Genomic DNA, 112,701 nt, shown 5'->3' on the forward strand with positions numbered 1-112,701 from the left:
CAGGCGCGCGGCGGCAAAGTGGTGGTGGTCGATCCCCGGCGCAGCGAAACCGCAGCCATCGCCGATCAGCATCTGTTCGTGCGGCCCGGTGGCGACGCGGCGTTGTTGTTCGGGGTGCTCAACACTTTGTTCAGCGAAGGCCTGACCCGTGACAGTCACTTGCCGGTTGATGGTCTCGATGAAGTGCGCGCAGTTGTCGCCACGTTCACTGCCGAAGCCATGAGCCCGCTGTGCGCCGTTCCCGCTGAACAGATCCGCCAACTGGCCCGGGACTTCGCCGCCGCGCCGAGTGCGGTCTGCTACGGCCGGATGGGCGTTTCCACTCAGGCCTTCGGCACGCTGTGCCATTGGGTCGTGCAGTTGATCAATCTGGTGACTGGCAATCTTGATCGCGTCGGCGGTGCCTTGTGCACCGAGCCGGCGGTGGATCTGGTGGCATCGACCTCGGGCGGGCATTTCAACAAATGGCAGAGCCGCGTGTCCGGGCGGCCCGAGTACGGCGGCGAACTGCCGGTGTCGGCGCTGGCTGAAGAGATGCTCACCGAAGGTGAAGGGCAGATTCGCGCGCTGATCACCGTCGCCGGCAATCCGGTGTTGTCGACGCCGAACGGCCGGCAACTGGAGCAGGCGCTGGACGGTCTGGAGTTCATGGTCAGCATCGACCTGTACATCAACGAAACCACGCGCTACGCCGACTTGATCCTGCCATCGACCTCGGCGCTGGAGAACGATCACTACGACACCACGTTCAACCTGTTCGCGGTGCGCAACGTCACTCGCTTCAACCGGGCGATTCTCGCCAAACCCGAGGGCGCGTTGCATGACTGGGAGATCTTTGTCGGCCTGGCCAAGGCCTTTGCCGAGAAGACCGGCAAGGAGCTGAAACCGACCATGGCGCCGGCGAAGATGATCGACATGGGCCTGCGCATGGGGCTGTACGGAGACGCGTCCGAGCAAAAGCTGTCATTGGCGACGTTGTTCGATCATCCACACGGGATTGATCTTGGGGCGTTGAAACCGAATCTTGCAGCTCGCCTCAAAACGCCAGATCAACGGGTGCAGGCTGCGCCGCCGGAAATTCTTGCTGATCTCGCACGCTTTGCGGCCCTGCAGGCGCCGGCCGCCGATGAACTGCTGATGATTGGTCGTCGGCATGTGCGCAGTAACAATTCCTGGATGCACAATTATCATCGTCTGGTGAAGGGCAAGCCACGTCATCAACTGCTGATGCACCCGGATGACCTCGCCAGCCGTGGACTCAACGATGGTCAGTTAGTTCGCGTCAGCTCGCGGGTAGGGCAGATCGAGGTCGAAGTGCTCGGCAGTCTGGACATGATGAAAGGCGTGGTTAGCCTGCCGCACGGCTGGGGGCATGCGCGGCCAGGTGTGCAAATGGCAATCGCCAGTGGGCAGCCAGGTTCGAGTGCTAATGATCTGACCGATGAGTGTCAGCTTGATGAACTGTCGGGCAACGCGGCGCTCAATGGCGTGCCGGTGACCGTGGCAGCGGCCTGAACGAGACCGTCGGGGAGACCGAGCATGGCGCTCGGGATTCCGTTACAATGCGTCACCGTGCCGACCCATGAGTCGGAAAGTTCAGCCGAGGTGCTCCATGGATATCATCGAAACGATTAAAGAGCAGATTGCCAACAACACCATTCTGCTTTACATGAAAGGCTCGCCGAATGCCCCGCAGTGTGGCTTCTCCGCGAAAGCTGCGCAGGCTGTGATGGGCTGTGGCGAGAAGTTCGCCTACGTCGACATCCTGCAGAACCCGGAAATCCGCGCCAACCTGCCGAAGTACGCCAACTGGCCGACTTTCCCGCAACTGTGGGTCGGTGGTGAGCTGGTCGGCGGTAGCGACATCATGGCTGAAATGTTCGCCAATGGTGAGCTGCAGACTCTGGTCAAGGAAGCATCGGCCAAGGCTGCTGCGGCCAAGTCCGAAGCCTGATCCGGCGTTCACTCGGCACAGGCTTCTGCTGTAGGAGCTGTCGAGTGAAACGAGGCTGCGATCTTTTGATCTTCAGCCAATAAAAAGCCCCGCACCTCATAAGAGGGCGGGGCTTTTTAGTGCGTTGGAAAAGTTAACGCGGGTTACCGGCGCAATCGAAAAAGATCGCAGCCTGCGGCAGCTCCTACTCTTCGCCCATCTGCGATTGCAGGTAGTTCTCGAGACCGACTTTATCGATCAGGCCCAGTTGGGTTTCCAGCCAGTCGATATGCTCTTCTTCGGATTCGAGAATGTCTTCGAGCAGTTCACGGCTGCCAAAGTCGCCAACCGATTCGCAATGGGCGATGGCGGCTTTCAGGTCGGCGTGGCCGGTCTTCTCGATCCGCAGGTCGCACTCGAGCATTTCCCGGGTGTGCTCGCCAATGTGCAGCTTGCCCAGATCCTGCACGTTCGGCAGGCCTTCAAGGAACAGGATGCGCTTGATCAGCTTGTCCGCGTGCTTCATCTCGTCGATGGATTCGTGGTACTCGTGCTTGCCCAGCTTGTTCAGGCCCCAATCTTCATACATGCGCGCATGCAGGAAGTACTGATTGATCGCGACCAGTTCATTGGCAAGGATCTTGTTGAGATGCTGGATGACTGTAATGTCGCCTTTCATGATGGGAGTCCTGCCCTGTAATAGCTGTATATAAGGCGGAGTTTGAGCTTGGTATTTATAAGTGTCAAACCTAAGTTATTGAATAATAAATGAAATTAAATCTGAATAAGAATGTTTGTGTTCCGCGTCTAGCGTCTAACCGATTGATTTGCGGGCATAAAAAAACCGGACATAAGTCCGGTTCTTCGAAATGGGGGGCAATTACGCGGCAGTAAATTCTACCGGATAGGGGATTGCGGCCTGAGCGGTTTGCAGCTTGGTCAGGGTTTCGCGCACCACTTCCTTGGCAAGGCAGGCACATTTGCCGCATTGACTGGCGACGCCGGTGGCCTGGCGGACTTCTTTGTAGCTGCAGCAACCTTCATAGATCGCTTCGCGGATCTGTCCGTCGGTGACGCCAGTGCAGAGACAAACATACATAAGTGAGAACCGTCGCTGGTTGTGACTCAATTGCGATGGATCTTAATGTTAACGAGAATGATTGTCAAAGTGCTTTCTGAATGGTTTTCGATCGGAAGGCGGGTCACTGACGAACGGTGATTACTGGCGAATTGCCTGGCCCCGAAAATGCTGCCTGGTTATCCGCTTTGGGTAAAAAACCGTTAAGGACAGGCGAAAAACGCAGTGTATGATGGTCGGCCCTTGCGAAGAGGGTTCGTGTCACAGGGCTGTCGCCTCAGGGTGGCAGGCTGGCCCGGACCCTGAACTTCAAGTTATTCACCAGGAGATATCCATGAGCGTACTCGTAGGCAAACAAGCCCCAGACTTCACCGTCCCGGCCGTACTCGGCAATGGCGAGATCGTTGACAGCTTCACCCTGTCCTCGGCCATCAAAGGCAAATACGGCCTGGTGTTCTTCTACCCACTGGACTTCACCTTCGTCTGCCCGTCCGAGCTGATCGCTCTGGACAACCGCATGGCTGACTTCAAGGCGCGCAACGTGGAAGTGGTCGCCGTGTCGATCGACTCGCACTTCACCCACAACGCCTGGCGCAACACCCCGGTCAACAACGGCGGCATCGGCCAGGTGAAATACACCATGGCTGCCGACATGAAGCACGAAATCGCCAAGGCCTACGACGTTGAGTCCGAAGGCGGCGTGGCTTTCCGTGGTGCGTTCCTGATCGACGACAAGGGCGTTGTCCGCTCGCAGATCATCAACGACCTGCCGCTGGGCCGTAACATGGAAGAGCTGATCCGTCTGGTCGACGCGCTGCAATTCCACGAAGAGCACGGCGAAGTCTGCCCTGCCAACTGGAAAAAAGGCGACAAAGGCATGAACGCTTCGCCAGAAGGCGTTGCGGCTTACCTGACCGAGAACGCTGCTGCCCTGTAAGGCGCAACGTCGCGGTACAAAAAAACCGGCCCATGTGGCCGGTTTTTTCATGCACGGGATTTGTCCGACGAGGATCAGTCGTCGAAGTCTTCCCAGCCGCCCATCTGTTTCCAGCGGTTGACGATGCCGCAGAACAGCTCGGCGGTCTTCTCGGTGTCGTAACGCGCCGAATGCGCTTCACGGCCGTCGAAATCGATATCGGCTGCCTGACAGGCCTTGGCCAGAACGGTTTGACCGTAAGCCAGACCGGCCAGTGTCGCGGTGTCGAAGCTGGAGAACGGGTGGAACGGGTTGCGCTTCATGTCCAGACGCGCAACCGCGGCATTCAGAAAACCGAGGTCGAAGCTGCTGTTGTGGCCGACCAGGATCGCGCGCTTGCAGCCGTTGGCCTTCAGCGCCTTGCGGATGCCACGGAAGATGTCGGTCAGCGCGGTTTCTTCGCTGACGGCCATGCGCAGCGGATGATCGAGCTTGATCCCGGTGAACTCCAGTGCCGCCGCTTCGATGTTGGCGCCTTCGAACGGCTCGACGCGGAAGAAGTAGGTGTGATCCGGATAGACGAATCCCTTTTCATCCATGGCGATGGTAGTCGCGGCAATCTCCAGCAAAGCGTCGGTGGCCGAGTTGAAGCCACCGGTCTCTACATCGACGACAACCGGCAGGTAACCGCGAAAACGTGCTGCCATCGGGTGACGGGAACCGCCGCCGCCTTGACCGTCCAGTTCGTCGTCGAAATGGTCTTCACTCACGCGTGTTCCTCCAGCAGGCGCCAGCGCAGTTTTTCACCGGCGCGCAGCGGGATAACGTTCAGCTCGCCGAATGGCAGGCTGGTCGGGGCGGTCCATTCTTCACGAACCAGGGTGATGCGATCGGTGTTGGCTGGCAAGCCGTAGAAACGCGGACCGTTGAGGCTGGCGAACGCTTCGAGCTTGTCCAGCGCATTGCGCTGTTCAAAGGCTTCGGCATACAGCTCGATGGCGGCGTACGCGGTGTAGCAGCCGGCGCAGCCGCAGGCGGCTTCCTTGGCGTGCTGGGCGTGCGGCGCCGAGTCGGTACCGAGGAAGAACTTCGCGCTGCCGCTGGTGGCGGCGTCAAGCAGGGCTTCCTGATGGGTATTGCGCTTGAGGATCGGCAGGCAGTAGAAGTGCGGCCGAATCCCGCCGACCAGCATGTGGTTGCGGTTGTACAGCAGGTGGTGCGCGGTGATGGTCGCGCCGACGTTGGCCGAAGCCTCGTTGACGAACTGCACGGCGTCGCCGGTGGTGATGTGTTCGAATACCACTTTGAGCGTCGGGAAACGCTCGACCACACGGCGCATGTGCTCATCGATGAAAATCTTTTCGCGGTCGAAAACGTCGACATCGCCACGGGTGACCTCGCCGTGGATCAGCAGCGGCATGCCGACTTCGGCCATGGCCTCCAGCGCCGGGAAGATTTTGTCGATGCTGGTGACTCCGGAATCGGAGTTGGTGGTGGCGCCGGCCGGGTACAATTTAGCGGCGTGCACGAAACCGCTGGCCTTGGCCTCACGAATTTCTTCGGGCTGGGTGCGGTCGGTGAGGTACAGCACCATCAGCGGTTCGAAGCGACTGCCGGCCGGGCGGGCAGCGAGAATCCGCTGGCGGTAGCCGTCGGCTTCAGCGGCGTTGCGCACCGGTGGTACCAGGTTGGGCATGATGATGGCGCGGCCAAAGGTGCGCGCCACATCGGCAACGGTATTGGTCAACACGGCACCATCGCGAAGATGAATGTGCCAGTCGTCGGGACGCAGCAGGGTCAGGCGGTCGGACATGAGGGGATTCCAGGCGGGTCAAACTGAGGGGAATGCTACCGGAAAAGACTCTTGCAGGCACTCGCTATCAAGTTTTGCAGGATCCTTCCGATATCCCGTAGGTATGCCGTAAACATAGTGTGAATCGGTCTTTGTGTTACAGAAGCCAATGGAGCCTCCCGTGCGCCAGCGATATTTAGCCTTGCTCAGTGTGTTTGCCAGCCTCCCCGCGATGGCGCTCACCTACCAGACGCGTCTGGAGAACATTGAGTGGACGGTCGAGGGCGACAAGTTCGAGTGCCGCCTGACCCAGCCGATCACCGATTTCGGCTCGGGCCAGTTCGTGCGCAAGGCCGGCGAGCAGGCGATATTCCGCCTCAATGCCTACAACGCCATGCTCGGTGGCGGTTCGGCGACCTTGCTCGCGGCGGCAGCGCCATGGCAACCGGGGCGCAACGACATCAACCTGGGCAGCGTCAGGATCGGCACCGGCAACGTGCTGTTCAACAGCTCACAATCCCAGGCCGGCGGGCTGATCAGCGGTCTGCTCGATGGTCGCAGCCCGGTGGTGCGCCGTGCGTCCAGCGATGGCCGGGTTTCGGAAGTGCGTCTGCTGCCGGTGAAGTTCAGCAAAGCGTTCAATGATTACCAGACGTGTGTGGCGAAGTTGCTGCCGCAGAATTTCGATCAGGTGAAACAATCGCAGATCGGCTTCCCCGGCGAAGGCACCGATCTGGATGCTGTTGCCAAAGCCAAGCTGCAGGTGATGCTCGAGTTCATGAAGGCCGATCCGACGGTCAATCACATCGAACTGGATGGCTATTCCGACAACAGCGGCAACCGTTTGACCAACCGTGAACTGTCGCGCCGTCGCGCGCTGGCAGTCGTCGACTTCTTCAAGGCCAACGGCATCGCCGAATCGCAGATAACCGTGCGTTTCCATGGCGAGCAGTACCCGCTGGTGCCGAACAACAATGCGGCCAACCGGGCGAAGAATCGCCGGGTCAGCGTGAAACTTGCGCGAGTGGCACCCACCACCGCTGCGCCAGCGCCACAAGCCAGTACGCCAGCCAACGCTGCGGCGACTTCCTGACCCGCCGGTCATCGTCGCGCTCTCGACAGATTCTGTCGCTTTGTCGTCTTAAGCTGTCGCGCCTCTGTAAATTCTCGGATTTGAGCGGTAGACTCCTCGGCTTTCCGTAGAACCCCGTGGAGTGATGGCATGGCGGACGTAAACAAGGTCGTTCTGGCGTATTCCGGCGGCCTGGACACTTCGGTGATCCTCAAGTGGCTGCAGGATACTTATAACTGTGAAGTGGTGACCTTCACCGCTGACCTGGGTCAGGGCGAAGAGGTCGAGCCGGCACGCGCCAAGGCTCAGGCCATGGGCGTCAAAGAAATCTACATCGACGACCTGCGCGAAGAATTCGTGCGTGATTTCGTGTTCCCGATGTTCCGCGCCAACACCGTTTACGAAGGCGAGTACCTGCTGGGTACTTCCATCGCACGTCCGCTGATCGCCAAACGCCTGATCGAAATCGCCAACGAAACCGGCGCTGACGCCATTTCCCATGGCGCCACCGGCAAGGGCAACGACCAGGTGCGTTTCGAACTGGGTGCCTACGCGCTCAAGCCAGGGGTGAAAGTGATTGCGCCATGGCGTGAGTGGGACCTGCTGTCGCGCGAGAAGCTGATGGACTACGCCGAGAAGCACGCGATCCCGATCGAGCGTCACGGCAAGAAGAAGTCCCCGTACTCGATGGACGCCAACCTGCTGCACATCTCCTATGAAGGCGGCGTGCTGGAAGACACCTGGACCGAGCACGAAGAAGACATGTGGCGCTGGACCGTCTCCCCGGAGAAGGCTCCCGACACCCCGCAATACCTGGAACTGACCTACCGTAACGGCGACATCGTTGCGCTGGACGGCGTCGAAATGACCCCGGCCACCGTACTGGCAACGCTGAACAAGATCGGTGGCCAGCATGGTATCGGCCGTCTCGACATCGTCGAAAACCGTTACGTGGGCATGAAGTCCCGTGGCTGCTACGAAACCCCGGGCGGCACCATCATGTTGCGCGCGCACCGCGCCATCGAATCGATCACTCTGGACCGCGAAGTCGCTCACCTCAAAGACGAGCTGATGCCGAAATACGCCAGTCTGATCTACACCGGCTACTGGTGGAGCCCGGAGCGTCTGATGCTGCAACAGATGATCGACGCTTCGCAGGTCAACGTGAACGGTGTGGTTCGCCTGAAGCTGTACAAAGGCAACGTGATCGTTACCGGCCGCAAGTCCGACGATTCGCTGTTCGACGCCAACATCGCGACCTTTGAAGAAGACGGCGGCGCTTACAACCAGGCCGACGCGGCGGGCTTCATCAAGCTCAACGCGCTGCGCATGCGCATTGCCGCGAACAAGGGCCGCAAGCTGTTCTAAGCCTCGCGGACCCGTGAAGAAATGGCGGCTTGTCACAGTGACAAAGCCGCCATTTTTTTTCCTGTGTGTCCGGCCCGACTCTGGAGCGTTGGTCGGTACGGTCAATTTCAGTATTTTTTCGAATGTCCACTTCAGGCATCAACTCTGCGTTTTTCATACGCCTCTTAATACCGTAGTACTTTGCGCGGTCACGTTGTAGGCAATGAAAATTTTGGCACCCCCGTTTTTTTTCGATTGCTTGATAAGACTGGGGGTGATTTGTTTGAGCAAAACGCCGGACGCCGAATCGGTCAAAAAAACCACCACCTTGGCCGATTGCCCGCCAAGGTGCGGGAAGTGTTCAGCCAGGGTGTTGAACGCCTGCGCGCTGCTCATCGGGCGTACATCTAGCGCACGCAATGTGCCCATGGGTTTGGGCAGTTGAATGTTGTGCTCAATCCAGAGGCGCTCCGTACAGGACTTGCCTGTGCCGTCCGAATAGCGACGCCCCGGATCAGTATTGTGTGCAGACAACGTCCATTGCAAACCGTTTGAAGTTGCTGTCCCGTCTGCCGCTGCACAAGCGCCTGGTGTAGGCGCACACGGTGTGGGTTCGGCCGGTTTCAACTCGTCAAAGACTTGCAGAAAACTGTCGTCATTGTCGAAGTCCGAGGGGGCATACAATGATCGGTAGTTGAAATTTAGCGTTAAAAAAAATAGCAGCAGCAAGTAAAACGGGAAGCTGATCAGGAACCAGACATAAACTTCTCTTTCGTCGCTATCAAGAAAGGGTAAGGAGATGGCTGCCGATGACTCGGAAATAAATGCAAATATCGTAATTACAGTCATGGGGTTGGTTATTCTCTTTTTGATTTTTATCATGGCGTTTGCTCATTAAGTGTGTATTCCATTGTGTTTGTTGAATGGTTTTTGTGTGGGTGAGGTTTTGCGTTTGATGCTCTTTTTTATATTAAAAGAAATCCGTTGGGTAGAAGTATCTTGTTTCAGACGTTGATTTGTTAAAGTGTGCAGATGGTTTTTTCTATCTTCTTGGCAATTGATTGGTTATCTTATTTTTTCAGGATGTCGGTAATGCGCAGTCATGCAATGACAGCGCTTTTTCAGACTTTTGCTGGGCGTGCCACTGGGAGGCGTCGCCAGGCATGGCCTCAAGGGCGTAGTATTTTTCACGTCGAAGTCGCTATCAGAGAAACAGTTGGCGCACGCCAATATCATCGTTGTCAGGTTTTTTGTAGGAATAATCTTTTTTTGTTGTAGGGAATGTCTTTGGCTGGGAGTGCGATGGAACTCTCTTGTGCCATGTCGGAAGTGACTAGGCTATTGTGCGGATTCTAAAAATTCGAACAGCGAAACTGGACTTGCCCATGAATAAAGTGCTGATCGTGGATGATCACCCCGTCATTCGTCTTGCTGTGCGTATGCTGATGGAACGTCATGGCTACGAAGTTATTGCCGAAACAGATAATGGCGTGGACGCGTTACAACTTGCTCGTGAACAGATGCCGGATATCGTTATTCTGGATATTGGAATTCCCAAGCTCGACGGCCTGGAAGTTATCGCGCGTCTGAACTCGACACCGATGCCCTTGAAAGTTCTGGTGCTGACTTCCCAGGCACCGGGACATTTTTCGATGCGCTGCATGCAGTCGGGTGCGGCGGGATATGTCTGTAAACAACAGGATCTGACTGAATTGCTCAGTGCGATCAAAGCCGTACTGTCCGGGTACAGCTATTTTCCAAACCAGGCCCTGCATACTGTGCGGACCAGTCTGGGCAATGCCAGTGAAGCCGATATGGTGGACCGTCTTTCCGGCCGGGAAATGATGGTGCTGCAGCAATTGGCGCGGGGCAAGACCAACAAGGAAATTGCCGACGGCATGTTTCTCAGCAACAAGACGGTCAGCACGTACAAGACGCGTCTGTTATTGAAGCTCAATGCCCGGTCGCTGGTGGATCTGATTGAGTTGGCGCAACGTAACGGACTGGTCTGATGATCCTGATTGCCGAGGATTCATGGCCACTCAGTGTCGGATTTCCCAGACAGTAAAAAGCCTCCGGTTCGGGAGGCTTTCAAGTGTCAGAGGTCAAAATCGTAATCAGCCAATTGCTTTTGCAGTCGGCGCTCCTCAAGCAGGTTATCGATGGTGCGACGTTTGCTCAGATTGGTCTTGGCAACCTCGACCACCGGTTCGGCGTCGTCGGTTTCCACAGCGGTAAAATCGTCATCTACGTCCAGTTGTTCTTTGCTGTCAGTCATAAGGTGAACTCCAGGCTAAGACTGCCTTTGGCGCTCCTTATATCGATATTCCTGCTGCGGGTAAAAAAGATTTTTTCAATCGAAGAATCAATTATTCCAATAGCCAATCAATCGTCCGAAGTTTTGTGTTTGTACTCGCACAAATCTTCGATCCGGCAGCTGCCACAGCGGGGCTTGCGCGCCAGACACACATAGCGACCGTGCAGAATCAGCCAGTGGTGAGAATCCAGCAGGTAGTCTTTTGGCACAAACTTCATCAGCTTGTTTTCCACTTCAACCACATTTTTACCCGGGGCAATGCCGGTGCGGTTGCTCACGCGAAAAATGTGCGTGTCGACCGCCATGGTCAACTGACGGAAAGCGGTATTGAGGACCACGTTGGCTGTCTTGCGGCCGACGCCGGGCAGCGCTTCCAGTTCTTCGCGCGTCTGCGGGACTTCGCCATTGTGCAGCTCGACCAGCATGCGGCAGGTCTCGATCACGTTTTTCGCTTTGCTGTTATAGAGGCCGATGGTCTTGATGTATTCGGACAGTCCTTCGACGCCCAACGCGTGGATCGCTGCCGGGGTATTGGCCACCGGAAACAGTTTGGCCGTGGCCTTGTTGACGCCGACGTCGGTTGATTGCGCCGAAAGAATGACCGCAATCAACAACTCGAACGGCGAGGAATAGGCCAGTTCGGTCTTCGGCTCGGGATTGTCCTCATGAAGTCTGCGGAAGATTTCCAGACGTTTTGCGGCATTCATGGATGATGTGTTTCCTTGGAGATAGCGTTCGAGCGGATCCAGGCCTGGCGGGCGGCGAGCAGTAGTCCGAGCAGGATGAAGGCGCCGGGAACCAGGGTGAGCAAGTGCAGTCCGTCGCTGAACAGAATCAGGCCTTGCCAGTGCTCAGACAGGCCACGACCGATGTGGCCCTGACCGAACAGTTCACGCAGTGCAGCCAGCGCGAGTAGCAGTGCGCTCGACAGGACAAAAAACTTCAGGCATTCGGTCAGCGCCTGACGAAAGAATCCATTGTATTCCAGCACCACACACTGCAAGGCGATCAGCCCGGTATAGATTCCGAGTGACTGTTGCCACTGCAACGCCCAACGTTGCGCGAGGATATTGGCGCAACTGGTCAGGGTGGCGGCCAGCAGCAGACTGGCGAGTATCAGGTTGCTGTCAGACAGTCGCGAGCGCAATGGAGCGATACATACGCCGTAAACCGCCACGACGGCGCCCGACATCAGCAGCATGCCCAGTGCGCCAGCCAGTGTCGTACTGGTGCCAAGTAGCAGAACCAGCAGCAAGGCATTCGTCAGGTTCACCGGTCGGTTCATGATCCGCTCCCGAGCAAGGTTGCACGGTGCTCATCAAAGTAGCGCAGGGCGTCATGGATGGCATTGACGGTGGCCCGGGATGTAATGGTGGCTCCCGCCAGTTGATCGAACTGTCCCTGATCTTTTTTCAGTGCCCAGCCTGCGTCGCCAGGTGCATTGCGCGACTTGCCGGTAAATGTCGCCAGCCAGTGATTCGGCCAGTCGCCGATAAGTCCGCCGAGCGCCGGCGTTTCGTTGTGCCGCAGGGTTTTTACCCCCAGCAGTCTGCCGTTGGCATCAATGACGATCAGCAGTTCGATAACGCCGGCATAGCCCTCGGTTTGCGAGCGCAACAACACTGCCACCGTCTGCCCGAGTCTGGTAGCGCGGTAGCCTGCCAGCAGAGTGCCGTGGCTCAACGTCATATCAGTCAACGCCAGCGGCTGTTCCAGTGGCTGGTTGTCGTAGGCATCGGCTGCGAGTACATCCAGCAACTTGCGGCTGTCGAGCAAGCGTTGCTCGCTGGCAATCTGCGGCGCACTGGCGCGCTGCACCACATAAGTCAGGCCGAGACCGGCGCCAGTCATCAGTACAAGCGTCACGACTGCAGCCACGCGGTTCATGATTGCACCTGCGTCTGGCGGGCAGCGGCAAAACGTTCCAGAGCCGGTACACACAGATTCATCAGCAACACCGCAAACGCAACACCGTCCGGGTAGCCGCCCCAGGTGCGGATCAGGTAGGTCAGCAAGCCGACCCCCACGCCGAACAGCAGTCGGGCCAACGCACTTTTGGCGCCGGATACTGGTTCGGTAATGATGAAAAATGCACCGAGCATGGTTGCGCCGCTCAGCAGATGAAACAGCGGTGAGCCGTGGGAATCGGAACCCGAACCGTTCCAGCAGAGCAGACTGACGACAAACAGGCTGGCCAGCATGCCGACCGGCGCCTGCCAGGCAATCACCCGGCGTTGCAATAAAAATAGTCCACCGGCGAGAAACGCCAGATTGATCCACTCCACACCGCGTCCACCGAAACGCCCGAACGCCGGATTGGCCGCGAACAATTCATCGATGGTCAGGCTTTTGTTGATGCGCAGGCTGTCCAGCGCGGTGGCCTGAACCCAGGCGTCCGGGACCTGACCAAGATTCAAGACGTGTGCAAAAGCGGTCTGCAGATTCATGCCATGCGCCGGCCAGTGGGTCATTGGCTGCGGGAACAGCAGCATCGCCAGGGCGAAACCGAGCATGGCCGGGTTGAACGGGTTCTTGCCGACGCCACCGTATAAATGCTTGCCGAACAGCAGCCCCGAAGCCACCGCACTAACGGTCAGCCACCACGGGCAATACGGCGGCAGCGCAGCGGCCAGCAGTGCCGCGCTGACCAGTGCGCTGCCATCACTGAGCGTTGGTTGCAAAGGTTGTCGGCGCAGGCTGGCGACGCCAGCCTCGATCAGCAGCGCGGTGCTCGCCGCCAGGATCAGGTTGATCAACACGCCCCAGCCGTAAAACCAGAACAACGCCAACAGCCCCGGCAGCGTGGCCAGCAACACCCGCTTCATCGCCTGTTGCAGGCGATCATCCGGTGCTTCACGGGGCGACATGATCTTGCACCTGCCGCTCGGCGTCTTGCAGGCGCGCGCGGGCCTTGTCGAGGATGTCGTCCGGCGTGTCGGCGCGGCGCTCGAGTTTGCTCAGGTCGGCACGGGCGTAGGCCAGTTCGGTTTTCAACTGACGGAGCTGGCTGTCGATCGGACGTTTTTCCACACGCATCAGATCCGGTACAGCCTGCTCGCTCGAGGCTTCGGCAGCGTGAAGGGCTTGCTCGGCATCACGCAAGGCCTGTTCCAGCGTGGCGATCTGTTCCGGCGGCGCCTCGGCAGTCTGAGCCTTTTTCAGTTCGGCGCGGCGCATGGCCAACTGGATTTTCGCCCGCTTCAGGTCGGCGTCTTTCGCCGGAGCCGGGGCCGCAGCGGCTGGAGCGGTGGCGGCGCTGCTTTCGAGTTTCGCCAACGCCTGTTCGGCGGCTTCGAACTGCTGTTGCAACACGATCAGTTGCGATTGCTGTTCGAAGGTCGGCGGATGGCCGAAGGCTTTCAGCGATTTGTGCAGTTGCGCGCGACTCATGGCGACATCGATCTTGGCTTTTTTCAGCGCGGCGTCGGCGGTCGCGGCTTTCTGCGCGCGCACCCGTTCCAAGGCTGCCTGCACCGGATCGAGGGTTGCCACCGCTGGTTGCGCAGCACGTTGCGCCCGGGCCTCGCGTTCAGCCTGTTTCTGTTGTTCCTCGCGTTGCAGGCGGGCGTTGCGGCGTTCAAAACGCTGGCGTGCGTGATCGCGTTTGGCGGCGCGCGCGCGCTGCTCTTCAAGGCTGAAGGCCAGACCGCCGACCACCGGCAAGGTGCCGAGCGGCAGCGGGTGCATCTCGATGCAATCCACCGGACACGGCGCCACGCACAGGTCGCAACCGGTGCATTCATCAATCAGCACGGTGTGCATCAGTTTCGCCGCGCCGACGATGGCGTCGATCGGGCAAGCCTGAATGCACTTGGTGCAGCCGATGCACTCGGCTTCGCGGATGTACGCCACTTGAGGCGGTGCCGAGCCACGGCTGATGTCCAGTTCCAGCACCGGCACGTTCAGCAGTTCAGCCAGCGCCGCAATGGTTTCGTCGCCGCCCGGTGGGCACTTGTTGATCGGTTCGCCATCGACGATGCCTTGCGCATAGGGCTTGCAGCCGGGGTGGCCGCACTTGCCGCATTGGGTCTGCGGCAGCAGGGCATCGATGAGTTGAATCAGACTCATGTTTTGATCAGTCCACTGAATCCGAGAAAAATCACTGCGATCAGTCCGGCGCCGATCAGGTCGATCGGCAAGCCGCGAAAGGGCAGGGGAATGTCATTGTCAGCCGTGCGTTCACGCAAGTCGCTGAACAGGCTCAGCACCAGCCAGAAACCCAGCCCGGCCCCCAGGCTCAGCGCCGTTGCCTGCAGCAGGCCACGATCATTGTGTGCATTGATCAAGGCCAGCCCCAGCACGCCGGCATTGCCCAGCAACAACGGCCATAGCCCGGCGAAGGGCCAGTCAGGCAGTGCGCGAGTCAGCAACTTCAGTAGCGGTGCGATCAGCAGCACGCTGAGCGGCAGGAACACAAACAGCTGCAGGGCCTGCAGTTGCAGCGGCACCAGTAGCCAGTGCCAGAGCACATAACCGATGAAGCCGACGCTCAGCATCAGGCACGCCGTCGCCAGCCCTAGCGCATGCACCTGGCGCCGACTGCCGGCCAGCAACGGATCGACGCCCAGCGGCCAGTGCAACACGAAGTTGTTGAGCAGGGCGGCACTGATCAGCGTAAGCGCAAGTTCGGTCATGGTTCTGCCGGCAGCAACGGGCGGGTGTCACTTAAGGTTAGGCATTATCCGGCACCCGCGATGGGTGGGCCAGATATGAAAAATCCCACAGGCCTGCAGAACATGCCTGTGGGATTGTTTTACGGCTGGGCCTTACTTGATGCGTTGACCCGGCTTGGCGCCGCTGTCCGGGCTCAGCAGGTAGATTTCTTCACCGCCAGGGCCGGCCGCCATCACCATGCCTTCGGAAATGCCGAACTTCATTTTCCGTGGCTTGAGGTTGGCGATCATCATGGTCAGGCGACCGTCGAGTTTCGACGGGTCCGGGTAAGCGCTCTTGATCCCGGAGAATACGTTGCGCTGCTCGTCACCGATGTCCAGGGTCAGGCGCAGCAGCTTGTCGGCGCCTTCAACGTGTTCAGCCTTGACGATCAAAGCCACGCGCAGGTCGACAGCGGCAAAGGTGTCGAAGTCGATTTCCGGGGACAGCGGATCCTTAACCAGTTCGCCATTTCCAACCGGGGGAATTCTGCTTTCACTCGTCTCGGTCTGGCTGGCTGTCAGGTCTTCTTTTGAGGCATGACCGGTGTCGGTCTGGCTGGCGGTCAGGTCTTCTTTCGAGGCGTCGGTCATGGCTTGCACTTTTACCGGGTCGATGCGGGTCATCAACGGCTTGAATTCGTTCAGCTGATGGTTGGCCAGCAGCGTGGTGTGGTCGTTCCAGGTCAATGGGGCGACGTTGAGGAAGGCCTCGGCGTCGGCGGCCAGCAGCGGCAGCACCGGTTTGAGGAAGATCACCAACTGGCGGAACAGGTTGATGCCAGTGGCGCAGATCGCCTGGACTTCATCCTGCTTGCCTTCCTGCTTGTTCAACGACCATGGGGCCTTGTCGGCGATCCAGGCGTTGGCGCGGTCGGCCAGGGCCATGGTTTCACGCATGGCGCGGGCGAAGTCGCGGGCCTCATAGGCGTCGGCAATGCTCGGCGCAGCAGCGAGGAACGCTTCGGTCAGCTCTGGCGCGGCATTGTTGTCGACCAGCAGGCCGCCGTTGCCTTTGTGGATGAAACCGGCGCAACGGCTGGCGATATTGACCACTTTGCCGACCAGGTCGGAGTTGACCTTCTGCACGAAGTCTTCGAGGTTCAGGTCGAGGTCATCGACGCCACGGCCCAGTTTGGCCGCGTAGTAGTAGCGCAGGTATTCCGGTGACAGGTGATCCAGGTAGGTGCGAGCCTTGATGAAGGTGCCGCGGGACTTGGACATCTTCTGGCCGTTGACGGTCAGGTAGCCGTGCACGTTGATCCCGGTCGGCTTGCGGAAACCGGCGCCTTCGAGCATGGCAGGCCAGAACAGGGCGTGGAAGTTGACGATGTCCTTGCCGATGAAATGGTACAGCTCGGCGGTCGAGTCCTTGCCCCAGAACGCGTCGAAGTCCAGCTCCGGCGTGCGGTTGCACAGGTTCTTGAAGCTGGCCATGTAACCGATCGGCGCATCCAGCCACACATAGAAATACTTGCCCGGCTCGCCCGGGATCTCGAAGCCGAAGTACGGCGCATCGCGGGAGATGTCCCACTGTTGCAGGCCGGCGTCCAGCCACTCGGCGATCTTGTTCGCGACGGCGTCCTGCAGGGTGCCGCTGCGGGTCCAGGTCTGCAGCATCTGCTGGAAATCTGGCAGTTTGAAGAAGAAGTGCTGGGAATCCTTGAGCACCGGGGTGGCGCCGGAGATCGCCGACTTCGGATCCTTCAGATCGGTCGGGGCGTAGGTCGCACCGCATTTTTCGCAGTTGTCGCCGTACTGGTCTTCGGTGCCGCATTTCGGGCAGGTGCCCTTGATGAAGCGGTCGGCCAGGAACATTTTCTTTTCCGGGTCGAAATACTGGGTGATCGAGCGCTGGGCAATGTGCCCGGCATCACGCAGTTTCAGGTAGATCTGGCTCGACAGCTCACGGTTTTCTTCGGCGTGAGTGGAGTGGAAATTGTCGAAATCGACCAGGAACTCGGCAAAGTCGGCGCTGTGTTCAGCCTGCACGTTGGCGATCAGTTGTTCCGGGGTGATGCCTTCCTTTTCCGCGCGCAGCATGATCGCCGAACCGTGGGCGTCGTCGGCGCAGACATAAATGCATTGATTGCCGCGATGCTTCTGGAAGCGCACCCACATATCGGTCTGGATGTATTCCAGCATATGGCCAAGGTGAATCGAACCGTTGGCGTAGGGCAGGGCGCTGGTGACGAGGATCTTGCGTGGTTCGGACATGTGGGGCTTCGCTACTTGATGAAACGGAGGTCGGCCACTATAAAGCGCTGGCGCATATTTTTCACCCTGTGCACCTGTTTCCGGATGCGGCCACTGCAATAACCGGATGGACTGACTGCATTACATTGTGGCGAGGGAGCTTGCTCCCGCTGGGTGGCGAAGCCGCCCCATCCGGCAATGGCAGATAGACCAGATCAATCGGATCGCGACTGCTGCGCAGTCGAGCGGGAGCAAGCTCCCTCGCCACAAAGTCGAGTCGACGCATAAATCGCCTGACCACAAATCAATCTGCGGGGTACGATACCCGCCATCTTTTCCCAGTCTTGTTAACGGAGTTGCCCATGAGTGCCGTCACTCGCGCAGCGGTGGAAGCCGTCCTCAGCCAATACACCGACCCCTACCTGAACCAGGACCCGGTCAGCGCCGGTTGCGTGAAACACATCGAGATCGATGGCGATCGTGTCAAGGTTCAGCTGGAAATCGGTTACGCCGCGGGTCTGTTCAAGAGCGGCTGGGCGCAATTGTTGCAGTTGGCCATCGAAAATCTCGACGGCGTGGTTTCGGCCAAGGTTGAAGTCAACAGCGTAATCGCCGCGCACAAGGCCCAGGCACAGATCCCGGGCCTGGCCAACGTCAAGAACGTGGTCGCGGTGGCTTCGGGCAAGGGCGGCGTGGGCAAGTCGACCACCGCCGCCAACCTTGCGCTGGCGCTGGCCCGCGAAGGCGCCAAGGTGGGGATTCTCGACGCCGACATCTATGGCCCGAGCCAGGGCATCATGTTCGGCATCCCCGAGCGCACCCGTCCTGAAGTCAAGGATCAGAAGTGGTTCGTGCCGCTCAAGGCCCACGGCGTGGAAGTCATGTCGATGGCGTTCCTGACCGACGACAACACGCCGATGGTCTGGCGCGGGCCGATGGTCTCCGGTGCGCTGCTGCAACTGGTTACGCAAACCGCGTGGGGCGACCTGGATTATCTGGTGATCGACATGCCGCCAGGTACCGGCGACATCCAGTTGACCCTGGCGCAGAAAGTCCCGGTGGCCGGTGCGGTGATCGTCACCACGCCGCAGGATCTGGCGCTGCTGGACGCGCGCAAAGGCGTGGAAATGTTCCGCAAGGTCAACATTCCGGTGCTGGGCGTGGTGGAAAACATGGCGGTGCACATCTGCTCGAACTGCGGACATGCCGAACATCTGTTCGGTGAGGGCGGTGGCGAAAAGCTGGCGACCCAATACGGCGTCGAACTGCTGGCCTCGCTGCCGCTGTCGATGCTGATCCGCGAGCAGGCCGATGGCGGCAAGCCAACGGTGATCGCCGAACCGGACAGCCAGATTGCCATGGTCTATCAGGAACTGGCCCGCCACGTCGGCGCGCGCATTGTGTTGCAGGAAGCGGCGACGCCAGCGATGCCGAATATCACCATCAGTGACGATTGATCAGCGTCGTCCATTAAAAGATCGCAGCCTGCGGCAGCTCCTACACAGAGCTTTTCTGTAGGAGCTGCCGCAGGCTGCGATCTTTTGATCTTGCTTTAGATACGCAACCCGCCATCCATCTCCAGAATCCGCCCGGTGTAGTAGTCGTTCTCGAAGATATACGCCGCCGAATGGGCGATCTCTTCCGGCTTGCCCATGCGCTTGAGCGGGATACCCGAGGTCATCTTCTCCAGCGCTTCGGGCTTCATGCCCAGGGTCATCTCGGTTTCGATGAAGCCCGGTGCAATGCCCGCCACACGAATACCGTAACGCGCCAGTTCCTTGGCCCAGGTCACGGTGGCGGCGGCCACGCCAGCCTTGGCGGCGGAATAGTTGGTCTGGCCGACGTTACCGGCGCGGGAGATCGACGAGATGTTGATGATCGCGCCGCTGTTTTTCAGCTCGACCATTTTCGCCGCCACTTCACGGGTGCACAGGAACACGCCGGTCAGGTTGACGTCGATGACCGCCTGCCACTGGGCCAGGCTCATCTTGGTCATTTCGCCGTCCTTGACCTTGAGCAGCAGGCCGTCACGCAGGATCCCGGCGTTGTTGATCAGGCCATGGATCGCGCCGAAATCTTCGGCGACCTGGGCGACCATGTGCTCCACCTGTTCTTCGTTGGCCACGTTGCACAGATAGCTGCGCGCCTCGACGCCCTTGGCCTTGCAGGCTGCGACCGCGTCATCGAGTTTTTCCTGATTGAGGTCGACAAGCGCCAGTTTCGCGCCTTTGCCGGCGAAATACTCGGCCATGGAACGGCCCAAACCCTGGCAACCGCCGGTGATAATGATTACTTTGTCGTTGAGTTGCATTCGCATGCCCCGATAGCCGGTCTGAGTGGTTTTTGTTATTGGCGACGCTCGATCCGTACCGGTGATGGCCGGATTGCACATGAGCATTGCCCGATGGCGTGACCGGGACTTATCCCCAGGCGCCTGTCCGTTTTTTCGACGGATTCTATTTAAGGAGTCATAAATTGAGCGTTGAAGCGGCCAAGAATGCCCGAGAATTGCTTCTCAAGGAATACCGTGGCGTATTGTCTACCCACTCCAAATCGATGCCCGGTTTCCCGTTTGGCTCGGTGGTGCCGTATTGCCTGGATGAGCAGGGCCGCCCGCTGATCCTGATCAGCCGCATCGCCCAGCACACCCACAACCTGCAGAAAGATCCGAAATGTTCGCTGCTGGTGGGCGAACGCGAGGCCGACGACGTGCAGGCCGTTGGTCGCCTGACCTATCTGGCCGAGGCACAAAAGCTCGAAGACCCGGCTGCCATCGAAGCCGCGGCCGAGCGTTATTACCGGTACTTCCCCGACTCGCAGAACTACCACAAGGCCCACGACTTTGATTTCTGGGTGCTCAACCCGGTGCGTCATCGCTACATCGGCGGTTTCGGCGCGATTCACTGGATCGATCAGCTGACCCTGGCCAACCCGTTTGCCGGCAAAGCCGAGATCAGCATGGTCGAGCACATGAACAGCGATCACGCCAAAGCCATCGCACACTATGTGGAGCTCAGCGGTTTGCCGAAAACCGTACCGGCGCAACTGGCCGGGATCGACAGCGAAGGCATGCACCTGCGCATTGGTCAGGCGCTGTACTGGCTGCCATTTCCAGCGCCTTGTCATACGCCGATACAAGTGCGCGAAGCCTTGGTTTCTCTGGCTCACGCCGAGGTCTGGCCAAAAAGTGCGCTGGCCGACGCTTGAATTCACGAAAGGGCGACGTCATCTAAGGCTTACTGCAAGGCATTTCTTGCGTTGAGGAATCTTTGATGCGCCCTTTTTTGTTGCTCTTTCTGCTGTTTCCGGTGCTGGAGCTGTTCGTATTCGTCAAAGTGGCAGGGGCGATCGGGTTTTTCCCGGCCCTGCTGCTGATCATTCTCGGCTCGATGTTCGGTGTGTTCGTACTGCGCGTCGCCGGTCTGGCCACGGCACTGCGTGCCCGTGAAAGCCTGAATCGCGGTGAGTTGCCCGCACAGACCATGCTTGAAGGCTTGATGCTCGCCTTGGCCGGTGGCCTGTTGATCCTGCCGGGCTTCATCAGCGACGTGGTCGGTCTGGTGATGCTGCTGCCGTTTACCCGTCGCCTGCTGGCGAACAAGATGCGCCAGCGCGCCGAAGAACAGGCAATTCGTCAGCGTGCTTTCGCCGACGACCTGCAACCCCGTGGCGGTCCTGCACCGCGTCAGCCTCTGGGCCGCGAGGGTGATGTGATCGAAGGCGAGTTCGAACATCGCGACAGCAAGTAACCCTGCTTCGACACGGCACCTTCGGGTGCCGTTTGTTTATGCGCGGCATTCAAGGGGCAATTGATGAAAAATTTTCTGCCCCGCCCTTGTAATAAGCTTATGCGCCCTTATGTATCGGTCACCGAAAGGTTTCCGGCATTCAAGCCGGACAGACTTCCGCGGTTTGCTCGACGAACCGCAACCGGCGCAGGCCGGATTTGTTAAACCCGCCGGGACTACACCGGCCGATGAAAACCACAATTAGGAGAGATCGACAATGAAGCTTCGTCCTCTGCATGACCGCGTCGTCATCCGTCGCAGCGAAGAAGAAAAGAAAACCGCTGGCGGTATCGTCCTGCCAGGTTCGGCTGCTGAAAAAGCCAACCACGGTGTGATTCTCGCTGTAGGCCCGGGCAAGGCTCTGGAAAACGGTGAAGTGCGTGCACTGTCCGTGAAGGAAGGCGACAAGGTTGTGTTCGGTCCTTACTCCGGCAGCAACACTGTGAAAGTCGACGGCGAAGACCTGCTGGTAATGAGCGAGAACGAAATCCTCGCTGTTATCGAAGGCTGATACCCCCCGTTCATTTTCCCGTTACTACAAAGTATTTAAGGAATATCGATCATGGCTGCTAAAGAAGTTAAGTTCGGCGATGCCGCTCGCTCCAAGATGCTCAAAGGCGTCAACGTTCTGGCTGACGCGGTAAAAGCGACCCTGGGCCCGAAAGGCCGTAACGTGATCCTCGAGAAGAGCTTCGGCGCTCCGACCATCACCAAGGACGGCGTTTCCGTCGCCAAGGAAATCGAACTCGAAGATCGCTTCGAAAACATGGGCGCGCAGCTGGTCAAAGACGTTGCCTCCCGTGCCAACGATGACGCTGGTGACGGTACTACCACTGCGACCGTTCTGGCTCAGTCGATTGTCAACGAAGGCCTGAAAGCCGTCGCTGCCGGCATGAACCCGATGGATCTGAAGCGCGGTATCGACAAGGCGACCATCGCGATCGTCAAAGAGCTGAAAGCCCTGTCCAAGCCATGCGCTGACACCAAGGCCATTGCTCAGGTCGGCACCATCTCCGCCAACTCCGACAACTCCATCGGCGACATCATTGCCGAAGCCATGGAAAAAGTCGGTAAAGAAGGCGTGATCACCGTTGAAGAAGGCTCGGGCCTGGAAAACGAACTGTCGGTTGTAGAAGGCATGCAGTTCGACCGTGGCTACCTGTCCCCGTACTTCGTCAACAAGCCGGACACCATGGTTGCCGAGCTCGACGGCCCGCTGATCCTGCTGGTCGACAAAAAGATCTCGAACATCCGCGAAATGCTGCCAGTGCTGGAAGCCGTTGCCAAAGCCGGCCGTCCACTGCTGATCGTTGCCGAAGACGTTGAAGGCGAAGCCCTGGCGACTCTGGTCGTGAACAACATGCGTGGCATCGTCAAGGTTGCAGCCGTAAAGGCTCCAGGCTTCGGCGACCGTCGCAAGGCCATGCTGCAGGACATCGCCGTTCTGACCGGCGGTACCGTGATCTCCGAAGAGATCGGCCTGAGCCTGGAAAGCACCACCCTGGAGCACCTGGGTAACGCCAAGCGCGTGACCCTGTCCAAGGAAAACACCATCATCGTTGACGGTGCTGGCGTACAAGGCGACATCGAAGCCCGTATCGCTCAGATCCGTGCCCAGGTTGCCGAAACTTCCTCGGACTACGACCGTGAAAAACTGCAAGAGCGTCTGGCCAAGCTGTCCGGCGGCGTTGCAGTGATCAAGGTTGGCGCTGGTTCCGAAGTTGAAATGAAAGAGAAGAAGGCCCGCGTTGAAGACGCCCTGCACGCAACCCGTGCAGCCGTTGAAGAAGGCGTGGTACCAGGCGGTGGCGTTGCGCTGATCCGTGCGCTGGAAGCCCTGACCGAACTGACCGGCGACAACGCTGACCAGAACGTCGGTATCGCTGTACTGCGTCGTGCTGTTGAAGCACCGCTGCGTCAGATCGCTGCCAACTCCGGTGACGAGCCAAGCGTAGTCGTCAACGAAGTGAAGAACGGCAAAGGTAACTTCGGTTACAACGCTGCTTCGGGCGAATACGGCGACATGATCGAAATGGGCATCCTGGACCCAACCAAGGTAACCCGTTCCGCTCTGCAAGCTGCAGCCTCGATCGGCGGTCTGATCCTGACCACCGAAGCGGCTGTTGCCGATGCACCGAAGAAAGAAGGTGCAGCTGGCGGCGGTATGCCAGACATGGGCGGCATGGGTGGCATGGGCGGCATGATGTAAGCCAGCCTTACCCCTGTAACGAAAAACCCCGCCTGCGATGAGCAGGCGGGGTTTTTTATTGCCTTCGATTTCATGTTGACCCTGAACCGAGGTGAGGCCATCGCTGGCAAGCCAGCTCCCACAGGTTTAGCGCAATCCTTGTGGGAGCTGGCTTGCCAGCGATGGCGTCATGTCAGTCAACACAGAGGCTGACTGACGCAACAACGTCCATCTTCAGTTAACGATCACTGACCTGCGGAGTGTCTTCTTTCGCCGGCTTCCAGCTTAGCAACTGCTGTTTGAAGCCATAACTGGCCGCCTGGTAATACGCAATCGCCCGGCTGACCAGCGGATCATCGCTGCTGACCCGCGACTCGCGGCTCTCGGTCAGCGCATCGTCATGCCGGCGCAAGCCCTGGCGCGGGCTGAGGATCGCCAGATCCTTGCCGTCGAACAGACCCAGATGCTGATAGTTGCCGACTACCACGCGCGGTGGCAGCGGGTTGTCCTGCAACAGGTTGCGGCCAAAGAACGTCGAGGTGTAATCCAGGTTGAGCAAGCCCAGCAGCGTCGGGGCCAGATCGATCTGGCTGGCCAGCTGCGCGCTCTCGCGAGCTTCGATCATTTTCGGCGCGTAAATGAACAGCGGGATCTGATAGTTGGCGATCGGCAAGTCTTCTTTGCCGGCGCTGCCCGCGGTGTGGTCGGCGACGAAGATGAAGATCGTGTTGTCGAACCACGGCTTCTGCCGCGCCTGCTCGAGGAACTGACCAATCGCGTAGTCGGTGTACTTCACCGCGCCATCACGACCGTTGCCGGACTTGATGTCGATCCGGTTGTCCGGGTAGGTGTAAGGACGATGGTTGGAGGTGGTCATCAGTTGCAGCAGGAACGGTTGCTGTTTGGCGTAGTCGGCATCCGCCAGTTTCAGAGTCTGGCGGTACAGGTCTTCGTCGGCCATGCCCCAGGCGTTCTTGAAGTGGATCTCGGATTCATCGACGCTGCTCTGATCGACGACGCGATAGCCGTTGCCGCTGAAGAACGCGTTCATGTTGTCGAAGTAGCCGCGTCCGCCGTAGACGAACACGCTGTCGTAACCCACCGCGCTCAACTGCTGGCCAAGGCTGGCGAAACCGCTTTCACGGCCGATGCGCTTGACGATCGAGCGGCCAGGCGTCGGCGGGATGGCCAGGGTGATCGCTTCCAGACCGCGGTCGGTGCGGGTGCCGGTGGCGTAGAAGTTATTGAAGTACAGGCTCTGCTTGCGCAAGGCGTCGAGGTTTGGCGTCAGGTTGCGACCGTCGCCATTGCTGCCCAGGTACTTGGCGCTCAGGCTTTCGATGGTCACCAGCACAATGTTCGGCTTGCGCGGGGTGCCCGGGTTGTCGATCACCCGGCGGATGTCCTGTGGGTCCTTGCCGATGAAGCGCGCGTCGCTTTCGCTCAGTTCGGCGCGGATCTGGCTGGCGACTTTTTCAGCGGGCAGGCTCTTGTAGAACTGGGTGTAGTCCAGTTCATTGTTACGGAACGCGGCGAAGAACTGATACGGGCCGTTGCTGGCCAGTTCGTTCTGGTAGGCGTTGCCGCCCTGGGCACGCGGGGCGTCCTGGCTGAGCAGTTGCAGGCTCAGACCCGCGACGATCAACAGGCCCAAGGCACTGAGCAGACGCCCGCGCAGCGCTGGCAGCGGGGCATTCATGGCGGCATTGAACGGCTTGCGCAGGGCGAAACTGATGCCCACGGCCAGCACCGCGAGGAGGCTCAGCAGTTTGCCGATCGGGTACGACTCGAGGACGTTGTTCAGCACTTCGTCGGAATACACCAGGTAATCGACGGCGATGAAGTTGAAGCGCACGCCGAACTCGTCCCAGAACAGCCATTCAGCCACCGCCACGAACAGCATGGCGAACAGGCTGATGGTCAGCAGGGCGCGCAGGAACCCGCGATGTCCACGACGCCGCCACAGGCCCGGCGGGCAGAGCAGCAGGTACAAGCCCAGCGGCAATGCCGCATAGGCCAGGAACCCCAGGTCGTAGAGCGCGCCGATGCCGAACACCGAAAGGGCAAAGCCGCCGGCCTCATCCAGGTGAGTCAGCAGCAGTACCGCTCGGGTCAGAAGAAAGATGACCAGCCAGGCGCCAGTGATCAGCAGCAGAAAGCGCATAGGCGCTGTCTTGAAAGAGTCCATTGTTTCGTTTTCCTTATATCAATGGCGCGCGAGTGTCGCGGCGCCACTGTAGTCAGGTTGTGAATCGATAGTGAAAACTTTGTTAAATATTTAATTTGCCTGGGCAAATGGATTCGCGCGCTTGCCGGCCCTAGCCGTGAACCGGCGTTGGCCTTAAGCTGCGCGGGCCATGACGGCCGTTACTGTGTACGGAGGAGATGCCAATGCGAATTCTATTGGTCGAAGACAACCGCGATATCCTGGCCAACCTGGCCGATTACCTGGGGCTCAAAGGCTATACCGTCGATTGCGCCCAGGACGGCTTGTCGGGCCTGCATCTGGCCGCCACCGAGCATTACGACCTGATCGTGCTCGACATCATGCTGCCGGGGATCGACGGCTACACCCTGTGCAAGCGCCTGCGTGAAGATGCCCGACGCGATACGCCGGTGATCATGCTCACCGCCCGCGATCAACTGGACGACCGCCTGCAGGGCTTCAAGTCCGGGGCCGACGATTATCTGGTCAAACCGTTTGCGCTGTCGGAACTGGCGGCGCGCATCGAAGCGGTGATGCGTCGCACCCAGGGCGGCGGTCGCCGTGCGTTGCAGGTCGGCGATCTGACCTACGACCTCGACACGCTAGAAGTGACCCGCGAAGGCAAGCTGCTCAAGCTCAACCCGGTCGGCCTCAAGCTGCTGGCAGTCTTGATGCAGAAGAGTCCGCACGTCCTGCGTCGGGAAATTCTCGAAGAAGCGCTGTGGGGCGATGACTGCCCGGACAGCGACAGCCTGCGCAGCCACGTCCACCAATTGCGTCAGGTGATCGACAAGCCTTTCGCCAAGCCGTTGCTGCAAACCGTGCACGGAGTGGGTTACCGCCTGGCCGAGGGGCGTGATGGAGTTTAAGCAAAGCCTTTCCCAGCGGATCATCATCGCCTTTGCGCTGATGAGTGCGCTGGTGGCCGGGGCCTTCGCCATGGGCATTGTGGCGACGGTGCACCTGGTGGAGGAGAAACTGATTTCGGCGGGGCTGGGCGGCGATCTGCAACGTCTGCTGCTGATGGACAACGTCTCGGACTGGAGCCATCGCCCGGAGCCGGATCAGTTGTTCTATTTCAGCGGCGGGCCGGGTGATTTCGAGCTGCCCAAGGATCTGCGTCACCTCGATGCCGGTTTCCACGAAGTGTTCCGCGAGCAGCTGTCGTATCACGCGATGGTCGAGATCGTCGACGGTCGTCGCTATGTCCTGCTGCAGGATCAAAGCGATTTCGAAGAACGTGAACGCGTACTGTTTGCTGTAGTGCTGGTGGGTTTTGTGCTCAGTCTGGCGCTGGCGGTATTCCTCGGCTGGGTGCTGGCGCGCAAAGTCATGGCACCGGTCGTGCGCCTGGCTCGGCAAGTACGGCATCGCGATCAGTTGCTGGGGCTGGCGCCGCCGCTGGCACCGGACTATGCGGCTGACGAAGTCGGCGAACTGGCGGTGGCGTTCGATGCCACGCTGGGGCGCCTGCGTCAGGCGCTGACCCGCGAGCGGCTGTTCACCAGTGACGTCAGCCACGAACTGCGCACACCGTTGATGGTACTGGCCAGTTCCTGCGAATTGCTGTTGGAGAATCCGGGACTGGATCAACGCGGGCGTGCCCAGGTCGAGCGCATCGCCCGCGCCAGCGAAGAAATGCGCGAACTGGTGCAGACCTTCCTGATGCTCGCCCGCGCCCAGCGCGAAGATGCCGGTTCAGCGCCGCAGCAGAACATCAGCCAGGTGGCCGATGGCTTGTTGAGTATCTGGCGTGAACCGATCGAATCGAAAGGGCTGCGGTTGATATTCGAGCCGGGCCATCCGCCGGACACCTGCTTCAACGCGACTCTGCTCAGCGCGGTGATGGGCAATTTGCTGCGCAACGCCTGTCACTACACCGAGCAGGGTTTCATTCGCCTGACGCTCAACGACAATGGATTTGTCGTCGAAGACTCGGGTGTCGGCATTCCCGAGGAAAAACGTGAAGCCATGTTCCAGCCCTTCGTGCGCGGCAATGAGAAGCGCGGCGAAGGCCTCGGCCTGGGCCTGTCGCTGGTGCAGCGGATCTGTGAAAACCAGGGCTGGGAAGTGACACTGAGCACGATGCAGCCCAATGGCTGCCGCTTTGAGGTGACGCTGGGCCGTACTGACGGTCGCTAATGGCCCTGCGCTATTGCTTTCTCACTGTAAAACCCTGTAATAGTTTGCCTGTTTACCTGACGTAATTTTCACAAAGGGACGACCTGACGCTGACATGCCATTAACTATGGTAGGGGCATCAGTTATTCAGGAGTCCTGAAAATGAGCAGTCCGATCAAGCTCGATTTTTCCGAAAAGTATGATGACCAGCATGCACAAAAATATTTGCGCAAGCACCAGGACGGTTTAGGTCGTCGGTTGTCACATTGGCGGGACGAGCAATTGGCCCGCAAGGCGCTGACGCTGGCGGGTGAGCCGGGGTTGGTGCTGGATTTGCCCTGCGGTGCAGGACGCTTCTGGCCATTGCTGGCGGAAAAACCCAATCGAGTGATCATTGGCGCGGACAATTCCGAGTCTATGATCAAGACCGCGATGCAGGCGCAACCGGCTGATGTGGTGAAACGGGTACAACCTTTGCACACGTCAGCGTTCGATATTGCCTTGCCGGATAACGCTGTCGACAGCATTTTCTGCATGCGTTTGCTGCATCACATCGGTGAAGCCGAACATCGGCGGACGATTTTGCGCGAATTCGAGCGTGTCACCCGTGACAGCGTGATCATTTCGTTGTGGGTGGACGGTAATTTCAAGGCCTGGAAACGCAAGCGCGCCGAACAGCGGCGTGGGCAGGAAGGTTACCAAAACCGGTTTGTGTTACCGGCTGTGACAGTAGAAAAAGAGTTCGAAGAAGCAGGTTTTCGCATTCAGGAACAACTGGATTTTATTCCGCTGTATGCCATGTGGCGGGTTTACGTATTACGCAAGAGGTAACAGGATGGCGGTGCAAATAGCAGCAGAATCGGAAGTCGCTCCCCAGGATCGCTTCGACTACTACTGGAACCAGCGCGGTGAGTGGGTGGAAGAACCCAACGTGCGCCGTGGCGGGGAAAGTGGTGTGCAACGAGTCGTGGGCCGTGACGGCCAGTTACTGTATGCCAAGCGCCAGACCGGACATATCTATCGCAGTTGGCTGCATCCTTTCGGCCGCCCTACAGTCTTGCGTGAGCTGGATGCGCTGACCGGTGTCAGCCGCCTCGGCGTCCGCGTCCCGCAAATCGTCTTCTGCGGTGCGCAGCCCGATCCGCAACACAAGTGGCGTGCGCTGCTGGTGACCAAGTCGCTGGACGGTTTCGACGAACTGGAGAAGTGGGAAGCCGCCGGTGGCCGTGCCCAATATGGCGAAGCCGTTTACGAGCGCGTCCTCAAAGACCTGGCTGAAAACCTCGCGCGCATGCACAAGGGCCGTTGGCAGCACAGCTGCATCTACATCAAACACGTTTTTGTACGGGTGACCGGCGAAGGTGATGCGGCTCAGGTCGAAGTGGCATTGATCGATCTGGAGAAATGCCGTCAGCGTCTGACCGCTTATCGCGCGGCCTCCCATGACATGAAGCAATTGCGTCGCCATTCGTCGTTCAGCGACACGGACTGGAAAAAACTCGTCTACTTTTATGAGACGGCGTTTGGCAGCGCTATCAAAGGTTTATAGCGATGAAACTCGAAATTGCACGAGGTTTGTTTCTGGTTGGAGCCTTGGCAGTTGCTTCATTGGCGGTGGCGGCCTGGGAGCAGCCCCGCATGCAGGTGATCGGTGCTACCACAGGCGATGCTCACTGCGCAGTACCACGGGTGGCGAAAGCCTCCGTGGCGACTAAACCTGACCATGATTTGTTGCTATTCATGTTCGGACTTTCTCAAGGGATGAGGCCACAGAGTTGAACCGATTGAAGCCAAAATGAAAGGCCTCGCAGATGCGAGGCCTTTTTTATGGATCAATGAAAATCCCCTCTGATACAAATTCACCCTGTAGGAGCTGCCGAAGGCTGCGATCCTTTGATCTTGGCTTTTAAAACAAAATCAAAAGATCGCAGCCTGCGGCAGCTCCTACAGGGACAGAGATAGGGACAGTGAAACGCTCATGATTTGGCATCCGGTTTTGCCAATAGGGTGTAAATGCACGGCAACACGAACAGGGTGAACAACGTCCCGATCGACATCCCCGTGGCAATCACGGTGCCGATGTCAAAACGGCTCACGGCGCCCGCGCCGGTTGCCAGAATCAACGGCACCATGCCGAACACCATCGCCGCCGTGGTCATCAACACCGGGCGTAAACGAATCGCCGCCGCTTCTTCGACCGCTTCGCGCGCAGTCAGACCCTTGTCCTTGCGCAACTGGTTGGCGAATTCGACGATCAGGATCCCGTGCTTGCTGATCAGCCCGATCAGCGTCACCAGCCCGACCTGGGTGTAGATGTTCATGCTCGACCAGCCCAGGAACAGCGGAATCAACGCTCCACAGATCGACAGCGGCACCGTCACCAGAATCACCAGCGGATCACGGAAGCTTTCGAACTGCGCTGCCAGCACCAGGAAAATGATCGCCAGCGCCAGGGCGAAGGTTACCCACAGAGCGCTGCCCTCCTGCACGTACTGGCGTGAAGCGCCGCCATAATCGAAGGCAAACCCGGCTGGCGCTTCTTCGCGGGCGATCTGCAGCACGGTGTCGATGGCCTCGCCCATGCTGACCAGCGGGAATCCGGAAATCTTCGCCGCGTTGAGTTGCTGGAACTGGTTGAGCTGGCGCGGTCGCGCCCGGTCGCTGACCTTGATCAGGGTCGACAGCGGCAGCAGCTCACCCTGGGTGTTCTTCACGTAGTAGTTGTTCAGCCAGCCGGGATTTTCGCGATACGGTCGTTCGACCTGGGCAATCACCTTGTAGCTACGGCCTTCAATGGTGAAACGGTTGATTTCCGCCTCACCCAGCAGCGTCGCCAGGGTGCCGCCCAAGTCGAGCATCGACACGCCCATCTGCGCGGCTTTGGCACGGTCGATATCGACCACCACCTCCGGCTTGTCGAACGCCAGGTCGAGGTCGACGAAGGCGAACTTGCCGGACTCCATCGCGCGTTTCTTGATCCGGTCGGCCACTTGCAGCAGCAACTCGTAGTCGTTGGCGGTATTGACCACGAATTCGAACGGCAAACCTTCACCGGTGCCGGGCAACGAGGGCAGGTTGAAGCCGAAGATCTGCAGGCCGGGGATACTCGCCAGTTTGCCCTGGACCTCGGGCAGGATCTGCATCTGCGTGCGACTGCGTTCGTTCCACGGCTTGAGCAGGAAGCCGCCGATGCCCGCTTGCACGCCGTTGTAGCCGTTGATCTGGAACGAGGAGTAGTACTCCGGAAACTCCTTGAAGATCTTGATGAATTCGTCGGTGTACGTGCTCAGGTAATCAAGGTTGGTCGGCTGTGGGGCGGTGGCCATCATGAAGATGATGCCTTGGTCCTCATCCGGTGCCAGTTCCGACTTGGTGAACTTGAGAAACACCGGGATCAGGCACAACACGATCACCGCGAACACCAGCACCACCGGCCGCGTGTTCAATGTGCCGTGGAGCATGCTCTGGTAGCGGCGCTTGAGACCGTCGAAAATGCGGTCGAGGCGGTGCGCCAGGCCACTGGGGTTTTCTTCGTGGCGTAACAGCAGGGCGCACATCATCGGTGACAGGGTCAGGGCGACGATCCCGGAGATCACAACGGCGCCGGCCAGGGTCAGGGCGAATTCCTTGAATAGCGCCCCGGTCAGCCCGGTGAGGAAGCCGATCGGCGCATACACCGCCGCCAGGGTGATGGTCATCGACACCACCGGCATGGCGATTTCCCGCGCACCTTCCAGCGCGGCCTCCAGCGGCGTCTTGCCTTCCTCGATGTGCCGGTGGATGTTCTCAACCACCACGATCGCGTCGTCCACCACCAGACCGATGGCCAGCACCATCGCCAGCAGGGTCAGGAGGTTGATCGAATAGCCCATCATTTGCATGAAGAACATCACGCCGATCATCGACAGCGGGATGGTCACCACCGGGATCACCACCGAGCGCAGTGCCCCCAGGAACAGGAACACCACGACGATCACGATCAGCACCGCTTCGAACAGGGTTTTCACCACTTCGTCGATGGACGCCTGGATGAACTGGGTGGCGTCGTAGGCAATCTCGCTTTTGAGGTTGGGCGGCAATTGCGCTTCCAGCTCCGGCATCAGCTTGCGCACTTCCTTGATCACATCCAGCGGGTTGGCGCCGGGCGTGGCCTTGATGCCGATGTACACCGACGGCGTGCCGCCGAACGAACTGATCGAATCGTAGTTTTCCGCGCCCATCTCGACCCGCGCGACATCGCTGAGCAGCACGCGGCTGTCGCCACTGACCTTGAGCGGGATCGCCGCGAAGGCTTCGGCGGACTTCAGTTCGGTGTTGGCGTTGATGCTGGTGACCACGTACTCGCCCTTCACCTCGCCGGCGGCGGAGAGGAAGTTGTACTGGCGCACCGCGTTGGTCACGTCGCTGGCGCTGAGGCCGAAACCGGCGAGCTTCACCGGGTCGAGCCACAGGCGCATGGCGAATACCTGATTACCGAGAATCTCCGCCTCGGCCATGCCCGGCAGTGTCGCCAGTTTCGGCTGGATCACCCGCGACAGGTAGTCGGTGATTTGCGGGTTGCTCAAGTCCTTGCTGAAGAAGCTGATGTACATCAGCGCCGAGGCGTCGGCCGATTCCTTGCTCAGCACCGGGTCTTCGGCGTCCTGCGGCAGTTTGTTCTTCACCTCGTTGGCCTTGGCCAGCAGTTCGGTGAACAAGCGGTCGGTGTTGGAACCGATGCGCGCGTAGATCGAGATCACCGAGAAGTTCTGGCGGCTGACCGAGGTCATGTAGTCGATGCCCTCGGCGCTGGCCAGACTCTGTTGCATCGGTTGGGTGATGTAGCCCTGAATGGTCTCGGCGTTGGCCCCGGGGTAGGCGGTGGTTACCGTGATCAGAGCGTTTTCCATTTGCGGGTACTGGCGCAGCGGCAGCTTGCTCCAGGCCTGGAAACCTAGCAGCACAATCAGCAGGCTGACCACGGTGGCGAGCACCGGACGGCGGATGAACGGATCGGTAAAAGCCATGGGGATTCCTTGATCAGTCGGCGCGAGGCGGACTGTTCTGCTCGCCGAGGGTCTTGTCGTCGCTGATGGCAATGTGTGCGCCGTTGTCCAGTTTGATCTGGCCGGCGGTCACCACTTGTTCGCCGCTCTGCACGCCCTTGTTGATCATCACCAGGCCATCGCGGCGCTCACCGGTCTCGATGAAGCGACGTTCGGCGATCAGTACCGGTTGGCCCTTGTCGTCTTTTTCGACGCTGCCGTCCTCGGCCTTCTTTTGCCCGACCACGTACAGCGAGTTGCCGTAGAGGGTATAGGTGATCGCGCTTTCCGGGACCACGATGTGTTTCTGCGGATCGGGCAGCAACACGTTGAGGCTGGCGAACATGCCCGGCAGCAATTTGCCGTCGGGGTTGGCCAGGGTCGCGCGCACCAGAATATTGCGCGTGGTGCTCTCGACAATCGGGTTGATCGCGCTGATGGCGCCGGGGAAGTTCTGCCCGGGATAGGCCGCGACACCGATCTGCACCGGTTGCCCGATGGCCAGTTTCGGCACCGATTGCTCCGGCACATAGAAGTCGGCGTAGAGGCTGCTCAGATCCTGCAGGGTGGCGATTTTGGTGCCGCTGGCGAGGTAGTCGCCGACATCCACCTGACGGATGCCGATGGTGCCGCTGAATGGCGCAAGGATGCGTTTTTTTGCCAGCGAAGCGTTGAGCTGATTGACCGTGGCCTTGTTCTTTTGCAACACGGCGGAGAGACGGTCGTACTCGCCTTTGGAGATCGCGCGGCTGTCGACCAGTTGGCTGCCGCGACCGAAATCCAGTTGCGCCAGTCCCAGGTCAGCCTTGGCGGTTTCCAGCAGGGCGGTCTCGACCGCGCTGTCGAGCTGCAGCAGCGGTTGCCCGGCCTTGACCTTCTGCCCGGATTCGAACTTGAGTTCGGTGACGGTGCCGGCGACTTCAAGACTAAGCTCGACGCCTTGCAAGGCTTTCAGCGAGCCGACGGTGGGCAAACGCATCTGCCACGGCTGTTCGCTGGCGCGGGCCACGGCGACGCTGATCGGCGGTTTCGGTTTGGAGAAGCCCTGGATCATGGTGTAGATCGAAAAGGCTTTGTACCCGCCCAATACCAGGACGACCAGCAAGACAACACCCAACATGATCAGCATGCGGCGACGCAGCATATTTCCAGTTCCTTGGATAAATCAGGTGAGACAGGCGGGCACATTACTCCGAGTCAGGTGGGGATTCCAACTGCCAGTTTTTACAGGGAGGACGAATAAAACCCCTGTGGCGAGGGAGCTTGCTCCCGCTGGACTGCGCAGCAGTCCCATGCTTTTGAGTTAAAAAGCGGGGCCGCTTCGCGCCCCAGCGGGAGCAAGCTCCCTCGCCACAGTTACAGCGTTGATTCAGGCCATCAGGTGCAGATGGTTGTCCCAGAGCCCCGCCGGCAATTCCAGCGGCTTGGCCAGCAGCTCATCCTGGCGGCAATCGTAGTAGCGGCAGCGGCCCTGACCGGAGGTCACGACAAAACCGTCCCTCACCGCGCCGACACCCGCGCAATCGGGCAACGGCGCGTCGAGACGCACCTCGCCGCTGTCCAGGTCCCAGATGAAGAAGCGGTTGCCACGCGGCGCAGTCAGCGCCACCAACCGCAGCTCGCTGTGCACTGCGACGCTGGCGGTATAGTGCCCCATCGACTGCAACTGATGCTCTGGCACCGGGAATGCCACGAAGGGCTGGCCCGGACGCTTGATCGCCAACAGCTCGGAACGCTCATGCGAGGCGCCCATGAACTGCTGGCCGGCTACGATGGTGCCGTCGCTGGCAATGCCCAGATGACGCACGCTGTTCATCTGCTGGGCGAGGGTTTCCTTGCTCAGCAGAGTGCCATCGCGCTGCATCAGCACCAGGCTCGGTTCCATGGCGTTGAGGTTCATGTCGACGCGGCTTTCGGCCTCGGTGCGGATCCCGCCGTTGGCCACCACCAGGGTTTCGCCATCGGGCATCCACGACACCTGATGCGGGCCGAGGCCATGGGTGGAAATCTCGCCGCTGTGCACCAGCCGCTCGCCTTCGAACTTGTACACCCCGAGCAGGCCACGCCCCGGATCCGTGGTGTCGTTCTCGGTGGCGTACAGGTATTCGCCGTCCTTGTGCACCACGGCGTGGCCGTAGAAATGCCGGTTCGGCTGCGACGTCACGGTTTGCAGCAACGTCCCGTCGCGCAGGTCGATCAGGTAGCTCTCGGTGCCCGGGCGGCGGGCGACGAACAGTGCGATCGGCAGCGTCGGGTGGTTGATGATGTCGTGGCAGCGCTGGCCGACCTCGGTGGCGAACACCCGAGTGCCGTCCAGCCGATAACCGACGGCGTAATGCTTGCCGTCGGTGTCGTCGCGCGCCGAGAGCAACAGCGGGCTCTGATCCTTGCGCTTGAACAGCGTCCAGCCGCCCAGTGTCACTGCTCCCAGCAGCAAACTACCTAAAGTCAGAGCCTGGCGTCGCAGCATGGCACTTGCCCTCATCAGTCACCGTCGTTGGCGTTGAAGCCCAGTTGGATGCCCAGCGCCTTGGCCAGCTCGCCTTCGTGCAGGCGATGGACGACGTTGAGGCTGTCGTAGAGATCGTTGAGTTGTTGACGACCGGCGTCGTCCTGGAGCATTTCGGTCAGCGAGCGCTGGCTGCTGTCGAACAGTTTCAGCGACGCGGCGTAAGCGGCGTCGATCTTGTCCGCCAACGGTTTCTGCTCGGCCGGCAGCAGACCGCGCAGGCCTTTGTTGTCGACGCCTTCCCAGACGGTTTTGGCTGCAGCGAGGCTGGCTTCCAGCGCGGTCAGCGACGACTGGCTGCGCCACGCATCAGCCTGGAACGGCTGCGGCACGCCCTTGCTCTGACGGCCCATCGGCGTACCGAGTTTTTTCTTCAGGGTGTCGAGGGCGGTGACCTGCACACGCAGCAGATCGGCGATCGCTTCGTGGGAGTCGGCGTAGCGCTGGTTGGGGAACTTGCTCATCTGCGCGAGCATGCCGTCGGTGTTGTTCCAGCTCTGCAGAATCTCTTCGGCCAGTTGCTTCTGGCGCTCGCCGATGGCGATCAGCAGTGGGCAGTATTTGGCTTTCTGCTCAGCGTTGGCGACGTCCGGTTTTTCATCGAACAGGATGTACTCGTAAGCCGACAGGCCCTGCACCACCACGCTGGATTTGGCCAGGGCGGCGGCGTCGATCTGCGGCTGGGCGACCACCAGTTGCTCGACCTGACGGCCGACGAGGTTTTTCTTGTCCGGCCAGAACTGCACCTGCCACGAACGGTTGCCCTCGGCCAATGGGCCGATCAGCAGCGGTTGCAGCTCGGCCCAGGCTTTCTGCGCGTGCAGGAAGTCGGCGCGAGCGGTTTCCAGGGTTTCCTTGCCTTGGCAGTAGGCGAGGGCGCTGACCGCCAGTTGCTTGTCGGCTTCGACCCAACGGGTATAAGTCGGCAAGATCACCGATTTGGCGATGGCCGCCGACGTGACCGCTTGCGGGTCCTGCGGCGAGCAGGCGCCGAGGGCGAGTGCGGCAAGGCTGGTGAACAACAGCTTGGGACGGAACATGTCGGGCTCCCGATTCTTTTAAGTGTTTAAAGTGAGTTCAAGAACGCCAGCAGCGCGGCACGCTGCTCGGCGTTGAAAGACAAAACCTGTTGCTGCGCCTGCTGCGCTTCGCCGCCATGCCAGAGCACGGCTTCGAGCAGGTTGCGGGCGCGGCCGTCATGCAGAAACTGGGTGTGACCACTGACTGCCTGCGTCAGGCCGATCCCCCACAACGGCGGGGTGCGCCAGTCGCGGCCGGAGGCCTGGAATTCAGTGCGGTTGTCGGCCAGACCGTCGCCCATGTCATGCAGCAGCAGATCGCTGTACGGGCGAATCACTTGATTGGCCAGTTCAGGTTCGGCGGCGTTGGCGGCGGTGGTGTATTTGGGTGTGTGACAGGACTGGCAGCCAGCCTGGAAGAACAGATTCTTGCCGGCCAGCACTTGTTCGTCGTTGACGCCACGACGTGCCGGCACTGCGAGGTTGCGGGTGTAGAACAGCACCAGACGCAGGATGTTGTCGCTGACTTCCGGCTCGCCGTCCAGGCCATTGCCGTTCGGCGCCTGTTTGCAGGCGGTTTGCGCGTCGGTGCAGTCATCGAAGGGTCTCAGGCGGGTGGTGAGGCCCATATCACCAGAAAACGCGTGAACATTTTGTTGATTGAGATTCGGTTGCCCGGCTTTCCAGCCAAATCGACCCATGACGGTCTTGTGCAACGCGTCATCCCAGACCTGATTCGGTCGACCATTGATACCGTTGTTCTCTTTGGCTTGCGCGGCGGCGTTGGCGAGGATCGCTTCCTCCGGGATCGCTTCGAGCAGGCCGAGGCCGATCATCGGCGGCGCGACCCGGGCGGAGAAACGCGTGTCCGCGTGCATCGGGCCGTAGCCCAACTGAGTGAATTGCAGAACCGGTTTGCGCAGCTCGACTTCGGTGCCGTCCTTGAAACGGATCGGCACCGGCGTGTACTCGACGCGCACCTTGCCTTCCGGTGTGACCCCGGGCACCGCCATGTCCTGGAACTGGCCGCCGTAGACCGGTTCCGGCACCACGCCGAGTTGCTCGATGACGTTGGCGTAGGCCGGCGAATCGGGAATCGACAGGCGCACCAGCATTGACACCGCGTTCGCCGCATCGGGCGCTGGCGGGTGGCCACGACCATCCTTGATGTGGCAGTTCTGGCAGGCGTTGGTGTTGAACAACGGGCCGAGGCCATCGCGGGCGGTGGTGGTCGACGGGGCGATCACCCAAGGGCTGCGGAAAAAACTGTTGCCGACACTGAAATCGACCCGACGCGACGGTGGCAGGTTGGCCGAGGGCAGGGAGAACGCATTCTGGTCGGTCTTGCGCACGGTCGTTGCACCGCCCGAACGCGCTTCACCGGGCTCGGCCTTGGTAAAGCGCGGGGCGTCATCGCAGGCACTCAGGCCCAGGGCCAGAAACAGTGCGGACAAGCGAAGCGGCAGCGAGGGCATCAGACATCCTGCGGACGGGCGAAAACAAAGGCGCAAAGTCTAACAGGGCGAGGGAGTTTGAATAAGAGGAATTATCGTTTGCTTGATTTGCGGCAGAGTTTCACTCGAGACCAAGGCGCAGCCATCGCTGGCAAGCCAGCTCCCACAGGATTTGTGTTGTACCCGGAGTGTGTGAACGCCGCGAAAACTGTGGGAGCTGGCTTGCCAGCGATGGGGCCATCAGCATCACCGCCAAAAGCAGGCATGAAAAAGGCGACCCGGAGGTCGCCTTTTTCAGTCGAACGCGCGTGATCAGAACTCGTGATCAGCGTTGTCCGGGTTCAGGTCGCTGATGCCCAGCTTGCCGGCAGCGGCTTCGATCGAACCGGTCTGTTTGACCAGCGCGGCGATGGCGTCACGCACGATCTGGTTGCCGGCGGTGTTGCCCGCAGCGATCAGTTGGTCGTAGTGCTCACCCTTGTTGGCGTGATCGACCATGACCTGGATCTTGGCTTCGGTAGCGGCCAGATCGGCTTTCAGCGCGTTGTCGGCAGCCGGGTCGGCCTTGGCCACCAGCGACGACAGGCTGGCGCCGGTCAGCTTGGTGCCGTCGGTGCGGGTGTACTCGCCCAGGTACACGTTACGAATGCCTTTGGCATCGTAGAAGTGCGAGTTGTGAGTGTTGTCGCTGAAGCAATCCTGTTCGTCTTCCGGGGAGTTGGCTTCCAGGGAAACCTTCATGCGCTCGCCCGCCAGTTCGCCCAGGGACAGACTGCCCATGCCGAACAGCATCTTGCGCAGGCCGCTTTCAGCCGGTTCGGCTTCCAGGGTGGCGCGGTAGTTGTCAGCCACGTTCGGCTTCCAGTTACCGACCATTTCTTCCAGGTCGCTGACCAGCAGTTGGGTCACGGCTTTCAGGTAAGCACGGCGACGATCGTTGTGACCACCGGTGGCGCCTGCGCCTTCCAGGTAGTCCGACGCCGGACGGTTGCCGGCGCCCGGGCCGGTGCCGTTCAGGTCCTGGCCCCAGAGCAGGAATTCGATCGCGTGGTAGCCGGTGGCGACGTTGGCTTCGGAACCGCCCAGTTCGTTGAGGCTGGCGAGTTTTTCCGGGGTGATGTCCTTCACGTCAACCTTGTCTTCGCCGACCTGGACTTCAGTGTTGGCGATGATGTTGGCGGTGGCGCCCGGGTTACCCAGCGCGTGTTCGTAGGATTTGTCGACGTAGTCGATCAGGCCTTCGTCCAGCGGCCAGGCATTCACCTGACCTTCCCAGTCGTCGATGATGGTGTTGCCGAAGCGGAACACTTCGCTCTGCAGGTAAGGCACGCGGGCGGCGACCCAGGCAGCCTTGGCGGCTTTCAGGGTGTCGGCGTTCGGCTTGGCGAGGAACGCGTCGACGGCGGTTTGCAGGGTTTTCGCGGTGGATTCGGCATCGCTGTAAACGGCGAAGACCATGTCGGCGTAGTGCGCGACCACAGCCTTGGCGGCGGCTTCGTCGACTTTACCGGCAGCGGCAGGTGCTGGAGCGGCAGCGGTGCTGGCGGCCGGCGTCGGCGTGGCCGGGGCGGCAGCCTTGTCTTTGCCTTCGCCGCAACCGGCGAGGGAAATAGCGATGGCCAGCAGACTGGCGGTAGCCAGAGGCATACGAATCATGGCGAACATCCTGCTTCGGTAATGGAATGGACAGGGCGCGGGGGTGCGCAAAGCTGCGACATAATGCAAATCTTTCGCATTATGTGTAAAGGGTTGTGGCTGGAAATATTTCTTGTTTACGCAGATCAAAAGATCGCAGCCTGCGACAGCTCCTACAGGGGAATGCATTCCAAATGTAGGAGCTGCCGAAGGCTGCGATCTTTTGACTTTATAAAATAGCCGCGTTGCTGCGCTGGGCCTGCTTGAGATAAGCGCCCAGCTCCCGGGCCGGCAGTGGCTTGCTGTAGTGGTAACCCTGACCTTCGTGACAGCCTTCGGAGATGATGTAGGACTCCTGCTCGGCGGTTTCCACGCCCTCGGCAATCACCTGCATGCCCAGGCTCTTGCCCAGCTGGATGATGGCGCGAACGATGGTCGCATCGTCGTCGTCATCCAGCAGATCCTGGACGAAGCTCTTGTCGATCTTGATCTTGTCCAGTGGCAGGCTTTTCAGATAACTCAGCGATGAATAGCCGGTGCCGAAGTCGTCGATGGCGATCAGCGCACCGGAGCGGCGCAGGCTCAGCAGGTGCTGGGCGGCGGTGCTGATGTCTTCCATCAGGCCGGTTTCGGTGACTTCCAGCTCGAGGCTGCGCGGCGGCAGGCGGTAAATCTGCAACAGGTTGTTGACCACCCGCGGTAGCTCGGCGTGGTGCAGTTGCACGGTGGACAGGTTGACCGCCATGCGCAGATCGACGAAGCCCTGATCATGCCATTCGCGCAATTGCTTGCAGGCCTGATCCAGCACCCACTCGCCGATGGCGATGATCGTGCCGTTCTGTTCGGCCAGCGGAATGAACAGGTCTGGCGGCACCAGACCGTGCTCCGGGTGCTGCCAGCGAATCAGCGCTTCAACCCCGACCACCCGGTGATCGCGGTAGCTGATCTGCGGCTGATAGACGAGGTAGAACTGGTCGCGAATCAGCGCATCGCGCAGGTCTTTCTCCAGTTCGCGACGGCGACGCATCTCGCTGTCGACGCTGGCGATGTAGAACTGATAGCGGTTGCGCGAACGGGTCTTGGCCAGCGTCATGGTCTGTTCGGCCTTCTGCAACAGCTTTTCGGTGCTGTCGCCGTCCTCGGGGAACAGGGTGATGCCGATGGTCGCGCGCAGACGGATTTCCTGATGGTCGAGGGCAAACGCCGCTTCCAGATCATCGAGGATGCTTTGCGCCAGCTCCGCCGCTTCGTAAGGTTGCTCGATATCGGCCTGCACCAGCGCGAACTGGTCGCCACCCAGGCGGGCGAGGGCGCCGAGGCGACCGCTGTGGGCGCGCAGGCGGTCGGCCAGCGCCAGCAGCAACTGGTCGCCGGTCTGGTAGCTGAACTGCTCGTTGATCCCTTTGAAATCATCCAGCCCAACGCACAACACCGCGACCCGGCGTTGCAGCTTGCCGGCGTCGACCAGAATCTTGTCCAGTTGCTGCTGCAATTGCTGGCGGTTCGGCAGACCGGTGAGGAAGTCGTACTGGGCCATGCGCAACAGGCTGTTTTCCGCTTCGTGGCGCAGGTGCGTGTTGCGTTCGATGGATTCGAGCAACTGGTTGGCGGTGTTGATCCAGATGCCGAGTTCGTTTTTTTCGTGGCCCTTGAGCTGCGGAATCTTGTGCTCGCTGGGGCGATCCGGGTTGATTTCGGTCAGGTGCTCGATGATCCGCGACAGCGGCTTGGTCAGCAGCCAGTGATAAACCAGATACAGCACCAGACCCATGGCCAGGGCGCGCAATACACCGGAAATGAAAATGATCACCGAACTGACGAGGAAACTCTCGCCATAGGTCGCGGTGTCGAGGGTGATGCTCAGGTCGCCGTAATACTCGCTGTACGGGCCGCGACCGACCAGTTGGGTGGTGAAGGTGCGCTCCTGGCCGAGAATCAGGTCAGTCAGCCAGCGGCTGTTGGAGTGCTGCAACTCACGGGATTTTTGCGCGAGCATCGCTTCATTGGGATGGCCGATGGAAGCCTGGCGCACGGCGTCGTCCTGGAACAGGCCTTCGATCACCTGCATGCCCATTTCCCGGTCCAGGCTGTAGACCGCCTGAGTCGAGGGATCGCGGAACATGTCGAGGATGCGCTGCGCGTCGCCGGCCACCGCCTGGCGGGTTTTATAGGCATCGAAAACAATCTGGGCGCAGCTCAAGACTACGCCGACGATCAATGCCGAAAGGAGCACGACCCGGAGCAACTTCACCGACAAGCTGTTCTTGAGTTCCAGCTTCAAAGGGTTATTCCTTGTTCCGTGCGGGTAGCGTCAAGTTGCCATGAGTATTGGCAATCCCGTGTTGGCAGTCAAAGGGACATTCAAGCCCGGGAACATTTGCCCGTGGCCTTGGCCGAAATGCTGCGGTCTGGAGTCCCAGCTCTATTTGTACTGTGTCGGTAGTTTCGGCCCTCAACTTGAGCAGTCAGGAACAAATTTTCGCTGATTTGATGGTAGCCCGCTGTGCTGCCCCGGCAAGTGGCCGGAGCCAGCGTTCATCGTGAGAAAAACGCTATTCCCTGTAGGAGCTGCCGCAGGCTGCGATCTTTTGATCTTGCTTTAAAAAATCAAAGTCAAAAGATCGCAGCCTGCGGCAGCTCCTACAGGAAAACAGAGGCGCCAGAAATTGTGGCACGGTGCGGCAGCTCCTACAGAAATCAAAGGCATAAAAAAACCCGGCATCAGCCGGGTTTTTTTATCTGGCGCGCAGCTTAAGCGGTGAAGGTTTTGCCTTCGAACTGCTCAGCGACGAACTTCCAGTTGACCAGGTTCCAGAACGCTTCAACGTACTTCGGACGCAGGTTGCGGTAGTCGATGTAGTAAGCGTGTTCCCAGACGTCGCAGGTCAGCAGCGGGGTGTCACCGCTGGTCAGCGGGTTGCCGGCGCCGATGGTGCTGGCCAGAGCCAGGGAACCGTCAGCCTTTTTCACCAGCCAGCCCCAGCCGGAACCGAAGGTGCCGATTGAGGTTTTGCTGAACTCTTCCTTGAACTTGTCGAACGAACCGAAGGCTGCGTTGATCGCTTCAGCCAGTGCGCCGGTTGGTTGACCGCCGGCGTTTGGCGCCAGGCAGTTCCAGTAGAAAGTGTGGTTCCAGACCTGAGCGGCGTTGTTGAAGATGCCGCCCGAGGAAGTCTTGACGATCTCTTCCAGGGTCTTGCCTTCGAACTCGGTGCCTGGCACCAGGTTGTTCAGGTTCACGACATAGGTGTTGTGGTGCTTGTCGTGGTGAAATTCCAGGGTTTCCTTGGAAATGTGCGGCTGCAGGGCATCGTGTGCGTAAGGCAGCGGCGGCAATTCGAAAGCCATGATGATTCTCCTAATCAGGTCTGTTGCGGTGAGCGCAAGGCCGATCACGGGCGGCCAGAAATGCACCGACGAGTTTTTACTCTTTGCGGCGCAGAGTTCGGATCATAGCACCGGGGTCAAGGCTTAACCACGCAACAACTGTGTGGGATAGAGGTTCCAGAGCTGTTTGGAATAAATCACTGCGCCAATATCAATTGCCCTGCGACTGTAAACATCATCACTGCCACCAGAAGATCAAGAATCCGCCAGGTACTCGGTCGCGCCAGCCACGGCGCGAGCCATGCGGCACCGAGGGCGAGGGTGAAAAACCACAGCAGCGAGGCACTTGCCGCGCCCACGACATAAGCGCCCGGCACTGATTGCTGTGCACCGAGCGAGCCGATCAACAGCACCGTGTCCAGATAAACGTGCGGGTTGAGCAACGTCACTGCCAGCGCGCTCAGCATCACCGCGCGCAACGAGCGTACGGTGTGGTTTTCGCCCTGATCCAGACTCTGTTTCGAGAACGCCCGGCGCAACGCCTGGCTGCCGTACCAGATCAGAAAGACTGCACCGCCCCAGCGGGCCACCGCGAGCAAGGTCGGGTTCTGCGCCAACACGGTGGCCAGACCAAACACCCCGGCCGCCACCAGCAGCGCGTCACACGCCACACACAGCGCCGCGACCGGCAGGTGATGTTCGCGGCGCAGGCTTTGGGCCAGGACAAAAGCATTCTGGGTGCCGATCGCCATGATCAGCCCGAACGCCACCAGCAGGCCGTTCACATAGCTTTGCCACATAAAGAGTTACTCCGCGTTGGCTGCGAGATCGCGCAGCACGTGCATGGCGCGTTCGGCGTCGGCCTGACCGACAAACAAATGATCGTGGTAGTAACCGGCGATCACGTTGCAACTGATCCCGGCCTTGCCCAATGCGCTGGCGAACGCAGCGGTGAGGCCGACTGCTTCCAGTGCCGAATGCACGTTGAGGGTGATCCACGCTGCGACATAATCGAAAGCGAACCCGGCGTGTTCAGCCTGGGAGCGTTCAAGGATCACGGTCAGGCCTTCCTGCTCGCGGAAGCTGCCGACAATCTCCAGCCCGCTCGGCAACAAGTTGTCAGGCACGGTGCAAAACACGTATTCGCCGACGTTGAGCTGCGGGCTCATGCTGCGCAGCAGAGTTGTGAGTGAGGTTTCGCCAGCCATTGCCGTGTTCCTTGATAAAGAGTGCTTGCTGGCTATTCTCCGGTCGAAAGCGGTATAAGAAAAACCAATAGTGCTGATCGCTCATTAGGAAAACTGATGTTCGACTACAAATTGCTTTCCGCTCTGGCCGCTGTGGTCGAGCAGGCCGGATTCGAACGCGCTGCGCAGGTGCTGGGCTTGTCGCAATCGGCGATTTCCCAGCGGATCAAACTGCTGGAAGCGCGGGTCGGCCAACCGGTGCTGGTGCGCGGCACGCCGCCGTCACCGACGGAAATTGGCCGGCGGCTGCTCAACCATGTGCAGCAGGTGCGCCTGCTCGAACGTGACTTGCAGACCTTGGTGCCGGCGCTCGACGAAGAGGGTCTGCCGGAGCGGTTGCGCATCGCGATAAACGCCGACAGTCTCGCCACCTGGTGGGCCGAAGCCGTGGGCGATTTCTGCGCCGAACAGCATTTGCTGCTGGATCTGGTGGTGGAAGATCAGACCGTCGGCCTCAAGCGCATGCGTGCTGGGGAGGTGGCGGCGTGTGTCTGTGCCAGCGAGCGCCCGGTGGCCGGGGCGCGCAGCGTGTTGCTCGGGGCCATGCGTTACCGGGCGCTGGCCAGTCCGGCGTTCATCGAGCGGCATTTCCCCGACGGCGTGCGCGCCGAGCAGTTGCCGCGTACGCCGGCGCTGGTGTTCGGGCCGGACGATTTTCTCCAGCATCGTTACCTCGCATCCCTCGGTGTCGATGGCGGTTTCGAGCATCATTTGTGCCCGTCCTCCGAAGGCTTTGTGCGCCTGACCGAAGCCGGGTTCGGCTGGGGACTGGTGCCGGAACTGCAAGTGCGCGATCAGTTGCAACGCGGCGTATTGCGCGAACTGTTGCCAGATAAACCGATCGATGTGCCGTTGTACTGGCATCATTGGCGCAATGGCGGTCAGTTGCTGGCCTTGCTGACCGAGCAATTGCTACGTTCTTCACCGCGCTGGCTGGTGCCCTTGGGCTGATGGTCAGCGTCAAGAAAGACGTATAGGTAAACGAAAGACATCGGAGCGTTACATGAAAATTCTGGTCACCGGCGCAAGCGGCTTCATTGGCGGACGCTTTGCGCGTTTCGCTTTGGAGCAGGGCCTGGACGTGCGGGTCAACGGTCGCCGGGCCGAAAGCGTCGAGCATCTGGTGCGCCGTGGCGCCGAGTTCGTTCCGGGCGATCTGACCGATGCGGATCTGGTGCGCGAACTCTGCGCCGACGTCGAAGCCGTGGTGCACTGCGCCGGTGCCGTCGGCTTGTGGGGACGCTATCAGGACTTTCATCTGGGCAACGTGCAGGTTACCGAGAACGTCGTCGAAGCCTGCCTCAAGCAGCGCGTGCGGCGGCTGGTGCATCTGTCGTCGCCGTCGATCTATTTCGATGGCCGCGATCACCTCGGCCTGACCGAAGAGCAAGTGCCCAAGCGCTTCAAGCATCACTACGCAGCGACCAAGTACCTGGCCGAGCAGAAGGTCTTCGGTGCGCAGGAATTCGGTCTGGAAACCATCGCCCTGCGCCCGCGTTTCGTCACTGGCGCCGGCGACATGAGCATCTTCCCGCGCCTGCTGAACATGCAGCGCAAGGGCCGTCTGGCGATCATCGGCGATGGCCTGAACAAGGTCGATTTCACCAGTGTGCAAAACCTCAACGAAGCGCTGCTCAGCAGTCTGCTGGCGGCCGGTTCCGCGTTGGGCAAGGCTTACAACATCAGCAATGGCGCACCGGTGCCGCTGTGGGATGTGGTCAATTACGTGATGCGCAAGATGGAAGTGCCGCAGGTCAGCAAATACCGCTCGTACGGTCTGGCCTACAGCGTCGCGGCGCTCAACGAAGGCGTGTGCAAACTCTGGCCGGGCCGCCCGGAGCCGACCCTGTCGCGGCTGGGTATGCAAGTGATGAAGAAAAATTTCACCCTCGACATCAGTCGCGCCCGGCATTATCTGGACTACGATCCGAAAGTCAGCCTGTGGTCGGCCCTCGACGAGTTCTGTGGCTGGTGGAAAGCTCAGGACATCCGTTGATACAAGTCGGTTGGCCGGCAATGAACCGCACTGCCGCTTGAGGGTCAATCCCTGCGGCTGCGGCGGTTATACTTCGCAGCATTTAGCCATCACCGCGTTCCACAAAGGTTGCCTCAATGTCCATGCGTAACGATGCCAACGACGATTTCGACGATGTACCGAGCCTGCGGGCCGACACCTTTGACGACGATGACATTCCGCCCACCGCCCGTACCTCCGTGCACTCGCGTACGCCGCCGGTGGTCAAGGTCAAGGCTGCGAGTACCGGGCCGCTGTGGGCACTGGTCGGCGCGCTGTTCTTCGCCTTCATCGGTCTGGCCTGGTGGAGCTTCCAGCAGATTTCGCTGATGGAGCAGCAGTTGGTCGCGACTCAGGAAAGCTTTGCGCGCATCAGCGAGGAAGCGGCGGGGCGCCTGCAGGACATTTCCGGCAAAGTCGTCGCCAGCCAGAGCAACGTCAACAGCGACAGCGAAGCGTTGAAGCTGCAGATCAAACAGCTGGAAACCCAGTTGCTGGATCAAAGCAAACAGCAGCAGGGCGTGGTCGGTCAGGCCAGCGATCTGGACAAGCGTCTGGCGCAGATGACCGCGCAGACCACCGAACAACAGAACGCCAACACCCAGTTGCAGGCCCAGGTCAAAGCCTTGAGCGCCGAACTCGCAACGCTGAAAAGCGCACCGGCGGATACCAGCAAGGTCGACGCCCAGCTCAAGAGTTATGACGCCCAGCTGAAAAGCCTAGGCGCTGATATCGCTGCGCTGAAAAAGCAGGGCAACTCGAACGCAGCGATCGAGCGCCTGGAGCAGGAAATCGTCGTTCTCAAGAGTGAACAGGACAACCGCCCGGCAACGCCACAGGGTGGCGGCAATACCGCTGAGTTCGATGCGTTCCGTGGCCAGATGACCCGCAACCTCAACACCCTGCAGGCGCAGATCCAGAATCTGCAGCAGCAGATCAATGCCCGGCCATAAGGCCTGAGTCAGGATATCTTGTGGCGAGGGAGCTTGCTCCCGCTGGAGTGCGAAGCGCTCCCCTGCTTTCGTTCAGGTAGAGCGCATTTGCAGGTTTTGCGACTGCTTTGCAGCCGAGCGGGAGCAAGCTCCCTCGCCACAGGGGATACCGCAACTTCTGGATTCATCTTCGACCTCCGTCCGATCCCAAGCCGTCTACGCTCTTGAAACACCAACAAGAACGAGGGATGCGTTATGGGGTTTTTGCATAAAGTGGCGTGGCTCGGGGTGATGTTTTTTGTGGGGGCAGGGCAGGTCAATGCTGCCACCACACAAAAGGACGACAGCAAGGCCGCCATCGCTTTGCTGGAAAAGGCCCTGGCCTATTACCACGACAATGGCGACAAGGCTTTCGCCGCGTTCAGCCGTCAGGGTGAGTTCGTCGACAAGGATCGCTACGTGTTTGTGGTCGACACCAAAGGCGTAATGCTTGCCAGCGGCGGGCCATCCTCAGCCTTGATTGGCCGTGACGTCAGCGAGGTGCTTGCGCCGGATTTGCAGAAAGCTTTCAAGGATGCCCTGCTGGTGCCCGAAGGCAACGGCATTCAACAGGCCGAATACCGCTGGCAGAACTGGGCGGACGGCAAGGTCGAACGCAAGCATGTCTACTATCAGCGCATCGGCCAGCGGATTCTCGCGGTCGGTTATTACCTGCCAAGGGCTTCGGCGGAGCAGGCAAAAACCCTGCTCGACAAGGCAGCGACCGATCTGGGCAAGGACGAGAAAGGCACGCTGACAGCCATCAACTCGCTCAAGGGCGGTTACCTGCAGGATGACCTGTACGTGTTCGTGGTCGATCTTAACACCCAGCGCTACGTGGCCCATGGCACCAACCTGCGCCTGATCAATACCGACTTCAGCAAGATCAAGGACCCGGAAGGCAAACCGGTGGGCGAGCCGATTCTGGCGCTGATCGCCAAACAGGACGACGGCGAATACGAATACCGCTGGAAAAACCCGGTGACCGGCAAGGTCGAGGACAAGCATGCGTACCTGAAGAAGGTCGGGCATTTTCTGGTGGCGGTGGGTTACTACAGCCCTTGAAGATCAAAAGATCGTCCGAACGCGGCCCGAGCCTTCGGCAGCTCCTACAGGGTTATGTATTCCCATGTAGGAGCTGCCGAAGGCTGCGATCTTTTGCTGTTATTTGGCACCATGCTCGCGCCCGCGCAGCAACTTGTTCGGCATCGCAATCGCCGCCGCCAGCCCCAGCAGCGACACCGCCGTACTCACCCACAGCAAATGCCGGAACGTCACTGAAAGCTCGGCGCGCAAGGCGTTCTGCGCATCACCCGGTGCGGCGTTCAAACCGTCGAGCAGCACGTTGCCCGAATGCCCCTCGCTGAGCAGCGAGTTGCTCGCCAGATGGGCAAAACTCGAATCCTGCAACAACGCCAGCAACAGCGCCGACATCAACGCTACACCCACCGCGCCGCCCAGCGAGCGGAACAGGTTGGTGGTGCTGGTGGCGACGCCGATGTCGCGTTGCTCCACCGAGTTTTGCGTGCCCACCAGTGAAGTCGGGAACTGCATGCCGCCGGCGATCCCGCTGAGCAGCATGAACAGGCTGCTGACCAGCGTTGCATCCGGTGGACTGAAGGCCATGCCGAGAATCGAGATCGGCATAAGCACTGCACCCGTCAGAATCTGCGGTTTGTAGCGTCCGGTGATCGAGGTGCGACGTCCGGCGAAATAAGCGCCAATCGGCAGCCCCATCGCCAGCGGCAGCAAGTGCAATGCCGCCGCATCGGCCCCGGCACCGGTAACGCTCTGAAAGCGCAGCGGCATCAGCACGATCAGCGAGATCGCCTGAAAACTGGTGAAGAAAATCGTGCACCAGCACAGCAACGCGTTGCGGTTGGTGAACAAGTGCATCGGCAGCAGCGGCTCGCGCGCCCGGCGTTCATGCCAGACGAACACCGCCAGCACCAGCACCGCGCAGGCGAACAGGCCGAGCACTTCACTGCTGCGCCACGAATGACCCTGACCGACCTGCGTGATGGCCAGCAGCAGGGCGGTCAGACCGATGATCATCAACAGCGTGCCGAGGTAGTCGATGATCGGCTTGCGCTGCGGAATCGGCAGCCCGCGCAGGTTGCGATTGGCAACCCACCAGGCGCCCAGCCCCAGTGGCAGATTGATCAGAAACACCCAGCGCCACGACAGGTACTCGGTCATGTAGCCGCCGAGCACCGGCCCGGCGACGCTGGCGACCGCGTACATGCTGCTGAAATAACCCTGATAGCGTCCGCGTTCGCGTGGCGGGACGATGTCGCCGATGATCGCCTGGCTGACCGAAATCATCCCGCCGGCGCCGATGCCCTGGAGAATCCGCGCCAGCACCAGTTGTTCCATGCTTTGCGCCATGCCGCAAAACAGCGAGGCGAGGGTGAACAGGCCCATGCCGAACAGCATCAGTTTGCGTCGCCCGTACAGATCGCCGAGCTTGCCGTAGATCGGCACGGCCACGGTCATTGCCACCATGTACCCGGAAATCACCCAGGCCAGCAGGCTGACGTCCTTGAACTGTGCGGAGATGGCGGGCATCGAGACGGCGACGATGGTCTGGTCCAGTGCGCCGAGAAAGATTGCCAGCATCAGCGCGACCAGCACGCTGCGAATAGCCGGTTTGGGCGTTTCAGGGTGATTGAGATTGGTCACGGGCAAGCCTGCGGGCAGTGATGGACCCGCGCTGCCATCGCACGCGGGTGGATGCTCGCCAGTGTAAGTCGATAGCAGGCTATTCGATAGCCTCGTATGGAAGTCCGACGTAATTTTCTGCAATGGTTTTTCGACCCGCTTCGGAACTGACAAAGTAGTCCAGTTCCGAGGCGCTGATCCGCTGGCTAAAATCGTCGTGCTCGTCGAAGCGGTGCAGCATGCTGGTCATCCACCAGGAAAACCGTTCAGCTTTCCATACCCGGCGCAGGCAGACTTCCGAATATTTCTCCAGCAGATCGGTGCGCCCTTCGCGATAAACCTTCAGCAGAATGTTGAACAGCGTGCTGACATCGCTGGCGGCCAGGTTCAGACCCTTGGCGCCGGTGGGCGGCACAATATGCGCGGCGTCGCCGAGGAGAAACATCCGCCCGTACTGCATGGGTTCGACGACAAAACTGCGCAGCGGCGCGATGCTTTTTTCAATCGACGGGCCAGTCACCAGTTTCTCGGCAAGCGCGGCGGGCAGGCGGGTTTTCAGCTCAGCCCAAAAGCGCTCGTCGGACCAGTCGGCGACGTTTTCCTCGGCTGGCACTTGCAGGTAGTAACGGGTACGGGTGGCCGAACGCATGCTGCACAGGGCGAAGCCGCGTTCATGGCGCGCATAGACCAGTTCTTCGTGCACCGGCGGGGTGTCGGCGAGAATTCCCAGCCAGCCGAACGGATAGACGCGCTCGAAAATCTTCAGGCAGTCCTCGGGAATCGACTGTCGGGCGACGCCATGAAAACCATCGCAACCAGCGATGTAATCGCAATCGACGCGCCAGGTTTCACCGTCCTTTTCGAAGGTGACAAACGCCTCGTCGCTTTTCATGCCGTGAGGAACGACATCGCTCACTCCATAAAACGACAGCGCCCCGGCCTCCCGACGAGCGGCCATCAGGTCGCGCGTGACCTCGGTCTGACCGTAAACCATGACGGTTTTGCCACCGGTCAAACTCTGCAGATCGATGTGCGCCAAACGCCCATCCAGAGCAAGATCGAAGCCGGAGTGCACCAGCCCTTCGGCATCCATGCGTGCACCCACCCCAGCCTGGCGCAACAGCTCTACCATGCCTTGTTCAAGTACGCCGGCGCGAATTCGCCCGAGCACATAGTCGGGCGACTGACGTTCAACAATCAGGGTGTCGATGCCGGAGTTGTGCAGCAACTGACCGAGGAGCAATCCGGACGGACCGGCGCCAATGATGGCGACTTGGGTTTTCAGCGTTTTCATTGTTTTTATGACTCGCAAGCTTCACGCGACGTGAGTCGGTGAATGATTTTTATGGATCGAGTGCTTGCATTTTTCCCTTGCGGGTCTGTCAATTGAAGGTGAAAACTGAGCCGATACCTGTACATTCTGCCAATCGGTGCGATTATCGCCCGCAACCTCGAGGCCTGGATTGAAGTGATGAACAAGCCTGACCTGCCTTCGATTCCGGTGTTCAAGCTCTACGGTGAAAGCCTGGACTGGCCGACCCCTGACTTGCTGCACTGTGAAACCATTTCCAAACGCAGCCGCGAACATCAATGGGAAATCAAACCCCACCGCCACGCCGATTTGTGCCAGTTGCTCTTCGTCTTCAAAGGTCAGGCAGAGCTTGAAATCGAAGGTCAACGCATGCAGCTCGATGAACCCGCGATTCAAGTCCTGCCACCGTTGTCGGTGCATGGCTTTCGCTTTTCCGAGGACGTCGAAGGATTCGTCGTCACCCTCGCCAATCCGCTGATCAATCACCTGCAGGCGCAACTGGGCAGTTCGGTGCACGCACTGGCCCAGGCCGAGCACTACCCGGCGGGCAAGGACGCGGAGTACCTGAACAGTCTGTTTTCCGCGTTGCAGGCCGAGTACAACGGCCATCAACCCGCGCGGGAAATGCTCATGCATTCGCTGGTCAGCGTGATCATGGTCTGGGTCAGCCGTCAGGCGCTCGTGCGCCATAACGCCAGCCAGCGGCCGCAACGCCAGCGCGAATACCTCAACGGGTTCATTCAATTGGTGGAGGAGACGTACCGCCAGCATGTGAAGGTCGAAGACCTCGCCCATCGTTTGGGGATTTCGGTATCACACCTCAACGGCACCTGCCGCGAACTGGCAGGGCAGCCAGCGCTGCAGATCATGCACGAACGCCAGTTGCTGGAAGCCAAACGGTTGCTGACCTACACCAGCATGACCATTTACGAGATGTCGGAGTTATTGGGGTTTTCCGATCCGACCAACTTCACGCGCCTGTTCCGGCGCAGGGTGGGAATTTCGCCAAAGGCGTTTCGTGACCGGTTGAAGGCCGAGCAGTGAATCTGTTGCCACCACTGATCCCTGTGGGAGCTGGCTTGCCAGCGATTGCGTCCTGTCAGTCAGCACTGAAGGCGTCTGGTCCACCGCCATCGCTGGCAAGCCAGCTCCCACAGGATTGATAGCAACCCCGATCAGCGCAATGCGTTCAGCGTCGCATTGTGCGGAATACAACGCTCGAAATTGCAGCTCGCATACTCGCGCGGCAGCTGTCGCAGTTGCTCGACCCGCCAGGCCGCGGTGCCGTACAGCGCCAGCGTGGCGGCGCAGGTGATGAAAATCGCGAAGTACCTTCTTGTTCTGATGTTCATGGCGTTGACCTCTGAACGCATACCCTGCGGTATTACTTTCAGCATAGAACAAGATCAAAAGATCGTCCGAACGCGGCCCGAACCTGCGGCAGCTCCTACAGGGTTATGTGTAGGAGCTGCCTCAGGTTCGGGCCGCGTTCGGACGATCTTTTGCTTTTCTACAACCCCACGTCCCAAGCGGGATTCTCTGGAAACCGCTGCACCAGAAAATCCAGCATGCTGCGCAGCGCCGCCGGCATGTGCTTGCGTGAGGCGTACACCGCGTAGATGTTCATCTGCCGTGGCTCGGCATGCGGTAGCAAACGCACCAGTTCACCGGCATGCACATGCACCCCGGCCTGATAGGTCGGCAGCATCGCCACGCCGGCTCCGGCCAGGGTGGCGCGCAGCAGGGTGCTGGCCTCGTTGGCGCTGATGTTGCCCTGCACCGGCACTGAAACTGGCTCGCCGTCCTCTTCGAAATGCCACAGACTCTTGCCGAAATACGAGTGCGTCAGGCAGTTGTGCCGGCTCAGGTCCTCGACGCGCTGCGGTGACGGGTTATCGCGCAGATAAGCCGGTGCGGCGCAAACCACCGAGCGGCACACGGTCAGGCGTCGGGCGATCAGGTTCGGGTCGAGGTCATTGCTGGTGCGGATCGCCAGATCGATGCGTTCATCCACCAGGTTCACCGTGCGGTCGAGCATCTGCAGGTCGATGCTGACCCCGGGGTAGCGCTTGACGTACGCCGCCATGGCATCGGCCAGTTGCGCCTGACCGAACGAGGTACTGACGCTGATGCGCAGCAGCCCGCGCGGTGCCTCGTCGGGTTCGCTGACCGCCGCCTGCATGTCGGTCGAGAGTTCGAGCATCTGCCGACAGCGTGGCAGGATTTCGCTGCCAGCGGCAGTCAGGCTCAACTTGCGCGTGGTGCGGTGCATCAGGCGCGCGCCGACCCAGTCTTCCAGCTCCGCCAGATAACGCGACACCACTGGCCGTGACAGGTCCAGATGATCGGCCGCCGCCGACTGGCTGCCCAGATCCACCACCGTGACAAACACGCGCATTGCTTGAAGACGATCCATGATTTGCCCGCTTTCAGAAACAAACTATGTCCAAGCATCGCATTTTTTGTACCGAGTCAGGCAACTAAGCTCTGTCCCATCGCCAAACACGGCATTCGGATCACGGAGCAACAGATGATCGGCTTCACTACCCTCAAGCGCGTTTTGCTGGCCACCGCCACCCTCGGTTTCGCGGCCCACGCCGCTGCCGCCAATCTGAGCCTGGATGTCTACAACCCAGGCACCCACGCGATTTTCCCGGTGACTTCGGTGCTGGTCAGCGGCGAGAAAGACGCGATTCTGGTCGATGCACAATTCGGCAAGGCCCAGGCCGAGCAGGTGGTGGAGAAGATCCGCGCCAGCGGCAAGCACCTGACCACCATTTACATCAGCCACGGTGACCCGGATTACTACTTCGGCCTCGACACCCTGACCCAGGCTTTCCCCGACGCCGAAGTGCTGGCCTCGCAGCCGACCGTCGATCACATCAACAAAACCGTCGCCGGCAAACTCGCCTTCTGGGGCCCGAAAATGGGCGCCGACGTACCGGCCAAAACCATCGTGCCGGGCGTGCTCAAGGGCGACAGCCTGATGCTCGAAGGGCAGAAGTTGCAGGTGGTGGGCCTTGAAGGCAAACAACCGGATCGCAGCTTCGTGTGGATTCCGTCGCTCAAGGCGGTGGTCGGTGGTGTTGTGGTCGCCGAGAACATTCATGTGTGGATGGCCGATACCCAGACTGCGCAATCCCACGCCGACTGGCTGGACACCCTGCATTCGATCGAAACCCTGAAACCGAAAACCGTGGTGCCGGGTCACTACCTGGGCGAGAGCAGCCGCTCGCTGGCGAGCGTGAAATTCACCGCCGACTACATTAAGGCTTTCGACGAAGAAACCGCCAAGGCCAAGGATTCCGCCGCACTGATCAAGGCCATGCAGAAACGCTACCCGAAACTCGGCGAAGAAAGCTCGCTGGAGCTGAGCGCCAAAGTCGCCAAGGGCGAGATGAAGTGGTAAGCCGATTGATCTGAAACAGAGATCGAGAGGACGTTTGTGGCGAGGGAGCTTGCTCCCGCCCGCCTGCGCAGCAGGCGTAAAGCTGCCAATGCGTTGTATCTGAAACAGGCGGGGAGTGCTTCGCCCTCCAGCGGGAGCAAGCTCCCTCGCCACAGGGAATACCGCTTCAAGATTAGATTTATGCCGTCGTTGAAACTCTCAAGCCAACTGGAGAATGTCATGAGCAAGATCGCAATCATTGGTGCCACCGGTCGTGCCGGTAGCCAACTGCTGGAAGAAGCCCTGCGTCGCGGCCATAGCGTCACCGCCATCGCCCGCGATACCTCGAAGATCGGCGCGCGTGCCGGTGTGGTCAGCAAGAATGTCGATGTGCTGGATTCGGCAGCGCTGCAAGCCGCCGTCACCGGTCACGACGTGGTGATCAGCGCCGCGCATTTCGCCAGCGTACCGGCCAGCGCTCTGGTTGGCCCGGTGAAGCAGGCGGGCGTGAAGCGTCTGCTGGTGGTCGGCGGTGCCGGTTCGCTGCTGCTGCCGGACGACACCCGAGTGATTGACAGCGCCGGTTTCCCGGCCGAGTACAAAACCGAGGCCAGCGCTGGCGCAGCGTTTCTTGATGCCTTGCGTCAGGAGAAGGATCTGGACTGGACTTTCCTCTCGCCGTCGGCCGAGTTCGTCGAAGGTGAGCGCATCGGCACCTTCCGCGTTGGCAAGGATCACTTGCTGGTGAGTGCCGCAGGCCGTAGCTGGATCACCTTCGCCGATTACGCGATTGCACTGATTGACGAAGTGGAAACGCCGAAGCATTCGCGTCAGCGGTTTACGGTCGGATATTGAGTGAATCTCGCCCCTCACCCCAGCCCTCTCCCGGAGGGAGAGGGAGCTGACCGCGGGGGCTTGCGGTATACGTCGACCTGAGTGATCGAGTCGATTATGGATCCGGTGCAGTCCTTTCTGGTCGGTAGATTTCTTCAGCAATCCCCAATCAGTCCCCTCTCCCTCCGGGAGAGGGTTAGGGTGAGGGGAAAAGCCTCAGCGCAAATGCGCCTGTTCCACCAGCCAGATCATCAGCTCCTCCAACTGCGGCGATGCTTCCCCACCCTGCGGCATCACCACGTAGTAGCCCAGCCCCGTTTTCACCTTCAGCTCAAACGGCATTACCAGTCGTCCGGCGCGCAGGTCATCGCCGATCAGCGACCAGTCGCCAATCGCCACCCCCGTCCCATGCGACGCCATCGACATCGCCTGATCCAGTGTCTCGAAATGCTGGCCCGTGTTGACGTTGTTCAACTGCAACTCGGCCGCCGTCAGCCATACCGTCCAGTCCTGCGTATCGCGGGTCGGATGCAGCAGCAGATGCTGTTGCAGATCGGCCGGTTCGCTCAGCGCCGGCGGGCCTTTCAATAATGCTGGCGAACACACCGGGGTCAGTTGCTCATCGAACAGATGCAGGGCAGTCGAGGAGTTGTCCGGCGGCGTGCCGTAGATCACCGCCGCATCGAACTGCTCGCGCTGAAAATCCACGCCGTGGGCCAGGGTGGTGGTCAGTTTGACCGGTACCTCCGGGCGTTCCTTTTGCCATTGCAGCAGGCGCGGCACCAGCCAGCGCATCACGCAGCTTGGCGCCTTGAGCTGCAGGGTCTGGCGCTTGCGACCGATCTGCTCGGTGGCCTCGCTGATCAAACCGAAGATCTTCTCCACCCGTGGCAGCCATTCACGTCCTTCGGCAGTCAGCTCCAGGCCTCGGGCCAGACGGATGAACAACTCATACCCCAGATGATCCTCCAGCCCGGCGATCTGCCGGCTCACCGCGCCCTGGGTGATGTGCAACTGCTCAGCGGCCCGGGTGAAGTTGCAGCACTGCGCGGTGATCAGAAACGTGTGCAGGGCGGGCAGGGGAGGCAGTCGTTTCATGTGGATCCAAGGTATGACGTGAGGACATGGCTAGTATGACTTTTAATCGATTGTTGCCGCTACCTGCCGCCCGTTCAATGAGCCCATTGAAGGGCCCTTTGTAGGAGTGAGCCTGCTCGCGATAGCGATGTGTCAGTCACCGTAATGTTGAATGCGAAGACGCCATCGCGAGCAGGCTCACTCCTACACAAAGGCCTTGTGTCTCAAACGAACAAGAAGGGCAATCGACATGGCGACGTGTGGCGAAGTACTGGTCAAGTTACTCGAGGATTATGGGGTCGAGCAGGTGTTCGGCATCCCCGGGGTGCACACCGTGGAACTGTATCGCGGGCTGGCCCGTTCGAGCATCAACCATGTCACCCCACGGCATGAACAGGGCGCCGGTTTCATGGCCGACGGCTACGCGCGCACCAGCGGCAAACCGGGTGTGTGTTTCATCATTACCGGTCCGGGCATGACCAACATCACCACCGCGATGGGGCAGGCCTACGCCGACTCGATCCCGATGCTGGTGATCTCCAGCGTGCAGACCCGCAGCCAGTTGGGCGGCGGTCGCGGTAAGCTGCATGAGCTGCCGAACCAGAGCGTACTGGTCGGCGGCGTCGCGGCGTTCTCCCACACCCTGATGTCCGCTGCAGAATTGCCGGCCGTGCTGGCCCGTGCCTTCGCACTGTTCCAGGCCGGGCGCCCGCGTCCGGTGCACATCGAAATTCCGCTGGATGTGTTGGTGGAAGAGGCCGACGAGTTGCTCGCCAGCGTCCCGGTGCATATCGACCGCGCCGGGGCTGCACCTGCAGCCGTACGACGCATGAGCGAGTTGCTGGCCGGCGCTCAGCGTCCGCTGATTCTCGCCGGTGGCGGTGCCATCGATGCCGCTGCCGAACTCACCGAACTGGCCGAGCTGCTCGACGCCCCGGTGGCGCTGACCATCAATGCCAAGGGCATGTTGCCCTCCAGCCATCCATTGTTGATCGGCTCGACACAAAGCCTGGTCGCCACTCGCGCACTGGTGACCGATGCCGACGTGGTGTTGGCGATTGGCACCGAACTGGCCGAAACCGATTACGACGTGACCTTCGCCGGCGGCTTTGAAATCCCCGGCAAGCTGCTGCGCATCGACATCGACGCCGATCAGACCGTGCGCAACTATCCGCCGCACGTGGCGTTGGTCGCCGACTCGCGCAACGCCGCACAAGCGCTGCTCGACGCACTGTCGCAGCAGTCATTGGCCGAGCGGCGCAACGATTGGGGCCAAGTGCGGGCAGCGCGTCTGCGTGATGATCTGGCCGCGACCTGGGACGTGCCAACCCTGGCCCAGACCCGTTTTCTGGAAACCGTCCTGCACGAGTTGCCGGACGCCGTGTTCGTCGGCGACTCCACACAACCGGTGTACACCGGCAACCTCACCTTCAACCCGGAACGGCCACGGCGCTGGTTCAATTCGTCCACCGGTTACGGCACCCTCGGTTACGCCTTGCCGGCGGCGATCGGCGCGTGGCTCGGCGGCAGCGTCGAGGGCGGTGCTCGTCCACCAGTGGTGTGCCTGATCGGTGACGGTGGCTTGCAATTCACCTTGCCGGAATTGGCCAGCGCGGTTGAAGCGCGCACCCCGGTGATCGTGTTGCTGTGGAATAACCAGGGTTACGAAGAGATCAAGAAGTACATGGTCAACCGCGCCATCGAACCGGTGGGCGTCGATATCTACACCCCGGATTTCATCGGTGTGGCCAAGGCGCTGGGTTGCGCCGCCGAAGCGATCGGCTCGGTTGAGCAATTGCGTGGCGCGCTGCGTGCGGCGACTGATCGCCAAGGCCCGACCGTGATCGAAATCGACCAGAGCCAATGGATGCAGGCGGTGGCCCAATGAGCAGTTTCCCAACCACACTCGATGGCCTGTACATCAACGGCCAATGGTCGGCCGGGCGTGAACACCTGCGGGTGATCAACCCGGCGACCGAAGCGCTGCTGACCACGGTCAATGGCGGCGATGAAAACGCGGTAGATCTGGCCGTCAGCGCGGCCACTGAAGCGTTCAAGCGCTGGTCGAAAACCACTGGCGCCGAGCGTGGCGCGATTCTGCGCAACATCGCCAATGGCGTGCGCAACGGTCGTGACCACTTGATGAAATTGCAGTCGAGCAACAACGGCAAACCGCAGTTCGAAGCGGCCATCGACGTCGATGATGTAATCGCCACGTTCGAGTATTACGCCGAACTCGCTGAAGGCCTCGATGCACAACTGCACAGCAACGTAGCGCTGCCCAGTGATGACTTCAGCGCACGTCTGCGCCGTGAACCGTGCGGTGTGGTCGGGCTGATCGTGCCGTGGAATTTCCCGATGGTCACCACCGCGTGGAAACTCGCGCCGGCCTTGGCCGCCGGTTGCTGCGTGGTGCTCAAGCCGTCGGAAGTCACGCCGCTGCCGGAGCTGGAACTGGCGGCGATCATCGCTGAGTCCGGTCTGCCCAATGGCGTGTTCAATCTGGTCTGCGGCACCGGGCTGGCGGTCGGTGCGCCGCTGTCGGCGGATCCGCGTATCGCCAAGATCTCCTTCACCGGCAGCAACGCCGTCGGCGTGCAGGTGATGCAGCGCGCCGCTGAAACGGTGAAGGGCGTGAGCCTGGAACTGGGTGGCAAATCTTCGCTGCTGGTGCTCGAAGATGCCGACCTGGAACTGGCCGTGGAACTGGCTTGCGGCGGCGGTTTTTTCAATGCCGGGCAGATGTGCTCAGCCACCAGTCGGGTGCTGGTGGCCGATGAACTGGCCGATGAGTTTCTGGAGCGTCTGCAAAAGCGCGCGCAAGCGATTCGCGTGGCTGACCCGTTCGACCCGGACGTGGAGATGGGCGCACTGGTCAATCAGGCGCAATACCAGCGCGTGCTCGGTCATATCGACCGTGGCCTGAGCGCTGGCGCCAAGCTGGTGTGCGGCGGCAATCGTCCGGCGCATCTGCCGCGTGGCTATTTTTTGCAGCCGACGGTGTTCACCGACGTGCCCCTCGACAGTGCGCTGTGGTGCGAAGAGATTTTCGGCCCGGTGCTCTGTGTGCGCAGTTTCAGCAGCGAAGCCGAGGCGATTGCCTTGGCCAACGACAGCCAGTTCGGGCTGGTCGCCAGTGTGGTGACGCGTAACGCCGAGACTGCCGACCGGGTCGCCAACGCCCTGCAGGCGGGGCTGGTGTGGCTCAACGCGCCGCAAGTGATCTTCCCGCAGACGGCGTGGGGCGGCTACAAGCAGAGCAGCATCGGCCGCGAATTGGGGCCGTGGGGCCTGGTCGCGTTTCAGGAAATCAAACACGTGATCCGGGCGCTCTGAACGCCCGAAAAAGGTGAGCGCATGCCTCGCAACGAGGCATGCGTGGGTGTCATGGCTTCGATGAGTTTTTATCGATAGTCAGGTGTATTGCACGACCTCAGGATGAACCCGTCGGCAGCGCTGCAGGCCTTTGAACACAAGGCCTGCAGCGGATCCGGCCGCGCGGATGCAACGGTTGCGACCAACCTCATACTTAAAAGAACAAAGGGAGTCCGTCATGGGCGAGCACGATCTGAACAGGCGTCAATTCATTAAAACCGTGGGTGTCGCCTCGGTAGCGGCGGCGGCCCTGAGCATGCCCTTCATCCGGGCCAGCGCCAGCGACACGCGATTCGCCGGCAAGACCTTGCGTTTGCTGACCTGGTCGGATGACACCGGCCTCGCCGCACTGCGCAACATCGCCGCCACGTTCGAGGCCAAGACCGGCGCCAAGGTCATCGCCGACCGCACCGGCAGCACCTCGGAGATGGTCGCCAAACTCAAGGCCGGCGGTGATCGTCCGCAGTACGACATCATCACCCTGGCCGGGGTCGGCGCCGAAGGTCTGGCCGCCGCCGGGCTGCTGGAAAAACCCGACCTCAACCGCATTCCCAACCTCATCGACGTACCGGAAAAATACCGCACCGGCGCCAACGGGCACGGCATCGGTTACCTGCTGTGGTGCAACAGTCTGGTCTACAGCACCCGCACCCAGAAAGAAGCACCCACCAGTTACGCTGCGTTGTGGGACGCCGATCTGGCGCCGAACATTTTCCTGCCGCCGCCGAACTGGACCGAGGCCATGGACCTGATCATCATCGCCGCGAAACTGGCCGGCGGTGACGAACACAACATCGAACCGGGCTTCAAGAAACTCGCCGAGCTCAAGGATCGCGTGGTCACCCTCGGCGAAAACCCGAACCAGATCGCCGAGCTGTTCCGCACCGGGTCGTTGGACATGGGTGGGCTGTACGCCCCGGCATTCTTCCCCAAGCAGATCCGCGATCCGAACTACGGCCTCGGTGCCACGTTCGGCATGAAGGAAGGTTTCTACACCGACCTGATGCTCTCGGTGATGCCGAAGAACCGTCCGGGCGACACCGATCTGGCCTACGCCTTCATCGACCACTCTCTCGACCCGCTGGTGCAGGGCAAGATGGCCGAAGACATCTTCAACGGCCCGGTCAACGCCAAGGCGATCATCTCCGCCGAAGCGCGCAAGAGCCCGTACATCCTCACCCCGGAGCAGATTGCCGAGAAGGCGATCATGCACGACAACGCCTTCCTGGCCACCGTGCATGACCAATGGATTCGTCGTTATACGGAAATTTTTTCTTCCTGATTTCCGAGGACTGAAAATCTTTTGTGGCGAGGGAGCTTGCTCCCGCTCGGCTGCGAAGCAGCCGCAATCTGAATGGCGACCTGGCGAATGCATCTAGCCATTGATGGGGCCGCTTCGCGACCCAGCGGGAGCAAGCTCCCTCGCCACAGGGTTGATCCCGGATTTCAATCCTGTTGCTTTTCCATTGACGAGATCATTGCTATGGAACATCAATCCCTGACCCAACCGGTCGGCGCCGCTGACGTGCGCCCGGCGCGCGGTGTTTCGCCGACTGCCCGGGCGTGGTTTTTCCTCACGCCGTCGATGCTGTTTCTCGGTGTGCTGATCGCCGCCAGCCTGCTGGTGCTGCGCATGAGCGTCGGCACTAAAGGCGCGGAATGGAGCGGGTTCAGCCTCGCCAGTTATGCGCAATTGCTCGAACCCTACTATCTGAAATCCTTGCTGCTGACCCTGCGTCTGGCGCTGATCAGTGCAGTGATCGCCGTGCTGCTGGCGATCCCGGTGGCGTACACCATGTCACGGCTGACCTCGCCATTCGTGCGGCGGATTTTCCTCGCGGCGGTGCTGTTGCCGCTGCTGGTCAACCTGCTGCTGCAAAGCTACGGCTGGCTGGTGATTCTCGGCCCGGGCGGGATGCTCAACCAGACGCTGATGGGCCTGGGCCTGATCAAGCGCCCGATCATGCTGCTGTACAACCAGAACGGCGTGCTGATGGGCCTGGTGCAGACCGCGTTTCCGCTGGCGGTGTTGCCGATTGCCAGCGCCATGCGCGGTGTTGCGCGTACCTACGAAGAGGCCGCCGCAACCTTGGGCGCCAGCCGTTTTCAGGTGTTCCGTCAGGTGGTGCTGCCGATGAGTCTGCCGGGGATCATCACCGGGGCGACGCTGGTGTTCGCCTACAACGCCAGCAGTTTTGTCGTGCCGTTGCTGCTCGGTGGCCGCCGGGTACCGATGCTCGCGGTGATGGTGCATGACCAGATCGCGCCGCTGATGAACTGGCCCGCGGCATCGGCGGCCGGGGTGGTGCTGATCGTCACCACGCTGGCGATCATGACCCTGTCCGAATACATCACCGGCCGTCGTCGGCGTCTGCTGGAGGCTTCGCAATGAGTACCCTGACCAACAAGCGCATGGTGCTGCTGCCCGGCGACACCGGCAAGTTCGCCGGGATCCTTTCCGGGTTCATTCTGCTGTTGGCGGTGTTGCCGATCCTGACCATGATCGTCATGTCGTTCAGCGGTGCGTCGAATCTCGATTTCCCGCCGAGCAGCTACAGCCTGCAGTGGTACAAGGCCGCCTGGCACACCTTCGTCTCGCCCGATGCCAGCGACGTGCTGAGCCTCGGCCAGGCCATGGCCACCAGCCTGCTGGTGTCGTGCCTGACCATGGTTTTCGCCACGCTGATCGCGGTGCCCGCCGCCTATGCGCTGACCCGTTGCGAGTTCCGTGGCAAAGCGGTGGCGCTGCAACTGATGTCGCTGCCGCTGGTGTTTCCGATGGTGGTGTTGGGCCTGGCGTTGCTGCTGGTGTTCGACAGCCTGCCGTTCCACCTGACCACCTCGCGGCTGGTGATTGCTCACGTGATTCTGGCGCTGCCGTTCGTGGTGAAAAACTGCACCGCCGCGATGCTCTCCATCGGCAGCGAAGTCGAAGAGGCCGCGCGGATGCTCGGCGCTTCACCGCTGCGGGCGATTGTCGACGTGGTGGTGCCGTTGATGAAGTCGGGGATTCTGGCGGGGATGCTGCTGGCGTTCATCGTCTCGTTCAACGAATTCACCGTGACCTATTTCCTCTACACCATCGACGTCATGACCGTGCCGATCTGGATGTACAGCCGCACCGTGTCATCGCTCGACCCTACCGTGTTCTCGTTTGCCGTGCTGATCGTGCTGATCGACTTCGTCCTGATCTGGGCGCTGGAGAAGCTGGTGGGCGAGGGCGGCGTTTCCTTTTGATTTGAGGTGCAACATGACTGGTCTGATTCTGGAAAACGTCGAGAAATTCTACGGCTCGGCTTGCGCGGTACAGGACGTCAACCTGCATTTGCCGGAAGGCAAACTGGTGTGTTTTCTCGGCCCGTCGGGCTGCGGCAAAACCACCTTGCTGCGGATGATCGCCGGGCTGGAAACCCTCACCGGCGGCGAGATTCGCCTCGACGGCGAGAACATCGGCCACACCCCGGCGCACCTGCGCAACTTCGGCATGGTGTTCCAGTCGCTGGCGCTGTTCCCGCACATGACCGTCGGCGAGAACATCGCCTATCCGCTGAAACTGCGCGGCGTGAGCAAGGCCGAGCAGCAGGCGCGGGTGGTGGAGTTGCTGGAGTTGATTCAGCTGCAAGCAATGATCGATCGGCCGGTGGCGAAGCTCTCCGGCGGGCAACGGCAGCGGGTGGCGATTGCCCGGGCCATCGCCTCGCGGCCGAAAATCCTTCTGCTCGACGAACCGCTGTCGGCGCTGGACGCCAAGCTGCGCGAGTCGATGCAGGTGGAAATCCGCCAGTTGCAGCAGCGCTTGAACATCACCACGATCATGGTTACCCACGACCAACGCGAAGCCATGACCATGGCCGACATCGTCGTGGTGCTGGGCGAGCACAAGGTGCAGCAGGTGGGCACGCCGATCGAAATCTATCGGCATCCGGCCAACGAGTTCGTTGCCGACTTCATCGGTTCGGGCAACATTTTTCCGGCCACGGCGCTGGGTGACGGCAAGGTCAGTTTGCCGGGCGGTGATGCGCTGCAAGTGCCAATCTGCAGCAGCATCGAGGTGGGGCAGAAGGTGAAGATGCTGATTCGTCCGGAGGACCTGCAACTGTCCGCGCCACAAGCCACGGCGGGCAATCGCTTGCTCGGCAAGGTGACGTTCGTGCGCGATATCGGCGCGACCATCGAGACCACGGTGGAGTGTTCCGGGGTGACGTTTACGGCGTTGAGCACGCCGTGTCAGGGGATCGGTTTGGGGATCGGGCATCCGGTGTCGGTGACGTTGCCGAGCGAGGCGTGTCGGGTACTCGGTGCCTGATTCAGGATTGAGGTTGTCTTGACTGGCCCCATCGCTGGCAAGCCAGCTCCCACAGGTTTTTCGGGTGTGCACAACTTCTGTGTTCAGCAAAAAAACCTGTGGGAGCTGGCTTGCCAGCGATGGCGTCAATCGATCCAGCACAAACCTTGATCAGACCGACTGCCGCAACCGCGCCAGATCCCGCAACGGCGGCGCACCAAACAAGCGGCTGTACTCGCGGCTGAACTGCGACGGGCTTTCATAGCCCACGCGATAGCCCGCTGCCGACGCTTCCAGCCCTTCGGCCAGCATCAGGCGCCGCGCCTCTTGCAGGCGCAATTGCTTCTGATATTGCAACGGACTCATCGCGGTCATCGCCTTGAAGCGGTGATGCAGGGTCGAGACGCTGAGGTTCACTTCTTTCGCCAGATCATCGATGCGCAGCGGCTGTTCGAAGTTGCCGTTGAGCCATTTGATCGCCTGGCTGATGCGGTGGCTCTGGCTGTTGGCAATCGCGATTTCATACAAGCGATGGCCCTGCGGACTGCGCAGCAGGCGATAGAGAATCTCCCGGCGAATCAGCGGCGCGAGCATGGCAATGTCTTTCGGTGCATCCAGCAAGCGTGCCAGACGCAACACCGCGTCGAGCATCGCGCTGTCGATCTTTTCCACATACAGGCCACGCCCGGTCGGCCGGGTCGGCACGCCCATCGGCCCGGCGTCGGCGATCAGTGCGGTGATTTCCGCCGGATCGATGTCCAGACGCACAGCGAGGATCGGATCTTCCGGCGAGACATTCACCACCCGCCCGCTGAGCGGCATCGAGACCGAGACCACCAGGTAATTCAGCGGGTCGTAATTGAAGTATTCGTCCGCCAGGCGCACCTCTTTGCGGCCCTGGGCCATGATGCACAACGCCGGTTGCGCCAGCACCGGGGCGAAGTCGTGGGATTTTGTGTGGCGCGACATGAACAGCGAGCCGATGGCGGTCTGGTAACTGCCATCGTCGGTGGTGTTGCGGCGGATGATCCCCGCGAGCTCCGCACGCTGTTTTTCCATGTCGACATCGAGCGGGGCCTGGAAACGATCGAATGACGTCATGCGCGGCATCCTCTGCTAAGACGGTGGAATGGGGCAGAGCCTATATTTGTGCAAGCGCAAGCGGTAGACACATCCTGTCAAATGCTTGCCTGATTCTGCATTGGCTGGTTTTGCGTGCCGGCCAACGCTTAGTCATCGCCTCCTCATTGCTTGGGCGAAGACCCCTGTAGGAGCTGCCGAAGGCTGCGATCTTTTGATTTTAAAAACAAAAGTCAAAAGATCGCAGCCTTCGGCAGCTCCTACACAAAAGCGTTGTGACAGCGGTGTGACAGGTTTCTAGCCATCGATGCGGGGCGTTTGTGCAGTCTCGCAGGATTGTGCAACGCAGCGGCAGGAATCGACTAACGGCACCTTGCGCCCGGCCCTTAACCTTGGATCCTGTCGCAGCCCGTCCCCCGGCTGCCACGCGACTCCCTGGGAGGGTTGAACATGTCCAAGCAGATTCCCGTCAGTCATATGGCCTTCGTTCGAGCGCGCGCCGGACGCTCCGCCGAACTGGGTGTACGCCTCAGTGCCTTGATCGAACCATCACGCAGCGCCCCCGGTTGCCTGAACTTTGCCCTGCAGCATTCGCAATGCGATCCGGAGCTGTGGCTGGTTTCCGGTTTCTGGAGCCATCAACAGGCGATGACCGCCTATTTCAACAGTCCGTCGATGCAAATCTTTGCCGAATTGGTTCAAGACCTGGTGGTCAACAGCCTGGATTTCCACACCTTCAAAGAGGTGTCGGCGGCGCAGGCGCTCGGACAATGCCCGGCACCGATACACAAACTCGCCGGTTGAGGGTTTAATGTCCGGCTTATTCGTCTGAGCCAGGATGTGTGCCATGGCACGTAAAGAGTTTGAACACTTCGAAGCAGTCTCCGCAGTCGTCCCCGTCGAGTTGGGCGGCAACAAGGGTTATCACGCGGCAATCGCGGTCAAGGCCCTGGTCGATGGCGGTGCGCCACGCTTCCACAAACTGCTGGGTGATCAGGTGTTCCCCGGCGCCATCGCTGCCGATGAGGCTGCCATCAATGAGCTGGACCGCCTCAAGGGTGTCACTGATGACGCCGAGTTGATCTGGTAGTTACTTGACCGCCCCCGGGCGCCACATCTTGAACAGGGCTTCAGGCCCCAACTGGAAATAATCCGCCGGCCCGCCGCCGCGCAGAATCGGTTCTGCCGCGGCGGTGTCGTAGATCCCGTCCTTCAACAGCCACTTGGCGATATGCACGGCGACCACTTCGCCGAGAATCAGCCAGCTCGGCACCGTTTCGCCATCGGCGCGCTGCAACTGAATGATCTGTGTGACCTTGCACTCGAAGGACACCGGGCTTTCGGCTACCCGTGGCACGGCAATCACCTTCGACGCCGCCGGCGTCAGCCCCGCCAATTCAAACTCGTTGACCTCGGGCGCGACCATCGCGCAGCTCTGGTTCATCTGCTCGGCCAGCGGCCGGGTAGCGAGGTTCCAGACGAACTCGCCGGTCTGCTCGATGTTGTTCAGGCTGTCTTTGCGCCCGACGCTGGAAAAACCAATGATCGGCGGGATGTAGTTGAACGCGTTGAAGAAGCTGTATGGCGCCAGGTTCAACTGCCCATTGGCATCCTGCGAAGAAATCCAGCCGATAGGGCGCGGGCCGACGATGGCGTTGAACGGATCGTGGGGCAGGCCGTGACCGTTGGCGGGTTCGTAGAAGTGGATGTCGTCGGACATGGATGGGGTTCCGGAAGGGGGCTAGGACAGGTGAACAATAGTGCAAGCACGGTCAGACAATTTCCAGTCGGTCACTGATATTCCATTTAATGGAAAACCTGTGGGAGCTGGCTTGCCAGCGATGGCGGTCTGTCAGTCGACAATTACTTTGAATGAAAGATTGTCATCGCTGGCAAGCCAGCTCCCACAGGGTTTTGCGTGGATTTCAGAAATTGTGCTGCCCCAGAAATGACTAAGCCCGGCCGAGGCCGGGCTGTGGAAGGACCGCTGATAGTCAGCTGATGGCTGCAGCGGTCCCTGTTTTATCGAAGCCGTCAGCCGCGATGGCGTTGGCAGTACCGGTTTTATCGAAGCCATCGGCGGCCACGGTTTTGCCGAGGTTGGTTTTATCGAAACCGTCAGCGGCGTAAGTGCCCGAGTGGCTGGTTTCGATGGCGGCGCTGGCGCCGGAAATGAATTCGGCCGATTTGGTTTTGTCCGAGCCATCGGCAGCGAAGGTGTTGGCGGCCAGTACGGACAGGGTCAGGGCGAGGATCAGTTTGGTTTTCATGTTCGTGACTCCGGATGGGTTGGCGGTGTGTCTTGCTTGGGTTGAATGCTACGCCAACTAAATTGATTAAAAAGCGCAAATAAATGCTAAAAACAATCGATTAACTTGATGTTAAGGGCGGCGCATTGAATGGGCTTCCACTGTCGGGAGCGAACGCCGCGCAGGTCATCGATCAGGTATTGGTAGGGTGCAAGGGCAGCATTAATGGGGGATTAATCGCTGTTTTCGCGATATGACAGATTTTTCATCTGTTGCCGACCGCTTTTTCACCGACGCATCGCCAGTCTGCCCACGGCCAGAAAACCCAAGAACCGGCCGTCTCACACTGGAGCTTTGCTTGCGATGAACAAACTGCCTCAAATCACCCTGGCGTTCTGGGTCATGAAAATCTGCGCGACGACCCTGGGGGAAACCGCAGGGGATTTGCTGTCGATGACCCTCAACGTCGGGTACGCCCTCAGCTCGCTGATCCTGATCAGCGTGTTCGTGCTGACCCTGATCAGCCAACTGATGGCCAAGACCTACAAGCCGCTGCTGTACTGGATCGTGATTCTGTCCACCAGCACTGCCGGCACCACCATGTCCGATTTCATGGATCGCACCCTTGGGCTCGGCTATGCCACCGGGTCGATGATCCTGATTGCGATTCTGCTGGCGATCTTCGCGGCCTGGCGCCTGAGCGGCGATTCGCTGAACGTCAGCAAGGTGCAGACCTTCCGCGGCGAGATGTTCTACTGGATGGCGATTCTGTTTTCCAACACCTTGGGCACGGCGCTCGGCGACTACCTGGCCGATGACTCGGGCCTGGGATTTGCCGGTGGTGCGCTGCTGATCGGCTCGACCATTGCCGTGGTCGTGGCGCTCAAATACTTCACGAAGATTTCGTCGGTGCTGTTGTTCTGGGTGGCGTTCGTGCTGACCCGGCCGTTCGGTGCGACCTTGGGCGATCTGATGACCAAGCCCCATGAAAAGGGTGGCCTGGACTTCGGCACCATCGGCTCGTCGGCGGTGCTGGCGGGGATTCTGCTGGTGATGATTGTCGGCGCGTCGTATGCGCAGAAGCGTTATGGCAAGCCGCCGCTAGTTGCTGAATTGTCCTGATACCGAGTCGCCCCAATCGCTGGCAAGCCAGCTCCCACAATGGTCGGTGATGTTCACCAAATCTGTGTGCACCACCCGAACCTGTGGGAGCTGGCTTGCCAGCGATGAGGCCACCACAGCCACCGTTGCAGTGGCTGTGAAAACCCGATCAGTCAGTCACGATCCGCGAATGTTTCTGCGTGTCTTTCATGGTGATGTACACCAGCAGCGACACCGCGATGCACGCGGTCACGTACCAGTAGTAACCGGTTTCCATGCCGATGCTCTTGAACCACAGCGCGATATATTCGGCAGTGCCGCCGAAGATCGACACGGTCAGTGCGTACGGCAGGCCGACGCCCAGCGCGCGGATTTCGGTGGGGAACAGCTCGGCCTTCACCACGGCGTTGATCGAGGTGTAGCCGCTGACGATGATCAGTGCCGCCATGATCAGGAAGAACGCGCCCCACCAGGTCTGGATGGTGTGCAGGGTCATCAGGATCGGCACGGTGAAGATCGTACCGAGCACGCCAAAGGCGATCAGGATCGGACGACGACCGATTTTATCGGACAGACCACCAATGATCGGTTGCAGGCACATGAACAGGAACAGCGTTGCGGCAGAAATGGTGGTCGAGTCGGAGATGCTCATGCCGACGGTGTTCACCAGGTATTTCTGCATGTAGGTGGTGTAGGTGTAGAACGCCAGCGTCCCGCCCATGGTCAGGCCGACCACGGTCAGCAGTTCTTTCGGGTGGCGCAGCAAGGTGCGCATGGCGCTTTCCTTGGACTTCTCTTTCTTGGTGAACGACTCGGTTTCTTCCATGCCGCGACGCAGGTACAGCGCGACGATCGCGCACAGTGCGCCGATGGCGAACGGAATACGCCAGCCCCACGCGTACAGCTGTTCGGTGGTCAGCATGTTCTGCAGCACGATCAGCACGCCCAGGGCGATGAGCTGACCAGAGATCAGGGTCACGTACTGGAAGCTGGAGAAGAAGCCGCGACGTTCCTTGGTCGCCATCTCCGACAGATAGGTGGCGGAGGTGCCGTATTCACCGCCCACCGACAGGCCCTGCAGCAAACGGGCGAACACCAGCAGGATCGGCGCGCCGATGCCGATGGTTTCATAGTTGGGGCTGAGGGCGATCAGCAGCGAGCCGAAGCACATCAGGTAGACCGAAGCCATCAGGGCTTTCTTGCGCCCGACCTTGTCGGCATAGAGGCCCATCAGCCAGCCACCGATCGGACGCATCAGGAAGCCCACGGCGAAGATCGCGGCGGTGTTCATCAGTTGCGCGGTGGTGGAACCGGCGGGGAAGAAGGTCTTGGCGAAGTACAGCGAGAAAGCGGCGTAGACGTACCAGTCGTACCACTCGACCATGTTGCCGACCGAGCCGCTGAAGATCGATTTGATCCGGCTGGCGGTGGTTCTTTCTTTGGCGGGCGCGGCAGCCGACCCAAGGGGCAGGGCGTTGGAGTTATCCATTGAAGGATCCTTCGTTTAATTGTTTTTGTGGAGCGCGTAGAAACGCAGCCTGCAGGGGCTGTAGCAGGAGCTGTGCCAACGGGGGGAGGGCCGGTTTAGAGGGGGCGGCAGGATTTTATGAGCGGAAATCCGCTTATGGCTGGATTGTGGTGAGCGGAAAATTGCTCATTCAGGCTGATGGATAAATGTTGCCTGTGCGGGCCTCTTCGCGGGCAAGCCCGCTCCCACAGTGGTCAGTGGTGTTCACACATTCTGTGTTCAGCACAAAACCCTGTGGGAGCGGGCTCGCCCGCGAAGAGGCCCGATCAGACACTGCAAAACTCAGCTGCCCGGAACAAACATCTCCCGACTCAACCCATGCCGCTGCAGCTTTTCATTGAAGGTCCGCCGCGGCAGTTGCAACTCCTCAAGCACCGCTTTCACATCGCCCTTGTGCCGGGTCAGCGCCGCGCGCAGGCACTGCGCTTCAAACGCTTCCTGCTGCGCCGCGAGCGACTGGCCCGGGTCGATGCCGTGCACCGGCTCATCCAGCCCCAGCACCTGCCGCTCGGCGACGTTCGCCAGTTCGCGCACGTTGCCCGGCCAGTCGTGGCTGAGCAGATGACTCAATTGCGCCCCGCTCAACGGCGGGAACGTGCGGCCCAGGCGCTGGGCAGCGCTGAAGGCGAACGACTCGAACAGCAGCGGAATGTCTTCGCGCCGATCGCGCAGCGGCGGCAGGCGCAGTTCGGCGACGTTCAGGCGATACGCTAGGTCTTCGCGAAAACGTCCGGCCCGGGCCTCATCCAGCAGATCAGGTTTGGTTGCCGCAACAATCCGCAGATCAACGCGAATGCTCTGGTTCGACCCGAGGCGCTCCAGCTTCTGTTCCTGCAACACCCGCAGCAGCTTCACTTGCTGGGCCAGCGGCATGCTTTCGATTTCATCGAGGAACAACGTGCCGCCATCGGCATATTCCAGTTTGCCGATGCGCTTGCCGGACGCGCCGGTGAACGCGCCACTTTCATGACCGAACAGCTCGGCTTCGAACAACTGCTCGGGGATCGCCGCGCAGTTCAGTGCCACGAAAGGCTTGTCGGCGCGCGGGCCGAAATCATGCAGGCAACGGGCGATCAGTTCCTTGCCGCTGCCGGTCTCACCACGGATCAACACGTTGACCGGCAGCGCCGCCAGATCCAGCACTTGCCGACGCAAAGTCTGCATGCCACGGGACACGCCGAGCAGCGTGGCATCGAGTCTGGCGCGGTGGTCGGCTTGCTCGTGCAAGGCGCGGTTTTCCAATACCAGCCGACGCTTGTCGAGCGCCCGGCGCAGGCTGCCAAGCAGGGTGTCCGGGCTGAACGGTTTTTCGAGGAAGTCATAGGCGCCGTCACGCATGGCTTCGACCGCCATCGGCACATCACCGTGACCGGTGAGCAGAATCACCGGCAGATCGGCGTCACGGCGCTGCACCTCGGCCAGCAACTGCAGACCACTGAGCCCGGGCATGCGCACATCGCTGAGAATCACCCCGGGAAAGTGCGCCGGCAGTGCCGCCAGGCAATCTTCGGCGCGGCTGAACAGCTGCACCTCGAACCCCGACAGGCTCAGCCATTGCTCGACGGCGCTGCGAATGCTGCTTTCGTCATCGACCACCATCACTGAGTTGAGCATCAGATGTGTGCCTCCAGATCGATCGGCAAGGTCAGGCTGAACACCGCGCCAGCCTCGCCATTTTCCACGCTCAGACGCCCGCCGGATTCATGCACGATGGCAAAGGATACTGCCAGCCCCAGCCCCAGACCGTCACCCACCGGTTTGGTGGTGAAGAACGGATCGAACACCTGATTCAGGTGCTGCTCGGCAATCCCGCCGCCATTGTCGATCACACTCAGGCGCCACAGTTGTTCATCCACCTCCAGGCGAATTTCCAGGCGTTTGCACGGTTTGCCCTGCATCGCATCGAGGGCGTTGCGCAACAGATTGATCAGCACCTGTTCGAGGCGAATCGCATCGCCACGCACCCAGGCCGGACGCGTCAGGTGCAGCACCAGACTGACCTGTTCGTCGCGTAGGCGCGCGTCGAGCAGTTGCAGCGACTGATCGACCACGGTCGCCAGATCCAGCCGTTCGCGCAGGCCGCTGGGGCTTTTGCGGGCAAAGGTTTTCAGGTGGCCGGTGAGCGATGCCATGCGCGTGAGCATGTCGTCCACCGGTTTGAGCGCCTTGTACGCATCATCGACGCGGCCATGCTCAAGCAGCAAGCGCAGCGTTGCGAGCTGCATGCGTTGCGCGGTCAGCGGCTGATTGATTTCGTGGGCCAGTGCGGCGGACATCTGCCCCAGTGCGGCAAGCTTGGCCGATTGCACCAGACCGTCCTGCGCAGTGCGCAGATCGCGGGTGCGTTCTTCGACCAGTTGTTCGAGTTCTTCACGGTTGCGCTGACGGACTTTCGACAGGCGCCAGCGCTGATTGAGGAACAACAGCAGGAACACCAGCGCCAGCCATACACCCGCAGCGGCCAGCCCGGCGTTGCGCAAATCTTCGAAAGCCACTTGCGGGCGCCGCAACAAGTGCAGGGTCCAGCCTTCGGCGGCCAGCGGCAGTGATTCCCACAAGTAATCCGCCGTTCCGTCCGGGCCTTCGACTCGACGCAGGTCGCTGTTGTCGTCGAAGTGACGCAGGGACAAATGCGTCAGCGGGATCAGCGATTGTTTGTCGTACTGGCGCGTGCGCTTGATCTCGTCCATGTCGCGGCTGTCCAGCGGCCGCAACGAGCGATAGCGCCAGCCGGGCTGGTTGGCGATGAAGATGATCCCGCGTGCATCGCTGACCAGCAGCGTGTCGCTGCCCTGGCTCCATTCGCGCTCAAGCTCGGGGAACTCCAGTTTGACTACCATCGCGCCAAGGAACTCGGCGTTGTCGCCGAGCACCGCGCTGGACAGAAAATAGCCGGGGATGCCGCTGGTCACGCCCACCGCATAAAAGCGCCCGCTGCCCTGAGTGCGGGTCTGGCTGAAGTACGGACGAAAACCGTAGTTGTGGCCGACGTAACTGCTCGGCAGGCGCCAATTGCTGGCGGCCACCGCGAGGCCGCTGTGATCAAGCAGCTCGAGGGTCGAGGACTGCGCCGCGCCGTTGATCTGCTCCAGCTTCAGATTCAGCACATTCTGTTGTTCCGCGCCCACCGGCCCGGCCAGCGCGCTGCGCAATTGCGGGTCCAGCGCCAGCACGGCGGGCAGGGCGCGATAGCGGTCGATCAGGGTGTGCAACGAGTTGGCATACAGCGCCAATTGCTGGCTGGCGCGGGTGGCGTCTTCCTCCATCGCCTGGCGTTCGGCGTGGCGGATGGCAAGGGTCGCGGCGATGGCCGCACCGGCAATGATCAGCAGGGTGTACAACGACAAACGCAGGGTACGGGAAGTCGGCAGCATGCTGGGCTAATGGATAGAGGGACGGGCGGGCACGATAGCATGGGCCTGCCCGTCCTTCTCGTCTGACGCGTTACCTGATCAGACCGCCGTGAACCGGTGTGAGTGTGAAAGCAGCATGGTGCGGGTATAAGCCAGCTCGCCAATGATGGCTTGCGTGGCCTGTGTCAGGCTTTCGACGCTGTCACTCGAACAAACCAAACGCTTGCTGAAAGTGGCAATCGTCGAACTCTTGGCGATGGAGGGCGGGGTGATACTGAGGTCTTGATCAGCCATGAGTCACATACATTGCACAGGCGAAGACGCAGATGGATTGACGCTAACAACAATCATGGCAGCGCACACCTGTCAGATCTGACAGGTGCGCTCAAGCCCAAGGTATGTGTCGTTCTCCCAGGCATAAAAAAGGCCGGCCCGTCGATTGACGGGCCGGCCTTTTTTACAGCTGCGAAACGCTTACTGCACTTCTACCGCCAGGCTTTCGGCGATCTTCTGTTGCCAGATCGCCGGGCCGGTGATGTGTACCGACTCACCGTTGCTGTCCACCGCGACGGTGACCGGCATGTCCTTGACCTCGAACTCGTAGATCGCTTCCATGCCCAGCTCGGCGAAGGCCAGCACCTTGGACTTTTTGATGGCCTGGGCCACCAGGTAAGCGGCGCCGCCCACGGCCATCAGGTACACGGCCTTGTTGTCCTTGATCGCTTCGATCGCGGTCGGGCCACGCTCGGATTTGCCGATCATGCCCAGCAGGCCGGTCTGCTCAAGGATCTGACGGGTGAACTTGTCCATCCGCGTCGCGGTGGTCGGGCCAGCCGGGCCAACCACTTCGTCACCGACCGGATCAACCGGGCCGACGTAGTAGATGAAGCGGCCTTTCAGATCCACCGGCAGGGTTTCACCCTTGTTCAGCATCTCGACCATGCGCTTGTGCGCCGCGTCGCGACCGGTGAGCATCTTGCCGTTGAGCAGGACGGTTTCGCCCGGCTTCCAGCTCTGCACTTCTTCCGGGGTCAGGGTGTCGAGGTTGACGCGACGGGCCGACGGGCCGGCTTCCCAGACGATTTCCGGGTAGGCATCCAGCGATGGTGCTTCCAGCGAGGCCGGGCCAGAACCGTCGAGCACGAAGTGCGCGTGACGCGTGGCGGCGCAGTTCGGGATCATGCACACCGGCAACGAAGCGGCGTGGGTCGGGTAGTCCATGATCTTCACGTCGAGCACGGTGGTCAGGCCACCGAGACCCTGGGCGCCGATGCCCAGCTGGTTGACCTTCTCGAACAGCTCCAGACGGATCTCTTCGATACGGTTCTGCGGGCCACGGGCTTTCAGCTCATGGATGTCGATGGATTCCATCAACACTTCCTTGGCCATGACCGCGGCTTTCTCGGCGGTGCCGCCGATGCCGATGCCCAGCATGCCCGGTGGGCACCAGCCGGCACCCATGGTCGGAACGGTCTTGAGCACCCAGTCAACGATCGAGTCGGACGGATTGAGCATGGCCATTTTCGACTTGTTCTCGGAACCGCCGCCCTTGGCCGCCACGTCCACTTCCACGGTGTTGCCCGGGACGATGGAGTAGTGGATGACTGCCGGGGTGTTGTCCTTGGTGTTTTTGCGAGCGCCCGCCGGGTCGGCGAGGATCGAGGCACGCAGGACGTTTTCCGGCAGGTTGTAGGCGCGGCGCACGCCTTCGTTGATCATGTCGTCCAGGCTCATGGTCGCGCCATCCCAACGTACGTCCATGCCCACCCGCACGAACACGGTCACGATGCCGGTGTCCTGGCAGATCGGCCGGTGGCCGGTGGCGCACATGCGCGAGTTGATCAGGATCTGCGCGATCGAATCACGGGCCGCTGGCGATTCTTCGCGCAGGTAGGCTTCGTGCATCGCCTGGATGAAATCCACGGGGTGGTAATAGGAAATGAACTGCAGGGCGTCGGCAACGCTCTGAATCAGGTCGTCTTGCTTGATCACGGTCATGAGTCGCGCTCCTCTAAAAGACGGGAACATTCAATAAGGTGCCTGCGGCTTGGGTGCATCGGTCGGTCGCAAGCACCTTTCAAGGCACGCCGGGGCTGCTGGCGCGACGCTAAAAAGGCGCGGCAGTATACCGCGCCTCAGCAGGGCATACACGCGCCGGCAGTCATTCGTTGGTCGCATACCGAACACTGCTGGCCCCTGTGGCGAGGGAGCTTGCTCCCGCTCGGCTGCGCAGCAGCCGTAAATCGGTATACACGGTGGAACTGAAATATTGAGTTGGCTGGATTTGGGCCTGCTGCGCAGGCCAGCGGGAGCAAGCTCCCTCGCCACAGAAGGCGGCGTCAATCCGACAATCGGGTCATGCATTTGACGTCAATTTTTGGCGCCGAAAATCGGTGGTCATTTATCGACCGCCCCTCTAAAGTGGCATCCGGTCTGTAGAGTAGGACACTCGGTCAGCCTCCTATCGCACGGTGAGTCAACGATTGACCCATAACGCTATTCAACGTCTTTTGCTCAAACGCTTTGCACTCGCTGCAGCCACCTATGGATTGGCTTTGCTGCTGCTGTGGCTGGCGTTTTTCACCGGGCATTACCCGCAATCATTGAACAGCGTGGCCATCGGCAGCGCGCTGGTGGTGATCTGCCAGGCGACGTTGTTTGCGCTGTTCTGGTCTGGGCGCAATCAGCGCTTTGCCGATCCCAGCCTGACCGAGGCGCAAGTGCTGCTCGGGCTTGGCTGGCAGACCTGGCTGATCGCCCATCTGGATGAAGCACGCGGCGCGTTTCTGGTGTTCTACGTGCTGATCCTGCTGTTCGGTCTGTTCCATTTATCCCGGCGCGCGTTCATTCGTTGCGCGCTGCTGGTGTTCTTCAGTTTCTGTGCGATCACCCTTTGGGACGGCTTCCACTTCCGTCTGCCGGATCCGGCATTGGCGGCGTTGCAGGTGTGCATTCTGGCGATGGTGCTGGCGTGGCTGGTGATTTACGCACGCTTCGTCCAGGTTTCACGGCAGCGCATGCGCCAGCGCCGGTTTGCCTTGCAGGCGCATCAGGACACCCTGCGCGGGATGATGCGCCAACTCGAAGATCTGGTGGCCACCGATGAACTGACCGGACTGTTCAATCGCCGGCATTTTCTGCGTCTGGCCTCACGGGAGCTGGCGGAGATGGAACCGGGCGTGGTGCATGGTCTGGCACTGATCGACCTCGATCACTTCAAACGCATCAACGATCTGCACGGTCATGCCGCCGGCGATCAGGTGTTGCAGGCGTTCGCCGGCGTGGCGGGTGCCTGCCTGCGTGACGGCGACGTGCTGGCGCGTTACGGTGGCGAAGAATTCGTGGTGTTGCTGCCCGACTGCGATGCCGAACGCCTGACCGCCTGCTGCGAACGCCTGCGCATTGCTTTCACCGATGTCGAACTGATGGGCCTGAACGTGCGTAACCTCAGCCTGTCGGCAGGCATGACCCTGCTGGAACTGGGCGATGATCTGGACGATGCCTTGCAGCGTGCCGATCAGGCGCTGTACCGGGCCAAGCGCGACGGGCGCAATCGCTGTGCAGCGGCATGGGAGAATGTGGATGCCTGAACTTCGCGTCGGTGATCGGCAATGGTCGGTGGCGGCGGGCAGCAACCTGCTCGACGCCCTCAACCAGAACGGCGTCGCGGTGCCTTACAGCTGCCGCGCCGGCAGTTGCCATGCCTGTCTGGTGCAGTGCGTGAACGGCTTGCCCGCCGACAGTCGCCCGGATGCCTTGAGCGCCGAACAGCGCCAGCAAGGCTGGCGGCTGGCCTGTCAGTGTCAGGTCACGGAAGATTTGCAGGTACACACCTTCGACCCCGTCACCGACGGGCGCCCGGCGGTGGTCGAGGCGCTGGACTGGCTCAGCGATAACGTCCTGCGTTTGCGCCTGACCCCGCAGCGACCGCTGCGCTACAGCGCCGGGCAACATCTGGTGCTGTGGATCAACAACATCGCCCGACCGTATTCGCTGGCGAGCCTGCCGCAGGAAGACCGTTTTCTCGAATTTCACCTCGACTGCCGCCAGCCCGGCGAATTCAGCGATGCGGCGCGGCGCCTGCAGATCGGTGACCCGATCCGCCTTGGCGAACTGCGCGGCGGCGCGTTGCATTACGACCCGGATTGGCACTCGCGCCCGCTGTGGCTGCTGGCGGCCGGCACCGGGCTGGGCCCGTTGTTCGGCGTGCTGCGCGAAGCCTTGCGTCAGGATCACCAAGGCGCCATCCGCGTCATTCACCTGGCCCATGACGCGCGCGAGCACTATCTGTCCAAACCCCTGGCGGCGCTTGCCGCACAGCGGGAAAACCTCAGCATCGAGCTATGGACGGCGGCCGAGTCAGCCGCCGCTTTGGCGCAACTGCGCCTTGTTTCCCGGCAAACCCTGGCCTTAGTCTGCGGCTCGACTGCCAGCGTCGATGCGTTTGCCAAGCGTCTGTACCTGGCCGGATTGCCGCGCAATCAATTGCTGGCCGATGTGTTTCTGACCCGCGGTTGAGCGCAGATCCTTATTTGGTTGAGGGCGCTTCTGTGGCGAGGGAGCTTGCTCCCGCTAGGCCGCGCAGCGGCCTCAAAAGCCTGTGAGCGCTGCGCACTCAAACGGACGGTGCGGCGATCCGACAAGCTCCCTCGCCACAGATTAACCTTGTAACCAGCCATGTTGAGACACGCCATGACCGAAGCCATCCTGCTGGAACGCGAACGCGGTTTGCTCACCCTGCGTCTCAACCGTCCGGACAAGAAAAACGCCCTGACCCGCGCGATGTACAGCCGCCTCGCCGAGGCCCTGAAGCAGGCCGACAACGATCCTGACATCAATGCTGTGCTGATCACCGGCAGCGCTGAGTGCTTCACCGCCGGCAACGACATTGCCGACTTCATCCAGCAACCGCCGAGCGACCTCGACAGCCCGGTGTTTCACTTCATGCTCAACCTGCTCGAATGCCGCAAACCGGTGATCGCCGCCGTGGCCGGTGCGGCGGTGGGCATCGGCACCACGTTGCTGCTGCATTGTGATCTGGTCTACGTCAGCCGCGATGCGCGGTTGCGCATGCCGTTCGTCAATCTCGGGTTGTGTCCGGAGTTTGGCTCCAGCCTGATCCTGCCGCGTTTGCTCGGGCAGGCGAAAGCGGCGGAGCTGTTGCTGCTCGGCGAAGGGTTCAGCGGTGAACAGGCAGCGCAATGGGGCATTGCCACTGAAGCGCTGGGCAGCGGCGAAGCGGCGCTGAACAAGGCGCGGGAGATGGCGTTGCGTTTCGATGAACTGCCAGCAGAGGCGGTACGCATCAGCAAGCAATTGATGAGGGCGCCGGATCGCGAATTGATCCGTAAGGTGATCGAGCAGGAGGGCGCACTGTTCACCCAGCGGTTGCGCTCGCCGGAGGCGTTGGCGGCATTGACCGGATTCATCAAACGGCATTGAGATTTTCGCCGGCCGGGCTGCCCTCATCGCTGGCAAGCCAGCTCCCACAGTTTTTGTGGTGGATGCAAAATCTGTGATCGCCGCGAGCCTTGTGGGAGCTGGCTTGCCAGCGATGAGGCCAGAGCAGATACAAAATCTGTTGGATCAGTATGCAAAAAGCCCCGGCACTCACATGCCGGGGCTTTTGGTTTTCAGCTGATCACTCAGACCTGTGGATCGCCCACGTGCAGGATTTTCATGCCGTTGGTGCCGCCGGTGGTGTGGTAGCTGTCGCCCTTGGTCAGGATGACCCAGTCGCCTTTTTCCACAACGCCGCGCTTGACCAGTTCGTCGATCGCCTTCTGGCTGACTTCGTTCGGAGCCAGCGAAGCCGGGTCGAACGGCACGGTGTACACACCGCGGAACATCGCCGCGCGGGCCTGGGCTTCGCGGTGCGGGGTGAAGCAGTAGATCGGCACCGACGAACGGATACGCGACATGATCAGCGGGGTGTAGCCGCTTTCGGTCAGCGCGATGATCGCCTTGACGCCCGGGAAGTGGTTGGCGGTGTACATGGTCGCCAGCGCAATACTCTCGTCGCAGCGCTCGAATTCCTTGCCGATACGGTGGCTGGAAGTCTTGCTGGTCGGATGCTTTTCAGCGCCGACGCAGATGCGCGCCATCGCCTGAACGGCTTCCAGCGGGTACAGGCCGGCAGCGGATTCGGCCGAGAGCATCACGGCGTCGGTGTAGTCGAGCACGGCGTTGGCCACGTCGGACACTTCGGCGCGGGTCGGCATCGGGTTCTGGATCATCGACTCCATCATCTGGGTCGCAACGATCACCGCTTTGTTGTGGCGGCGTGCGTGCAGAATGATCTTCTTCTGAATGCCCACCAGCTCGGCGTCGCCGATTTCCACACCGAGGTCGCCACGGGCAACCATCACTGCGTCGGAAGCCTTGATCAGACCGTCGAGGGTTTCGTCGTCGGCCACGGCTTCGGCGCGTTCGATTTTCGCCACCAGCCAGGCAGTGCCGCCGGCTTCGTCGCGCAGTTGACGGGCGTAGTTCATGTCAGCCGCGTCACGCGGGAAGGACACGGCGAGGTAGTCGACTTCCATTTCCGCGGCGAGCTTGATGTCGGCCTTGTCTTTTTCGGTCAGGGCTGGTGCGGTCAGGCCGCCACCGCGACGGTTGATGCCTTTGTGGTCGGACAGCGGGCCGCCGATGGTCACGACGCAGTGCAGCTCGGTAGCGGTGGCGGTTTCGACGCGCATCACTACGCGGCCGTCGTCGAGCAGCAGCTCGTCGCCCACGCCGCAGTCTTTCACCAGATCCGGGTAGTCGATGCCGACCACTTGCTGGTTGCCTTCGGTCAGCGGATGGCTGGTGGAGAAGGTGAACTTGTCACCGATCTTCAGCTCGATGCGCTTGTTGGCGAATTTGGCGATACGGATTTTCGGGCCTTGCAGGTCACCCAGCAGGGCGACGAAACGGCCGTGCTTGGCGGCCAGGTCACGCACCAGCTTCGCGCGAGCCTTGTGCTCGTCGGGGGTGCCGTGGGAGAAGTTCAGACGGGCAACGTCCAGACCAGCCAGAATCAGCTGTTCGAGAACTTCCGGCGAGTTACTGGCCGGGCCAAGGGTAGCGACGATTTTGGTACGACGGACGGACATGCAAAGACTCCTGAGTTCAAGCGCTAGCAGAGGCTACTATGCTCTTGGGGTGTAGTCATTGTTCGTTTGCACTACTTATTGTTTTCTTTATTGAACGTGGCAACTTTGGGACAAACGCGCCTGAAGATTTACGACCAGGGGTCGATACAGAGCTCAAGACAGGAGAACCTCCCCATGCGATTGTTGCCCATTGCCGCCCTTGCCCTCAGCGTCCTCGCCGTCACGGGCTGCACCCGTTGGTCGATGAACCATCATTTGAACAACGCCTACAGCGCCTACGACCGGGGCAATTGCGAGCAGGTGATGCTCGAACTGTCCAAGGTCGAACGCGCCAGCCGGGCCCGTCCGTATGTGTGGCCGGAAGTGTCGATGATGCGCGGCCAGTGCCTGGAACGGCAAAAAATGTACATCGACGCTGCGCAGACCTACCAGTTCATCATCGCCTCGTACCCCAACAGCGAATACGCCTTCCGCGCCCGCGCCCGCCTGGAAACCCTGCAGAGCCTGGGACATTACCCGACTCGCAGTGCGGTGGCAGCGCCGGGTCCGCAACGCTTCTGATGCTGGGTGTCATACAAACGCTGGCTGACTGTACAAGCTGAGCTATAGTCCAGTGATCCGGTTCAGAGCCTGACTCTGAACCGGGGCAACACCTGCGACTGGTCGTTGTTGAGGTGATGGCGTATTGGCGACCATCCCACCGGAAGCGGGGAGAGCGTGTCTGTGACACAGGCGTGTTCCGAAGCAAAGGTGCGGCTCTGTGATGGGGCCTTGCGTGGCGTACCTCGCATGTTTACCGACCGACGAATCGAACGGCACCAGTTGCCGTACTTCCTCAGGGTGTTCAACAGCGTCACCGACAAACCCATCGGTTTTCTGGGCAATGTGTCCGAAGACGGGCTGATGCTCATCAGCCAGTTACCGATGATGACCGGTGTCGATTTCAGTCTGCGTCTCAAAATTCCGCTCGGCGATGGCTGCCAGCAGGTCATCGACCTGACGGCGTGCTGCCTGTGGTGCCATGAAGACGCGACCCCGATGCACTACGACGCCGGCTTCAGCCTGCAACGCCCGCCGCCGGAATATGCGCAACTGGTGCAGGCGTTGAAGCAGTACTTCAGTTTTCAGCCCCTGCCGGCGTCTGCCTGATACAGCCAAAACCAAAGATCGCCGCCTGCGGCAGCTCCTACAGTGGAAATGCAATTTTCCTGCAGGAGCTGCCGCAGGCGGCGATCTTTTGATCTTCAAGCCTTCAAGGCAATCGCCCGCTCACTGTCCAGTGTCTTCTCCGCCAGCAACAAACCCATCTCGCTCAACTGATAGATCGCCATCGCCAGATGCCGTGGTTTGTCTTCCAGGCTGTCCGCCAGATCCAGCAGCAGAATGCTCACCGACGAGAAGGTTTCGTAGGTCTGGATGGCGATGGCTTCGGGGTTGAGGTCGGGGGCGACAACGAACATCTGCATGCCGCGATCCACGGAATTGCGTGAGGGCGATTTTGGTTTGAGGTAGTGGTCGAGGGCGCGTTCTGCGGCTTCCTGAAACCTCTCTGAATCAGGGGGGAGACAGCTGGAAGTCGCGTCAGATTCTGGAGGATTTGATGTTGCACTGTTCATGGCTTTATATCCTTTTTGCTTGGCTTCCAGTTCGGGTGAACGTGAACGGAAACTGCTATGAAGAGGTTATTCGGCCGGGGGGAGGTGAGCTGTTCGGCTCACCTAGAGACGTCCTGCTAACAGCTAAAATGTTACTAGCCTGACTGAAGCTACTGCCTCGACATTGCCCCGGACAATTAATTTCGACCGCTGATTCAGCGGCCAAGATCAAGTTACGGAGCCTCACCAATGCGTACAAGACAGAGCATTCTGGTGTGTTCGTAGGCAAAGGCGCCACGTCGTGTAGCCTAAATTCCTAGGTTTGGGGAAAGACTTCATTCGGATGACGGATATGTGTACCCGAACGCATCAATCTGTATCATTTCGATATGAGACGGGGGGATTTTAGGTGGGGTGTTGGAAGGTTTTTGAATCGTCAAATCGCTTCGATAATCACCCTGTGGATAACACCAAAGCGGTCGACAAAATTCATTGAGTTTTTGAGGCCTAGTCCGTTTCCTTTGCTCTGAGTTTCGCCAAGCCCTGCTTGATATAGCCGGCATTTTCTCCAATGACAAAAAGCGCAGAGCGGACGTTTTCTCCGATCTCGGTAAACCCCCTCTCTTCGACCTGGAGTGTTAGCTCCATTAGGGCTGCCTCCAGCCCAAGCTGATTCTGATAAATCCTTTCCAACACATCAGATAATGAATATTTAGTGGGCATTCTTCGACTCCGTTCGAGAGGCTTCGAGCATGGCTGCATGGGAAAATTTAGCGGGCAATCCGATAGCGCGGGATGGGCCGCCTCAAGGAGCGGACTGGTACTCCTTTAAGTAAGTGGAGTGAGATACCGATCAATGGAAAAGCCCTTTTAGCAGCGGTATTTCTTATTAAGAAATCTACACCCGCTTGCCAATTTGAAACACCCCGCCGGCGTGAAATCTACAATGTCTATAGGGCTCCAGCTTTCTTCCAGCTTAAGTAAATTGACACTAGTTCAGTGTTTAGCTTACTGGTAGGGACATCCAGCACAGGTGTGCCATGAGCCATCAGGCGCTCATTCAGTTCGGCCCTAGCGTTTAGGTAATCCACTGCGCCGCAATAGGCCAATGCTTCAGGAAGGGTTTGTACCGAGTCTTGGCGCATTTGGTCGAGCGTTTCTTCGCGCAGGCTGACCACTAACACTTGATGCTGGCGGCTCAGGTGTTGGACTGCGTTGGTCAGTTCGCCATGGTCCTCATCCTGCAGGTTGGTCATAAGGATGACCAGTGCCCGTCGTTTCTGACGTGTTAGTAGTTGCCGAATGGCTGCCTGATAGTCCGCCGGACGTTGGCTACTCGCCAGATCGTAGACCGTGTTGAGCAGGACGTTGAGTTGCCCGCTGCCTTTTACCGGAGCTAGATATCGCGGTTGATCGTCTGCAAATGTACTCAATCCCACCGCATCGCCCTGACGCAGCGCGACATGGCTCAGCAGCAGACACGCATTCAGCGCATGGTCGAAATGCGACAGCTCGCCATCCTGGCTGCGCATTTGCCGCCCGCAATCGAGCATGAACATGATCTGTTGATCACGCTCGTCTTCATACTCGCGGGCAATCGGCGTGCGCTGACGGGCGGTGGCTTTCCAGTCGATCTGGCGCAGGCTGTCGCCCTCGCGAAATTCGCGCAACTGATGAAATTCCTGACCCTGCCCGCGACGCTGGCGCTGGCGCACACCGAGCTGGCTGAGCCAGTTGTCCACCGCCAACAACTGCCCACCGTAGAGCTTTGCGAAGTCCGGGTAGACGCGGATCTCGCCGCTCACGGCGAGCAGGCGTTTGCCTGTCCACAGACCGAACGGGCTGGGCAGGTTGATTTCGCAATGCTCGAAGCTGAAGTGCCCGCGCTTGAGCGGGCGCAGACGGTAGCCGACCGCGCTGAATTGCCCGGGTTGCAGTTCAATCGCCAGCGGCAGGTTTTCGAAGCTCAGGCCCTGTGGCACGTGGTCGAAAATCTCCACCGCGACCGGCTCGATGAAGTCATGGATGAGCTGCAGCCGCACCTCGCTCCAACGGCCGAGTGCCAGGCTGCCGGGCATCTGCCGCTGGATGCGCGGCGAGGGCAGGTTGTTCAGGCGCAGCGCATCGATGAGCGCCAGCACCAGCAGAGCCAGGAGCAAGCCCCAGTTGATCGACAACAGCGTGGCGGGCACGTCGATGTCGAGAGCTTGCAGCGTGCCCAGCAGCGTGCCGACGGCCAGCAGAATCGCGAGCCAGATCAGCAGCAGGCGTGACGGTTTCACAGGCGCGGCGCCGGCACTTGGTCGAGCAATTGTTGCAGCACCTGATCGACCTGCAGACCTTCGATGTCCAGCTCCGGCGCCACTCGCACCCGATGGCGCAGCACCGAGAGCGCGCAACCCTTGATGTCATCGGGAATCACGAACTCGCCGCCGCGCAGCAACGCACGGGCGCGGGCGCATCGCACCAGCGCAATCGAGGCTCGCGGCCCGGCGCCGAGGGTCAGGCCGGGCCAGGAGCGGGTGCTGCGCGCCAGCCGCACCGCGTAATCGAGCACTTGATCGTCGATCGGCAGATCGCTGGCGATGCGTTGCAGGGCTTGCACGTCCTTGGCTTGCAGGACGGTGCGCAGCGGCTGCACATCAAGCATGTCGGCGCGGGTCGAGCGGCTGACCTGACGCACCATGTTCAGCTCTTGCTCGGCCTCGGGGTAATCCATGCGTACCTTGAGCATGAAGCGGTCGAGCTCGGCTTCCGGCAATGGATAAGTGCCTTCCTGCTCGATCGGATTCTGAGTGGCGAGCACCATGAACGGCTGAGCGATCGGCAGCGCCCGACCTTCGAGGGTGACCTGGCGCTCCTGCATCGCTTCAAGCAACGCCGCCTGGGTTTTTGCCGGTGCACGGTTGATCTCGTCGGCCAGCAACAGGTGGGTGAACAACGGCCCCTTGCGCAGCTTGAACTGCTCGGTGTGCAGGTCGTACACCGCGTGGCCGGTGACGTCGCTGGGCATCAGGTCCGGGGTGAACTGGATGCGCGCGAACTCGCCGCCGAAGCAGCGCGCCAGCGCCCGTACCAGCAGCGTTTTACCCAGCCCCGGAACGCCCTCAAGCAGCACGTGACCGCCGGCGATCAGCGCGGTCAGCACATCGTCGATCACGCTGTTCTGGCCGATCAAGGCCTTCTGCAATTCCCCGCGCAGCGCTTGCGCCAACTGGCTGGCACGCTGGCGTTGCTGGGCGGCGTGGCTGGCGCTGCCGGGCTCGATCTGTTCACTCGTGCCTTCCGGAGCCTTGCTAACTGTTATATGTGTTTTATCTTCCATAAATCAGTCACTTACCCAATTTAACTTTTTTTGGTCTAGGACGGTCGAGAGCTCGGTTCTGATCTGGCGTAATGCGAGTGTGAGCTCACGTAGTAGAAGGCAGCCTAGACCTTTCTGAAGTCAAAACCTATGGGCGCAGGATTTGTAGATTTCGACGTATTGCCCTCCCGCATTCGACACTCCCAGTCCAAGGTAGATTTTTTGGCTGCCGTTACAAGGCGGGCGTGTTGTAGCGGGCACTGACCTCCGCCTGGATCGCATTGGTGTGGGAGCTGAGCGTCTTGAGTGATAACGTACCAGCCACGTTCCTTCAGGCTGGGACAACACAACCATCTCTGGCGACCTTAATAAGCTGCTTCTGCTCGAGTGAGCGATTCTGGATCTGAGTGGCGTTACTAAGTCGAAGAAAGAATAGGCTGATGATGAGACGCACCGTGCTGGAGGTTCTGCCTTTAAAGGCTCACTCCTTTTGCCAGTACCGTTGCACAGTCGATGTAGGCAAACCTAGTTTCCGCGCAGCTTCGGCTTGTGTCAGGCCCTGCTTTTTCAGTTCTACAACGGCACTGACCCTCTGAGCATCCGCTCGAGTTCCTCGAGAACGTTTTTTCAATGCGCCGTCTTGAATCTGATCCTCCATGATTTTAAGGCCACCCGACTCGATGAAGCCTTGAAGCTCTTTCTGCGCATTTTTTATCAAATGTTCAGGTGCCTCTTTGTCACGTATCGCCAAGCACAACGCCAATAGAGTCAGAAGGTTGATATCGAGCGTTTCGGCGATCTTGACGAGGGTCGGTAGCGTCGCCTGGATTTTCCCTTGTTCGAGCAAGCTAAGGTTGCTCTGGCTGATGGTTCCCGACAGGGCCTCATAACCCAATCCTTTCATTTGCCGGATGGCGCGCAGCGTGACGGCTAGCTCTTCCTTCACGTTCAATTTCTCAAAATGAAGGATAGAGCCATACTCGCACTGACCCACCAAATATATTAAATTGTTAATGGTGGGATTTTTGCTTATGATGGCCATTTAACAGGATGCATAGCGCCAAGGAATCGCGTGCCTTTCGGCAACATCCCTATCCGGTTGCCAGAAGCATTAGCAGGGTCAATCAAAGGCTGCCTAAGCTGAGCTTATTCAGAGCTTGGCAGGGTTTGAAATAGGGTTTATCCGAAGTGTTTGTAACCAATAGCAGCAATTTGCAGGGCCAATTTAGAACTCCCGACGGTATTCGAATGCTCTGGAAATCGGTCGATATCAGTCGGTGTGAGTACTCGTTTCTGATTGAGGGAATGGGATTGGAGGATGGGGCCTTTGGCCCGGTTGCGCATCTAGTTACGGATGTGGAAACCGTTCAGATGATGCGTGCAGCTGAGCAGGGCGAGTTCATGATCGTGACGAATATTCATCTCATCCTTCCACCTACAAAGCGCGAGCAGGGGTCATACGCAATGGAGCTTCTCTCTGAAATTCGCATTCAGCCTGGCACCGAGGCAAACCCCGTCTACGAGTTCATCACCGGAACGGGCCATATCTACACCAGTGCACGCACATGATGGTTCAAACACTGGAGGCGCCATGTCAGTAACACTTGATGAGATTGCTCAGTTTTTTTACGGAAGTGGGGAAGTCGTCCTTGGTTGGCATGGCGAGCAAGAAGAAATAATAGTGCTTGCCGAAAGGACTTTTCCGGGGAAGCCTTTCTGCCTAGTGAAGCAATGGATCATTGCCGACTTGCAGCTCATACAGGATGAGCAGCGGAAGCTTTCATCGATGGGAATACTCCCCACAGTCGTCTATGCACACGAAGTCGTCCTGGACAGCCGCCGACGTTTCTCTCCCGGCCACTGGGTGCGCACAAACTTCGGAATTTCGCATGATCATCCATGCATGTTTGAAACTAAGAGCACGGTCTACCTATTGCTTGGTGATGGTGTACGGAAGCCAGCAGAGCTTAGTACCGTTTTCTCGTTTCGAGCGTAACTGACTCAATACTTTCACCCACGCTGCCATTCAGGCAGTGCGATTGACTACGCCTTTAAAAATTGCAGGAGCACGTTTTGATTCGATTTGATTGCCGGCAGGTCACTGGAGTGATCGAGAAGCCACGAGTGATTGCTACTGAGCAGGGGACTGTGACCGCGCGCATCGTTATCGATGAGCAGGTATTGCCGAATGTTTTGCTGCCAGGAAAGATTTTTGAAGAGATTGAGGCGGGGGAGCGAGTGACCCTGTACGGCATCTTCACGAAGAAAAAAGACAAGACTGAGAACAAAGCCATCATCTACGCAGTAAAGGGTTCGAGCGGCAAGCTTGTCGCGGCGAAGCAATACCAGATCAAAGTACCGGTTCTAATGCTAGTTGCAGCGGTACCCTTGATGATTGCGGTGGCCGTTGCTGGTTGCTTCATTTCGCCTTATCCGATCCACCTCTTAACGGGTAGCGTCAACCCGAGTTATCTCGTTCCGGCGACGTTTAAGGCTGCGGCTTGGGAAGGAGTCGCTGCGGGTGTGTTCATGGTTGGCTGTGCGATTAACTTTATTCGGAAAAGTAGCCAACCTGAAAGCTGGGCGGAGATTGATGCTACGACACTTTCTCAGCGCTTCAGCAAGGCGTTTAAGTAATCGCTTCTTAGCCAGGCTTCCCCTTTGGTGGAGGCTTTGGCTAAGTAAAGGGGGAGGTGGCACGTGCAGATCGATGATCTCGAGCGCGAACGACGTCGCAAAGCAGTTGCTGAAGTTCTTGGCTGTCAGGTACTCGAAGGTGTGAGGCCTTCCTATACGCACCTTGCTGAGCTGCAGCGATATGCGGAAGGCTTGGTCAGTCTTGACGAACTTCTGATGGAGTTGATTGAGTCCATACGGGAGTGCTCTCCACGGTAAGCAGTTAACTTCCAGGAAGGCCGGCTTTGAGAAATCTTTACCATGCTTGACTGCCCGTCAAGCAACCGGCTGACGCCGAATGATCGAGTTCTATTTCTCGATTTTGATGGGGTGCTGCACCCGGACGGCGTATACCGTACTCGGACTGGTTTGGAGTTGCGTGCACCCGGGCAACTCATGATGCATGCCGGAATTCTTGTCGAGATACTGAAAGAGTTTCCCCAAGTCAAAATCAGCTTGTCGACCAGTTGGGTGCGCATCCTAGGTTACCGCCGTGCACGCTCTGCTTTACCGCCAGAGCTGCAGGTTCTCACTGTGAGCAGTACATGGCACTCAAGGATGCCCAAGGCTCCGTTTGAGGGCTATGACATGTTCAGCCGATATCACCAGATCCGTGCTGCAGTAACTAGGGCAGGCCTGACGAATTGGATCGCCCTGGATGATGATCCTTTTGAAAGCTGGCCAGATCACGATCGACGACTGATACGCACTGATCCCGACCTGGGCCTTAACTCAGTGCCGACCCAGGAGGAACTACGGTTCAAGCTGAGTGTATTGATGAGGACGTAAAAACATTTCCCGAGACGCTTTGAGTTGCTGCAAAGTATGAGTTTATTGCTTCAGTAACCGTATTCGTTCAGCAATTTGCGCAGAAATTCACGCCGCCTTTGAGCGATGCACAGAATGAGGTAATCACGCTCGTAGTCCTTGGTTGAGAGGTGTCCGGCATCCACAAGGCCATGGATGTAGCCCTCTCTATTGTGGTGCTCTGGTAAATGTCTTCAGCCAGCAGTCGCCACCGTTTCTTTTGGTACTGCCCGACTAGGTCGTCCGAAAATTTTGGTGCGTTGATCAGGGTGTCGAAATCGACACGTGCGTTAGGTGTGTTCAAAGGGGCTTCTCAGAACATTGATATCTGTACCGAGGTTATCATGCGCACACTTAATGGCCTGCTGTTGGCTGGCTTACGTAGGCGCTGTCGCGAAGGAACGATTTTAATGATGGCGCAGGCTTTCGATGGCGGCTGTGAAACCTGGAGTTCGATATGGGACACCTTAGCCTTGAGGACGTCTACCCCGACGACGTAAAAAAATACGGCCATCTGCGAGTGGGATTGACCGACCTCTACATAAAAGAAAATCACGCCACTTATGGTGTGGTTACGCGTGGCCAATACCTCGAACTGACCAGTAGCTTACTGCGCGACGAATCGGTGCAAATGATCATCAGCGCTAAGCTCGCCGCATTGCCAGAGGACTACGATCCATGGATTTGGCGGATCGAACGCAATCGCGCCCTACGCGCTAGTTATGGGGACAAATTCGATCCTTGGGGAGACGACTGAAGCCCCCGCGTCCAATCACCAATGCAGCGCCTCACCTTTTCGGCCGATCTGGTGGTAACGCATCTCATCGACCCATTGTTACTGTAGGCAGTCGAACCAGAAACTCCAGGCGGTTAGTCGTACTGGATACTAAATCAGCGTGCCAATGTACTCACTTGACCACCCGCTTTCATCCGTTCTGAACTGCCATTTGCATTGGACTTGACCTGTACGGTTAGCGCTCAGGAGCGGGGCGGAGCGATCCATTGCAGCGCATCGGCACCGGCAGAGATCGGACATTAACGGACGCTCATTCAGCAAGGCAAGCCATGGGCAACACAGTGGTAGCTTTCTCCCTTATGGGAATGCAAAAAAACCAAGGGCAAGCAGTCATCTCACTAGGCGTGCCGAACCATCGTGTCTCAGGTGACACTCAGTATTACTTAGGCCTAGTAAGACAGACATCCCCGAATGGAAACTACCGGCTCTTTGAACCTAAAGAGCTTGATCTTTAATCAAAAGTGCGCAAGATAAGCGCTCCAAATTTTGAGTATTCCAACACATGAGCAATAAAAAAATCGTAGATGACGTCGAACAAAACGTCAAATACCAGATAAAGAAGATTCACGAGATCTTTGAGGCTAGGCAAACTACAAATTTTCAGTATTTAAATGAGTTTCTACATCCTTCGAAAAAAATAGATGAAAAAAACTCCGTGTTGAATCAGGCGCTTTCTGATTCACTTTTAAATTCAATGGCAACCCTTATAGATTATTATAGTATTTGCTGCATGTTGAAACTCGGTGCTGCTGAGAGCAAAATAACAAAAGTTCAGTATCGCTCCCTCAATAATGCATTTTTAATCGCAAAATCCACGTATCTTGATAAGTCTGAAAAAGGCTTGGCTACAATTGATACGCTTTATACAAGGTACAAAAGCAAGCTGTCGGAAGATTCTAAACTGAAGTCACTCAATGGTCATGATCATTGGTTGGGATTTCTAGGCGATGCTATATGTCATTCCCTAAAAGAATACGGCGCATTGGAGAAGAGCGAATTCGAGTTATGTTACGATGAAGAAGAGGGGCGATTGAAGATAGATCCCAAGGTTGAGAAATATTACTTTTATATGCGGCCACTTTTTTGCAATCCTGCTAACCCTTCAGGGCTAAAGCACAACATATACATCGATATAAATAACTTCCTTAAACATAACGCTGTACCATATCTTTCCACCAAAGTTGAGATGTTTGAAGGTGAAGGTCGCATATTTTCATATTTCGAGATTAAGAACGAGCATGTTGGTTTTCTCAAGGATGGCATATTGAAAGATCTCGCCATATGTGACTTTGAAGAATTGAAGTGCGCACTGGAATTGAAAAAATCAAAACAAGATGACTGGGATTATCTCTGTGATTTGGAAAGGAAATGGGGTTTGGGGCGCGTCTTGACCCTAGATCCCGTGAATGGTTATATTGGTAAGGATAGAGAATCTCTGTATTTTTATATAGATTCTGTGCTGCTGGCGAAAAGCAAGAATGCGATATTAGTGGATGCTGAAAAAAGCTTTTTTACGGTATTGCAAGAGCTGAAGCGCGAGATTAAACGAGGACTTGAATTCTTTAAGGATTAGGTTATTTTTCACCGCCCATTGTGATCGAGTTCATCCTTTACTTCGAAAGGCTTAGGATTCAGGCAACGATGGGAGTTGAGTCTAAGCGAAAATCGTGCCATCACTACGTAATTAATAGTTTAAAAAGTTATGCCCATGCTGAGCCTTAGTTTTAAGTAGTCGGTCGTAACCGATTTTGCGTATTACATGTCGATAATGTAGCTCTGTTTATCAAGCCTCTTCAGGGTTGGCAGAAGAGACAAGTCACAATCTGTAAGGATTCGGCGCAAGCTTATGGAGATGATTAGTGAAGTATTGCGGTCGAGTTGAAGTTTTATTGTCGACTGAAGTTGAAGTGCTCGAGCAGGAATTTCATGACGCAGTTTTGCATTTGGCAAAAAATGATGCTTGCAATCTGGCGGCTTACCCTATAAGCGCGAACTCACCATTAGCGCTTCTGCCGGAGGTTCAGGTTTGTAAAAGACTAACTGATAATCTTCAGCCCTTCTTTGAAACTATTATATGCAGGCGGAACGAATTGAAAGTCGAGTCTGGACTTGTCTTAGCATTTGATGATCACGATCCTAGTGCACGAAAGGTCATAGGCTTCATAGACTTCATACCCAGTTTTTTTACCAAGATCACCGATTCAATGTGTTCAGTTGGTTCCATCGTTGTCGGCCCCTCACATCGTGGTAGGGGGGTTATGAAGGCGATGTTGGCAGCTCTTCAATCCCGTTACTCTGTTCTTGTGTTGGATTGTTCCGTGGAGCTGGTGCACATTTATGAACATCTCGGTTACTCTCCAACTGGGCCGACAACGGCAGGAACAAATGTTTCGATGTGTAATGGTATTGCTACAGGCCAAGTATGGGAGCCACCAAAGGGCATTAAATATAAAAAATTAATTAACGAGACGCTCTGTTCTATTCGTGAGCAGATCGGAGACGATGAATTTAATATGGCTTGGAGGGCCCTCATCGATGATAATGCGGCTCAGAAACTGAAGGTTAGCGAGTTTTTTGCGAAGCTGACTTCGTCTCATGTGTTACGGTATCCCGCACCTAGTTGAATTCAAGATATTTTTAGGGGTTTGACGTTAATATTGACGAAAAACTATGGGGTGCCCATGTTTTTGGCCGAAAGCTACCTATCACGAAAGGACAGCTATCGGTCGGGAGCTGTCGCCCAACACCGACTGCTTCCAAACAACTTACTGACCGTGTTTTAGGTAGGCGTCAGCACCCGCTGCAAAGCAGCAAACGGCTAACCATGTGATTCTCCGTCGCTGTGTTGATCCTCGGCGAGCTTCAATTCAATCTTGCTGTTGATTTCGCTGGTTTTGAGCTTGAAAGCAATACCATCCAGAGGTCCCGCATATAAAGTTTTCGCTCCCTCAGGCTTGCTCGAGTCGAAAACAAATCTGAACTCTTTTTGATAAGAATAGATGCTCCGCTTTTTAAAAACGGACTCAACCTCTCCGAAACTGCCATGAAAGGTCTCGGGATCAAAATAATCGACAAGGCCTCGCCAAGACGTATAGCCTTCCGACTTGGCGGCTTTGCTTACTTTATCGATGAAATTCGCGACCTTGATGATGAGAACGGCATGCTCTCCAAGCAAAAGCATTTCCTCGCCTAGCGTCGCGTGTACCTTCAACATTGAATTGATTTTCTCGACCACGCGCAGTCGCTCCTCCTCTGTTTCATACGATTCTTCGAAATCCGGTACGGTGACAGCGTACATACAGAAGGCATTCAAACGATCGTGCGCCGTACGCTGCATCACAAACGGGCCGGCCAGCCCTTCTATTGGAAAGGACTTCTCCTCCCCGTCTGGCGTCTTAAATAAAAACGTCAGAGATATTCGATCGGGTTGATGCCATTCCGAGGGTGCCTCGTATTGGTCGCCTCGTGCGACATCACCCTCTATCTGCTTGAACTGCCCAATCGTCTTACAGAACATCTCTCCTGCCTGAATGAATGAATCAGCGTATTCCTCCTTATCAAACACCTTAACTAGAAGAATTATTCTTTTGGGGGTCATAAGCCAATCTCAATACTGATTCGAACAAGCGTAGCCTACAGATCAAATTCGGCGTGGGCAGACGCAGCTTCCACTGTGCGAGTAGCCGATGACTCAGGACAATGCTCATGGTCGCGCTGGTACTCCGCCTTATCAAGGTACATGACGCGCGTCTGCTTCAAGCTTCTTGTTCGGCGGAGAACGGCGTTGTCATTCGGCCGCTAATGGCCGAAAGCCGTCATTCACTAGGGCGCTATTTAAGCCGTAATTGCTTATTGCGGCGACGTTATCGTGCTCTCACCGTCCACAGCTCATTTACCTTGGTCGTGTAGCTCTGACTCATCAGCTCTCTACGCATTGCCCAATCGGGCGCCGCCGGCACGCTGGCTAGCCGGATAACTCCCTTTCCCCAACGGCCATTGATTTCATCCAGAACGCTCATCACCTTGTCGGCCATCACTGGCTGCGAATGCGCGAACAAATCGTCGGTAAACTCGCCAGGTTGTCGGAGATCCATCAACAGAACCTCCGCTTTGCTGTACTTGAAGCCCGGTCGATACAGACGATTGACGGCTTCGGTCGCAGCCTTGGTCATGAGTCGAACATCGTTTGTCGGGTAGGGTAGTTCGACCAGCGCGCCGTTCGCATACTTCGCTTCTTCGGGATTGAACATGCCTGTCCTGATACTCACGCGGATCTTCTTGCACAGCGAGTTTTGCGCTCTGAGCTTTTCCGCCGCACGTTGGGTGTAAGTAGCGACGGCCTCCTTGATTGGCTCAATCTGCGTGAGCCTGGTGCCGAACATCCTGCTACAGCAAATCTCTTGCTTGGGTGGTTCAGCTTCACCCAGTTCCAGACAGGAGGTGCTGGCAAGCTCGCGAGCAGTTTTCTCGATCACCACACTGAATTTCTGCCGAAGCATCCACGGGTCGGCTTTCGCCAAGTCCATGGCTGTCTTGATGCCCATGACTTCGAGGTGAGCCTTCATGCGTTTGCCAATGCCCCAGACTTCGCCGACATCGGTATTGCGCAGTGTCCAGTCACGTTTGAACGGATCGCAGAGATCGACCACGCCCCCGGTAATATCCAGCAGACGTTTGGCTGTGTGGTTAGCGAGCTTGGCGAGAGTCTTCGTGCGCGCTATCCCCACTCCGACAGGAATGCCTGTGCGCTTGAGAAGCGTGGAGCGCATGTGCCTGCCAAACGCGGACAGATCTCCATGCATGCCAGTCAAATCGGCGAAAGCCTCATCAATGCTGTAGACCTCAATTACCGGCACCATCGACTCGATGATCGTCATAACGCGCTCGCTCATGTCGCCGTACAAAGCGTAATTGCTGCTGAATGCCACAACCCCATGCCGGCGTAGATGGTCTTTGATCTGGAAGTACGGCTGGCCCATTTTCACGAAAGGCTTGGCGTCGTAGCTGCGCGCAATCACACAGCCGTCGTTGTTGGACAAAACCACAATGGGTGTCTTTGCCAGGTCGGGTCTGAACACTCGCTCGCAGCTCGCGTAGAAGCTGTTGCAGTCAATCAGGGCAAAGACGGGCTCACGTATTGTCATGATCGCGCACGCTGTATTTCACCACACCCCAGATCACCAGCTCATCGCCTTCCATGACATGCCTTGCCGGATATCTTGGGTTCTCCGATACAAGCATCACGGCGTTCTCACGCAGAAGCAGGCGCTTGCAGAATGGCTCCGAGTTCAGCGCTGCGATGACTATGTCGCCGCTGACCGCATCGATGCTCCGATCAACGACCACCAAATCCCCTGAATAAATTCCGGCGCCCTGCATGCTGTCTCCATCAATTCTCACCAGGTAGACGTGCGGCGCGCGGATATCGAACAGCTCATCTAAGGAAATGTGTTTTTCGATGTGATCAGCCGCAGGGGAGGGGAAGCCTGCCGGCACCCTGGATGAATAGAGAGGCAGCTTCCTACCGCCAGACGCTAGAGGGCCGAGGATGGTGATGCTCATGATGCAAGCCTTAGGAAGTTGACTGTATATGCATACAGTTAACGATTTGGTTCGCTTGCGGTCAATCTCATAGGTACGACAATTCGACGGGTGACACCATGTGCGGACGCTACTCGATCTACGAATCGATGGATCACTACCTCAAGGAGCTTGCGCCAAATCAGCTGGTGATCAATGGCTATGACCTTTGGCCTGTCGAGCGGTACAACGTTGCGCCGTCGACGCGAGTGGAAATCTTCCGGCCAGTGGGAGAGGGCTTGAGTGTCGATAAGGTTAAATGGGGATGGGCGCCGTTCTGGGCGAAGGGAAAGCGCCCTGACCCGATAAACGCGAGAGTCGAGACCGTCATGACCGGGAAATTTTTCAATCAGCTCTGGCCAAATGGTCGCGTAATCGCGCCGGCGAACGGGTGGTTCGAATGGGTCAAGGACGGAGATGATCCAAAGAAAAAACAGCCCTATTTCATAACACTGAAAGAGCAGATACCGATGTTCTTCGCCGGTCTGGCTGAGGTGCACGAAGGTTTGGAACCAGATGATCGCGACGGTTTCGTCATCATCACCGCAGCGAGTGATCAAGGCATGGTCGATATCCATGACCGCAAACCTCTGGTTCTGGCACCTGAGCACGCTCGCGAATGGATTGATCCTGAAACTTCAGTTGAACGAGCGAAGGAAATCGCGATGGAGCACTGCCGACCAGTTACCGACTTTCATTGGTACAAGGTTCGCAAGGATGTAGGTAACGTTCGTAATCAAGGCCCGCATTTGATTCAGCCCCTCTCGCTGGTCGAAGACGTCGATGACTGATTTCAGTCGCAGTTTGAGAGACGGCGTATCGGAAGCTGCATGCCAGCGGACTGGAAGTATGGGGATGAGGAGGGGAGTAAGATTTTTCCATGCGCGGCCATCTGAATGTAAAAGCAGCCGGATTAGTCATGGAATTCCCGACGTCTATTCGTACTTGCCGGCTTCAGTCGTTGATTGTCCGACCTCAATCCAGAAGGTATTTCACCACCATCTAGCCGGGTCACCTACCGGCAATTGGAACGACCCCCTGTGCCCGGAAGTCTACCTGTTACTGCTTATGGGTAAGGTACAGAGCAATGGATAAGACCATCACCGTCGATCAACTCGCAACCACCGACTTAAGATCAATCAACGAGATATGGCTCGGCGAGACTCATACCCAGCTATGCCTTTGGCGTGGCGAACAAGTCTTCACCCACGAGATGATGAGCGAGGGCACCCACGATCAGAATGTCCGACGGTTGTGCTTGCAATTGGTCAACCCTGAAGATCATGTCGCAGTTGCCAGTGTTGAGTTGATCGTGCGCGAAAAGCTAAAAAGGATGGGGAAAGAGGGGGAGTTTTATCCGGCTGAGGAGGCGGATACTCATCTATAAGAAAAGGAGTATCGGCCACTCCCAAGGAATCAATCCAAGACCTACTGTCGCTCGGAAACAGATATAGGGTGGCGGGTATAAGGCCTCAAGCGCCACTCCTTGTAAGTGCGCCCCGTGATTTATGGTGTAACCTCTAGCTATTACTCACATCGAGAATTTCCATGTCTAAACTTGCCGAATTCCGCCAGCTTGAAAAACACCTCGCCGAACAGCTCCAGGCTCTCGAAGCCCTCAAGGGCGATGCTGGCCTCAAGAAAGAAATCGAGTTCGAAACGAAGCTGCGCGATTTGCTCGCAAAATACGGCTATAGCCTCAAGGACGTGATCAACCTTCTTGATCCGCAAGCAGGTCGTCGCGCTCCAGCCGCCGAGTCCAAAGCCGGTAGTCGCAAACCTCGCCAGTTGAAGGTTTATAAAAATCCTCACACTGGCGAAGTCGTTGAAACCAAGGGTGGTAATCACAAGACTCTGAAGGATTGGAAAACAAAGCACGGCGCTGCGACCGTCGAGTCCTGGCTGACCAAGTAATTTCGGGATGTAAGAACGTAGGGCCCTTCAGGGCCCTTTTTTTGTTTTGTAGTCAAACCAGTAGCTACTCTCCCGTGACTTGTTTTTGATCAATCCAAAGCACCTTATAAGTTATCCGGCATTAGGTGAGATCCAACCTCGGATACGCCCGGCGGAGGGAAGCCAACTGTCCAACAAGCTTCGACTTCAGCACTGCTTATGAGACCCATTGGATATCGCTGTAAAAGAGTAGCCTGGTATTCAGCTGTTCTGATCACTGGAGAATTACGGCTACAAAACGCACTTATGATCCTCCTTCGTGAGCTGAGGTTGGCAGCTATGCACCAAGTCTTTAGCCAGCACGCACTATTCATAAAGCCCCCTTTGAGCATCTTGGCGAAAGAAACCTAGGTGACGAATGTGACAGTTAGAAGACAGGGCGATGACGATGGATCAACGGTTATTGGCGACATTCTGGGCGACAGTTTTTGACCGCCTTAAGCTCTGAAGCGATGGGTAGGCCTACGCTGAGGTATTTCGAGTTTTTACCGTGACGAACATCTTGATGCGGTCATGGATTTCCTAGAGGGCATGGCGAAAAGGCTCAAGCTTTTCACTGGTAGCCGAATCCTCGAAGTTCCAAGTCATTATCTCTTCTGATGATGGCATCCGGGATGCTTCCTCAGATGATTTTTCACAGAAGGTGACAACATAGTGAAAATCCTGCCCCTGAAACTCGTCGATTGACTTGCTTCGTAGCCCAGTTGAATCGACGCCAATATGCCCGAGCGTTTCGAGCGTGCGCTGATCTGTTTCACCATAGTCACCCCACGTGAGCGGAAAGGGTTGCCCCCTCCGAAGTGGGGCAAGTCAACTGTAAAGTTGATGAAAATAACCATTGGCTACATTAGATATGCCGAATCAATTGGTGTTACCTGCATGAGGATGTGTAACAGAAATCCAAAGTCATCTAAACTTCGGCCAAATGATGGAGGTGTGTATAGGTTCCGTCAACATTAGGGCAGCCTCGGAAAATTAATATCGGGTAGGCGTGAGTTTTTGTCTTTTAACGGCAGGTACAGGAGTCGAATCATGGCGGATATTAAACCGGATGACCCGCTGATAAAAGTCGAGGTGGCAGCAGAACCCGCTAATGAGAATGCCGGACATACGACCGCTATAGAGACTTCAGCCACTGCTAAAACTGCAGAATTTGATCAGCCTGCAGAAGCTACCAACGCCGGAGCGAAAGTTGCTGAAACTGAAATAATTAGAGATAAACCAAAATTGTTATCTCTGCCGGACGGGACAGACAACAATCCTCCTGGGCATATTCCGCAATGGCAAACGAAAATTTGGGGAGGGGTTGCACTAGGTCTCGGCTTGTGTAGCTTTCTGCTTATATGTTTGGTCGGTTACTCTGTTTATAGCACCGCGACGATTATCACCGATAAGTCAGGAGCTGATCTATCGTTTACATTTGCAGGTCTGACACTGCTCAACACAACTCTTTTGCGGCTTTTGTCGATGCTTATCGGTTCAGGAATTATTTTTGGTGGTCTGGCTGTTTCATTTTTTTCAAGTAGCGACTCAAGTAAAATTTCTCTTCAAGCAAAAGAGACGGCCGGGGATACATTTAAAGCGCTGGTGGCGAGCAATACCCCTGGAATTGTTGGCATATTTATTGGAGGTGTCATAATTGTTGCAACGTTATATTCAAAAGGGGAGTACAACTATACTTCGCCAGAGCGATATACTTATTATCCCGGCGCCAGGCAGAACTCGAGCATCCCGCAAGTTGAAGTGACGGATATTCCTTCGGTTGAGGATGCTAAAAAGGCCAGAGCCACTCCACCAGCGGACACCACAAACGCGGATAAAACAAATGAAAACAAATAACTTGTTGATGGTGTGTGTGTTTATTCTATCAACTCCTGTGGCTGTATTGGCAGCAGACCTTGACTGTAAAACTGCTGATGACTTGGCAGCGAAATCGTATAACCGGGTAAGAGACTCCATTAAAGCTAAAGATCAAGCCGCTAGCGCCATGTATAGCAGATCGTTCTGGGATATTGAAGAATTGAGTAGACACTGTCCTGACGTAAAATTCTTTGCAGCCGTGCTGGATGGTATCGACTACACTAGAAAAGATACTGTTGTGGCTAACGTTACCAAGGGGGCTTCGTCGTTTCAGGCCGACGCTTCTGCTCCCGCTTCCATAGCCATAATGCCCAGGCAAGCCTATCAGCCATGCACTCCTCCATGTGATGGAGTGGTAGTAGGCTCAGGTGGTGGAAGTGGTGGAGGCCGTGCATTTGAAGTTCCTCCTGAACTGCGTGGCAGAGAGAGGGTTATAATTGAAATTCCCAATGATGCAGGTTCGAAATTTCAACAAGACAAAATAATCAAGTTTGATCAACAGAGAGGTCAAATTATGCATTAGAGCTAATGTTGAAATTAAATAAATTGAGCTGTGCGATTTAGGTGTCCACATAATCTTTTTTATTTTTTTTGGTCGTCAGTAGTGTAGGCTGCCACCTATAGATGTATTGCAGTAAACAAGTCAGTTGACATGTTCGGGCAATCTAGGATGAAAATAGCATTTTTCCTTCTGGCAAGTGTGTTTGGTACGGAAGATTTAGTTAAGATTTTGCCAATTATAAGAGGCCAATTTAAATCCTACGCATCCACTAATGCTGAGTCAGGATCTAATAGTAAATATGGGATGATTTCAGACTTCCACGAGCTTGCATAATACCTTTTGGCCTGGTCTTCAGCTAAATGTATAAAGCTTTCCCACTGTGAAGGATGGATGGTCTGGCAGCCTTCACTTGAGGTAGTATTGTAACCGCCGCGATGGATGTTAATTCCGAAAAAACCCGTGTCTAGGTAAGGCGGATCGCCGTCTCTAGTCACAGTAACTTTCCCTTCGCGCTGGCAGAGTGCAAGATAATCACCTTTATGATAGTCGAAGCGGTGCGCATACCATACCCCAGGGTTCAGCGAAGCCATACCTTTTTCAGCTCCGTCCCCTTCTCCTTTTCTATATTTAGACGGGTCGGTGTTGCCGTTGTAAGCGACCATTGCGTGAGGTGAATAAATAAAAATTGCATCATCATATATGCCTCTATCATTTACCTCTGGGGCGCCCATTTGATCTCTATAGTATCCTCTAATGCCAATAACTATAAGAGGGTATTTTTTTTGGTCAATATTATATGGCTCTAATAGCTCTTCAAGTTTTGAGGTGCTTAGCCTTGGTTTTTCTGGTGTTAACATTGCAATCTGCTCCACAATATTGAGTAGAATTACTAAAAAATCCGTACATATTTCAGTGTAGTTGATATTTTAAGCTGTGGGTGGGATATGACGAGCGGCGTTATGTCGATGTAGATCGTGTCACCTATCTTACAGTCTTAGTCTGCGTGGCAAAATCTTGATGACCCTCTACAAAATGCGATTGGCAGGGGTGGGGTTTGCTTGATTCCTGATAGGTTAATTTTTTCAAGGCGAGCAGCAACTGCCGCCCTCTTTGGCATCAAGCTCTACCGTTTCAAAAACCAATGGATTCCTCGGTGGTAATACAGAGTGCGTCAATACCATGTTTTTGAAGTCGTCCCATGGAAACTGAATTCCCGGGTCGTCTCTGCGTGTAGGGTCTAATTTTGCATGAGAGATCACGTGTTTGAGGTTGGGATACTTGGCCCAAGCGTAAAGCACAATCCTTGCCGTCATGGTCACTTGCCAAGTTGAAAATGGATCTTGGTAGTTCTGAACATCTTGGGTGTTAACTATTTCGATACCGAGGCTTCTGTTGTTGACATTCGGCCCATCGCCTAGAGCAGTCTCTGCGACAGTAATAGCGTCCCGAACATGATATGCGGCTTTCGCTTCTGCGACAGTTCCCCAAACGAAATGACCATGTTGAGGCTCCTTCTCGTCGGGAATGATCCAATGGGCACTTGCAACCTTCTGATGCCAGTTTTCTACCGCGTGGGATGTAGCGTATCCAGCTGTCGCATGGATGACGACTGTATCAATGGCTTCGAATACGTCTTTTCCTCGCGAGCGAGCCCGATTTTGATTAAGCCATTCGAAGTCCGGATGGAGTTCTTCTTGCAAAGGGGAGTAGCTTGGCCGCGCTTCAGGTGGCAATTGGAAATAATAGTCTATTGGCTTAGGCATTTCTGTCCTTTCCTATGTTGAGAGCACCTGGGCTGAAGCGTTTCTTCTTCTGAGTGGTGACTGATAGCATTCCGTTTGATACTGGCCATACAGAAAGACCGAAAATCCGCTCAAGTCAAAACTCAGCGTAGCTGGAATTTGTGATGAGCTATCACTTTCGAGCAGGAAGTTTTCCGGCTTACGACTATCATCAATTTCAGCCTTCTGACACACGAGATCGACGGCAGGGAGAGGAAATGAGGACGAGAGTTATTTTTTTATTGGTTGTTGGAGGGGTTGTTTCAGGATGCGGCCATCTAGCGCCAAATATCAAGGACTTGGAGGTGGTGGCCGACCGCCCCACGACCATTAGTAACTTTGCGATTGCCTCAGAAAAAACAATACTTCAATACAGGGCTAAAATTGCTAAGCAGGAGGAGAGAGAGTGGGACACTGGTTCTGCCAACTTGATCGGTGGAAGCATAGGGGCGATCGGTGCTGTGGCTCAATCAATTCCAGTCGCTGGAGCGGGAGCACTGACTGTCGGAGTGTCTACATTGGTCTCCAGTTTCTATGGTGTTGAGAAACAAAATGACGCATACACATCTGCCTATGTGTCGACTAAATGTCTGAGAGAGCTGGCTCTAAATTTGGATAGCCCTGCCATGGAGTTCGTTATCGCTCCGTCTGGAGGAGGAGATGCTACTACTTACGCCTTGAAGCTTTTAAATGCCGGAATGTATCGAGTGGAGGACAAGCTATTTGCTCGATTACGGAAAAGGGCTGTCAGTACCGCTCCAGATTTTGTCCAGTTCCAATCCTATCTAAAAATGGGGCTTGCATCCGCCAAAGCACCAATGGCCGGAGTCGACAAAAGTAAAAGTGTTGCTTTCATATTCAAATCTGATGGAACGCAGACAACGATAAGTAAAGAAGAACTGGAGCGCGTCCAAATCGCTGTTGGAAGGCTTGAGGCGGACGTCGGTGTCTGCGTCTCGGCAAGTTAAAGGCATGTATCCGAACACCAAGTATTGATTGATTAGACGTGCTTACAATTATGTGACTGCCATTGGTCTAGTTTACTCTCACACAGCGTCGATAGGCGTGTGAAGGGCTTGTGCGTGTACTTTTGTTATCGGAGCTTGATGGCATGTACAGCATGCCAGTGAGCGTATAGCGTAGGGATATACGGTGAGCCACTCTTGGCTCTCTTCATAACCTTTAGATCTGCTATGACAGGGCATCTGGACGCCTTCATTCCCCTTAAGTGTACCGTTTCGAAAATTATCCTAGATCCCAGCCCTGGCGACGATTCCGATCTAAGTGTTACACAGGGCAGATCGGGCGTACTGCAATGGTCTGATTCGCTCAGTCGTTCCTTCGGGCCTTGTGCCCGCCTATGTCTGGTGACCCAAACGGCCTGCTAGGTTCTGACTTAAGTACGCGCAAAATTATTGAGAATTATGGCGGGGCAATAATTATGGCTGGCCAATAATTTAAGTAATTCACAGACGTTTGCCCAGCGTGTCTCACCTCGCGTCGCTATCCGAGTGACTGCGTGCGTAGCCAGGCCATTACCTGTTCCTGCTTGTTCAAAATCCCTACCTTCGGCATCCCAGCATTGAGGAGAGTGAACAGTCATAGCCTGTCCTTCACATCATTGCGAGTCGTTGCTGGGCGTTATAGGAGGTACGCGTGGTCTTGGTTCATCCTTGAGTGAGCGCGTCACCATATCTGTAAACGAGGCTTCGGTTCTTCGTATTCATACCCGTTGAGAGGGACTTTATTTTGCAGGCACGATGCCGGCTGAAGGCTTGAGGATCAAAAAATCGACGTCCCAGGATCTCCTCCCAATCTAGCAATTCCTTGCTTGATATGCCCCGCATTCTCGCCAATCTTCTCCAGCGCAACACGTGCATTGTCGCAAGCCTCAGATGAACCACGCTGCTCCTCCAGCAGGACGAGCTCCATCAATGCCGCTTCGATTGCCAATTGGTTTTCGTAAATTCTTGCCAGTACGTCGGGAAGGGAATATTGCTCGGCCATGACTCGACTCCGTTCGGGTGAAAAGCAAAGCGTAGCAGGGGGTTGATGATGACCTGGGGATAATTGCTCGTCCCTTCGGCCCAATAGCCCCGGCTCACCTAATCAGCCGAGCATCTCCTTGATGATGGATGCAACGTTCCTAGCATCGTCTATCCCCCGGTGATAGATACCCTGCCAAACCAAGCCCAACGACTCTACCGTTTGCTTCAGTAATCTAGGTCGACCGTCATATAAACCTGCATGCCATTTCCTGGCATTGGAATGTGGCAGGCCTTCGAGCAGGGAAGGGCAGGTACCAAAGCCAGCATCACGCTCAAGCTGCCTTGCATCATAGTCACCCCACGATGCCCAGCAGCGTTTGGGGACTCTACTGCCCGCTCGCGAAGCCACCGAACTCCAAACAGTTCCTAACACCCCGGTTCGCGCTCGGCTGAGCCCGCTCCTTTCTGCTAAAACTCAAAGGCATCTCTCGCAGTGAGCGCGTTGTCGATCCGGCACTTGAGATCTTCCGCAAATTCACTGATGTTACGGATAGCTTGATGCACCTCCTGCGAGGTCAGCTCGATGGGCTGGTCGTCGACAGTCTTGCCGTTGCGGTGAACGATGTCGTGACGCTTGCTGCAGATGCGACCGATTTCACTCAGTCCAATGCCTTTCATGTGCTCGCCGAACATGGCGTTCAGTACTTGATTGATCGTCGCTACGTTGTGGAAGCTCAACTCGTTTAGAGCTTTCAGGACGATGACTTCTACAACCTTCGGTTCCTCCGCAATCTGCTTGAGGGTGACTGTTATACCGCTCAATTTCTTGTATCCGGCTACCAGGTTCATCAGAAGTATCTGCTCGCTCACGAGAAGCTTGCGTACGACTGAGCTTATCAACGCTTCCATCAGGGTGACGGTATGCGCGTAGACGACCTTGTTCAGGGTGTCAGCATGTTGGCTGCTACCAAGAGTCAACAGACTGGAAGCCGTCGCCAGATCAGCAGAAAACTCGTGGAAGAACTCGCTATGCGAATGTTGATTTAGCCATTCGAACTCAGCCTCTTCGGCATCAAGCATGGCCGAGTACTCGCCGGCCAGTTCCGCCCATTGCTCCTCATCTTCATCGGGATCGACCTCAATTCCGTACTGCTGGCGAATCCATTCGATGCAGTTTTCCTGTTGTACCTCGAAGAAATATTCCTTGATCGAGCTCATGTGATTTCTTGTCCTTCGACGGTTATGGGGTGGCCGCCGCTGTTGGCTTCGCGGTGATATTCAATCAGTCACGCAATTGAGCGGCGAACAAGGTGTTGGTCTGTGAATGTTCATCAGTGATCATACCCAGCTTCCACATGCCTGTACTTTGCCAGCATTATGCGAAAGGATGATGAGATCGCCATGGCTGTAAAAAACGTTTGCTTTAAGTGCGTGATTGATCCGTTCTTGGGTGGGCAGATCCAGCGTAAAGGAACCTCCAACTCCTGCAGCCTTTGTGCCTCGAAACGCAAGTGCATACCGCTTACTGAGATCGTCACCCGTGTGGAGAAGATTCTGCAGCTATACATCTACGAAGGTGTCGATTTTCGCTGGAGCGGCAGCGGCGCCGAGCAGTACCAGAAAGGTGAGTGCATCGACATCTGGGTCAGCGAAGTATTTGGGTGTGACAATATCGAACCTATCGTACGGGCAGTGTGCAGAGAGCTGTCTTCATACAGCGATGACATGAACTACTCCGGGTTGCCATTCAGACCGGATGATATTGGCCACCAGTGGGGCGAATTCCAGGAAGGGATGAAGCAAGCGCAAAGGCTTTCCTAGATTGGCTATTCGAAGGTCTAGACGGCTACTCCGTCTCATTGGACGAACACGCCGTTGTGCGAATTCTGACGCCCGAAAATGCGCCTCCGATTTACCGTGCCCGCACCTGCATGACCCCCGAAAGTGTCGGTGAAATTACGGCTAATCCCGGGCGTAACCTTGCGGCGCCCCCGAAGGACTAAGCGGGAGAGGGGAGAATGAACCCAGCTGGCGTGCCTGCGTTTTATGGAGCTTTAGAACGACTGACTTGCATAACTGAGCTGCGCCCTCCGGTGGGCGGAACAGTAGTTAGTGGAGAGTTCAGATTGAACAGGGAGGTCAGGCTGCTGGACTTCGGGCGGTTCGAGAAGGCGGATCTGGGGCCTGTGCCGAGCTTCTTTGATCCCAAGTGCTTTGCAAAAAACGGGCGTAGAGATTTCCTGAGGTATCTGCACGACGAGATCACGCTCCCCGTGCTACCTGGTATGGAAAGAAACTACCTGACGACCCAGGTCATCGCCGAGTACCTGGCGACGCACTGCAAGCCACGGATCGATGGCGTAATTTTCAAATCGGTACAGGAAAAATCGGGTACCAATATTGTGCTGTTTTCGCATGTAGCGTGCGCTGCAGAACCCATGATGTGGCGGTTTAAAGGGGGTATGGGAATCGGAGGTGCAAAGTCATCCGATGCACCTTGTATCGAATATGTGCGCGGCACCCTTGTGTATCACGCGATTCGTGGAGTTGTTTACGATCCCGTAGATGAACCATTGGCAGAGGATGAGCCAGAGACTGAAACTGCTCCTCATGAATGGTGACCTGGCGACGCTGTCAGGCTGACCAGGGCGCGACGATAGCTCGAACCGCCATGTAGCCGAAGCTGACTTACCCTCTCCATGCCATCATTATATGGTGTGCATATGGTGAAAAATAACGCCATATATTGTGTTCGCCACTTCGCCTGCTAGGCTCACAGGACAGTCTCCAAAGTAGGGGGGTCGCATGACAGGCAAAGGCAAAAACCAGCACGTTGTAAAGCGAGAGGACGGTTGGGCGGTGCGCGGCGAAGGTAACACTAAAGACACCTCACACCACCGAACACAACAGGAGGCCGCAGAGGCGGCACGGGCCATCGCTCAGAATCAGAAGAGTGAAGTTCTGATTCACGGCAAGGACAACAAAATCCGCGCTCGTGACTCGTATGGCAATGATCCTCATCCACCGGAAGGATAAAGCTTAGCCATTCAACAGGCAAAGGCGGCTATATGCCGTTTCTCGCCTGTGTTCGAATCCCAGCTTTTTTGTCAGTCCCATTTCCTCTCGGAGAGGTAGTTAATGGCGGCACAGCAGTCCTATCGGCATCATTACGTTCCCCAATGGTATCAAAGACGTTTTCTCGCGCCTGGGGCTTCGTCCTTCAAAGTTCTCGACTTGAAGCCTGAAGTGTTCAGAGATAAATCAGGCAGAGTCAGAGGCGTTGCCCGGTCGATATTGGATAAGGGGCCAGATGCATGGTTTTTCGAATCGGAACTCTACACTGTCCGTGCATTTGGTACCGCTAATGACGATATCGAAACGATGCTGTTTGGAGTTATTGATGAGTCCGGTAAGGAAGCTGTGGAGGCGTTGGTAAATGAGGACTGGGATAAAGTGCATAACACGTATTCGATTTTTTTCGAGTACATGGACGCCCAAAGATTGCGCACACCAAAAGGACTGGCGTTTTTATCTCTGGTTGCTAAGGCGAGAACGCAGTATGAGTTAATGATGCAAATGCAGGCGCTACGGCGTATGCACTGTACGATGTGGGGGGAGGGGATCATTGAGATATTCTCTTCAGAACAACCGGATGTGAATTTCATCTTTTCAGATCATCCGGTGACCTTTTTTAACCGCTTTGTGTTTCCGCAGGACAAAAGGGTTCCTGTTGGCCAAGATCCTCTCCAACAGTGGATGGGGACTCAGACCATCTATCCGCTCAGTCGAGATAAGTTACTGGTAATAACTCATTTGGAATGGGCGCGTAAGCAGGGAGAGCATCGAGCAGTTAAACAGAGGACTAATGCTCGTCTGTTCGACAATCCAATTGTACGGTACGACAATGTGAGGCGTGCTAGGCAGCTGTCCGCCAAACAGGTAAGAGAGGTTAACCTAATCATAAAACTTCGAGCTCATCGTTATATCGCGGGTGGAAGTGTTGATGAGCTCTATCCAGAGAAGTATCTTAAATCTACATTGTGGAACAAGATCGGTCTATTTCTAATGCCTGACTCACTCCATGTAGCAATGGAGGGTGGAAGTATGTTTTTGAAAACGAAGGACGGTCATTATATCTTTCAAGACGAATTTGGACGCCGCCCTACCTCTAGGAAGGAACATGAAGCCAAAGTGCTTGAAGCCAAAGCCATGGAGGCCCATGTCAAAAAGCTTCTAGCGAATCATCATGCAAAAGAGGCGAACAGGGAGTCAGAACATGGGGCGTCATAGGCGGCCCGCTTCTCTGATTTCGCTCACCGACCGAATGCAGGACGAAAGTAGCGAGTGAGTTCTTCATCGGATCAGCAGGTGCTATGCGGTAAGGCGTCACGTGCTCCCACGGGCCTCGGATGTTCAACGTTCAATGTCGAGCAAATTGCGTCTGCCTCCGTCCTGACTTTGAAGACACCATGCTTGCTGGCTGATCCTCCCTCTACAAGATCAACAAGTCTGTATCGCTTGCTGCCATCGTCCAGCGTAGTGGTTTCAATTACTCTAAATCTCTCGTGCATGGTGGCTTTCCGTGCATGAGATTGGTGCCCTACAAGTACCGGCAAAAGGAGACGATTTCAAGAACGGGTCATCCGCACTAGCAATGGTGCTGTCAATAAATATGAGCAAGCGGATCACTTTCAAAATATTTCCACGTGACCTCCTTGAAACACTCTGGGTCGCGAAGAAAGCGTGCGACCATACTAACGTTATCAGGTTCGAATTCCTCAACGAGAATAAACCACAACACCTGCCTGGCGGTTTGGATAAACATTCTGTCGCGAGGCTCTTTTACTAGGAGATGATAAAGTAACCCTTGAAGAACATAGCTTTTCGCTCCGGCGTATTCTCTAATCTTAGCTACTTCAAATTCAATATCTCTCTCAATGTGTCTCATTGCTTCAGCAAACTGGCCAATATTGTCAAAAGAAAAAAGATTACGCCCGGTTATGAGCTTGTACAAAAGAAGACCCATCGCCCAGGAGTCGTACTTGTTATATTCAGATCCAGCTCTGTGCCAATCCATAAAGGTTTCTGGTGGCAAGTTGTAGAATGAGGCTGTAATTTGTCGACCCATCCCATTGTGAATTATAGAAATGTCATCACTTTCTTCGGCATAGCTTGCCTCAAGCTTGGAGTGTGACTGCCCCCAGTCAAGAATTATAACCTTAAAGTCAGGCACTCTTGTGCGCAAATCAACTTCTTCATCCAGGAGCATAATGTTTCCCGGGTGAAGATCGTGATGAACAGTAAATTTACTAAAGTGTTCGGCGGCACCAAACACCCGATAAGCAATTTTCAGGCGATCCGTCAGACTGGCTTCATCAAAATTTTTGTCCAGCCAATCTGAGAGCAACTGTCCTTCAATTTTTTCAGTTACTAAGTATAAAATGCTACCATCGAATAACTCGCCATGATTTATATAATTTGGTGTTTTTTTTATTATATTGTTAGCCCACATCTGCTCTTTGAGGAATCTACATTCATTCCGAAATCTTGCCGCCTCGAGTTCGGAGCGCGGAAAAATTGAGAGCTTTACGAAAATATTTTTACCGGTTGACTCATCAATACCAAAAAAACTAGTCGAGCTTTTCCCCCCAGATACCTCCTCCAATAATCGGAAGCGGTTATCTATGAGGCGGAGGCCAGTAAGCTCGAAAAAGTCATGTTTGTTGACACTGCTTTCATTATTCATTAAGGTTTTCGTTTTAATATTCTACTGGGGATAAAGTGCCAAGCTTATATCGTGGCTTTTCAGAAAAACTTAACACGGCAGATCAAGTCAACAAATTTTATCACGCATCCCGCGCGCCGATAAATACAAATATTGAGATTCATGAAGCCGCAGATCTCTGGTTTTTTGAGAAATTTGGCATCTACGCAAGAAGCAGTTCATTAATATGTACCACGGACTTCTCTCAGGCAACTTCTTATGGTATAGCGTATCGAATATTGCCAGAGCCACCATCGCCGATGATCTATAGTTCTTCTATGAGAGACTTCTTGGAACATGAGAGTGATTTGGATGTTTTGAACGAAGAAAGTATCCGTGCTTGGTTAGAAAGTCAGCGCTTCAACTTGGTTTATAGCACCTCCGATATAGACCCTGGTTTTTTGGGGGAGGTGATGGTCGCTTGCAAATGCTATCGAGCAATTCCACGGTCTTAGCCAATATATATGAGAAATAAGACGCAAACACCGCATCACATAGGCTAACGAGGTCATCGCTAGTAGTGTGAGAAACGGTCATCGGCTCTCGGTCGACCTCTAAGTCCGGGCTGTCCATGGGGAATTTCGTACCGCTTAATCGCTTCTTCGGGCACCCGGGCCCGGCTCCCCTCTCAGGCGATTGTTTCCTTCACGATGGAAGCCACATTTCTCGCGTCTTCTATCCCACGATGATATTTACCCATTCAAACCAAGCCCAGCGACTCAACTGTTTGCTTAAGTGATTTGGGTCGCTCGTCATATAAGCCCGAATGCCATTTCCTAGCATTGAAGTGTGGCAGGCCCTCGAGCAGGGAAGGGCTCCCAGCTAAGCCAGCATCGCGGGCAAGCTGTCTTGCATCATAGTCACCCCATGATGCCCAGGCCGCATCTGGGTATCGCTCAATGAAAGCTGCTATCTCCTGGCCAACCTCCATATAGGTTCCTGCGCTGTCCACATCCGCCTGTTGGATGGACGTGAGTTTCATGCAGAAGTCGGTAAGGGTGGGATGGATCTGAGGCCGCACGAAACGCTGGAATTCATCGACGATTTCAAGCGTTTTCAGATCGATGACCACCAAGCCAATTTCAATCGTTTCCATCTGATCCGGGACGACTACGAGCGGCCTTGATGTTTCCGATTCATCAACCTCATCACAGGTTGCCTCAAGGTCAACGCAATAGAGATAGCGGTATGGCGCAAGGAGGTTTTGGATTGCTTGGAGATGAAGGAACTTTGCTTCGATGCTCATGGCATGGGAGACCTTCCTTGGAGCTTGTTTAGATTAATCTCCCCATCTAGGTCGATTGAATCACTCACTGCCCACGACGAATCGCCTAGGGCACGGGTCACGATATACCCACAACCATTACGGACGTAATTATCGATCTCGTACCTGCGCCACTCGATCATCGCATGGGCATCAACCTGAAGTGGCTTGCGCTCGATGAGCCAAGCTACCGCATTGAGAAATTGTCCGTGCGAAAAGACTAGGATGTCTTGTGCCGGGTGCGTGGCTAGGCGATCCAGGAAAGATCGTGCGCGGCCCACAAACTCCAGAAACGACTCAGCACCTTCTCCATCAATGTAGGCCGGATCTGCGTTCGCCCAATACTGTTCGACCCATGCTTTCCGTTGCCCTACGGTGGTGTTCACACACCTGGTCGGATCAAGGTAGGTGAATTCCTCGATGGGCCATGTCTCAAATGGAACATCAGGGAATACGGAGATGGTCGCGTCTGCGGTCGCTCGAGCCCGAGAGAAAGGGGAGGCAATGATTAACTCAGGTGCACTGCCGACGGATTGCGCCACTCGTTTAGCTTGTTCGATGCCCTTTTCTGTGAGCGGAATACTTGCGTGATCAAGGGTAGCTGCACCGACATTGGCCGCGCTTTCTCCATGACGCACTAGCCTGACATTCTTCATTGACTTACCTGTCGTTTCGCCGACGCACGACACCAGTATCGTTGCTAGGGGCATGGCTGGAGTTGAGTTGGGGGTGATGGGGTAACATCTAGGCTTCTGAAAGCTCGATCAAGTGAGCTCCATTATTGCCCGCATCCAAGGCAAGCGGGTAATAAAGCAGGGAGGGGAGCTGGTCGGAGTACGACATCGTGGCTTCTTCCGTTGAAGAGAGACGCGTCGCAATCGCTGAGCCGTACGTGAGGGGGGGGGCTTCGTTCCTTCGGGCCTTGTGCCCGCTTATGACTGGTGACCCAAATGGCCTGCTAGGCTCCGATTTTGATACGCCCAAAATTATTAAGAATTATGGCGGGGCGATAATTATGGCTAGCCAATAATTTAAATAATTCACAGTCGTTTGCTCGAGCGTGTGTCACTTCGCGCCGCTATCCGAGGGACTGCGTATGTAGCCGGGCGCTTACCGTTTCCTGCTTGTTCAGAATCCCTAGCTTAGGCATCCCAGTATTGAGGAGAGCGAGCAGTCGTTGTCTAGGCTTCTGATTTCGTCCTGGGCCAGCTGTCGCTTGGAGTCGATTAGCATTCGGGCTGCCGTCTGCAGCCATTTAGGACGAGTATTCAGCCATGTCTCAAAATCATCAGCAACTACCGGCCCTGCCTCAACCTTCGTCATGGTGCGCTTCTCTCAAGAGGGAATCGCTGAGCGTAGGCACTGAATGGCTTTTTAGTGTTATTTGGCCAAAAAAATGATTGCCAAATGTGGCTGGTAGGATGCTTGGTGGATGTGGTTCGTAAATAATCTCCCAGAAACTAAAGCTGTCGTTACTCTCAAGAGGGCCTCGCTTTGCTAATGTCTGAAAAAAAAATCGAATTGAGGAATTTCTCTAATGTTCAGGGATTGACCCGCTTGGCGTAGATACGATCCGATCATCGCGGACTCAGAATTGATCTGGGTGTTATTATATAACAGTTACTTATCATGTCTCTCGTAATAGTCTAGGATGGCGATTATGGCGCGTAGTAAGTTAGACGCGTCTATTATAATTTTCCAGACCTTGCGCATTGTTGTCATCGTTTTTAATTCTCATTTCTGTGTAAGTGGTGAGGCTGCAGGTTGCGGATTTTTAGTTTCGTCCCCATAAAATTTCTGCTAGCTCTTCTCTTACTTCGGATACCTCAATAGATGCTATTGAGTTGGGTGCAATGTCCATAATGGTGTCAAAATAGCAAAATGCAGTTGCGCTAAGATCGCTATCATGCAATTCGATGTGGTACTCATAGTCCGCCGAAAAGCGTGATCGCATAGTGGGTATTTTTAAATCGCGAATTTTCTTATAGTTTTTCAGCGTGAGATGTGCGCCAAACATACAGCTGTCAAATATCTTATTTTTGTGTGCTCGAGTTACGTCTATCTGCCCTCGTGTACTTGGGATGGTCGAGAAGTTAGTAAAGAGCACGTGCATTGAATCTGGCTTCTCACCGTTTATCCGGCTAATTTGATTGTAATAGCTTTGAGTGCTGCCGGGGGAGTATTGACAGGTAGCATCTACTAGCAAGACTATCTCGTCTGATTGAGCAACCGTTTGGTAGAGGTCTCTATTAAGGTCTAGAAGGATCAAGTCGTAGTTGTTTTTTATAGCGTCGAAAGTAAGTTTAGAAGCTTTTTTTCGAGCAATTATCTCTTTGTCATCAAAAATCGAGATAAACGTGGTAGGGTTTTTGCTTCGCTCGTAGGCATCTTCTAGGGTCGATATCTCCCCTGCATACATGACAATGTCGTGTTCGTCGTAAAAATCGATTTTAGATGCAAGACGATTTGAATTTTTTACAGATATTCTATCTTCTTCGGAGTATGAGCGGAATACATCGTCATTCGCGACGACTGCTACTTTTAATCCGTTCTGTGCAAAGGATGCTGCTATTGCAACAGTTATTGGCGACTTTCCAATTCCCCCTTTATAAGCGGTGATGCTGATTACCTTTGCATGAGGCCATGTAATCTTGAACTTCCGCAGAAACTGCGAAAATATGAAAT

Annotated in this window: 110 protein-coding genes (2 of these 110 cut by a window edge); 55 read left to right on the forward strand and 55 right to left on the reverse strand. The window is 57.6% G+C overall.

Annotated features, from left to right (window positions below):
- Positions 1–1,515, forward strand: the 3' portion of a protein-coding gene (locus ACU680_RS01305; protein ID WP_448178445.1) for a molybdopterin oxidoreductase family protein. 591 nt of this gene lie to the left of the window's left edge; the window shows 1,515 of its 2,106 coding nt (coding positions 592–2,106); its start codon lies off the left edge, out of view; its stop codon occupies positions 1,513–1,515.
- 97 nt (positions 1,516–1,612) lie between these two features.
- Positions 1,613–1,954 (forward strand): Grx4 family monothiol glutaredoxin, encoded by a 342-nt coding sequence (grxD, locus tag ACU680_RS01310; protein ID WP_003227729.1) that lies wholly within the window; start codon positions 1,613–1,615, stop codon positions 1,952–1,954.
- A gap of 184 nt (positions 1,955–2,138) precedes the next feature.
- On the opposite strand, the gene bfr is transcribed toward grxD, so the two are convergent.
- Complete coding sequence (bfr, locus tag ACU680_RS01315; RefSeq protein ID WP_007963971.1) at positions 2,139–2,612, reverse strand: bacterioferritin; 474 nt, start codon at positions 2,610–2,612, stop codon at positions 2,139–2,141.
- A 201-nt stretch (positions 2,613–2,813) separates the two neighbouring features.
- Positions 2,814–3,032, reverse strand: a complete 219-nt coding sequence (locus ACU680_RS01320; protein ID WP_003227725.1) for a bacterioferritin-associated ferredoxin — start codon at positions 3,030–3,032, stop codon at positions 2,814–2,816.
- Between the two features lie 313 nt (positions 3,033–3,345).
- Between ACU680_RS01320 and ACU680_RS01325 the strand changes: the two genes are divergently transcribed.
- Positions 3,346–3,948: a peroxiredoxin gene (locus ACU680_RS01325; protein WP_007963972.1), complete on the forward strand. Its 603-nt coding sequence runs from the start codon at positions 3,346–3,348 to the stop codon at positions 3,946–3,948.
- A gap of 74 nt (positions 3,949–4,022) precedes the next feature.
- Here ACU680_RS01325 and rnt read toward each other — a convergent pair whose 3' ends face one another.
- Together rnt and pyrC are read right to left on the reverse strand one after the other, a co-directional pair.
- Positions 4,023–4,697 carry a ribonuclease T gene (gene rnt, locus ACU680_RS01330; protein ID WP_095136951.1) on the reverse strand — a complete coding sequence of 225 codons (675 nt, stop codon included), beginning with the start codon at positions 4,695–4,697 and terminating at the stop codon, positions 4,023–4,025.
- Positions 4,694–5,740, reverse strand: a complete 1,047-nt coding sequence (pyrC, locus tag ACU680_RS01335) for a dihydroorotase (protein ID WP_047296199.1) — start codon at positions 5,738–5,740, stop codon at positions 4,694–4,696. The genes rnt and pyrC overlap by 4 nt, the downstream gene beginning before the upstream one ends.
- Positions 5,741–5,900: 160 nt before the next feature.
- Between pyrC and ACU680_RS01340 the strand changes: the two genes are divergently transcribed.
- Complete coding sequence (locus tag ACU680_RS01340) at positions 5,901–6,812, forward strand: flagellar protein MotY (RefSeq protein ID WP_448178446.1); 912 nt, start codon at positions 5,901–5,903, stop codon at positions 6,810–6,812.
- Between the two features lie 129 nt (positions 6,813–6,941).
- Positions 6,942–8,159 carry an argininosuccinate synthase gene (locus ACU680_RS01345; protein WP_007963976.1) on the forward strand — a complete coding sequence of 406 codons (1,218 nt, stop codon included), beginning with the start codon at positions 6,942–6,944 and terminating at the stop codon, positions 8,157–8,159.
- A 153-nt stretch (positions 8,160–8,312) separates the two neighbouring features.
- On the opposite strand, the gene ACU680_RS01350 is transcribed toward ACU680_RS01345, so the two are convergent.
- Positions 8,313–9,020 (reverse strand): hypothetical protein, encoded by a 708-nt coding sequence (locus tag ACU680_RS01350; protein ID WP_367085587.1) that lies wholly within the window; start codon positions 9,018–9,020, stop codon positions 8,313–8,315.
- Between the two features lie 503 nt (positions 9,021–9,523).
- On the opposite strand from ACU680_RS01350, the gene ACU680_RS01355 reads away from it, so the two are divergent.
- Complete coding sequence (locus ACU680_RS01355; protein ID WP_003227711.1) at positions 9,524–10,150, forward strand: response regulator transcription factor; 627 nt, start codon at positions 9,524–9,526, stop codon at positions 10,148–10,150.
- An 86-nt stretch (positions 10,151–10,236) separates the two neighbouring features.
- On the opposite strand, the gene ACU680_RS01360 is transcribed toward ACU680_RS01355, so the two are convergent.
- The 8 genes from ACU680_RS01360 to metG all read right to left on the reverse strand — a co-directional run bounded on the left by ACU680_RS01360 (position 10,237) and on the right by metG (position 17,324).
- Complete coding sequence (locus ACU680_RS01360) at positions 10,237–10,416, reverse strand: PA3496 family putative envelope integrity protein (RefSeq protein WP_041068377.1); 180 nt, start codon at positions 10,414–10,416, stop codon at positions 10,237–10,239.
- A 107-nt stretch (positions 10,417–10,523) separates the two neighbouring features.
- Complete coding sequence (gene nth / locus ACU680_RS01365) at positions 10,524–11,162, reverse strand: endonuclease III (protein WP_367085586.1); 639 nt, start codon at positions 11,160–11,162, stop codon at positions 10,524–10,526.
- On the reverse strand, positions 11,159–11,740 hold the full coding sequence (locus ACU680_RS01370; RefSeq protein WP_448178447.1) for an Rnf-Nqr domain containing protein: 582 nt from the start codon (positions 11,738–11,740) through the stop codon (positions 11,159–11,161). Before ACU680_RS01370 ends, nth begins: the two co-directional genes overlap by 4 nt.
- On the reverse strand, positions 11,737–12,342 hold the full coding sequence (locus ACU680_RS01375) for an RnfABCDGE type electron transport complex subunit G (RefSeq protein WP_448178448.1): 606 nt from the start codon (positions 12,340–12,342) through the stop codon (positions 11,737–11,739). The genes ACU680_RS01370 and ACU680_RS01375 overlap by 4 nt, the downstream gene beginning before the upstream one ends.
- Positions 12,339–13,322: an RnfABCDGE type electron transport complex subunit D gene (locus tag ACU680_RS01380; RefSeq protein ID WP_448178449.1), complete on the reverse strand. Its 984-nt coding sequence runs from the start codon at positions 13,320–13,322 to the stop codon at positions 12,339–12,341. Before ACU680_RS01380 ends, ACU680_RS01375 begins: the two co-directional genes overlap by 4 nt.
- Positions 13,309–14,523: an electron transport complex subunit RsxB gene (rsxB, locus tag ACU680_RS01385; protein WP_448178450.1), complete on the reverse strand. Its 1,215-nt coding sequence runs from the start codon at positions 14,521–14,523 to the stop codon at positions 13,309–13,311. Before rsxB ends, ACU680_RS01380 begins: the two co-directional genes overlap by 14 nt.
- Positions 14,520–15,089: an Rnf-Nqr domain containing protein gene (locus ACU680_RS01390; protein ID WP_007963994.1), complete on the reverse strand. Its 570-nt coding sequence runs from the start codon at positions 15,087–15,089 to the stop codon at positions 14,520–14,522. The genes rsxB and ACU680_RS01390 overlap by 4 nt, the downstream gene beginning before the upstream one ends.
- Positions 15,090–15,221: 132 nt before the next feature.
- Positions 15,222–17,324: a methionine--tRNA ligase gene (gene metG, locus ACU680_RS01395; protein ID WP_448178451.1), complete on the reverse strand. Its 2,103-nt coding sequence runs from the start codon at positions 17,322–17,324 to the stop codon at positions 15,222–15,224.
- Positions 17,325–17,665: 341 nt separating this feature from the next.
- On the opposite strand from metG, the gene apbC reads away from it, so the two are divergent.
- Positions 17,666–18,760 carry an iron-sulfur cluster carrier protein ApbC gene (apbC, locus tag ACU680_RS01400; RefSeq protein ID WP_448178452.1) on the forward strand — a complete coding sequence of 365 codons (1,095 nt, stop codon included), beginning with the start codon at positions 17,666–17,668 and terminating at the stop codon, positions 18,758–18,760.
- Positions 18,761–18,855: 95 nt separating this feature from the next.
- On the opposite strand, the gene ACU680_RS01405 is transcribed toward apbC, so the two are convergent.
- A complete protein-coding gene (locus ACU680_RS01405; RefSeq protein WP_016773416.1) occupies positions 18,856–19,614 on the reverse strand; it encodes an SDR family oxidoreductase in 759 nt (252 codons plus the stop codon).
- Positions 19,615–19,778: 164 nt separating this feature from the next.
- Between ACU680_RS01405 and ACU680_RS01410 the strand changes: the two genes are divergently transcribed.
- The 4 genes from ACU680_RS01410 (at position 19,779) to groL (ending at position 23,300) form a co-directional block, all read left to right on the forward strand.
- Positions 19,779–20,510 (forward strand): HugZ family pyridoxamine 5'-phosphate oxidase, encoded by a 732-nt coding sequence (locus ACU680_RS01410; protein ID WP_448178453.1) that lies wholly within the window; start codon positions 19,779–19,781, stop codon positions 20,508–20,510.
- Between the two features lie 65 nt (positions 20,511–20,575).
- The gene (locus tag ACU680_RS01415) at positions 20,576–21,052 is read left to right on the forward strand and encodes an FxsA family protein (protein WP_096795133.1); all 477 of its coding nucleotides are present in this window, start codon (positions 20,576–20,578) and stop codon (positions 21,050–21,052) included.
- A 256-nt stretch (positions 21,053–21,308) separates the two neighbouring features.
- Positions 21,309–21,602: a co-chaperone GroES gene (locus ACU680_RS01420; RefSeq protein ID WP_007916610.1), complete on the forward strand. Its 294-nt coding sequence runs from the start codon at positions 21,309–21,311 to the stop codon at positions 21,600–21,602.
- Between the two features lie 51 nt (positions 21,603–21,653).
- The gene (gene groL / locus ACU680_RS01425; RefSeq protein ID WP_039765873.1) at positions 21,654–23,300 is read left to right on the forward strand and encodes a chaperonin GroEL; all 1,647 of its coding nucleotides are present in this window, start codon (positions 21,654–21,656) and stop codon (positions 23,298–23,300) included.
- A 217-nt stretch (positions 23,301–23,517) separates the two neighbouring features.
- Here the strand turns inward: groL and ACU680_RS01430 are convergent, their stop codons facing one another.
- Positions 23,518–25,467, reverse strand: coding sequence for an LTA synthase family protein (locus tag ACU680_RS01430; RefSeq protein WP_448178454.1), 1,950 nt, complete (start codon positions 25,465–25,467; stop codon positions 23,518–23,520).
- Between the two features lie 203 nt (positions 25,468–25,670).
- Between ACU680_RS01430 and colR the strand changes: the two genes are divergently transcribed.
- From colR to ACU680_RS01455, 5 genes are all read left to right on the forward strand, one after another.
- Positions 25,671–26,354 carry a two-component system response regulator ColR gene (gene colR / locus ACU680_RS01435; RefSeq protein ID WP_007964011.1) on the forward strand — a complete coding sequence of 228 codons (684 nt, stop codon included), beginning with the start codon at positions 25,671–25,673 and terminating at the stop codon, positions 26,352–26,354.
- A complete protein-coding gene (locus ACU680_RS01440) occupies positions 26,344–27,627 on the forward strand; it encodes a sensor histidine kinase (RefSeq protein ID WP_448178455.1) in 1,284 nt (427 codons plus the stop codon). Before colR ends, ACU680_RS01440 begins: the two co-directional genes overlap by 11 nt.
- A 141-nt stretch (positions 27,628–27,768) precedes the next feature.
- Positions 27,769–28,437, forward strand: a complete 669-nt coding sequence (locus tag ACU680_RS01445) for a class I SAM-dependent methyltransferase (RefSeq protein WP_007964014.1) — start codon at positions 27,769–27,771, stop codon at positions 28,435–28,437.
- A 4-nt stretch (positions 28,438–28,441) separates the two neighbouring features.
- Positions 28,442–29,155: a lipopolysaccharide kinase InaA family protein gene (locus ACU680_RS01450; protein ID WP_367085576.1), complete on the forward strand. Its 714-nt coding sequence runs from the start codon at positions 28,442–28,444 to the stop codon at positions 29,153–29,155.
- Between the two features lie 2 nt (positions 29,156–29,157).
- The gene (locus ACU680_RS01455; RefSeq protein ID WP_025111684.1) at positions 29,158–29,385 is read left to right on the forward strand and encodes a hypothetical protein; all 228 of its coding nucleotides are present in this window, start codon (positions 29,158–29,160) and stop codon (positions 29,383–29,385) included.
- A gap of 197 nt (positions 29,386–29,582) precedes the next feature.
- Here the strand turns inward: ACU680_RS01455 and ACU680_RS01460 are convergent, their stop codons facing one another.
- The 10 genes from ACU680_RS01460 to ACU680_RS01505 all read right to left on the reverse strand — a co-directional run bounded on the left by ACU680_RS01460 (position 29,583) and on the right by ACU680_RS01505 (position 43,782).
- The gene (locus ACU680_RS01460; protein ID WP_400760653.1) at positions 29,583–32,612 is read right to left on the reverse strand and encodes a multidrug efflux RND transporter permease subunit; all 3,030 of its coding nucleotides are present in this window, start codon (positions 32,610–32,612) and stop codon (positions 29,583–29,585) included.
- 13 nt (positions 32,613–32,625) lie between these two features.
- Positions 32,626–33,774, reverse strand: coding sequence for an efflux RND transporter periplasmic adaptor subunit (locus tag ACU680_RS01465; RefSeq protein ID WP_097086027.1), 1,149 nt, complete (start codon positions 33,772–33,774; stop codon positions 32,626–32,628).
- A 225-nt stretch (positions 33,775–33,999) separates the two neighbouring features.
- Entirely contained in the window at positions 34,000–35,100 is a 1,101-nt protein-coding gene (locus ACU680_RS01470) for a DUF1513 domain-containing protein (RefSeq protein WP_448178456.1), read from the reverse strand.
- A gap of 14 nt (positions 35,101–35,114) precedes the next feature.
- Positions 35,115–36,179 (reverse strand): imelysin family protein, encoded by a 1,065-nt coding sequence (locus ACU680_RS01475; RefSeq protein ID WP_096795126.1) that lies wholly within the window; start codon positions 36,177–36,179, stop codon positions 35,115–35,117.
- 26 nt (positions 36,180–36,205) lie between these two features.
- A complete protein-coding gene (locus tag ACU680_RS01480; protein WP_448178457.1) occupies positions 36,206–37,633 on the reverse strand; it encodes a di-heme oxidoreductase family protein in 1,428 nt (475 codons plus the stop codon).
- A 291-nt stretch (positions 37,634–37,924) separates the two neighbouring features.
- Positions 37,925–39,268 carry an imelysin family protein gene (locus ACU680_RS01485; RefSeq protein ID WP_007964025.1) on the reverse strand — a complete coding sequence of 448 codons (1,344 nt, stop codon included), beginning with the start codon at positions 39,266–39,268 and terminating at the stop codon, positions 37,925–37,927.
- Positions 39,269–39,476: 208 nt separating this feature from the next.
- Complete coding sequence (locus ACU680_RS01490) at positions 39,477–41,528, reverse strand: putative bifunctional diguanylate cyclase/phosphodiesterase (RefSeq protein WP_367085571.1); 2,052 nt, start codon at positions 41,526–41,528, stop codon at positions 39,477–39,479.
- Positions 41,529–41,998: 470 nt separating this feature from the next.
- Complete coding sequence (locus ACU680_RS01495) at positions 41,999–42,595, reverse strand: superoxide dismutase (RefSeq protein WP_003227660.1); 597 nt, start codon at positions 42,593–42,595, stop codon at positions 41,999–42,001.
- Positions 42,596–42,771: 176 nt separating this feature from the next.
- Positions 42,772–43,374, reverse strand: a complete 603-nt coding sequence (locus ACU680_RS01500) for a LysE/ArgO family amino acid transporter (protein ID WP_007964027.1) — start codon at positions 43,372–43,374, stop codon at positions 42,772–42,774.
- A 6-nt stretch (positions 43,375–43,380) separates the two neighbouring features.
- Positions 43,381–43,782, reverse strand: a complete 402-nt coding sequence (locus ACU680_RS01505; protein WP_448178458.1) for an ACT domain-containing protein — start codon at positions 43,780–43,782, stop codon at positions 43,381–43,383.
- A gap of 96 nt (positions 43,783–43,878) precedes the next feature.
- On the opposite strand from ACU680_RS01505, the gene ACU680_RS01510 reads away from it, so the two are divergent.
- From ACU680_RS01510 to ACU680_RS01525, 4 genes are all read left to right on the forward strand, one after another.
- A complete protein-coding gene (locus ACU680_RS01510) occupies positions 43,879–44,772 on the forward strand; it encodes a LysR family transcriptional regulator ArgP (protein WP_095136979.1) in 894 nt (297 codons plus the stop codon).
- Positions 44,773–44,824: 52 nt separating this feature from the next.
- Complete coding sequence (locus ACU680_RS01515) at positions 44,825–45,817, forward strand: NAD-dependent epimerase/dehydratase family protein (protein ID WP_448178459.1); 993 nt, start codon at positions 44,825–44,827, stop codon at positions 45,815–45,817.
- Positions 45,818–45,933: 116 nt separating this feature from the next.
- Positions 45,934–46,788: an ATPase gene (locus ACU680_RS01520; protein WP_367085568.1), complete on the forward strand. Its 855-nt coding sequence runs from the start codon at positions 45,934–45,936 to the stop codon at positions 46,786–46,788.
- A gap of 234 nt (positions 46,789–47,022) precedes the next feature.
- Positions 47,023–47,871, forward strand: a complete 849-nt coding sequence (locus tag ACU680_RS01525) for a cache domain-containing protein (RefSeq protein ID WP_448178460.1) — start codon at positions 47,023–47,025, stop codon at positions 47,869–47,871.
- 99 nt (positions 47,872–47,970) lie between these two features.
- On the opposite strand, the gene ACU680_RS01530 is transcribed toward ACU680_RS01525, so the two are convergent.
- Positions 47,971–49,488 carry an MDR family MFS transporter gene (locus ACU680_RS01530; RefSeq protein ID WP_400760670.1) on the reverse strand — a complete coding sequence of 506 codons (1,518 nt, stop codon included), beginning with the start codon at positions 49,486–49,488 and terminating at the stop codon, positions 47,971–47,973.
- A 79-nt stretch (positions 49,489–49,567) separates the two neighbouring features.
- Positions 49,568–50,761, reverse strand: a complete 1,194-nt coding sequence (gene pobA / locus ACU680_RS01535; RefSeq protein WP_448178461.1) for a 4-hydroxybenzoate 3-monooxygenase — start codon at positions 50,759–50,761, stop codon at positions 49,568–49,570.
- A gap of 177 nt (positions 50,762–50,938) precedes the next feature.
- On the opposite strand from pobA, the gene ACU680_RS01540 reads away from it, so the two are divergent.
- The gene (locus ACU680_RS01540) at positions 50,939–51,823 is read left to right on the forward strand and encodes a helix-turn-helix domain-containing protein (RefSeq protein ID WP_448178462.1); all 885 of its coding nucleotides are present in this window, start codon (positions 50,939–50,941) and stop codon (positions 51,821–51,823) included.
- 131 nt (positions 51,824–51,954) lie between these two features.
- On the opposite strand, the gene ACU680_RS01545 is transcribed toward ACU680_RS01540, so the two are convergent.
- Both ACU680_RS01545 and ACU680_RS01550 read right to left on the reverse strand, forming a co-directional pair.
- Positions 51,955–52,131, reverse strand: coding sequence for a hypothetical protein (locus ACU680_RS01545; RefSeq protein ID WP_007964044.1), 177 nt, complete (start codon positions 52,129–52,131; stop codon positions 51,955–51,957).
- Between the two features lie 158 nt (positions 52,132–52,289).
- Positions 52,290–53,195 (reverse strand): LysR family transcriptional regulator, encoded by a 906-nt coding sequence (locus tag ACU680_RS01550; RefSeq protein ID WP_448178463.1) that lies wholly within the window; start codon positions 53,193–53,195, stop codon positions 52,290–52,292.
- A 114-nt stretch (positions 53,196–53,309) separates the two neighbouring features.
- On the opposite strand from ACU680_RS01550, the gene ACU680_RS01555 reads away from it, so the two are divergent.
- Both ACU680_RS01555 and ACU680_RS01560 read left to right on the forward strand, forming a co-directional pair.
- Positions 53,310–54,188, forward strand: a complete 879-nt coding sequence (locus tag ACU680_RS01555) for an MBL fold metallo-hydrolase (RefSeq protein WP_448178464.1) — start codon at positions 53,310–53,312, stop codon at positions 54,186–54,188.
- A 219-nt stretch (positions 54,189–54,407) separates the two neighbouring features.
- On the forward strand, positions 54,408–55,022 hold the full coding sequence (locus ACU680_RS01560) for an NAD(P)-dependent oxidoreductase (protein WP_448178465.1): 615 nt from the start codon (positions 54,408–54,410) through the stop codon (positions 55,020–55,022).
- Between the two features lie 195 nt (positions 55,023–55,217).
- Here ACU680_RS01560 and ACU680_RS01565 read toward each other — a convergent pair whose 3' ends face one another.
- On the reverse strand, positions 55,218–56,099 hold the full coding sequence (locus ACU680_RS01565) for a LysR substrate-binding domain-containing protein (protein WP_448178466.1): 882 nt from the start codon (positions 56,097–56,099) through the stop codon (positions 55,218–55,220).
- A 229-nt stretch (positions 56,100–56,328) separates the two neighbouring features.
- On the opposite strand from ACU680_RS01565, the gene ACU680_RS01570 reads away from it, so the two are divergent.
- The 6 genes from ACU680_RS01570 to ACU680_RS01595 all read left to right on the forward strand — a co-directional run bounded on the left by ACU680_RS01570 (position 56,329) and on the right by ACU680_RS01595 (position 63,759).
- A complete protein-coding gene (locus ACU680_RS01570) occupies positions 56,329–57,966 on the forward strand; it encodes a 5-guanidino-2-oxopentanoate decarboxylase (protein ID WP_448178467.1) in 1,638 nt (545 codons plus the stop codon).
- Entirely contained in the window at positions 57,963–59,414 is a 1,452-nt protein-coding gene (locus ACU680_RS01575) for an aldehyde dehydrogenase family protein (protein ID WP_448178468.1), read from the forward strand. Before ACU680_RS01570 ends, ACU680_RS01575 begins: the two co-directional genes overlap by 4 nt.
- Positions 59,415–59,631: 217 nt before the next feature.
- Positions 59,632–60,735, forward strand: coding sequence for an ABC transporter substrate-binding protein (locus ACU680_RS01580; protein WP_007965860.1), 1,104 nt, complete (start codon positions 59,632–59,634; stop codon positions 60,733–60,735).
- Positions 60,736–60,936: 201 nt separating this feature from the next.
- A complete protein-coding gene (locus ACU680_RS01585; RefSeq protein WP_007965862.1) occupies positions 60,937–61,845 on the forward strand; it encodes an ABC transporter permease in 909 nt (302 codons plus the stop codon).
- A complete protein-coding gene (locus tag ACU680_RS01590) occupies positions 61,842–62,690 on the forward strand; it encodes an ABC transporter permease (RefSeq protein WP_448178469.1) in 849 nt (282 codons plus the stop codon). The genes ACU680_RS01585 and ACU680_RS01590 overlap by 4 nt, the downstream gene beginning before the upstream one ends.
- 13 nt (positions 62,691–62,703) lie before the next feature.
- Positions 62,704–63,759 (forward strand): ABC transporter ATP-binding protein, encoded by a 1,056-nt coding sequence (locus ACU680_RS01595; protein WP_007965866.1) that lies wholly within the window; start codon positions 62,704–62,706, stop codon positions 63,757–63,759.
- A gap of 150 nt (positions 63,760–63,909) precedes the next feature.
- On the opposite strand, the gene ACU680_RS01600 is transcribed toward ACU680_RS01595, so the two are convergent.
- Entirely contained in the window at positions 63,910–64,839 is a 930-nt protein-coding gene (locus ACU680_RS01600; protein WP_367085556.1) for an AraC family transcriptional regulator, read from the reverse strand.
- 429 nt (positions 64,840–65,268) lie between these two features.
- Between ACU680_RS01600 and ACU680_RS01605 the strand changes: the two genes are divergently transcribed.
- Entirely contained in the window at positions 65,269–65,622 is a 354-nt protein-coding gene (locus ACU680_RS01605) for an antibiotic biosynthesis monooxygenase family protein (RefSeq protein ID WP_007965870.1), read from the forward strand.
- A 43-nt stretch (positions 65,623–65,665) separates the two neighbouring features.
- Positions 65,666–65,908, forward strand: a complete 243-nt coding sequence (locus ACU680_RS01610; protein ID WP_007965872.1) for a hypothetical protein — start codon at positions 65,666–65,668, stop codon at positions 65,906–65,908.
- Here ACU680_RS01610 and ACU680_RS01615 read toward each other — a convergent pair whose 3' ends face one another.
- Together ACU680_RS01615 and ACU680_RS01620 are read right to left on the reverse strand one after the other, a co-directional pair.
- Positions 65,909–66,538 (reverse strand): flavin reductase family protein, encoded by a 630-nt coding sequence (locus ACU680_RS01615; protein WP_448178470.1) that lies wholly within the window; start codon positions 66,536–66,538, stop codon positions 65,909–65,911.
- A 274-nt stretch (positions 66,539–66,812) separates the two neighbouring features.
- Positions 66,813–67,088, reverse strand: coding sequence for a hypothetical protein (locus ACU680_RS01620; protein WP_367085554.1), 276 nt, complete (start codon positions 67,086–67,088; stop codon positions 66,813–66,815).
- A 342-nt stretch (positions 67,089–67,430) separates the two neighbouring features.
- On the opposite strand from ACU680_RS01620, the gene ACU680_RS01625 reads away from it, so the two are divergent.
- Complete coding sequence (locus tag ACU680_RS01625; RefSeq protein WP_367085553.1) at positions 67,431–68,189, forward strand: COG4705 family protein; 759 nt, start codon at positions 67,431–67,433, stop codon at positions 68,187–68,189.
- A gap of 148 nt (positions 68,190–68,337) precedes the next feature.
- Here ACU680_RS01625 and ACU680_RS01630 read toward each other — a convergent pair whose 3' ends face one another.
- From ACU680_RS01630 to ACU680_RS01650, 5 genes are all read right to left on the reverse strand, one after another.
- Positions 68,338–69,657: an MFS transporter gene (locus tag ACU680_RS01630; RefSeq protein WP_448178471.1), complete on the reverse strand. Its 1,320-nt coding sequence runs from the start codon at positions 69,655–69,657 to the stop codon at positions 68,338–68,340.
- A gap of 321 nt (positions 69,658–69,978) precedes the next feature.
- A complete protein-coding gene (locus ACU680_RS01635) occupies positions 69,979–71,310 on the reverse strand; it encodes a sigma-54-dependent transcriptional regulator (RefSeq protein WP_448178472.1) in 1,332 nt (443 codons plus the stop codon).
- On the reverse strand, positions 71,310–73,070 hold the full coding sequence (locus ACU680_RS01640; protein ID WP_448178473.1) for an ATP-binding protein: 1,761 nt from the start codon (positions 73,068–73,070) through the stop codon (positions 71,310–71,312). Before ACU680_RS01640 ends, ACU680_RS01635 begins: the two co-directional genes overlap by 1 nt.
- 78 nt (positions 73,071–73,148) lie before the next feature.
- Positions 73,149–73,343 (reverse strand): hypothetical protein, encoded by a 195-nt coding sequence (locus ACU680_RS01645; RefSeq protein WP_027612503.1) that lies wholly within the window; start codon positions 73,341–73,343, stop codon positions 73,149–73,151.
- Positions 73,344–73,523: 180 nt separating this feature from the next.
- The gene (locus ACU680_RS01650) at positions 73,524–75,047 is read right to left on the reverse strand and encodes a fumarate hydratase (RefSeq protein WP_027612504.1); all 1,524 of its coding nucleotides are present in this window, start codon (positions 75,045–75,047) and stop codon (positions 73,524–73,526) included.
- 485 nt (positions 75,048–75,532) lie between these two features.
- On the opposite strand from ACU680_RS01650, the gene ACU680_RS01655 reads away from it, so the two are divergent.
- The 3 genes from ACU680_RS01655 to ACU680_RS01665 all read left to right on the forward strand — a co-directional run bounded on the left by ACU680_RS01655 (position 75,533) and on the right by ACU680_RS01665 (position 78,491).
- Positions 75,533–76,639 carry a GGDEF domain-containing protein gene (locus ACU680_RS01655; protein ID WP_448178474.1) on the forward strand — a complete coding sequence of 369 codons (1,107 nt, stop codon included), beginning with the start codon at positions 75,533–75,535 and terminating at the stop codon, positions 76,637–76,639.
- A complete protein-coding gene (locus ACU680_RS01660; protein WP_448178475.1) occupies positions 76,632–77,567 on the forward strand; it encodes an iron-sulfur-binding ferredoxin reductase in 936 nt (311 codons plus the stop codon). The genes ACU680_RS01655 and ACU680_RS01660 overlap by 8 nt, the downstream gene beginning before the upstream one ends.
- A 174-nt stretch (positions 77,568–77,741) precedes the next feature.
- Positions 77,742–78,491: an enoyl-CoA hydratase-related protein gene (locus ACU680_RS01665; RefSeq protein WP_007965889.1), complete on the forward strand. Its 750-nt coding sequence runs from the start codon at positions 77,742–77,744 to the stop codon at positions 78,489–78,491.
- Between the two features lie 203 nt (positions 78,492–78,694).
- On the opposite strand, the gene pyk is transcribed toward ACU680_RS01665, so the two are convergent.
- Positions 78,695–80,146, reverse strand: coding sequence for a pyruvate kinase (pyk, locus tag ACU680_RS01670; protein ID WP_448178476.1), 1,452 nt, complete (start codon positions 80,144–80,146; stop codon positions 78,695–78,697).
- Positions 80,147–80,320: 174 nt separating this feature from the next.
- On the opposite strand from pyk, the gene ACU680_RS01675 reads away from it, so the two are divergent.
- Both ACU680_RS01675 and ACU680_RS01680 read left to right on the forward strand, forming a co-directional pair.
- The gene (locus tag ACU680_RS01675) at positions 80,321–80,707 is read left to right on the forward strand and encodes a tetratricopeptide repeat protein (protein ID WP_123588638.1); all 387 of its coding nucleotides are present in this window, start codon (positions 80,321–80,323) and stop codon (positions 80,705–80,707) included.
- A 228-nt stretch (positions 80,708–80,935) separates the two neighbouring features.
- A complete protein-coding gene (locus ACU680_RS01680; protein WP_027612508.1) occupies positions 80,936–81,295 on the forward strand; it encodes a PilZ domain-containing protein in 360 nt (119 codons plus the stop codon).
- A gap of 95 nt (positions 81,296–81,390) precedes the next feature.
- Here ACU680_RS01680 and ACU680_RS01685 read toward each other — a convergent pair whose 3' ends face one another.
- From ACU680_RS01685 to ACU680_RS01705, 5 genes are all read right to left on the reverse strand, one after another.
- A complete protein-coding gene (locus ACU680_RS01685; RefSeq protein WP_007965896.1) occupies positions 81,391–81,762 on the reverse strand; it encodes a DUF6124 family protein in 372 nt (123 codons plus the stop codon).
- 486 nt (positions 81,763–82,248) lie between these two features.
- Positions 82,249–82,464 carry a hypothetical protein gene (locus ACU680_RS01690; RefSeq protein ID WP_007965898.1) on the reverse strand — a complete coding sequence of 72 codons (216 nt, stop codon included), beginning with the start codon at positions 82,462–82,464 and terminating at the stop codon, positions 82,249–82,251.
- Between the two features lie 227 nt (positions 82,465–82,691).
- A complete protein-coding gene (locus tag ACU680_RS01695; protein WP_007965899.1) occupies positions 82,692–84,023 on the reverse strand; it encodes a DUF58 domain-containing protein in 1,332 nt (443 codons plus the stop codon).
- Positions 84,020–85,066 (reverse strand): AAA family ATPase, encoded by a 1,047-nt coding sequence (locus tag ACU680_RS01700; RefSeq protein WP_448178477.1) that lies wholly within the window; start codon positions 85,064–85,066, stop codon positions 84,020–84,022. The genes ACU680_RS01695 and ACU680_RS01700 overlap by 4 nt, the downstream gene beginning before the upstream one ends.
- 460 nt (positions 85,067–85,526) lie before the next feature.
- Positions 85,527–86,087 carry a helix-turn-helix domain-containing protein gene (locus tag ACU680_RS01705; RefSeq protein ID WP_448178478.1) on the reverse strand — a complete coding sequence of 187 codons (561 nt, stop codon included), beginning with the start codon at positions 86,085–86,087 and terminating at the stop codon, positions 85,527–85,529.
- A gap of 146 nt (positions 86,088–86,233) precedes the next feature.
- On the opposite strand from ACU680_RS01705, the gene ACU680_RS01710 reads away from it, so the two are divergent.
- The 8 genes from ACU680_RS01710 (at position 86,234) to ACU680_RS01745 (ending at position 91,948) form a co-directional block, all read left to right on the forward strand.
- Entirely contained in the window at positions 86,234–86,614 is a 381-nt protein-coding gene (locus ACU680_RS01710; protein WP_448178479.1) for a hypothetical protein, read from the forward strand.
- Between the two features lie 22 nt (positions 86,615–86,636).
- Positions 86,637–87,041 (forward strand): DUF6957 family protein, encoded by a 405-nt coding sequence (locus ACU680_RS01715; RefSeq protein ID WP_448178480.1) that lies wholly within the window; start codon positions 86,637–86,639, stop codon positions 87,039–87,041.
- A gap of 77 nt (positions 87,042–87,118) precedes the next feature.
- The gene (locus ACU680_RS01720; protein ID WP_448178481.1) at positions 87,119–87,682 is read left to right on the forward strand and encodes a hypothetical protein; all 564 of its coding nucleotides are present in this window, start codon (positions 87,119–87,121) and stop codon (positions 87,680–87,682) included.
- 63 nt (positions 87,683–87,745) lie between these two features.
- Positions 87,746–87,940: an antitoxin VbhA family protein gene (locus tag ACU680_RS01725; protein ID WP_448178482.1), complete on the forward strand. Its 195-nt coding sequence runs from the start codon at positions 87,746–87,748 to the stop codon at positions 87,938–87,940.
- Between the two features lie 42 nt (positions 87,941–87,982).
- Positions 87,983–88,510, forward strand: coding sequence for an HAD domain-containing protein (locus tag ACU680_RS01730; RefSeq protein WP_448178483.1), 528 nt, complete (start codon positions 87,983–87,985; stop codon positions 88,508–88,510).
- A 475-nt stretch (positions 88,511–88,985) separates the two neighbouring features.
- Positions 88,986–89,285 carry a hypothetical protein gene (locus ACU680_RS01735; protein ID WP_448178484.1) on the forward strand — a complete coding sequence of 100 codons (300 nt, stop codon included), beginning with the start codon at positions 88,986–88,988 and terminating at the stop codon, positions 89,283–89,285.
- A 541-nt stretch (positions 89,286–89,826) separates the two neighbouring features.
- Entirely contained in the window at positions 89,827–90,897 is a 1,071-nt protein-coding gene (locus ACU680_RS01740) for a hypothetical protein (RefSeq protein WP_448178485.1), read from the forward strand.
- A 286-nt stretch (positions 90,898–91,183) separates the two neighbouring features.
- Positions 91,184–91,948: a GNAT family N-acetyltransferase gene (locus ACU680_RS01745; RefSeq protein WP_448178486.1), complete on the forward strand. Its 765-nt coding sequence runs from the start codon at positions 91,184–91,186 to the stop codon at positions 91,946–91,948.
- A 194-nt stretch (positions 91,949–92,142) separates the two neighbouring features.
- On the opposite strand, the gene ACU680_RS01750 is transcribed toward ACU680_RS01745, so the two are convergent.
- The 3 genes from ACU680_RS01750 to ACU680_RS01760 form a co-directional block, all read right to left on the reverse strand.
- On the reverse strand, positions 92,143–92,922 hold the full coding sequence (locus tag ACU680_RS01750) for a hypothetical protein (protein ID WP_448178487.1): 780 nt from the start codon (positions 92,920–92,922) through the stop codon (positions 92,143–92,145).
- Between the two features lie 265 nt (positions 92,923–93,187).
- Positions 93,188–94,468 (reverse strand): translesion error-prone DNA polymerase V subunit UmuC, encoded by a 1,281-nt coding sequence (gene umuC, locus ACU680_RS01755; protein WP_448178488.1) that lies wholly within the window; start codon positions 94,466–94,468, stop codon positions 93,188–93,190.
- Positions 94,455–94,886, reverse strand: coding sequence for a LexA family protein (locus tag ACU680_RS01760; protein ID WP_027613517.1), 432 nt, complete (start codon positions 94,884–94,886; stop codon positions 94,455–94,457). The genes umuC and ACU680_RS01760 overlap by 14 nt, the downstream gene beginning before the upstream one ends.
- Positions 94,887–94,984: 98 nt before the next feature.
- Between ACU680_RS01760 and ACU680_RS01765 the strand changes: the two genes are divergently transcribed.
- The 5 genes from ACU680_RS01765 to ACU680_RS01785 all read left to right on the forward strand — a co-directional run bounded on the left by ACU680_RS01765 (position 94,985) and on the right by ACU680_RS01785 (position 99,240).
- The gene (locus tag ACU680_RS01765; protein WP_448178489.1) at positions 94,985–95,695 is read left to right on the forward strand and encodes an SOS response-associated peptidase family protein; all 711 of its coding nucleotides are present in this window, start codon (positions 94,985–94,987) and stop codon (positions 95,693–95,695) included.
- Between the two features lie 296 nt (positions 95,696–95,991).
- Positions 95,992–96,291 (forward strand): hypothetical protein, encoded by a 300-nt coding sequence (locus ACU680_RS01770; protein ID WP_448178490.1) that lies wholly within the window; start codon positions 95,992–95,994, stop codon positions 96,289–96,291.
- Between the two features lie 161 nt (positions 96,292–96,452).
- The gene (locus tag ACU680_RS01775) at positions 96,453–96,818 is read left to right on the forward strand and encodes a histone-like nucleoid-structuring protein, MvaT/MvaU family (protein ID WP_448178491.1); all 366 of its coding nucleotides are present in this window, start codon (positions 96,453–96,455) and stop codon (positions 96,816–96,818) included.
- Positions 96,819–97,889: 1,071 nt separating this feature from the next.
- Positions 97,890–98,696 (forward strand): hypothetical protein, encoded by an 807-nt coding sequence (locus ACU680_RS01780; protein ID WP_448178492.1) that lies wholly within the window; start codon positions 97,890–97,892, stop codon positions 98,694–98,696.
- Positions 98,683–99,240 (forward strand): hypothetical protein, encoded by a 558-nt coding sequence (locus tag ACU680_RS01785; protein WP_448178493.1) that lies wholly within the window; start codon positions 98,683–98,685, stop codon positions 99,238–99,240. Before ACU680_RS01780 ends, ACU680_RS01785 begins: the two co-directional genes overlap by 14 nt.
- 236 nt (positions 99,241–99,476) lie before the next feature.
- Here ACU680_RS01785 and ACU680_RS01790 read toward each other — a convergent pair whose 3' ends face one another.
- On the reverse strand, positions 99,477–100,076 hold the full coding sequence (locus ACU680_RS01790) for a hypothetical protein (protein ID WP_448178494.1): 600 nt from the start codon (positions 100,074–100,076) through the stop codon (positions 99,477–99,479).
- A gap of 225 nt (positions 100,077–100,301) precedes the next feature.
- On the reverse strand, positions 100,302–100,982 hold the full coding sequence (locus ACU680_RS01795; RefSeq protein ID WP_448178495.1) for an N-acetylmuramoyl-L-alanine amidase: 681 nt from the start codon (positions 100,980–100,982) through the stop codon (positions 100,302–100,304).
- Between the two features lie 143 nt (positions 100,983–101,125).
- Between ACU680_RS01795 and ACU680_RS01800 the strand changes: the two genes are divergently transcribed.
- Entirely contained in the window at positions 101,126–101,968 is an 843-nt protein-coding gene (locus ACU680_RS01800; protein ID WP_448178496.1) for a hypothetical protein, read from the forward strand.
- A gap of 814 nt (positions 101,969–102,782) precedes the next feature.
- Here ACU680_RS01800 and ACU680_RS01805 read toward each other — a convergent pair.
- Positions 102,783–103,007 (reverse strand): hypothetical protein, encoded by a 225-nt coding sequence (locus ACU680_RS01805; protein WP_448178497.1) that lies wholly within the window; start codon positions 103,005–103,007, stop codon positions 102,783–102,785.
- Positions 103,008–103,456: 449 nt separating this feature from the next.
- Positions 103,457–104,206, reverse strand: coding sequence for a hypothetical protein (locus ACU680_RS01810; RefSeq protein ID WP_448178498.1), 750 nt, complete (start codon positions 104,204–104,206; stop codon positions 103,457–103,459).
- A gap of 183 nt (positions 104,207–104,389) precedes the next feature.
- On the opposite strand from ACU680_RS01810, the gene ACU680_RS01815 reads away from it, so the two are divergent.
- The 4 genes from ACU680_RS01815 (at position 104,390) to ACU680_RS01830 (ending at position 107,278) form a co-directional block, all read left to right on the forward strand.
- Positions 104,390–104,809, forward strand: a complete 420-nt coding sequence (locus tag ACU680_RS01815; protein ID WP_448178499.1) for a hypothetical protein — start codon at positions 104,390–104,392, stop codon at positions 104,807–104,809.
- 197 nt (positions 104,810–105,006) lie between these two features.
- Positions 105,007–105,609 (forward strand): RES family NAD+ phosphorylase, encoded by a 603-nt coding sequence (locus ACU680_RS01820; protein WP_448178500.1) that lies wholly within the window; start codon positions 105,007–105,009, stop codon positions 105,607–105,609.
- 184 nt (positions 105,610–105,793) lie between these two features.
- Entirely contained in the window at positions 105,794–106,024 is a 231-nt protein-coding gene (locus tag ACU680_RS01825; protein WP_448178501.1) for a DUF2188 domain-containing protein, read from the forward strand.
- A 102-nt stretch (positions 106,025–106,126) separates the two neighbouring features.
- A complete protein-coding gene (locus ACU680_RS01830) occupies positions 106,127–107,278 on the forward strand; it encodes a DUF4238 domain-containing protein (RefSeq protein WP_448178502.1) in 1,152 nt (383 codons plus the stop codon).
- A 373-nt stretch (positions 107,279–107,651) separates the two neighbouring features.
- Here the strand turns inward: ACU680_RS01830 and ACU680_RS01835 are convergent, their stop codons facing one another.
- The 4 genes from ACU680_RS01835 to ACU680_RS01850 form a co-directional block, all read right to left on the reverse strand.
- Positions 107,652–108,734 carry a protein kinase domain-containing protein gene (locus ACU680_RS01835; RefSeq protein ID WP_448178503.1) on the reverse strand — a complete coding sequence of 361 codons (1,083 nt, stop codon included), beginning with the start codon at positions 108,732–108,734 and terminating at the stop codon, positions 107,652–107,654.
- 718 nt (positions 108,735–109,452) lie between these two features.
- Entirely contained in the window at positions 109,453–109,998 is a 546-nt protein-coding gene (locus ACU680_RS01840) for a 3'-5' exonuclease (RefSeq protein WP_448178504.1), read from the reverse strand.
- Positions 109,995–110,672, reverse strand: a complete 678-nt coding sequence (locus ACU680_RS01845) for a histidine phosphatase family protein (protein ID WP_448178505.1) — start codon at positions 110,670–110,672, stop codon at positions 109,995–109,997. The genes ACU680_RS01840 and ACU680_RS01845 overlap by 4 nt, the downstream gene beginning before the upstream one ends.
- A gap of 1,118 nt (positions 110,673–111,790) precedes the next feature.
- A protein-coding gene (locus ACU680_RS01850) for an AAA family ATPase (RefSeq protein ID WP_448178506.1) crosses the window boundary here: on the reverse strand, positions 111,791–112,701 show its 3' portion. The gene runs 145 nt beyond the window's last position; only the last 911 of its 1,056 coding nucleotides appear in the window; its start codon lies beyond the right edge, outside the window; it ends in the stop codon at positions 111,791–111,793.

The organism is Pseudomonas sp. LF020 (genome assembly GCF_053456425.1).

Coding starts and splice junctions, on each gene's coding strand:
- grxD (WP_003227729.1), top strand. CDS start 1,613: ATGGATATCATCGAAACGATTAAAGAGCAGATTGCCAACAACACCATT.
- bfr (WP_007963971.1), bottom strand. CDS start 2,612: ATGAAAGGCGACATTACAGTCATCCAGCATCTCAACAAGATCCTTGCC.
- ACU680_RS01320 (WP_003227725.1), bottom strand. CDS start 3,032: ATGTATGTTTGTCTCTGCACTGGCGTCACCGACGGACAGATCCGCGAA.
- ACU680_RS01325 (WP_007963972.1), top strand. CDS start 3,346: ATGAGCGTACTCGTAGGCAAACAAGCCCCAGACTTCACCGTCCCGGCC.
- pyrC (WP_047296199.1), bottom strand. CDS start 5,740: ATGTCCGACCGCCTGACCCTGCTGCGTCCCGACGACTGGCACATTCAT.
- ACU680_RS01345 (WP_007963976.1), top strand. CDS start 6,942: ATGGCGGACGTAAACAAGGTCGTTCTGGCGTATTCCGGCGGCCTGGAC.
- ACU680_RS01350 (WP_367085587.1), bottom strand. CDS start 9,020: ATGATAAAAATCAAAAAGAGAATAACCAACCCCATGACTGTAATTACG.
- ACU680_RS01355 (WP_003227711.1), top strand. CDS start 9,524: ATGAATAAAGTGCTGATCGTGGATGATCACCCCGTCATTCGTCTTGCT.
- ACU680_RS01360 (WP_041068377.1), bottom strand. CDS start 10,416: ATGACTGACAGCAAAGAACAACTGGACGTAGATGACGATTTTACCGCT.
- nth (WP_367085586.1), bottom strand. CDS start 11,162: ATGAATGCCGCAAAACGTCTGGAAATCTTCCGCAGACTTCATGAGGAC.
- ACU680_RS01370 (WP_448178447.1), bottom strand. CDS start 11,740: ATGAACCGACCGGTGAACCTGACGAATGCCTTGCTGCTGGTTCTGCTA.
- ACU680_RS01375 (WP_448178448.1), bottom strand. CDS start 12,342: ATGAACCGCGTGGCTGCAGTCGTGACGCTTGTACTGATGACTGGCGCC.
- ACU680_RS01380 (WP_448178449.1), bottom strand. CDS start 13,322: ATGTCGCCCCGTGAAGCACCGGATGATCGCCTGCAACAGGCGATGAAG.
- rsxB (WP_448178450.1), bottom strand. CDS start 14,523: ATGAGTCTGATTCAACTCATCGATGCCCTGCTGCCGCAGACCCAATGC.
- ACU680_RS01390 (WP_007963994.1), bottom strand. CDS start 15,089: ATGACCGAACTTGCGCTTACGCTGATCAGTGCCGCCCTGCTCAACAAC.
- metG (WP_448178451.1), bottom strand. CDS start 17,324: ATGTCCGAACCACGCAAGATCCTCGTCACCAGCGCCCTGCCCTACGCC.
- apbC (WP_448178452.1), top strand. CDS start 17,666: ATGAGTGCCGTCACTCGCGCAGCGGTGGAAGCCGTCCTCAGCCAATAC.
- ACU680_RS01405 (WP_016773416.1), bottom strand. CDS start 19,614: ATGCAACTCAACGACAAAGTAATCATTATCACCGGCGGTTGCCAGGGT.
- ACU680_RS01415 (WP_096795133.1), top strand. CDS start 20,576: ATGCGCCCTTTTTTGTTGCTCTTTCTGCTGTTTCCGGTGCTGGAGCTG.
- ACU680_RS01420 (WP_007916610.1), top strand. CDS start 21,309: ATGAAGCTTCGTCCTCTGCATGACCGCGTCGTCATCCGTCGCAGCGAA.
- groL (WP_039765873.1), top strand. CDS start 21,654: ATGGCTGCTAAAGAAGTTAAGTTCGGCGATGCCGCTCGCTCCAAGATG.
- ACU680_RS01430 (WP_448178454.1), bottom strand. CDS start 25,467: ATGGACTCTTTCAAGACAGCGCCTATGCGCTTTCTGCTGCTGATCACT.
- colR (WP_007964011.1), top strand. CDS start 25,671: ATGCGAATTCTATTGGTCGAAGACAACCGCGATATCCTGGCCAACCTG.
- ACU680_RS01440 (WP_448178455.1), top strand. CDS start 26,344: ATGGAGTTTAAGCAAAGCCTTTCCCAGCGGATCATCATCGCCTTTGCG.
- ACU680_RS01445 (WP_007964014.1), top strand. CDS start 27,769: ATGAGCAGTCCGATCAAGCTCGATTTTTCCGAAAAGTATGATGACCAG.
- ACU680_RS01450 (WP_367085576.1), top strand. CDS start 28,442: ATGGCGGTGCAAATAGCAGCAGAATCGGAAGTCGCTCCCCAGGATCGC.
- ACU680_RS01455 (WP_025111684.1), top strand. CDS start 29,158: ATGAAACTCGAAATTGCACGAGGTTTGTTTCTGGTTGGAGCCTTGGCA.
- ACU680_RS01460 (WP_400760653.1), bottom strand. CDS start 32,612: ATGGCTTTTACCGATCCGTTCATCCGCCGTCCGGTGCTCGCCACCGTG.
- ACU680_RS01465 (WP_097086027.1), bottom strand. CDS start 33,774: ATGCTGCGTCGCCGCATGCTGATCATGTTGGGTGTTGTCTTGCTGGTC.
- ACU680_RS01470 (WP_448178456.1), bottom strand. CDS start 35,100: ATGCTGCGACGCCAGGCTCTGACTTTAGGTAGTTTGCTGCTGGGAGCA.
- ACU680_RS01475 (WP_096795126.1), bottom strand. CDS start 36,179: ATGTTCCGTCCCAAGCTGTTGTTCACCAGCCTTGCCGCACTCGCCCTC.
- ACU680_RS01480 (WP_448178457.1), bottom strand. CDS start 37,633: ATGCCCTCGCTGCCGCTTCGCTTGTCCGCACTGTTTCTGGCCCTGGGC.
- ACU680_RS01485 (WP_007964025.1), bottom strand. CDS start 39,268: ATGATTCGTATGCCTCTGGCTACCGCCAGTCTGCTGGCCATCGCTATT.
- ACU680_RS01495 (WP_003227660.1), bottom strand. CDS start 42,595: ATGGCTTTCGAATTGCCGCCGCTGCCTTACGCACACGATGCCCTGCAG.
- ACU680_RS01500 (WP_007964027.1), bottom strand. CDS start 43,374: ATGTGGCAAAGCTATGTGAACGGCCTGCTGGTGGCGTTCGGGCTGATC.
- ACU680_RS01505 (WP_448178458.1), bottom strand. CDS start 43,782: ATGGCTGGCGAAACCTCACTCACAACTCTGCTGCGCAGCATGAGCCCG.
- ACU680_RS01510 (WP_095136979.1), top strand. CDS start 43,879: ATGTTCGACTACAAATTGCTTTCCGCTCTGGCCGCTGTGGTCGAGCAG.
- ACU680_RS01515 (WP_448178459.1), top strand. CDS start 44,825: ATGAAAATTCTGGTCACCGGCGCAAGCGGCTTCATTGGCGGACGCTTT.
- ACU680_RS01520 (WP_367085568.1), top strand. CDS start 45,934: ATGTCCATGCGTAACGATGCCAACGACGATTTCGACGATGTACCGAGC.
- ACU680_RS01525 (WP_448178460.1), top strand. CDS start 47,023: ATGGGGTTTTTGCATAAAGTGGCGTGGCTCGGGGTGATGTTTTTTGTG.
- pobA (WP_448178461.1), bottom strand. CDS start 50,761: ATGAAAACGCTGAAAACCCAAGTCGCCATCATTGGCGCCGGTCCGTCC.
- ACU680_RS01540 (WP_448178462.1), top strand. CDS start 50,939: ATGAACAAGCCTGACCTGCCTTCGATTCCGGTGTTCAAGCTCTACGGT.
- ACU680_RS01545 (WP_007964044.1), bottom strand. CDS start 52,131: ATGAACATCAGAACAAGAAGGTACTTCGCGATTTTCATCACCTGCGCC.
- ACU680_RS01550 (WP_448178463.1), bottom strand. CDS start 53,195: ATGGATCGTCTTCAAGCAATGCGCGTGTTTGTCACGGTGGTGGATCTG.
- ACU680_RS01555 (WP_448178464.1), top strand. CDS start 53,310: ATGATCGGCTTCACTACCCTCAAGCGCGTTTTGCTGGCCACCGCCACC.
- ACU680_RS01560 (WP_448178465.1), top strand. CDS start 54,408: ATGAGCAAGATCGCAATCATTGGTGCCACCGGTCGTGCCGGTAGCCAA.
- ACU680_RS01565 (WP_448178466.1), bottom strand. CDS start 56,099: ATGAAACGACTGCCTCCCCTGCCCGCCCTGCACACGTTTCTGATCACC.
- ACU680_RS01570 (WP_448178467.1), top strand. CDS start 56,329: ATGGCGACGTGTGGCGAAGTACTGGTCAAGTTACTCGAGGATTATGGG.
- ACU680_RS01575 (WP_448178468.1), top strand. CDS start 57,963: ATGAGCAGTTTCCCAACCACACTCGATGGCCTGTACATCAACGGCCAA.
- ACU680_RS01580 (WP_007965860.1), top strand. CDS start 59,632: ATGGGCGAGCACGATCTGAACAGGCGTCAATTCATTAAAACCGTGGGT.
- ACU680_RS01585 (WP_007965862.1), top strand. CDS start 60,937: ATGGAACATCAATCCCTGACCCAACCGGTCGGCGCCGCTGACGTGCGC.
- ACU680_RS01590 (WP_448178469.1), top strand. CDS start 61,842: ATGAGTACCCTGACCAACAAGCGCATGGTGCTGCTGCCCGGCGACACC.
- ACU680_RS01595 (WP_007965866.1), top strand. CDS start 62,704: ATGACTGGTCTGATTCTGGAAAACGTCGAGAAATTCTACGGCTCGGCT.
- ACU680_RS01600 (WP_367085556.1), bottom strand. CDS start 64,839: ATGACGTCATTCGATCGTTTCCAGGCCCCGCTCGATGTCGACATGGAA.
- ACU680_RS01605 (WP_007965870.1), top strand. CDS start 65,269: ATGTCCAAGCAGATTCCCGTCAGTCATATGGCCTTCGTTCGAGCGCGC.
- ACU680_RS01610 (WP_007965872.1), top strand. CDS start 65,666: ATGGCACGTAAAGAGTTTGAACACTTCGAAGCAGTCTCCGCAGTCGTC.
- ACU680_RS01615 (WP_448178470.1), bottom strand. CDS start 66,538: ATGTCCGACGACATCCACTTCTACGAACCCGCCAACGGTCACGGCCTG.
- ACU680_RS01620 (WP_367085554.1), bottom strand. CDS start 67,088: ATGAAAACCAAACTGATCCTCGCCCTGACCCTGTCCGTACTGGCCGCC.
- ACU680_RS01625 (WP_367085553.1), top strand. CDS start 67,431: ATGAACAAACTGCCTCAAATCACCCTGGCGTTCTGGGTCATGAAAATC.
- ACU680_RS01630 (WP_448178471.1), bottom strand. CDS start 69,657: ATGGATAACTCCAACGCCCTGCCCCTTGGGTCGGCTGCCGCGCCCGCC.
- ACU680_RS01635 (WP_448178472.1), bottom strand. CDS start 71,310: ATGCTCAACTCAGTGATGGTGGTCGATGACGAAAGCAGCATTCGCAGC.
- ACU680_RS01640 (WP_448178473.1), bottom strand. CDS start 73,070: ATGCTGCCGACTTCCCGTACCCTGCGTTTGTCGTTGTACACCCTGCTG.
- ACU680_RS01645 (WP_027612503.1), bottom strand. CDS start 73,343: ATGGCTGATCAAGACCTCAGTATCACCCCGCCCTCCATCGCCAAGAGT.
- ACU680_RS01650 (WP_027612504.1), bottom strand. CDS start 75,047: ATGACCGTGATCAAGCAAGACGACCTGATTCAGAGCGTTGCCGACGCC.
- ACU680_RS01660 (WP_448178475.1), top strand. CDS start 76,632: ATGCCTGAACTTCGCGTCGGTGATCGGCAATGGTCGGTGGCGGCGGGC.
- ACU680_RS01665 (WP_007965889.1), top strand. CDS start 77,742: ATGACCGAAGCCATCCTGCTGGAACGCGAACGCGGTTTGCTCACCCTG.
- pyk (WP_448178476.1), bottom strand. CDS start 80,146: ATGTCCGTCCGTCGTACCAAAATCGTCGCTACCCTTGGCCCGGCCAGT.
- ACU680_RS01675 (WP_123588638.1), top strand. CDS start 80,321: ATGCGATTGTTGCCCATTGCCGCCCTTGCCCTCAGCGTCCTCGCCGTC.
- ACU680_RS01680 (WP_027612508.1), top strand. CDS start 80,936: ATGTTTACCGACCGACGAATCGAACGGCACCAGTTGCCGTACTTCCTC.
- ACU680_RS01685 (WP_007965896.1), bottom strand. CDS start 81,762: ATGAACAGTGCAACATCAAATCCTCCAGAATCTGACGCGACTTCCAGC.
- ACU680_RS01690 (WP_007965898.1), bottom strand. CDS start 82,464: ATGCCCACTAAATATTCATTATCTGATGTGTTGGAAAGGATTTATCAG.
- ACU680_RS01700 (WP_448178477.1), bottom strand. CDS start 85,066: ATGGAAGATAAAACACATATAACAGTTAGCAAGGCTCCGGAAGGCACG.
- ACU680_RS01705 (WP_448178478.1), bottom strand. CDS start 86,087: ATGGCCATCATAAGCAAAAATCCCACCATTAACAATTTAATATATTTG.
- ACU680_RS01715 (WP_448178480.1), top strand. CDS start 86,637: ATGTCAGTAACACTTGATGAGATTGCTCAGTTTTTTTACGGAAGTGGG.
- ACU680_RS01730 (WP_448178483.1), top strand. CDS start 87,983: ATGCTTGACTGCCCGTCAAGCAACCGGCTGACGCCGAATGATCGAGTT.
- ACU680_RS01735 (WP_448178484.1), top strand. CDS start 88,986: ATGGGACACCTTAGCCTTGAGGACGTCTACCCCGACGACGTAAAAAAA.
- ACU680_RS01740 (WP_448178485.1), top strand. CDS start 89,827: ATGAGCAATAAAAAAATCGTAGATGACGTCGAACAAAACGTCAAATAC.
- ACU680_RS01750 (WP_448178487.1), bottom strand. CDS start 92,922: ATGACCCCCAAAAGAATAATTCTTCTAGTTAAGGTGTTTGATAAGGAG.
- umuC (WP_448178488.1), bottom strand. CDS start 94,468: ATGACAATACGTGAGCCCGTCTTTGCCCTGATTGACTGCAACAGCTTC.
- ACU680_RS01760 (WP_027613517.1), bottom strand. CDS start 94,886: ATGAGCATCACCATCCTCGGCCCTCTAGCGTCTGGCGGTAGGAAGCTG.
- ACU680_RS01765 (WP_448178489.1), top strand. CDS start 94,985: ATGTGCGGACGCTACTCGATCTACGAATCGATGGATCACTACCTCAAG.
- ACU680_RS01770 (WP_448178490.1), top strand. CDS start 95,992: ATGGATAAGACCATCACCGTCGATCAACTCGCAACCACCGACTTAAGA.
- ACU680_RS01775 (WP_448178491.1), top strand. CDS start 96,453: ATGTCTAAACTTGCCGAATTCCGCCAGCTTGAAAAACACCTCGCCGAA.
- ACU680_RS01780 (WP_448178492.1), top strand. CDS start 97,890: ATGGCGGATATTAAACCGGATGACCCGCTGATAAAAGTCGAGGTGGCA.
- ACU680_RS01785 (WP_448178493.1), top strand. CDS start 98,683: ATGAAAACAAATAACTTGTTGATGGTGTGTGTGTTTATTCTATCAACT.
- ACU680_RS01790 (WP_448178494.1), bottom strand. CDS start 100,076: ATGTTAACACCAGAAAAACCAAGGCTAAGCACCTCAAAACTTGAAGAG.
- ACU680_RS01795 (WP_448178495.1), bottom strand. CDS start 100,982: ATGCCTAAGCCAATAGACTATTATTTCCAATTGCCACCTGAAGCGCGG.
- ACU680_RS01800 (WP_448178496.1), top strand. CDS start 101,126: ATGAGCTATCACTTTCGAGCAGGAAGTTTTCCGGCTTACGACTATCAT.
- ACU680_RS01805 (WP_448178497.1), bottom strand. CDS start 103,007: ATGGCCGAGCAATATTCCCTTCCCGACGTACTGGCAAGAATTTACGAA.
- ACU680_RS01810 (WP_448178498.1), bottom strand. CDS start 104,206: ATGAGCTCGATCAAGGAATATTTCTTCGAGGTACAACAGGAAAACTGC.
- ACU680_RS01815 (WP_448178499.1), top strand. CDS start 104,390: ATGGCTGTAAAAAACGTTTGCTTTAAGTGCGTGATTGATCCGTTCTTG.
- ACU680_RS01820 (WP_448178500.1), top strand. CDS start 105,007: ATGAACCCAGCTGGCGTGCCTGCGTTTTATGGAGCTTTAGAACGACTG.
- ACU680_RS01825 (WP_448178501.1), top strand. CDS start 105,794: ATGACAGGCAAAGGCAAAAACCAGCACGTTGTAAAGCGAGAGGACGGT.
- ACU680_RS01830 (WP_448178502.1), top strand. CDS start 106,127: ATGGCGGCACAGCAGTCCTATCGGCATCATTACGTTCCCCAATGGTAT.
- ACU680_RS01835 (WP_448178503.1), bottom strand. CDS start 108,734: ATGAATAATGAAAGCAGTGTCAACAAACATGACTTTTTCGAGCTTACT.
- ACU680_RS01840 (WP_448178504.1), bottom strand. CDS start 109,998: ATGAGCATCGAAGCAAAGTTCCTTCATCTCCAAGCAATCCAAAACCTC.
- ACU680_RS01845 (WP_448178505.1), bottom strand. CDS start 110,672: ATGAAGAATGTCAGGCTAGTGCGTCATGGAGAAAGCGCGGCCAATGTC.